Annotated in this window: 105 protein-coding genes and 5 pseudogenes (1 of these 110 cut by a window edge); 59 read left to right on the forward strand and 51 right to left on the reverse strand. The window is 71.2% G+C overall.

Features of this window, described 5'->3' with window-relative positions; all coding sequences use genetic code 11:
* Positions 1-188, forward strand: a 188-nt coding sequence (locus tag ABH941_RS34410; protein ID WP_370133710.1) for a CDP-glycerol glycerophosphotransferase family protein, incomplete at its 5' end; no start/stop codon positions are given.
* A 59-nt stretch (positions 189-247) separates the two neighbouring features.
* The gene (locus ABH941_RS34415) at positions 248-622 is read left to right on the forward strand and encodes a hypothetical protein (protein WP_370133713.1); all 375 of its coding nucleotides are present in this window, start codon (positions 248-250) and stop codon (positions 620-622) included.
* Between the two features lie 33 nt (positions 623-655).
* Here ABH941_RS34415 and ABH941_RS34420 read toward each other — a convergent pair whose 3' ends face one another.
* Positions 656-1,606 carry a DUF2690 domain-containing protein gene (locus ABH941_RS34420; protein ID WP_370133715.1) on the reverse strand — a complete coding sequence of 317 codons (951 nt, stop codon included), beginning with the start codon at positions 1,604-1,606 and terminating at the stop codon, positions 656-658.
* A gap of 213 nt (positions 1,607-1,819) precedes the next feature.
* On the opposite strand from ABH941_RS34420, the gene ABH941_RS34425 reads away from it, so the two are divergent.
* Positions 1,820-2,269 carry a DUF2690 domain-containing protein gene (locus ABH941_RS34425; protein WP_370133717.1) on the forward strand — a complete coding sequence of 150 codons (450 nt, stop codon included), beginning with the start codon at positions 1,820-1,822 and terminating at the stop codon, positions 2,267-2,269.
* A 57-nt stretch (positions 2,270-2,326) separates the two neighbouring features.
* Here ABH941_RS34425 and ABH941_RS34430 read toward each other — a convergent pair whose 3' ends face one another.
* From ABH941_RS34430 to ABH941_RS34440, 3 genes are all read right to left on the reverse strand, one after another.
* Entirely contained in the window at positions 2,327-3,403 is a 1,077-nt protein-coding gene (locus ABH941_RS34430; RefSeq protein ID WP_370133719.1) for a sigma-70 family RNA polymerase sigma factor, read from the reverse strand.
* Entirely contained in the window at positions 3,400-3,963 is a 564-nt protein-coding gene (locus tag ABH941_RS34435; RefSeq protein ID WP_370133721.1) for a TIGR03086 family metal-binding protein, read from the reverse strand. Before ABH941_RS34435 ends, ABH941_RS34430 begins: the two co-directional genes overlap by 4 nt.
* A 120-nt stretch (positions 3,964-4,083) precedes the next feature.
* Entirely contained in the window at positions 4,084-4,452 is a 369-nt protein-coding gene (locus ABH941_RS34440) for a hypothetical protein (RefSeq protein WP_370133724.1), read from the reverse strand.
* Between the two features lie 121 nt (positions 4,453-4,573).
* Between ABH941_RS34440 and ABH941_RS34445 the strand changes: the two genes are divergently transcribed.
* Positions 4,574-5,353 (forward strand): SDR family NAD(P)-dependent oxidoreductase, encoded by a 780-nt coding sequence (locus ABH941_RS34445; protein ID WP_370133727.1) that lies wholly within the window; start codon positions 4,574-4,576, stop codon positions 5,351-5,353.
* 10 nt (positions 5,354-5,363) lie between these two features.
* Here ABH941_RS34445 and ABH941_RS34450 read toward each other — a convergent pair whose 3' ends face one another.
* The 6 genes and pseudogenes from ABH941_RS34450 to ABH941_RS34475 all read right to left on the reverse strand — a co-directional run bounded on the left by ABH941_RS34450 (position 5,364) and on the right by ABH941_RS34475 (position 11,713).
* Positions 5,364-6,152, reverse strand: a complete 789-nt coding sequence (locus ABH941_RS34450) for a DUF4389 domain-containing protein (RefSeq protein WP_370133730.1) — start codon at positions 6,150-6,152, stop codon at positions 5,364-5,366.
* A gap of 97 nt (positions 6,153-6,249) precedes the next feature.
* Positions 6,250-7,227 (reverse strand): L-histidine N(alpha)-methyltransferase, encoded by a 978-nt coding sequence (egtD, locus tag ABH941_RS34455; RefSeq protein WP_370134054.1) that lies wholly within the window; start codon positions 7,225-7,227, stop codon positions 6,250-6,252.
* A 126-nt stretch (positions 7,228-7,353) separates the two neighbouring features.
* Positions 7,354-8,034 (reverse strand): annotated as a pseudogene (egtC, locus tag ABH941_RS34460) (ergothioneine biosynthesis protein EgtC); the annotation flags it as partial.
* Entirely contained in the window at positions 8,034-9,392 is a 1,359-nt protein-coding gene (egtB, locus tag ABH941_RS34465; RefSeq protein WP_370133733.1) for an ergothioneine biosynthesis protein EgtB, read from the reverse strand. The pseudogene egtC and the gene egtB, both read right to left, overlap by 1 nt.
* Complete coding sequence (gene egtA, locus ABH941_RS34470) at positions 9,389-10,639, reverse strand: ergothioneine biosynthesis glutamate--cysteine ligase EgtA (RefSeq protein ID WP_370133735.1); 1,251 nt, start codon at positions 10,637-10,639, stop codon at positions 9,389-9,391. The genes egtB and egtA overlap by 4 nt, the downstream gene beginning before the upstream one ends.
* A gap of 177 nt (positions 10,640-10,816) precedes the next feature.
* A complete protein-coding gene (locus tag ABH941_RS34475; protein WP_370133738.1) occupies positions 10,817-11,713 on the reverse strand; it encodes a serine protease in 897 nt (298 codons plus the stop codon).
* Positions 11,714-12,002: 289 nt separating this feature from the next.
* Here ABH941_RS34475 and ABH941_RS34480 point away from each other — a divergent pair, with 289 nt between their 5' ends.
* Together ABH941_RS34480 and ABH941_RS34485 are read left to right on the forward strand one after the other, a co-directional pair.
* Positions 12,003-12,503 carry a hypothetical protein gene (locus ABH941_RS34480; RefSeq protein WP_370133741.1) on the forward strand — a complete coding sequence of 167 codons (501 nt, stop codon included), beginning with the start codon at positions 12,003-12,005 and terminating at the stop codon, positions 12,501-12,503.
* A 135-nt stretch (positions 12,504-12,638) separates the two neighbouring features.
* Positions 12,639-13,331, forward strand: coding sequence for a class F sortase (locus ABH941_RS34485; RefSeq protein ID WP_370133744.1), 693 nt, complete (start codon positions 12,639-12,641; stop codon positions 13,329-13,331).
* 7 nt (positions 13,332-13,338) lie between these two features.
* On the opposite strand, the gene ABH941_RS34490 is transcribed toward ABH941_RS34485, so the two are convergent.
* A complete protein-coding gene (locus ABH941_RS34490; protein ID WP_370133747.1) occupies positions 13,339-14,478 on the reverse strand; it encodes an efflux RND transporter periplasmic adaptor subunit in 1,140 nt (379 codons plus the stop codon).
* 379 nt (positions 14,479-14,857) lie between these two features.
* Here ABH941_RS34490 and ABH941_RS34495 point away from each other — a divergent pair, with 379 nt between their 5' ends.
* The 3 genes from ABH941_RS34495 to ABH941_RS34505 all read left to right on the forward strand — a co-directional run bounded on the left by ABH941_RS34495 (position 14,858) and on the right by ABH941_RS34505 (position 19,929).
* Positions 14,858-15,082, forward strand: coding sequence for a hypothetical protein (locus ABH941_RS34495; protein WP_370133749.1), 225 nt, complete (start codon positions 14,858-14,860; stop codon positions 15,080-15,082).
* A 246-nt stretch (positions 15,083-15,328) separates the two neighbouring features.
* On the forward strand, positions 15,329-17,692 hold the full coding sequence (locus ABH941_RS34500; RefSeq protein WP_370133752.1) for a ricin-type beta-trefoil lectin domain protein: 2,364 nt from the start codon (positions 15,329-15,331) through the stop codon (positions 17,690-17,692).
* Between the two features lie 191 nt (positions 17,693-17,883).
* Positions 17,884-19,929 carry a phosphocholine-specific phospholipase C gene (locus ABH941_RS34505; protein WP_370133755.1) on the forward strand — a complete coding sequence of 682 codons (2,046 nt, stop codon included), beginning with the start codon at positions 17,884-17,886 and terminating at the stop codon, positions 19,927-19,929.
* Between the two features lie 19 nt (positions 19,930-19,948).
* On the opposite strand, the gene ABH941_RS34510 is transcribed toward ABH941_RS34505, so the two are convergent.
* Both ABH941_RS34510 and ABH941_RS34515 read right to left on the reverse strand, forming a co-directional pair.
* The gene (locus ABH941_RS34510; RefSeq protein ID WP_370133757.1) at positions 19,949-20,470 is read right to left on the reverse strand and encodes a hypothetical protein; all 522 of its coding nucleotides are present in this window, start codon (positions 20,468-20,470) and stop codon (positions 19,949-19,951) included.
* Positions 20,471-20,480: 10 nt separating this feature from the next.
* On the reverse strand, positions 20,481-21,470 hold the full coding sequence (locus tag ABH941_RS34515; RefSeq protein ID WP_370133759.1) for a DUF6777 domain-containing protein: 990 nt from the start codon (positions 21,468-21,470) through the stop codon (positions 20,481-20,483).
* Positions 21,471-21,951: 481 nt separating this feature from the next.
* Here ABH941_RS34515 and ABH941_RS34520 point away from each other — a divergent pair, with 481 nt between their 5' ends.
* Positions 21,952-23,268 (forward strand): streptophobe family protein, encoded by a 1,317-nt coding sequence (locus tag ABH941_RS34520; protein ID WP_370133762.1) that lies wholly within the window; start codon positions 21,952-21,954, stop codon positions 23,266-23,268.
* On the opposite strand, the gene ABH941_RS34525 is transcribed toward ABH941_RS34520, so the two are convergent.
* The 6 genes from ABH941_RS34525 to ABH941_RS34550 all read right to left on the reverse strand — a co-directional run bounded on the left by ABH941_RS34525 (position 23,237) and on the right by ABH941_RS34550 (position 32,290).
* Complete coding sequence (locus ABH941_RS34525; RefSeq protein WP_370133765.1) at positions 23,237-24,259, reverse strand: serine/threonine-protein kinase; 1,023 nt, start codon at positions 24,257-24,259, stop codon at positions 23,237-23,239. The genes ABH941_RS34520 and ABH941_RS34525 overlap by 32 nt on opposite strands.
* Positions 24,256-24,798: a hypothetical protein gene (locus ABH941_RS34530; RefSeq protein ID WP_370133768.1), complete on the reverse strand. Its 543-nt coding sequence runs from the start codon at positions 24,796-24,798 to the stop codon at positions 24,256-24,258. Before ABH941_RS34530 ends, ABH941_RS34525 begins: the two co-directional genes overlap by 4 nt.
* Before the next feature lie 10 nt (positions 24,799-24,808).
* Entirely contained in the window at positions 24,809-27,151 is a 2,343-nt protein-coding gene (locus ABH941_RS34535) for an ATP-binding cassette domain-containing protein (protein ID WP_370133771.1), read from the reverse strand.
* A gap of 204 nt (positions 27,152-27,355) precedes the next feature.
* A complete protein-coding gene (locus tag ABH941_RS34540) occupies positions 27,356-28,960 on the reverse strand; it encodes a DUF2142 domain-containing protein (protein WP_370133774.1) in 1,605 nt (534 codons plus the stop codon).
* Positions 28,961-29,144: 184 nt separating this feature from the next.
* Positions 29,145-31,235: a transglycosylase domain-containing protein gene (locus tag ABH941_RS34545; RefSeq protein WP_370133778.1), complete on the reverse strand. Its 2,091-nt coding sequence runs from the start codon at positions 31,233-31,235 to the stop codon at positions 29,145-29,147.
* An 11-nt stretch (positions 31,236-31,246) separates the two neighbouring features.
* Positions 31,247-32,290, reverse strand: coding sequence for a rod shape-determining protein (locus ABH941_RS34550; RefSeq protein WP_370133781.1), 1,044 nt, complete (start codon positions 32,288-32,290; stop codon positions 31,247-31,249).
* Between the two features lie 273 nt (positions 32,291-32,563).
* On the opposite strand from ABH941_RS34550, the gene ABH941_RS34555 reads away from it, so the two are divergent.
* A complete protein-coding gene (locus ABH941_RS34555) occupies positions 32,564-34,843 on the forward strand; it encodes a SpoIIE family protein phosphatase (protein ID WP_370133784.1) in 2,280 nt (759 codons plus the stop codon).
* Positions 34,844-34,906: 63 nt separating this feature from the next.
* Here the strand turns inward: ABH941_RS34555 and ABH941_RS34560 are convergent, their stop codons facing one another.
* From ABH941_RS34560 to ABH941_RS34575, 4 genes are all read right to left on the reverse strand, one after another.
* On the reverse strand, positions 34,907-35,884 hold the full coding sequence (locus ABH941_RS34560) for a phosphodiester glycosidase family protein (RefSeq protein ID WP_370133786.1): 978 nt from the start codon (positions 35,882-35,884) through the stop codon (positions 34,907-34,909).
* A 17-nt stretch (positions 35,885-35,901) separates the two neighbouring features.
* Complete coding sequence (locus tag ABH941_RS34565; protein WP_370133789.1) at positions 35,902-37,146, reverse strand: phosphodiester glycosidase family protein; 1,245 nt, start codon at positions 37,144-37,146, stop codon at positions 35,902-35,904.
* Positions 37,147-37,219: 73 nt separating this feature from the next.
* Positions 37,220-38,239: a Dyp-type peroxidase gene (locus ABH941_RS34570; protein WP_370133791.1), complete on the reverse strand. Its 1,020-nt coding sequence runs from the start codon at positions 38,237-38,239 to the stop codon at positions 37,220-37,222.
* A gap of 47 nt (positions 38,240-38,286) precedes the next feature.
* A complete protein-coding gene (locus ABH941_RS34575; RefSeq protein ID WP_370133793.1) occupies positions 38,287-39,375 on the reverse strand; it encodes an ROK family transcriptional regulator in 1,089 nt (362 codons plus the stop codon).
* A gap of 56 nt (positions 39,376-39,431) precedes the next feature.
* Here ABH941_RS34575 and ABH941_RS34580 point away from each other — a divergent pair, with 56 nt between their 5' ends.
* From ABH941_RS34580 to ABH941_RS34590, 3 genes are all read left to right on the forward strand, one after another.
* A complete protein-coding gene (locus ABH941_RS34580) occupies positions 39,432-40,493 on the forward strand; it encodes a Gfo/Idh/MocA family oxidoreductase (protein ID WP_370133795.1) in 1,062 nt (353 codons plus the stop codon).
* Entirely contained in the window at positions 40,490-40,975 is a 486-nt protein-coding gene (locus tag ABH941_RS34585) for a heme-degrading domain-containing protein (protein ID WP_370133798.1), read from the forward strand. The genes ABH941_RS34580 and ABH941_RS34585 overlap by 4 nt, the downstream gene beginning before the upstream one ends.
* Before the next feature lie 86 nt (positions 40,976-41,061).
* Positions 41,062-41,805 carry an alpha/beta fold hydrolase gene (locus tag ABH941_RS34590; RefSeq protein ID WP_370133800.1) on the forward strand — a complete coding sequence of 248 codons (744 nt, stop codon included), beginning with the start codon at positions 41,062-41,064 and terminating at the stop codon, positions 41,803-41,805.
* Here ABH941_RS34590 and ABH941_RS34595 read toward each other — a convergent pair.
* From ABH941_RS34595 to ABH941_RS34640, 10 genes are all read right to left on the reverse strand, one after another.
* A complete protein-coding gene (locus tag ABH941_RS34595) occupies positions 41,802-42,608 on the reverse strand; it encodes a DUF1295 domain-containing protein (RefSeq protein WP_370133802.1) in 807 nt (268 codons plus the stop codon). The genes ABH941_RS34590 and ABH941_RS34595 overlap by 4 nt on opposite strands.
* Positions 42,605-43,930 carry a class I SAM-dependent methyltransferase gene (locus ABH941_RS34600; protein ID WP_370133805.1) on the reverse strand — a complete coding sequence of 442 codons (1,326 nt, stop codon included), beginning with the start codon at positions 43,928-43,930 and terminating at the stop codon, positions 42,605-42,607. The genes ABH941_RS34595 and ABH941_RS34600 overlap by 4 nt, the downstream gene beginning before the upstream one ends.
* Entirely contained in the window at positions 43,927-44,679 is a 753-nt protein-coding gene (locus ABH941_RS34605) for a DUF1365 domain-containing protein (RefSeq protein ID WP_370133808.1), read from the reverse strand. The genes ABH941_RS34600 and ABH941_RS34605 overlap by 4 nt, the downstream gene beginning before the upstream one ends.
* Positions 44,676-46,016 (reverse strand): NAD(P)/FAD-dependent oxidoreductase, encoded by a 1,341-nt coding sequence (locus tag ABH941_RS34610; RefSeq protein ID WP_370133810.1) that lies wholly within the window; start codon positions 46,014-46,016, stop codon positions 44,676-44,678. The genes ABH941_RS34605 and ABH941_RS34610 overlap by 4 nt, the downstream gene beginning before the upstream one ends.
* A 130-nt stretch (positions 46,017-46,146) precedes the next feature.
* Positions 46,147-47,049, reverse strand: coding sequence for a serine protease (locus tag ABH941_RS34615; RefSeq protein WP_370133812.1), 903 nt, complete (start codon positions 47,047-47,049; stop codon positions 46,147-46,149).
* A gap of 121 nt (positions 47,050-47,170) precedes the next feature.
* Complete coding sequence (locus tag ABH941_RS34620) at positions 47,171-48,025, reverse strand: class I SAM-dependent methyltransferase (RefSeq protein WP_370133815.1); 855 nt, start codon at positions 48,023-48,025, stop codon at positions 47,171-47,173.
* Between the two features lie 82 nt (positions 48,026-48,107).
* Positions 48,108-49,262 (reverse strand): ABC transporter ATP-binding protein, encoded by a 1,155-nt coding sequence (locus ABH941_RS34625; RefSeq protein WP_370133818.1) that lies wholly within the window; start codon positions 49,260-49,262, stop codon positions 48,108-48,110.
* Entirely contained in the window at positions 49,259-50,107 is an 849-nt protein-coding gene (locus ABH941_RS34630) for an ABC transporter permease (RefSeq protein ID WP_370133821.1), read from the reverse strand. The genes ABH941_RS34625 and ABH941_RS34630 overlap by 4 nt, the downstream gene beginning before the upstream one ends.
* Positions 50,104-50,955, reverse strand: coding sequence for a molybdate ABC transporter substrate-binding protein (gene modA, locus ABH941_RS34635; RefSeq protein ID WP_370133824.1), 852 nt, complete (start codon positions 50,953-50,955; stop codon positions 50,104-50,106). The genes ABH941_RS34630 and modA overlap by 4 nt, the downstream gene beginning before the upstream one ends.
* A gap of 30 nt (positions 50,956-50,985) precedes the next feature.
* The gene (locus ABH941_RS34640) at positions 50,986-51,402 is read right to left on the reverse strand and encodes a molybdopterin-binding protein (protein WP_208329481.1); all 417 of its coding nucleotides are present in this window, start codon (positions 51,400-51,402) and stop codon (positions 50,986-50,988) included.
* Between the two features lie 202 nt (positions 51,403-51,604).
* Between ABH941_RS34640 and ABH941_RS34645 the strand changes: the two genes are divergently transcribed.
* The 6 genes from ABH941_RS34645 (at position 51,605) to ABH941_RS34670 (ending at position 60,017) form a co-directional block, all read left to right on the forward strand.
* The gene (locus tag ABH941_RS34645) at positions 51,605-52,819 is read left to right on the forward strand and encodes an MFS transporter (protein ID WP_370133827.1); all 1,215 of its coding nucleotides are present in this window, start codon (positions 51,605-51,607) and stop codon (positions 52,817-52,819) included.
* Positions 52,820-53,236: 417 nt separating this feature from the next.
* A complete protein-coding gene (locus ABH941_RS34650) occupies positions 53,237-53,632 on the forward strand; it encodes a cell division protein SepF (protein ID WP_370133830.1) in 396 nt (131 codons plus the stop codon).
* 115 nt (positions 53,633-53,747) lie between these two features.
* Entirely contained in the window at positions 53,748-57,032 is a 3,285-nt protein-coding gene (locus ABH941_RS34655; RefSeq protein WP_370133833.1) for a DEAD/DEAH box helicase, read from the forward strand.
* Entirely contained in the window at positions 57,029-57,769 is a 741-nt protein-coding gene (locus ABH941_RS34660; protein WP_370133836.1) for a hypothetical protein, read from the forward strand. The genes ABH941_RS34655 and ABH941_RS34660 overlap by 4 nt, the downstream gene beginning before the upstream one ends.
* 56 nt (positions 57,770-57,825) lie before the next feature.
* Positions 57,826-58,380, forward strand: coding sequence for a TetR/AcrR family transcriptional regulator (locus tag ABH941_RS34665; RefSeq protein WP_370133839.1), 555 nt, complete (start codon positions 57,826-57,828; stop codon positions 58,378-58,380).
* Positions 58,381-58,415: 35 nt separating this feature from the next.
* On the forward strand, positions 58,416-60,017 hold the full coding sequence (locus ABH941_RS34670; RefSeq protein WP_370133841.1) for an MFS transporter: 1,602 nt from the start codon (positions 58,416-58,418) through the stop codon (positions 60,015-60,017).
* 24 nt (positions 60,018-60,041) lie between these two features.
* On the opposite strand, the gene ABH941_RS34675 is transcribed toward ABH941_RS34670, so the two are convergent.
* The 4 genes from ABH941_RS34675 to ABH941_RS34690 all read right to left on the reverse strand — a co-directional run bounded on the left by ABH941_RS34675 (position 60,042) and on the right by ABH941_RS34690 (position 63,826).
* Positions 60,042-60,845 (reverse strand): PIG-L deacetylase family protein, encoded by an 804-nt coding sequence (locus ABH941_RS34675; RefSeq protein WP_370133844.1) that lies wholly within the window; start codon positions 60,843-60,845, stop codon positions 60,042-60,044.
* Between the two features lie 100 nt (positions 60,846-60,945).
* Complete coding sequence (dacB, locus tag ABH941_RS34680) at positions 60,946-62,232, reverse strand: D-alanyl-D-alanine carboxypeptidase/D-alanyl-D-alanine-endopeptidase (RefSeq protein ID WP_370133847.1); 1,287 nt, start codon at positions 62,230-62,232, stop codon at positions 60,946-60,948.
* 42 nt (positions 62,233-62,274) lie between these two features.
* Positions 62,275-63,183 (reverse strand): Gfo/Idh/MocA family protein, encoded by a 909-nt coding sequence (locus ABH941_RS34685; protein ID WP_370134057.1) that lies wholly within the window; start codon positions 63,181-63,183, stop codon positions 62,275-62,277.
* 22 nt (positions 63,184-63,205) lie between these two features.
* Positions 63,206-63,826 carry a flavin reductase family protein gene (locus ABH941_RS34690; RefSeq protein WP_370133850.1) on the reverse strand — a complete coding sequence of 207 codons (621 nt, stop codon included), beginning with the start codon at positions 63,824-63,826 and terminating at the stop codon, positions 63,206-63,208.
* Between the two features lie 126 nt (positions 63,827-63,952).
* Between ABH941_RS34690 and ABH941_RS34695 the strand changes: the two genes are divergently transcribed.
* Complete coding sequence (locus ABH941_RS34695; RefSeq protein ID WP_370133853.1) at positions 63,953-65,617, forward strand: recombinase family protein; 1,665 nt, start codon at positions 63,953-63,955, stop codon at positions 65,615-65,617.
* A gap of 556 nt (positions 65,618-66,173) precedes the next feature.
* Positions 66,174-67,112 (forward strand): DUF5655 domain-containing protein, encoded by a 939-nt coding sequence (locus ABH941_RS34700; protein ID WP_370133857.1) that lies wholly within the window; start codon positions 66,174-66,176, stop codon positions 67,110-67,112.
* Between the two features lie 90 nt (positions 67,113-67,202).
* Here ABH941_RS34700 and ABH941_RS34705 read toward each other — a convergent pair whose 3' ends face one another.
* Positions 67,203-67,955: a site-specific DNA-methyltransferase gene (locus ABH941_RS34705; RefSeq protein ID WP_370133860.1), complete on the reverse strand. Its 753-nt coding sequence runs from the start codon at positions 67,953-67,955 to the stop codon at positions 67,203-67,205.
* A 579-nt stretch (positions 67,956-68,534) separates the two neighbouring features.
* Between ABH941_RS34705 and ABH941_RS34710 the strand changes: the two genes are divergently transcribed.
* The 25 genes and pseudogenes from ABH941_RS34710 (at position 68,535) to ABH941_RS34830 (ending at position 90,661) form a co-directional block, all read left to right on the forward strand.
* The gene (locus ABH941_RS34710) at positions 68,535-69,689 is read left to right on the forward strand and encodes a C40 family peptidase (protein ID WP_370133862.1); all 1,155 of its coding nucleotides are present in this window, start codon (positions 68,535-68,537) and stop codon (positions 69,687-69,689) included.
* An 86-nt stretch (positions 69,690-69,775) separates the two neighbouring features.
* Positions 69,776-70,084 (forward strand): DUF6112 family protein, encoded by a 309-nt coding sequence (locus tag ABH941_RS34715; protein WP_370133865.1) that lies wholly within the window; start codon positions 69,776-69,778, stop codon positions 70,082-70,084.
* Positions 70,085-70,086: 2 nt separating this feature from the next.
* Positions 70,087-70,803: a hypothetical protein gene (locus ABH941_RS34720; protein WP_370133867.1), complete on the forward strand. Its 717-nt coding sequence runs from the start codon at positions 70,087-70,089 to the stop codon at positions 70,801-70,803.
* A 27-nt stretch (positions 70,804-70,830) separates the two neighbouring features.
* Complete coding sequence (locus tag ABH941_RS34725) at positions 70,831-72,261, forward strand: ATP-binding protein (RefSeq protein ID WP_370133870.1); 1,431 nt, start codon at positions 70,831-70,833, stop codon at positions 72,259-72,261.
* Positions 72,262-72,406: 145 nt separating this feature from the next.
* Entirely contained in the window at positions 72,407-73,879 is a 1,473-nt protein-coding gene (locus ABH941_RS34730) for an SCO6880 family protein (RefSeq protein WP_370133873.1), read from the forward strand.
* 34 nt (positions 73,880-73,913) lie between these two features.
* On the forward strand, positions 73,914-74,366 hold the full coding sequence (locus tag ABH941_RS34735) for a DUF6238 family protein (protein ID WP_370133876.1): 453 nt from the start codon (positions 73,914-73,916) through the stop codon (positions 74,364-74,366).
* Positions 74,367-74,394: 28 nt separating this feature from the next.
* The gene (locus ABH941_RS34740) at positions 74,395-75,900 is read left to right on the forward strand and encodes an ATP-binding protein (protein ID WP_370133878.1); all 1,506 of its coding nucleotides are present in this window, start codon (positions 74,395-74,397) and stop codon (positions 75,898-75,900) included.
* Between the two features lie 31 nt (positions 75,901-75,931).
* Entirely contained in the window at positions 75,932-76,618 is a 687-nt protein-coding gene (locus ABH941_RS34745; RefSeq protein WP_370133881.1) for a hypothetical protein, read from the forward strand.
* 114 nt (positions 76,619-76,732) lie between these two features.
* A complete protein-coding gene (locus tag ABH941_RS34750) occupies positions 76,733-77,509 on the forward strand; it encodes a hypothetical protein (protein WP_370133884.1) in 777 nt (258 codons plus the stop codon).
* Between the two features lie 27 nt (positions 77,510-77,536).
* Positions 77,537-78,034 (forward strand): hypothetical protein, encoded by a 498-nt coding sequence (locus ABH941_RS34755; RefSeq protein ID WP_370133887.1) that lies wholly within the window; start codon positions 77,537-77,539, stop codon positions 78,032-78,034.
* Between the two features lie 73 nt (positions 78,035-78,107).
* Positions 78,108-78,617: a hypothetical protein gene (locus ABH941_RS34760; protein WP_370133890.1), complete on the forward strand. Its 510-nt coding sequence runs from the start codon at positions 78,108-78,110 to the stop codon at positions 78,615-78,617.
* A gap of 119 nt (positions 78,618-78,736) precedes the next feature.
* Entirely contained in the window at positions 78,737-80,008 is a 1,272-nt protein-coding gene (locus ABH941_RS34765; RefSeq protein WP_370133893.1) for a hypothetical protein, read from the forward strand.
* Positions 80,009-80,531: 523 nt separating this feature from the next.
* A pseudogene (locus ABH941_RS34770) lies at positions 80,532-82,320 on the forward strand (type IV secretory system conjugative DNA transfer family protein).
* Positions 82,317-82,547, forward strand: a complete 231-nt coding sequence (locus ABH941_RS34775) for a hypothetical protein (RefSeq protein ID WP_370133896.1) — start codon at positions 82,317-82,319, stop codon at positions 82,545-82,547. Before ABH941_RS34770 ends, ABH941_RS34775 begins: the two are co-directional and overlap by 4 nt.
* Complete coding sequence (locus tag ABH941_RS34780; RefSeq protein WP_370133899.1) at positions 82,544-83,713, forward strand: DnaB-like helicase N-terminal domain-containing protein; 1,170 nt, start codon at positions 82,544-82,546, stop codon at positions 83,711-83,713. The genes ABH941_RS34775 and ABH941_RS34780 overlap by 4 nt, the downstream gene beginning before the upstream one ends.
* Positions 83,714-83,754: 41 nt before the next feature.
* Positions 83,755-84,330, forward strand: a complete 576-nt coding sequence (locus tag ABH941_RS34785; RefSeq protein ID WP_370133902.1) for a hypothetical protein — start codon at positions 83,755-83,757, stop codon at positions 84,328-84,330.
* A gap of 28 nt (positions 84,331-84,358) precedes the next feature.
* Positions 84,359-84,505 (forward strand): annotated as a pseudogene (locus ABH941_RS34790) (DNA methyltransferase); the annotation flags it as partial.
* Between the two features lie 121 nt (positions 84,506-84,626).
* A pseudogene (locus ABH941_RS34795) lies at positions 84,627-85,532 on the forward strand (DNA cytosine methyltransferase); the annotation flags it as partial.
* A 93-nt stretch (positions 85,533-85,625) separates the two neighbouring features.
* The gene (locus tag ABH941_RS34800) at positions 85,626-86,231 is read left to right on the forward strand and encodes a DUF4913 domain-containing protein (RefSeq protein ID WP_370133904.1); all 606 of its coding nucleotides are present in this window, start codon (positions 85,626-85,628) and stop codon (positions 86,229-86,231) included.
* Positions 86,228-86,995, forward strand: a complete 768-nt coding sequence (locus ABH941_RS34805) for a glycosyl hydrolase (protein WP_370133907.1) — start codon at positions 86,228-86,230, stop codon at positions 86,993-86,995. Before ABH941_RS34800 ends, ABH941_RS34805 begins: the two co-directional genes overlap by 4 nt.
* Positions 86,992-87,471, forward strand: a complete 480-nt coding sequence (locus ABH941_RS34810) for a hypothetical protein (protein WP_370133910.1) — start codon at positions 86,992-86,994, stop codon at positions 87,469-87,471. The genes ABH941_RS34805 and ABH941_RS34810 overlap by 4 nt, the downstream gene beginning before the upstream one ends.
* Entirely contained in the window at positions 87,468-88,136 is a 669-nt protein-coding gene (locus ABH941_RS34815) for a hypothetical protein (protein WP_370133913.1), read from the forward strand. The genes ABH941_RS34810 and ABH941_RS34815 overlap by 4 nt, the downstream gene beginning before the upstream one ends.
* Positions 88,133-88,951 (forward strand): large ATP-binding protein, encoded by an 819-nt coding sequence (locus ABH941_RS34820; protein WP_370133916.1) that lies wholly within the window; start codon positions 88,133-88,135, stop codon positions 88,949-88,951. The genes ABH941_RS34815 and ABH941_RS34820 overlap by 4 nt, the downstream gene beginning before the upstream one ends.
* Positions 88,952-89,172: 221 nt before the next feature.
* A complete protein-coding gene (locus ABH941_RS34825; protein ID WP_370133918.1) occupies positions 89,173-90,102 on the forward strand; it encodes a DUF317 domain-containing protein in 930 nt (309 codons plus the stop codon).
* 106 nt (positions 90,103-90,208) lie between these two features.
* A complete protein-coding gene (locus tag ABH941_RS34830; RefSeq protein ID WP_370133920.1) occupies positions 90,209-90,661 on the forward strand; it encodes a hypothetical protein in 453 nt (150 codons plus the stop codon).
* 4 nt (positions 90,662-90,665) lie between these two features.
* Here the strand turns inward: ABH941_RS34830 and ABH941_RS34835 are convergent, their stop codons facing one another.
* Complete coding sequence (locus tag ABH941_RS34835) at positions 90,666-90,932, reverse strand: hypothetical protein (protein ID WP_370133923.1); 267 nt, start codon at positions 90,930-90,932, stop codon at positions 90,666-90,668.
* A gap of 262 nt (positions 90,933-91,194) precedes the next feature.
* Between ABH941_RS34835 and ABH941_RS34840 the strand changes: the two are divergent.
* From ABH941_RS34840 to ABH941_RS34860, 5 genes and pseudogenes are all read left to right on the forward strand, one after another.
* Positions 91,195-91,383, forward strand: a pseudogene (locus tag ABH941_RS34840) (DUF317 domain-containing protein); the annotation flags it as partial.
* A 148-nt stretch (positions 91,384-91,531) separates the two neighbouring features.
* Positions 91,532-91,792, forward strand: coding sequence for a hypothetical protein (locus ABH941_RS34845; RefSeq protein ID WP_370133926.1), 261 nt, complete (start codon positions 91,532-91,534; stop codon positions 91,790-91,792).
* A gap of 46 nt (positions 91,793-91,838) precedes the next feature.
* Positions 91,839-92,051 carry a hypothetical protein gene (locus ABH941_RS34850; RefSeq protein ID WP_370133929.1) on the forward strand — a complete coding sequence of 71 codons (213 nt, stop codon included), beginning with the start codon at positions 91,839-91,841 and terminating at the stop codon, positions 92,049-92,051.
* A 62-nt stretch (positions 92,052-92,113) separates the two neighbouring features.
* A complete protein-coding gene (locus tag ABH941_RS34855; RefSeq protein WP_370133933.1) occupies positions 92,114-92,473 on the forward strand; it encodes an esterase in 360 nt (119 codons plus the stop codon).
* A 105-nt stretch (positions 92,474-92,578) separates the two neighbouring features.
* On the forward strand, positions 92,579-92,833 hold the full coding sequence (locus tag ABH941_RS34860; RefSeq protein WP_370133936.1) for a MarR family transcriptional regulator: 255 nt from the start codon (positions 92,579-92,581) through the stop codon (positions 92,831-92,833).
* Here the strand turns inward: ABH941_RS34860 and ABH941_RS34865 are convergent.
* Entirely contained in the window at positions 92,830-93,732 is a 903-nt protein-coding gene (locus tag ABH941_RS34865) for a hypothetical protein (RefSeq protein WP_370133938.1), read from the reverse strand. The two genes, ABH941_RS34860 and ABH941_RS34865, sit on opposite strands and share 4 nt — an antisense overlap.
* Before the next feature lie 151 nt (positions 93,733-93,883).
* Between ABH941_RS34865 and ABH941_RS34870 the strand changes: the two genes are divergently transcribed.
* Together ABH941_RS34870 and ABH941_RS34875 are read left to right on the forward strand one after the other, a co-directional pair.
* Entirely contained in the window at positions 93,884-94,060 is a 177-nt protein-coding gene (locus tag ABH941_RS34870) for a hypothetical protein (protein WP_370133941.1), read from the forward strand.
* Between the two features lie 63 nt (positions 94,061-94,123).
* On the forward strand, positions 94,124-94,354 hold the full coding sequence (locus tag ABH941_RS34875) for a hypothetical protein (protein WP_370133944.1): 231 nt from the start codon (positions 94,124-94,126) through the stop codon (positions 94,352-94,354).
* Positions 94,355-94,628: 274 nt separating this feature from the next.
* Here ABH941_RS34875 and ABH941_RS34880 read toward each other — a convergent pair whose 3' ends face one another.
* The 3 genes from ABH941_RS34880 to mobC all read right to left on the reverse strand — a co-directional run bounded on the left by ABH941_RS34880 (position 94,629) and on the right by mobC (position 99,488).
* Positions 94,629-96,926 carry a tetratricopeptide repeat protein gene (locus ABH941_RS34880; RefSeq protein ID WP_370133947.1) on the reverse strand — a complete coding sequence of 766 codons (2,298 nt, stop codon included), beginning with the start codon at positions 96,924-96,926 and terminating at the stop codon, positions 94,629-94,631.
* A 400-nt stretch (positions 96,927-97,326) separates the two neighbouring features.
* On the reverse strand, positions 97,327-99,075 hold the full coding sequence (locus ABH941_RS34885) for a mobilization protein (RefSeq protein WP_370133950.1): 1,749 nt from the start codon (positions 99,073-99,075) through the stop codon (positions 97,327-97,329).
* Positions 99,075-99,488, reverse strand: a complete 414-nt coding sequence (gene mobC, locus ABH941_RS34890) for a plasmid mobilization relaxosome protein MobC (RefSeq protein WP_370133953.1) — start codon at positions 99,486-99,488, stop codon at positions 99,075-99,077. The genes ABH941_RS34885 and mobC overlap by 1 nt, the downstream gene beginning before the upstream one ends.
* An 855-nt stretch (positions 99,489-100,343) precedes the next feature.
* Between mobC and ltrA the strand changes: the two genes are divergently transcribed.
* A complete protein-coding gene (gene ltrA / locus ABH941_RS34895) occupies positions 100,344-102,140 on the forward strand; it encodes a group II intron reverse transcriptase/maturase (protein WP_370133957.1) in 1,797 nt (598 codons plus the stop codon).
* Positions 102,141-102,277: 137 nt separating this feature from the next.
* Here ltrA and ABH941_RS34900 read toward each other — a convergent pair whose 3' ends face one another.
* From ABH941_RS34900 to ABH941_RS34925, 6 genes are all read right to left on the reverse strand, one after another.
* Complete coding sequence (locus ABH941_RS34900; RefSeq protein WP_370133959.1) at positions 102,278-102,502, reverse strand: hypothetical protein; 225 nt, start codon at positions 102,500-102,502, stop codon at positions 102,278-102,280.
* A 104-nt stretch (positions 102,503-102,606) separates the two neighbouring features.
* On the reverse strand, positions 102,607-103,626 hold the full coding sequence (locus ABH941_RS34905; protein ID WP_370133962.1) for a DUF2637 domain-containing protein: 1,020 nt from the start codon (positions 103,624-103,626) through the stop codon (positions 102,607-102,609).
* Positions 103,623-104,189, reverse strand: coding sequence for a WhiB family transcriptional regulator (locus tag ABH941_RS34910; RefSeq protein WP_370133965.1), 567 nt, complete (start codon positions 104,187-104,189; stop codon positions 103,623-103,625). Before ABH941_RS34910 ends, ABH941_RS34905 begins: the two co-directional genes overlap by 4 nt.
* Before the next feature lie 117 nt (positions 104,190-104,306).
* Complete coding sequence (locus tag ABH941_RS34915) at positions 104,307-105,011, reverse strand: ATP-binding protein (protein WP_370133968.1); 705 nt, start codon at positions 105,009-105,011, stop codon at positions 104,307-104,309.
* Entirely contained in the window at positions 105,011-106,027 is a 1,017-nt protein-coding gene (locus ABH941_RS34920) for a hypothetical protein (protein WP_370133971.1), read from the reverse strand. The genes ABH941_RS34915 and ABH941_RS34920 overlap by 1 nt, the downstream gene beginning before the upstream one ends.
* A gap of 1 nt (position 106,028) precedes the next feature.
* Complete coding sequence (locus ABH941_RS34925; RefSeq protein ID WP_370133974.1) at positions 106,029-106,355, reverse strand: transcriptional regulator; 327 nt, start codon at positions 106,353-106,355, stop codon at positions 106,029-106,031.
* Between the two features lie 432 nt (positions 106,356-106,787).
* Here ABH941_RS34925 and ABH941_RS34930 point away from each other — a divergent pair, with 432 nt between their 5' ends.
* Positions 106,788-107,237, forward strand: a complete 450-nt coding sequence (locus tag ABH941_RS34930; RefSeq protein ID WP_370133977.1) for a Secondary metabolite protein — start codon at positions 106,788-106,790, stop codon at positions 107,235-107,237.
* Between the two features lie 67 nt (positions 107,238-107,304).
* Here ABH941_RS34930 and ABH941_RS34935 read toward each other — a convergent pair whose 3' ends face one another.
* On the reverse strand, positions 107,305-108,129 hold the full coding sequence (locus ABH941_RS34935; RefSeq protein WP_370133981.1) for a helix-turn-helix domain-containing protein: 825 nt from the start codon (positions 108,127-108,129) through the stop codon (positions 107,305-107,307).
* A 351-nt stretch (positions 108,130-108,480) separates the two neighbouring features.
* Between ABH941_RS34935 and ABH941_RS34940 the strand changes: the two genes are divergently transcribed.
* From ABH941_RS34940 to ABH941_RS34950, 3 genes are read left to right on the forward strand one after another with little or no spacing between them, the layout of a single operon-like run.
* The gene (locus ABH941_RS34940) at positions 108,481-109,026 is read left to right on the forward strand and encodes a regulator component (protein ID WP_370133984.1); all 546 of its coding nucleotides are present in this window, start codon (positions 108,481-108,483) and stop codon (positions 109,024-109,026) included.
* Entirely contained in the window at positions 109,023-110,213 is a 1,191-nt protein-coding gene (locus ABH941_RS34945) for an MAB_1171c family putative transporter (RefSeq protein WP_370133987.1), read from the forward strand. Before ABH941_RS34940 ends, ABH941_RS34945 begins: the two co-directional genes overlap by 4 nt.
* 5 nt (positions 110,214-110,218) lie before the next feature.
* Entirely contained in the window at positions 110,219-111,397 is a 1,179-nt protein-coding gene (locus ABH941_RS34950) for a cytochrome P450 (protein WP_370133989.1), read from the forward strand.
* A gap of 96 nt (positions 111,398-111,493) precedes the next feature.
* On the opposite strand, the gene ABH941_RS34955 is transcribed toward ABH941_RS34950, so the two are convergent.
* Positions 111,494-112,084 carry the 3' portion of a hypothetical protein gene (locus ABH941_RS34955; RefSeq protein WP_370133991.1) on the reverse strand. 525 nt of this gene lie beyond the right edge of the window, so only the last 591 of its 1,116 coding nucleotides appear in the window; its start codon lies off the right edge, out of view; the stop codon is at positions 111,494-111,496.

Below are 112,084 nucleotides of genomic sequence, written 5' to 3' on the forward strand. Positions count from 1 at the left end.
ACCAGAACCAGGCCCCCGGACCCATCCTGCGCACCTCCACCGACCTCATCCACGCCCTCCAGGACATCGACGCCGCCACCAAGCCCCACACCGACACCTACACCGCCTACCAACAGGCCTACAGCCCCTGGGACGACGGCAACGCCACCACCCGCGTCGTCGACGCCCTCCTGGAAGACCAGGGCTGACGGTTCGTCATCCGCCTCCGGGGTGAGACGCTGGTGTCCTGCTCCGGAGGGGAGGCGGCATGGTTGTCGTCGTCATCGCTGTGCTCGCACTCGCACTGGCGCAGTGGCCGCTGTTCACCCTGCTGCACCGGCGCCGCCTGCGCGCCTACCGCGCGCTGGTGGAACAGGCCCTGGCGGTGTCCGCGCAGGAGCGCCGCATCTCGGCCGAGGAGCGGGAGCTGTTCCAGCAGACGATCAGCCGACTGGAGGCCGTGCACGCGGCGGGCCTCGCGGCCGTCGAGGCCAAATGGCTCGGGCACGCCCGGGCGATCGACGACGGCTACCGCGAGAGCGTGCAACGCCTACGGGTCAGCCAGGCCGCAGCCCTGGTGAAGCTGCAGCAACGGCTCCCCCCGCCCGACGCCCTGCGCCTCCACGGCGAGCAGCGCCCTTGAGCCGCCCGACCGGCGTCGGCGGCCTCAGTCGTCTCAGCGCGTCCCCGCGCTGTCGCAGCTGATGGTCGCCAGCAACGGGGCACCACTCGGGCGCGCCAGCGCCAGGGATGCGCTCAGGCAGCCGCCGTGGGGGCGGACAGCGTCGGTGTACTCCGGCACCTGGTGGTCGAGGGGCTGGGCGTAGCTGCTCGACGTGCCGTCACCCGCGGCGACCGTAACCGTGGCCACGCGTCCGGTCGGCGCGGCGAGGCCGGCCAGCACCCCGGCCGGATAGAGGTAGGCGCGCGCCCAGCCGGCCCCGCAGTACGCCGAGTACTTCAGCTCCAGGGCGCCCACCTGGACGCCGTTCAACATCAGCGGTGTCTTGTCCAGGAGTTGGGCGTCCCGGGTGCACCCCGCCGTGATCGGGCTGGCGCCGTCCGCGAACGGCTGCGCGGTACTGGGCGTCACCGCTGGGGTGCTGCCGGTACCGGCGGTTGCCGCTGCCCTCGCCGGGTCGCCCGCGGACAGCGCCGCCGACGACGCGAACCCGGCGGCGAAGAGCACGGCGGCGACCGCCGCAAGCGTGGCCCACTTGCGGGTCGCCCCGCCGGTCCGCACGATTCCGGCCGGGACGGGCTCCGCAGCGCGTTCCACCACAGGCTCCCCCGGCACGGCGGGCGCGGCCCCGGCCCGGGCCTGCGCCGCCGCCTCGCGCAGCCGATCCGCCCAGAGCCCGGCGTCCGCTCCGCAGGCAGCCGCGAAGCCCCGAACCACCTGCTCGGTCGGCAGCCGCTTCCCCGCGGTGGCATCGGCCATGGTGGAGACCGAGAAGTGGGCAGTCCGCGCGAGGTGGCGGAAGCTGGGCGAGCCGGCCCGCTCACGCAGCGCGCGCAGGTCCGCCGCGAAAGCCGCGACCGGCCCCGGCGCCGCCCCGACCGCGGTACGCGGATCGACTCCCTGCGCCCCAGCCGATCCGGCGCCGCCAGCCGCAGAGTTTGTCATGTCCCCATAGTGACAGAGCCCCGCCGCCCTCCACCAGCGTCCAACTCCCGTCTCCGAACGCCCAGTTCAAAGCTGCCGAACGCAGCCGAACGCAGATTCCGGACGCCCGTACCCTTGGCCCCGCAACGCACCGCCCGCCAGCCTGTGATCCGCCCGCCGGACTCGCCGCCGGGCACGCCGCGGACCCGCCCGCGGCCCAGGGAGGAGCACCCCATGAAGCCCAACGGACGCCGCCAGAGGCGCGGCTTCGCCGCCGCAGCCGGAACCCTGCTGCTGGCCGCCGGCGGCGTGACCGCCGCCACGCACACGGCCTCGGCCGCCACGATCCCCGCCTGCTACGGCAGCGGGAACAACAACAGCTCCAGCTGCTACGGCCTCGACCCGATCGCCGAGGCCTGCAGCGGTGACGCGACCACGATCTACTCCCTCAGCACCTCCGTGGGCACGCTGGAACACCGGTACAGCGCCTACTGCAACGCCTCCTGGGTCCGCATCACCGGCTCCTCGGCCGGCACCGGCTTCTACATCCAGACCTGCTATGCCTCCTACGTGCAGGGCTACAACGTGCCCAGCGGCTACACCTACGCCTACTCGAACATGGTCCCCGGCAAGGGTGCAACGACGACCCGCGTCGGCGACTCGGCCAACCACGGCCCCTGCTGACCTGCCGTCAGGTGCTCGGCGGTTCGCCCGCTTACGGGCGAACCGCCTCCCCGCCCCTCAGGGCTGCTTCGCATCGGGGGATTCCCGAAACAGCGTCGGGAAACCGAAGGCCGGGACCAGGGCCGGGTCCCCGAACGAGACGACTCCGACGACTCCGTCGGCTCGGACGGAGAGCACCACCACTCCGTAGGCCCGGTGGACACCGTCCGGGCCCCGGCGGTAGCCGATGGCGGCGGGTTGCCCGTTGGCGCTGGTCGGCAGCATGCGCCAGTCACCAGGAGCCCCCAGGATCTGCCTGCCGAGGAAGGACACACAGGTGCTGCGTCCGGCGAACCAGGTCCGGAACGGCGTGGCCTCCAGTGTGGCCTCCTGGCAGAGGAGTTTCTCGAGCAGCAGGGTGTCGGCATTCTGGAAGGCCGCGATATACAGGTCGAGCAGCGCGCGGGCCGCCGGTTCGGCGACCTCGGCGGCCCCGGCGACGGAATCGGCTGCCACGTCCAACTGCCGGAGCCGGGCGCGGGCGCGTTGCAGCGTGCTCTTGACCGCCTCCGTCGTGATGCCGAACATGTCAGCGACCTCGGCCGCCGGGAACGCCAGTACGTCGCGCAGGATCAGCACGGCCCGCTGCCTGCCCGGTAGGTACTGCCAGCTGGCAACGAGCGCCAGCCGCAGGCTCTCCCGCTCGATGACGATGCTCTCCGGATCGCCGTTCTCGGGATCGTCCGAGTCGGGCGCCCACAGCACATCAGGAAGCGGCTGCAGCCAGGCGATCCCCGACTCTGCCGGCCGTACGGCGGCGCCGGGGTCCGCTTCTGGAGCTCCGAGGCCGGAGGGCAGGACCCGTCGGCTGTGGTGCTCCAATGCGGTCAGGCAGGCATTGGTGGCGATGCGGTAGAGCCAGGTACGCACAGATGATCGGCGTTCGAAGGCGGAGTAGCCACGCCAGGCGCGCACATAGGTCTCCTGCACCAGATCCTCGGCGTCCTGCACCGACCCGAGCATGCGATAGCAGTGCGCCAGCAGTTCTCGCCGGAACGGCTCGGTCTCCCTGACGAATGTCTCGTCGGTCTCGTCGTCCGGCAATGCGGCTCCCTGTGCATCGGTGTCCGATGATCGGACATCAGTCCCGGTCACACCGCGCGGCCGAGGAACGCCGCCAGCCGGTCGGCTGGGCCGGCGGCGGCAGGGACAGGCAGTTCGGGCCCGAACGGGGCCGCGCCGTCCGGTCCACGGTAAGCCTCGGTGACCGTCTTCTGCGTCATGGCGAACAGCTCGTCCGCGAGTTCGGGATCCAGGTCGGTAGGCAGCCCGATCGCCCGGGCGAGGTCCCATCCGTGGGTGAACTGGTCCGTTGCGGCCATTCCCAGCAGCTCGGCGCCGGAGAACTCACCGAACGGAAGCCGGACCGCCGCTTCGAGAACGCCCTCGGCCCCGAACGCGGCAAGCGCGATCCGGGCGCACTCGTCGTAGCTCGCCACGAAGTCACCGGAGCCGAAGTCCACGTCACCGCTCTCCCTGCCCACGCCGATGGACGCCGTCGCCCAGTAGGCCGAACTGATGACATGGTTGACCACGGCGCGCACATCCCACGAAGCGCAGGGCGTGGGCTCGCCCAGGTGACCGGGTCGGATGTGGGCCAGGACGGATCGGGTACTCGCGAATGCCCGGTCGAGTCGGCTGGTGGCAGGGTTCATGGTGTCGCCTCCGTCGGTCGTGGTAGCTCTGTCTCCACCTGTGCAGACCGACCGGAACGGACAAAGGAATCGGGTGGGCCGGACGGGGCCTCCGCCGATCCATGGCGGAGGCCCCGTGCATCAGGCCGGGACGGCGACCAGGAAGTACTCGCGGCCCGCGCTGTCCCGCACCCGGAGGGGTGTCCCCGGGAGCGAGCTGAACACCGCGGCGGCGACCAGCTGAGGTTCGTCCGCTGCGCTGAGCGCCGGGCGCAGGGCGGCCCGGACCGCTGCCCTGGTCTCCGGGGACAGCGGGCGGGACTGCTTCTTGTCCCGGACCAGTTGGGCGAGTCCGGCCATCTGGACGTCCGACAGGTCCGAGGACAGCCCCAGAGCGACGGCCCTGGCGGCGATGGTGGCCGTCAGCGCGGACCGGTTGAACTCGTGGCACACCTCGCTGGGGGTGTTGGGCGGCAGGAAGTGACGGGCGGTGCCGATGTCGGTCTTCAACGTGGCCTCCGTGATGGCTGAAGCGGCTTTCTCGCTCTCCATTGTCGCGCGAGGCACTGACAATCCGGCCTGGTCACAGGCCGGTTGACGGTTCGCCGTCGGCACCGTCTAGGGTGCGGACATGATCACGCAGACCTATCTCTCCCGGTTGTTCTCGCTGGACGGTATGACCGCCCTGGTGACCGGCGGCAGTTCCGGCATCGGACGGGCCGTCGCCGGTGCTCTGGCCCGGGCCGGCGCGGGCGTCGTGGTGGTCGCGCGCCGGGAGGCAGGGCTGGTGGCCACCGTCGACGAGCTCGCTGCGGACGGCTGCCGCGCGGCCTGGGTCAGCGCCGACCTGGGCACCCGCGAGGGCGTGCGGACGGCGGCCGAGGAGGCGGTCCGCGCCCTCGGCGAACCCGACATCCTGGTCAACTGCGCCGGGGTCAACCTGCGGCCGCCGCTGGGCGAGCTGGGCGAGGACGTCTGGGCCACCACGATGGCGGTGAACCTGGAGGCGCCCTTCCTGCTGGGTCAGCGCTTCGGTCCGGCGATGGCCCGGCGCGGCTTCGGACGGATCATCCACGTCAGCTCCCAACAGGCCCATCGGGCGTTCGTCCAGAGCGGCGCCTACGGCGTCTCCAAGGGCGGTCTGGAATCGCTGGCCCGCTCCCAGGCCGAGGCCTGGTCCCCGTCCGGCGTCACCTGCAACACCCTGGTGCCGGGCTTCGTGATGACGCCGCTCAACGCCCGGCTGGCCGACGATCCGGAGCAGGTGGCGGCACTCGCCGCCCGCACCATGACCGGACGCAACGGCCTGGCCGAGGACTTCGAAGGCGCGACGGTGTTCCTGGCGAGCCGTGCCTCCGCCTATGTCACCGGCCAGTCGATCTTCGTCGACGGCGGGCTGTCGGTGCACTGAACCGCCGGGGCTACCGCGCGGACGCGGACGCCGTACTGGAGTTGTTCCCGCTGGTCGTGGTGCCGGTCCCGGTCCCGGAGAACGCCGAGGAGGCGAGACCGGCCACCAGGAACAGCACGACCAGGATCTTGGCGGAACCCGACAGCAGCAGCGGCCGGGTGGCCGAGCGGGACTGCGGCATCAGTCGGGAGTCGTCGCCGAACAGGCCCTTGGGGTAGGCCGAGGTGAGCATGGTGGCATAGGCGCTGAAGCGCATCGCATACCGCGCGGTGGCCGCGGTGGCGCCGAAGACCGGCTCCGGCATCCGGCCCAGGACCAGGGTCACCAGCCAGATCAGGATGCCGAGGGCGTAGAAGCCGGAGCCGGCCAGGCTGCTCACGATGGCGGCGGGGATCAGCAGGAAGATCCGGAACAGTACGGCCAGACGGTTGAGGGCACCGGGGTGCAGCTCCACCTGGACCGGGTGCTCGGGGGCGGTGAAGGCGAACGGCGGATAGCGGTCGACCAGCAGCATGCCGTACGCGTACACCCGGGTCTGGTACGTCAGGCACCCGGTCAGGAACCAGGCGATCGGCTGGGGCAGCCGGCCCAGCACCAGGGCGGCGAACCAGCCGGCCACCGTCGCGAAGAACCCGGCGATGCCGAGGAAGAACAGCACCACGTACTGCGGGACCAGCAGCAGCAACCGCAGCAGCACCGTCCAGCGGCGCTGCTGGTCCGGCCCGGGGACGTCCAGCTCCGGAAGGACCTCGCCGGACACCCCGGGGACCGGCGCTCCCGCCCAGCCGTACTCAGCCATGACCCACTCCTCCGTCGTCGCCGGGGTTCTCAGGGCAGCGTCCCCCGGATCGGCCGCCCGCACCCGCGGTGAGGCCCGTTCGGCCCAAAACCGCCGCTTACTTGCTGGGAAGGACCAGCAGCAGCGCGAAGCGCGAAGCACGGTCGGTCCACCAGCGGCGGACGGTGAAGCCCGCGGCCGCGAGTTCGACGGTGAGGGACTCGCGGCGGAACTTGGTGGAGATCTCGGTGCGCAGGCTCTCCCCGGCCGCGAAGGCGACCGAGAGGTCCACGGCCGGGATCTTGACGCGCTGTTCGGTACGGGAGAGCAGGTGCATCTCGATCCGCTCCGCCTCGGCGTTCCACACCGCGCGGTGCTCGAAGGCGTCCGGGTCGAAGTCCGCGTCCAGTTCGCGGTTGAGGACGTGCAGCACGTTCTTGTTGAACGCCCCGGTGACGCCCTGGCTGTCGTCGTAGGCCGCCACCAGCACGCCGGGGTCCTTCACCAGGTCGGCGCCGAGCAGCAGGACGTCGTCCGCGCTGAGGGAGCGGCGCAGCAGCGCGTAGAAGTCGGTGCGCTCGGCCGGGTCGAGATTGCCGATGGTGCTGCCGAGGAAGGCGAGCAGCCGCGGTCCCGGCTCGTCGTGCAGGGGCAGGTCGTGCTCGAAGTCGGTGACGGCCGCGGTGACCCGCAGTGCCGGGTAGTCGCGGCACAGCGCCTCGCCGGCCTCCGTCAGGGCGGAGGCGCTGACGTCCAGCGGGGAGTAGCGCTGCAGGGTGCCCAGCGCGGTCAGGGCGTCCAGCAGCAGCCGGGTCTTGCGTGAGGAGCCCGAGCCCAGTTCGACCAGCGAGCGGGCCCTGGTGATGGCGGCGATCTCGGGGGCCCGTTTCTGCAGGATCTCCTGCTCGGCCCGGGTGGGGTAGTACTCGGGCAGTTCGGTGATCTGCTCGAAGAGCTTGCTGCCGAGTTCGTCGTAGAACCACTTCGGCGGCAGCGTCTTCGGCTGCGCCGCCAGGCCCTGGCGCACGTCGGCGCGCAGGGTGGTGGCGAAGTAGTCCGAGGGCAGTCGCGGTTCGATGCTGAAGCAGTCGTTCACGTTCTCGTCCTTGCTGTGTGGGCGGCGCTGTGCCGAGTGGGGCCGGACGGGGCGCAGCGGGTGGCTGCGCACCGCGTCCGGGGCGGCCAGGAGCAGGGTGTGGTCGGGGACTTCCTTCCAGTCGGAGTCGTCGTCGTGGGGTTCGGAGGCGACCAGGACGTGGTCCTCGGCCCGCCGGTACCAGAGGGTGTCGCCGTAGCGGGTGGCCGCGATGGTGCGGCCGTCGGTGAGCAGCAGGTTCAGCCGCGCCCCCGGGCGGGCCTGGGCGACCCGGCGGACCACGCCGGCCAGCGCCAGCCCCGGGGGTTCGCCCTGGCGCAGCCGTCGCGCCACCATGGCCCACAGCAGCGCCGAGTCGCTGCGGGCTTCCAGGGCCAGCAGGTCGGCGGTGTCGAGGCCGCTGCCGGCGGTGGGCAGCCTGGTCCAGTCGGGGACCGCGCCGTTGTGGCTGAACAGCCAGCGACCCTCGCGGAAGGGGGCGGCGGCGGACTCGTCCTGGGTGGTTCCGGCGGTGGCCGAGCGGACCGCGGCGAGGAAGGAGTGGCTGCGGACGGCGCGGGCGAGGTCGGGGAGGTTGGCGTCGGCCCAGATCGGGACGGCCCGCCGGTGCCGGAAGCAGGTGTCCTCCCCGTCGGATCCCGGGTCGCCCGCGCCGGGGTACCAGCCGAATCCGTAGCCGTCGGCGTTGACGGTGCCGTGGCGTTGCTGCCGCGGCTCCCAGGACTGCCGGTAGAGGCTGTGCTCGGGCTCCAGCAGCACCGACGCCAGCGTCGTCTCCGCTCCCAGGTAGGCCAGGTGACGGCACATCAGCGCGTCTCCGCGTGGGTGGCGTCGCGGGCGGTGCGGAAGCCGGAGAAGATCTGCCGCCGGATCGGGTAGTCCCAGTTGCGGAAGGTGCCGCGGCAGGCCACCGGGTCCACCGCGAACGAGCCGCCGCGCAGCACCTTGTAGTCGGGGCCGAAGAAGACCTCGGAGTACTCCTTGTAGGGGAAGGCCGTGAATCCCGGGTACGGCTCGAAGTCGCTGCCGGTCCACTCCCAGACGTCCCCGATCAGCTGACGGGCGCCGCTGGGGGCGCTGCCGCGCGGGTAGCTTCCGGCGGGGGCGGGCTGCAGGTGGCGCTGGCCGAGGTTGGCGTGGTCGGCGGTCGGGTCGTCGTCGCCCCAGGGGTAGCGCCGGGAGCGGCCGGTGGCCGGGTCCAGCCGTGCCGCCTTCTCCCATTCGGCCTCGGTGGGCAGTCGTCGTCCGGCCCAGCGGGCGTAGGCGTCGGCCTCGTACCAGCAGACGTGGACGACCGGTTCGTCGCCGGGGACGGGCTCGGTACGGCCGAAGCGCCGGCGCAGCCAGCGGTCGCCGTCGCGCTGCCAGAACAGCGGGGCGGTCAGCCCGGCCTGCTCCCGGTGGCGCAGGCCCGCCGGGGTCCACCAGCGCGGGTCGGTGTAGCCGCCGTCGGCGATGAACTCCTGGTAGGCCGCGTTGGTGACGGGCGCGGTGTCCAGCCAGTAGGCGGGCAGTTCGACGGTGTGCGCCGGGCGCTCGTTGTCCAGCGCCCAGGGCTCGGTGCTGGTGCCCATGGTGAACGGCCCGGCCGGCACCAGCACCTCGGCGGGCAGGACGGCCGCGTCGGCGGGCGCGGGCGGCGGCGCGGGGGCGTGCAGCACGGCGGGGCCCTGGCGCAGCTGGTGGGTGGCGAGCAATGTCTCGTCGTGCTGCTGCTCGTGCTGGGCGATCATGCCGAAGACGAAGCCGTCGGCCAGCAGCGGGGGGCCGTCCGGATCGAGGGCGGCGCCGTCGAGCACCTCCAGGGCCTGTTCGCGGACCTGGCGCAGGTAGGCGCGGGCGGGTTCGGGGGCGAGCAGCGGCAGTGCGGGCCGGTCGGCCCGGGGGTGCTGGAAGGCGTCGTAGAGCGGGTCGAGGTCGGGTCGGATCGCCGCCCGCCCGCCGGCGTCGCGCACCAGCCACAGCTCCTCCTGGTTGCCGATGTGGGCCAGGTCCCAGACCAGGGGCGACATCAGCGGGGAGTGCTGGGCCTTGAGACCGTCCTCGTCCAGGCAGTCGGTCAGGGCCAGGGTGCGGCGGCGCGCGGTCTCCAGGGCGGCCGCGATCCTGGCTCGCAGGTCGCCTCGCAGGTCGTCTCGCAGGTCGGGGGTGTCGTGCTGGTTCATCCGCGGATCCCTTCCAGGAGGTCGTCTGCGGGACATCGGCCCCGCTCGGCATAGCGCAGGGCGAATGCCGCCAGCGCGGCGCGCAGGTCGGCGGGGGCGCCGGAGCCGGCCATCGCGGCGTCGGCGGCGCTGAAGCAGGCGCGGACGGCCTTGCCGATCACCGGATCCGACGGTCCCAGCCGGGCGGCCAGGCTCCACTGCTCCGGCGTCGGCACGGCGGCGCCGTCGCGGCAGAGCGGCTCGGTGGCCTCCCAGGCGGCGCCGGCCGCCGCCGGATCGTCGAGCAGGGTCGCGGCCAGGGCGGCGGCCACCGCCCAGTCCTCGCCGCGCTGGGCGTCGATCATCCGCAGCTCCAGCCAGCCGCGTGGGCGCACCGGCGGGAAGAGCGTGGTCAGGTGGTAGTCGAGATCGTCCAGCGTGGGCGGCCGGACCCCGTCCGGGCCGCGGGTCCAGGCGCGGAAGGTGAGCCCGGGCGGGGCGTTCCAGTCGTCCGGGGCCGGGCGGCGCAGGCACAGCAGCGGGGCGTCGAGTGCGTAGTCGGCCCAGGCGGCCCGGGGGTCGTCGCCGTCGTCACTGCGGGTCACCGGTCCGGTGCGCGGCGGGTCCATCCGCTCCCACACGGCCCGCCGGGTGGACCGCCAGCCGGTCGGCCGGCCCCGCCACAGCGGGGAGTTCGCGAAGGCCGCGATCAGCACCGGGCCGAGCCGGTGCACCAGCTCCCAGCGGAAGCGGTAACCGGAGGTGCCCGCCGAGTCGTCACCGGCGTCCAGATTGACCTGCACGGCGGCCGTGGCCCGCATCATCATCCGGCCGGCCGGGCCGACCCGGTCCAGATATGCCTCCATGGCCCGGTACCGGGGGTGCTGTGCCACCCGGGGCGGGTCCAGGTGCGGTTCCAGACCCGCACCGGCGAGGACCAGGCCGTCGGCGCCCAGGGCTCCGGCCAGCACCTCGGCGTCGGCGCGGAGGGCCCGTACGCAGTCCGCCAGAGCGGTCGCGGGCAGGGAGCTGAGCTCGACCTGCCCTCCGGGTTCCCGGGTCAGGCTGCTGCCGGACGGCAGCGCGCCCGGCTCCGCCAGCGGCGCCAGGACCGCGTCCAGCCGTTCCGGGGGCACCGGCCGCCGCGCGTCCGCGCCGTCGTGCACCAGCCATTCCAGTTCGAGACCGGTCCGCCGGGGTGGGCCGGTCTTGAAACAGATCCCGTAGACGTGTTCCCGGGCTTCGTTCTCCGCCAGGCGGTGTCCCATGACATCCGCTCCTCTCGTCACTCGCTCGCTCTACCCCGGAGCACCTTCGGGTACGCCTGGGGGTCCTGCTCACGGTGGGAATGGCCGATACGCAACCGTTCCGGTGTTTCCCGGGACTCAGACCAGTGAGGACCGGGCCGTCCCCAGTCGCAACTCGAAGCCGCCCCGGGCTGTTCCTCAGCCCCCGGTCGCGCTGCGGTAGAGCGCCGCGATGTCCGGGCCGAATCCGGGTGAGTACGACAGGTCGGCGGTGAAGCCGCCGGACTGGTAGCCGCCGATGGCGCCCACCACCGTGCCTCGGCCGTCCGGGCCCACCGCGGCCAGCAGCGGGCTGCCGCTGGTGCCGCCGGTCATCCCCCGGCAGGGGAACTGCGCCTGGCCGCTTCCGAAGCCTTGCAGCCGGTTGGCGCAGACCACGGGGCGCTCGCCGGTGCGGGGGTAGCCCACCGCCTCCACCGGACCGTGCCATCGCGGTTCGAAGGCCAGCCCCTCCGCGCCCACGGCCTCCTCCACCCGGCGGGCCGCGCCCAGCGGACGGGTCGTCAGGAACGCGACGTCGAAGTCGGGGTCGCCGTCGCGCCACCAGCGCGGGTCGGTCACCACCCCGGTCACCGCCCAGATCCCGAACGGATGCCGGCCCTCGTGGTATCCGGGCACGAACAGCAGGGACTTCCCGGACCCGGCCGCCTCCGCCGCGGAGGCCCGCCCCGGTTCCACCACGCAGTGCGCCGCGGTGACCAGCAGGTCCCGGGCGGGGCTGTCGACCACCGCCGCGGTGCAGAAGTGCTGCGCCGGACGGCCGTCCACGGTCGTGAACACCGCTCCCACCTGCGGAATCACCCCGGCAGGACGGACCTCCGGCAGGTTCGCGCCGTCGCCGGACCCGGCGACGTCCGTGCCGGGCGGCAGGGCGGGCACCGCCCCCGGGAGGATCCCGCCCGACGGCGCGGCCGCCGCGGAGTGGCCGGATCCCGGGCTCTTCGACGCGGCCCCCGGCGCCGCGTGGCACAGCACCAGCGCCACGGCCACGCCGGCCCACAGCAGACCGGCTCGCGGCGACGGACGGTTCGTCATATTTCCGCATCCTGGCCCGCCCTGGATCGTCCGACCAACGGGGACCGGCAAGTGGGTGAGATCTCCCCGGTCGGAGCAGTGCCGCCGCACCGTTGCTGACGGGTGGTCAGCCCGTGGGCACCGGCCGTCGACCCGGACGGCCAGCGACCATCCGTGTGAACCGGGCAGGTGCGCCGAGATGCGGGCGTCCGGGACGGAGTGTCTCGTCGTGTCTGCGGGCCGCAGATGCCAACGGTCCGTCGGGTCGCCGACGAGGACGGCCTGCATCCCCGTTCCTGGAGGTTGTTCCATGCGCACTGCGCGCACCCTGGCCGTCTGTGCCCTCGCCGCCACCGCTCTCGCCCTGCCGACCGCAGCGTCCTTCGCGGAGGGCAACGAAGGCCAGATCGAGGCCAGCCCCAGCACAGTCAAACCCGGCGGCACGGTGACCCTCAGCACCGCCGAGACCACCTGCCCCAAGGACGACCACATCCGGGTCTCCGAGCAGAACCAGGGCTGGTCGACCAGGCTGACCGAGGGCACCATGTCGCTGGTGGGGACGCTGAAGATCCCGAGCACCGCCGAGGCCGGTACCTACACCGTGGTCGGGAGCTGCCCCACCGGCGGCCGGATCGTCGCCGGTGAGTTCACCGTCGCCGACAGCGCCCCCGCCGGTTCGGTCAGCACCGGCCTGGGCGGCGGCTCCAGTGACGGCAGCGCCGGCGAGATCGCCGGCGGCGTCGCACTGGCCGTCGCGGCCCTGGCAGGCGGCGTGTACCTGCGCCGCCGCGCCGCCGCCGACCGCGCCTGAGGCCCGCACGGGCGCACGGGCGCAACCGGGCGCAAGGGCGGCAGGGTGGGTAGCCATTCCCGACCGGGAGGCCGCTGCCCACCCCGCCGCCGTCCACGATCAGTCACCGCACCTGCTCGGAGAGAGCCCGCCATCATGACCTCGAAGCGTGTGCGCAACAACCGGGTGGTGGCCCTGGTCGCGGCAGCGGCGCTGGGCACGGGGGCGTGGATGCTGTACGACGGCAGCACCGAGACCGAGCACCCGCCACAGCCCTCCGCGGCCGACTCCTTCGCCGGCATCAAGGTGCCGTTCGTCTCCGCGCCCCCGACCGGCCGCGTCTGGCCGTACCCCAACGCCCCTCGGCAGGCGGGGGTGCGACCGCTGGGGGATTCCGTGCCGGTCCGGGTCAGAATCCCGGCGATCAAGGTCGACGCCCCCGTCACCACGCTCGGCCTGGACGCCCAGGGCCGCCTCCAGGTGCCGGACGATTCCGACCGCAACCTGGCCGGCTGGTACCGCGACGGCCCGGCCCCCGGGACCGCCGGCAACGCGATCATCGACGGTCATGTCGACACCCTGAAGGGTCCGGCCGTCTTCTACCTGCTGGGCTCGCTGCACAAGGGCGACACCGTCGAGATCGACCGCAGGGACCGGCAAGCCGCCGTCTTCACCGTCGACGCCATCGAGGTCTACGCGAAGGACGCCTTCCCCTCCAAGCGCGTCTACGCCCCCACCCGCCGCCCCGAACTGCGCCTGATCACCTGCGGCGGCGGCTACAGCAGGGCCTCCGGCTACCTGGGCAATGTGGTGCTCTACGCCCATCTGACCGCCACCCGGCGCATCTGAAGCGCCGTCAGGGGACGGCGACGATGTCGCCCGGGTTGATCCCTGCGGTGATCTGCGTCAGCTGGTCCACCGTGATGCCGGTGGCGACCGGGACCGGGTGGGAACGGCAGTGGCCGGCGCGGCCCGGGGACGGACAGTGCAGCAGCAGCACACGCGTACCGGCGCCGTCCGAGCGCACCGCCTCGGCGGGGACGGCCAGGACGCCCGGGCGGGCCTCCAGGGTGATCGTGACCGTGGCGGGCATGCCCGGCAGGGCGCCCGCGGGCGGGTCCGGGACGACCAGGTCGAGCGGGTACGCGGCCGCTCCGGACGCCCAGGGGGCGGAGACAGGGGCGGGGGCGGTCGCCGCGGTGGCGGACAGCGGGAGTGCGATCACGCTGGTGGTCAGCTGCGCGGCGGCGTCCGGCACCGCGACCTCGGCCGGCTGGCCCGGCTGCAGCCGTCCCCGCACCTCACCGCCCACCTGCGCGTGCACCTCCAGCTCACGGGTGCGCAGCACCAGTACCGGGGTGCGGCAGTCAGGGGTCGCGCCGACCGCGGTGCCCACCTGCTGGACGATGCCGTCGGCGGGCGCGGTGATCGTCGCGTCCGCCACCGTGCGCTGCAGCGCCGCCACCCGCTGCTGCCCCTGGGCGACCCGGTCCAGGTCCGGTCCGAGCACCGACTGCGCTGCGGCGGCGGGCTCGGCCGCCGTACCGGTCCCGCCGGTGTCGGCGGCGACGCTGCGATGGTCGGCCAGCAGGGCCTGCGCCTGGGCGAGGTCCTGCAGGGCCGCGTCCAGGGCACGGTGGGCGGCCGTGGTGTCGGCGCGGGCCAGGACCTGACCCTTCGTCACGGTCTGCCCCGGGGTGGCCTGCAGGGCGGAGACCGGGCCGAGGCCGGGGGCCGGGTGCGGCACGGTCGCACACACGTCGGAGTCGGCCGTCCCGCCGGCGGGCACCGCGGTGCTCGCTCCGAAGTACAGCTGCCAGCTGACCGCCGCGCGCAGCACTCCGGCCAGTTGGGCGGTGGCGCGCAGATCCACCTGGTGCACCCGGAACTCCCGGACCGAGACGCCCTCGCCGGCCGTGGGCACGGCGAGGGCCGCGCCTCCGGCCACCACCAGCGCGCCGGCCCCGGCCAGGCACCGACTCAGGCCCCGACGCACGGCACTCCCCCTCGTACCCCAGTCGGCCGACGCGGTAGCTCCATGCCCCGAAGCATGACAAATCGTATTTATAGACTCAACTACCCCACGCGGTGCGCCGCCCGAATTCCACGCTCGCCCGCATCGGCCCCGCGGCGGCCCCGCACGCACCGGCGCCCCCGGGTGCTGAACCCGGGGGCGCCGGCTGCCGGGGAGAAGAGTTCCCGGCAGGTGACTGAGCTGAATGCCGCTCAGACTCCAGCGTGTGACCGCCGGTGGCAGTGCGCAACGCCACTGGTCCGGACGGGTGACCCGGCGGCCCGGGCAGCCCAGTGGCCGGCTGTCGCCCGTTCGGACCAGTCCCGGGTGACCGCCGGGGGCAGCCGGTCGTTGACGGGGCATGCCCGAGCCTCGCTGGTCCCGTGTGACCCTCGCCGAGCTGCCGCCGCAGTGGGCCGCCCCCGTGGAGCCGTCCGATCCCGGCCGGGCCCGCCCGGTCTCCCGTCCGCAGGACGAGCCGATCTACTCCCAGCTCGCGGCCGAGTGGCGCGGGAACGGCCGGACGCTGCCCGGGGGGCAGGACCGGGAATGGGCCGAACTCGTCGCCCGGCGGACCTGGCGCTGAGACCCGGAACGGCAGACGGCGGCCGGCCGCGGCCGGTCTGTCGGAAGCCTTGACATGTCCAATTGACGATGCGTCAATTCCAACAGCGACCAACATTTTCCGTCCAATACGACCAGCATGCCCCGGGCGAGCCGGGGCTCGCTGCGTGCTGCGGTCGGACCGTTTCCGGTCGCATCCCACCTGCTGAGAGGTGATCCGGTGACCAGAGCGCGGCGTTGCGGAACAGGTCTTCCGACAGTGCTCGGGGTGGTGACACTGCTGCTGATAGCGATGGGTTTTGGGCCGACCGCCCCAAAGGCGCACGCCGCCACCGCGACGACGATATCCGTCAGCGGGACCAGCGCGGGCAAGACCTTCGACGGGATCGGGGCCATCAGCGGCGGCGGGGGCAACACCCGGCTGCTCACCGACTACCCCGCGGCCCAGCAGCAGCAGATCCTCAACTACCTGTTCAAGCCCGGCTACGGAGCCGACCTACAGATCCTCAAGGTGGAGATCGGCGGCGACACCAACTCCACCGACGGCTCCGAGTCCAGCCATATGCACACCGCCTCGGCCGTCAACTGCGGTACTGGGTACGAGTGGTGGCTGATGGAGCAGGCCAAGGCGCTCAATCCCTCGATCAAGCTCTACGGTCTGGCCTGGGGTGCGCCCGGATGGATCGGCGGCGGCAGCTTCTGGTCCACCGACATGGTCAACTACCTGGTGAACTGGCTGGGTTGCGCAAAGTCGCACGGCCTGACCATCGACTACCTCGGCGGCTGGAACGAGCGCGGCTACAACATCGCCTGGTACGAGCAGCTGCGCTCCACCCTGAACGCCGACGGCTACTCGGCCATCCAGATCGTGGGCGCCGACAGCGACTGGAGCGTCGCCACCGACATCGCGTCCAACTCCGCCTTCGCCAACGCCGTCTCGATCATCGGGGTGCACTACCCCTGCGCGGGCGGGGACGGCGGGACGGCCAACACCTGCAGCGGCAACACGACCGCGACCGGCACCGGCAAGCCGTTGTGGGCCAGCGAGAACGGCTCGCAGGACCTCAACGCCGGGGCCGCCGCGCTGATCCGCTCGATCACCCGCGGCTATCTGGACGGCGGGCTGACCGCCTACATCAACTGGCCGGTGGTCGCCGCGGTCTACCCGAACCTGCCCTATGACACCGACGGCCTGGTGCTCGCCGCCCAGCCGTGGTCCGGCGCCTACAGCGTCGGCAAGAGCCTGTGGGCCACCGCCCAGGTCACCCAGTTCACCGCACCGGGCTGGCAGTTCCTCAACACCGGCTCGGGCTACCTCGGCGGCAGCGAGTCCAACGGCAGCTATGTGTCGCTGAAGTCGAGCAGCGGCGGCAACTACTCCACCGTCATCGAGACCACCACGGCCACCGCCGCCCAGACCGTCACGGTGAACGTCTCCGGGGGCCTGTCCACCGGCGCCGTCCACGTCTGGGCGACCAACCTGAGCGCGTCCGCCGCCACCGGCGGCATGGTGCAGCAGAGCGACATCACCCCCTCGGGCGGCTCGTACTCGCTCACGGTGCAGCCCGGGTACATCTACACGCTGACCACCACCACCGGCCAGGGCAAGGGCACCGCGGCGAGTCCGGCGCAGAGCGCGCTGACCCTGCCGTACTCCGACACCTTCGACAGCGACACCACCGACCAGCAGCCGCGCTACCTCTCCCAGCAGCAGGGCGCCTTCGAGGTGGAGCCCTGCGCCGGCGGCCGCAGCGGCAGCTGCGTGGCCCAGCAGGCGCTGGTCAAGCCGATCGAGTGGGACGGCGACGCCAACCCCTACACCATCGGCGGCAGCCTGGGCTGGACCAACTACACCGTCGCCGCGGACGCCCTGATCAAGACGGCCGGCTCGGTACAGCTGCTGGGACGGGCCGGCACCCAGCACAGCTTCGGTCCGGCCGGGATCAACGACTACTACCTGCAGCTCAGCAACACCGGGGCCTGGTCGATCGTCCGCAACACCACCGGAAACACGCTCACCACGCTGGCAAGCGGCACGGTGACCGCACCGGGGCTCGGCAGCTGGCACCACCTGGCGCTGACCTTCAACGGCAGCAGCATCAGCGCGGCCGTCGACGGCACCACCGTGGGCAGCGCCACCGACAGCAGCTACATCGCCGGCATGGTCGGGCTGGGCACCAGCGGCTACCAGGGCGACCAGTTCGACAACCTGACGGTCACTCCGGTCGGCACCACCCCGACCGCCCGGCCCATCGTGGCCGTCGACAACTCCGGCAAGTGCGTCGACGACAACAACGGCTCCAGCACCAACGGCACCAAGGTCCAGCTGTGGGACTGCAACCTGACCGCCGCGCAGAACTGGACGGTCGGCACCGACGGCACCGTCCGCAGCAACGGCGGCGCCTGCCTGGACATCACCGGCGCCGCCACCGCCGACGGGACCCTGGTCGAGCTGTGGACCTGCAACGGCGGCGCCAACCAGCAGTGGCAGCAGCAGGGCAGCGCCCTGGTGAACCCGGCGTCGGGCAAGTGCCTGGACGACACCGGGTTCAACACCGCCAACGGCACCCAGCTGGAGATCTGGACCTGCAACGGCGGCGCCAACCAGCAGTGGGTCGAGACCTCGCAGTGACCGCCGGGGTGAGCGCCGCCGCGGTCGGGGCCGCGGCGGCGCTCACCCCCCGAGCAGATCTCATTTCGGTTACGGGTCCAGTCCAGTTGTGGGCAATCTTTCATGTCCCTGCCACCTTGGTCGGGGCGCCAGGACATCTGTGCGGCCCAGAGTTCAGCCGTCGTGTCCTGCCCACCGATCCGGAGGACTCCGTGGCCCCCCTCACCCGTCGCACCTTCCTCGGCTCCGCCGCCGCCCTCGGCGCCGCCCTCGGCATCGAGGCGGTGACCGGCCCCGCGTCCAGCGCCGCGGCAGCCGCCACCGGCACCATCAAGGACGTCAAGCACGTGGTCGTGCTGATGCAGGAGAACCGCAGCTTCGACCACTACTTCGGCACCCTCAAAGGGGTGCGCGGCTTCGCGGACCGCAGCACGGTGCCGCTGTCGGGCGGCTACTCGGTCTTCAACCAGCCCAACGGCAGCGGCCGCCAGTACCCGTGGCAGCTCAGCGCCACCACCACCTGGGACTTCGGCGCCACCCCGGAGACCCTGGCGCAGTGCGACGGCTCGCTGGACCACGGCTGGTCCACCCAGCACAGCGCCTGGAACGGCGGGAAGATGGACAACTGGATCTCCGCCAAGGGCTCCAGCCGCACCATGGGCTTCCTCAACCGCTCGGACATCCCCTTCCACTACGCCCTCGCCGACGCCTACACCATCTGCGACGCGTACCACTGCTCGATCCTCAGTGCGACCGGGCCCAACCGCACCTATCTGTGGGGCGGGATGATCGACCCGGGCGGGACGGCCGGCGGCCCCGCCTACGACGGCGGCTCGGAGTCCGGCCTCAGCTGGCAGACCTACGCCGAGACCCTGCAGAACGCCGGGGTCAGCTGGAAGGTCTACCAGAACGCCAGTGACAACTTCGGCGACAACGGCCTCGCGTACTTCAAGCAGTTCGCCAACGCCGCCGCCGGCAGCACGCTCTACCAGCGCGGCATGGCCTCGGTCCGCTCCACCGGCTCCACCCCCGACGACATCGCGGCCGCGATCAGGGCCGACGCCCTGGCCGGCACCCTGCCCCAGGTCTCCTGGGTGGTGGCCAGCCAGGCCTTCTCCGAGCACCCGGACGCGCCGCCGAACGACGGTGCGCACTTCATCAACCTGGTGCTGCAGGCCCTGGCCGCCGACAGCGGCGTGCTGGACTCCACCGTGCTGTTCCTCAACTACGACGAGAACGACGGCTTCTTCGACCACGTCCCGCCGCCGGTCGCGCCCTCGGGGACGGCCGGCGAGAGCTACAGCGGTCAGCCGCTCGGGCTGGGCTTCCGGGTGCCGATGGTCATCGTCTCCCCCTGGACCCGCGGCGGCTGGGTGGACTCCCAGGTCTCCGACCACACCTCGGTGATCCGTTTCCTGGAGACCTGGACCACAGCCCTGGGCACCCCCGCGATCTGTCAGAGCATCAGCTCCTGGCGGCGCAAGGTCTGCGGCGACCTCACCGGCGCCTTCGACTTCGCCAACCCGGTCTCCGGTCTGCCCGCACTGCCCTCCACCAGCGCCACCATCGGCCAGGCGAACTGCAACGCCCTGGTCAACCCGGGTCCCGGTACCAATGCGATGCCCACCCAGGAGGCCGGCACCCGCCCCGCGCGCGCCCTGCCGTACCAGCCCAACGGCTTCGTGGACCACCTGGAGTTCGACTCCGGCGGCAAGACCCTGGTGTGGATCAGGATGGCCAACCAGGGCGCGCAGGCCACCTCCGCCGCCCACTTCTCCATCCACGCCAACGCCTACCGCAGCGGCGGCCCCTGGCAGTACACCGTGGACCCGGGCGGCACCGCCTCCGACTTCTTCAACGCCGGCACCGGCTACGGCAACGGGAAGTACGACCTCACCCTGGTCGGCCCCAACCGCTTCCTGCGCCGCTTCGCCGGCGACACCACCGCCGCGGGGAGCAAGGCCGAGGCCGTCCCCTCCTTCGCGCCCGCCCCGGACACCGGCAAGCAGGCGGTCTGGTTCGCCCTGGCCAACACCTCCACGGGGCAGGTCACCTTCACCATCACCGCCACCGGCTACCGCACCGACGGCCCGTGGACCTACCAGGTCCCGGCCGGCGGCAGCGTCTCGGACTACTTCAACGCCGTCGCCTACAGCAACGGCTGGTACGACTTCACCGTCACCGTGAGCAGCGACCCGAGCTGGAGCCGCCGCTTCACCGGCCACATCGAGACCGGCGCCGCCAGCGTCAGCGGATAGCGCGTCAGGAGACAGTGCGTCAGGGGCGCGGCGCCCCGGCCTGGATCCAGCGGTAGAGGGGCTCACCGGGGCAGTCGGTGTCGCGGCCGTCCCGGTGCCCCGCGACCTCCGGCCCGGCGGCGCCGTGCTCGCGCAGCCAGTCGACGGCGTCGCACAGCCCGTTCAGCAGCGCCGTGCCGGGCTCGGTCAGCCCGGAGTCGCCGATCATGGCGCAGACCGCGTAGTGGGCCCGGTTGAGCCCGCGATCACCGTTGGCGCCGCTCTCGTGGTGCGCGCCCCGCCCCTCGAAGACCCGCCCGTGCGGGCAGACCAGGGCGTTGTAGGCGATGTCGATCCAGCCCTGCACGGTGTCGGCCAGGTGCATCGCCTGGATCTCCCGCACCCGGGCGGCGCAGCGGTGGTGCCGGTCCGGGAGCGCCAGGTCGGCGGGGACCTGCCGACCCTCGTAGTGGATCTTGACGCCGCGGGTGCGCGGCAGAGCCCGCCACTGCTCCAACGGCGGCAGCGCGCCCCACTCCGCACGGGTCACCAGGGTCTCCACGCAGGTGATTCTAGGAGGCTGTGGAGAAGGGGTTGGTGGTATCCGCCGGGGTCGTGCCCGCCGGAGCGGGCGACGGCAGGAGCGAGGAGGAAGGCGAACCCGACGTCGAACCGGAGGGTGACGGCGACGGCGACGGCGAGGGTGAGGGTGAGGGTGAAGGCGACGGCGAGGAGGAGGCAGAGCCCGACGTCGAGGCCGACCCGGATGTGCTCGTCGAGACGCTGGGCGCGGAGCTGGTGCTCGGGGGCGGCGTCCGGTGGTCCGTGTCGCCCCGGCCGCCCGTGGGCCGGCCGAACCACTGGCCGGTCTCCGGGTCCACCAGCACGATCACCGTCACCTCGACCTCCGAGGGCACGACGACCACGGTGTTCCCGGGCTCGAAGGAGGTCCACCTGGTGCCGGTGAACCTGGTCGAGGCATCGTCGGCCAGCGGCGCCAGCAGGGGATTCCCACAGGCGCAGCGCACCCGCGGCAGCCCGTGGGCGTCGATGAGCACAGCGGTGCCGCCCTGCAGCACGGACTGGAAGCTGGTCGCGGCGCCGTTGCTGAAGCCGTGGTTGGTGACCCGGGTGTCCAGTCGCAGCACCACCGGGGTGAGCGTGCGCAGGTAGGACGGGACGGCCGAGGAGTCGATGCCCTCCACTCCGGCCCAGGCCCTGGCCTTGTCCGGGTGGGCGGTGAGGAAGGCGGACAACTGGGCCACATCACAGCTGGAGAGCCGCTCGGTGCCGCCGTAGAGGCCGACCGCGGAACCCTGGTAGCGGAGGGCGCCCGCAGCGGCGGCCGTCGCCCCGGTGGAGTTCGCGGCCGAGGGCTTCGCCGAGACGGTCGCCGCGGTGGCGACCGAGGCGGTGAAGGGGGCGGGGCCCGCGCTGCCGACCGACTGCAGGGCGACCTCCTGGGCGGCCTGCGCGGTCTGCTTCGGCGAACGGTTGGTCAGGACCACCGCGAGTACCGCCGCGACGGCGGCGACACCGGCGACCAGCGCGATTCCTCGCACGCTGCGCCACCACGGACGGCGCGGACCGCCGGACGAGGCCGCCGACAGCCGCCGGTCGCCCGGAGGCTGTGACGGCGGACCTGAGATCTCGGTGGGCGGCCCCCAGTCCGGGGACGAGCCCTGACCGGAGCCGGACCCGGGCCTCGGGGACTGGCCCGACGGCGGCGGACTGGACGACGGTCCGGAGAGCGGACCGGACGGAGGGCCCGACGGCGGCTGGGACTGCTGTCCGGACGGCAGGTCGGACGGGGGTTGGGAACTCACGATCCTTGCCTCCACTACCTGGAAGACCCGCGCCACATCCCATGGCGCCGGTTGCGCCCCCCGGTCCTGCCGTGATCATCACGTCCATTGTCTGCGCCGCCTCCGGGGCAGCCGCAACCGCAGCGGCGGCCACCCGGCCACCCGGCTCGCCGAACGCCACAGCGTGGCCGAAGCTGAAACCCGGAAGCAGCCCACCCCTCCCCCGACAGGAGCCGGCGTGCAGCACAGCGACGTTCCCCGGCCACCCGCGGGAGTACTGCGCGGCTGGGCGGCAGCCCTGGGCACGGTGGCCGCGACCCTGCTGGCGATGGGCGCCACGGCCGCCGTCGGGCTCTGGCTGGCCGAGGCCGGAACGCTGCCCCACGGAGCGTTCGCGGCCGTGCTCGCCGCCACGGTGCTGATGGCGCTCGGAGCTCCGGTGACCATGGACGGCAGCGCCGGATTCCTCGCCCAGGCCCACGCCGGCATCGCCGCCCTGCCCCTGACGGTGAGTCTGGTCGGCGGGCTGGTCGCGGCGGTCTGCTTCCTGCGCCCGCTGCGCTTCCGGGCCACGGCCCACGGCGGCGAGCTGCTCGGCGCGGTGGCGCGGACGGCGCTGCTGTGGCTCGCGGCGCTGCTGCTGCTCGCCCTGGCGGCCCGGCACACCTTCACCGTGTCCTCCACCGGCAGCGGACTCGCCGACACGATCGGTTCCGCCATCGGAGTGACCCCGACCGTGGGTTTCCGGGTGAGCCTGCCCGCCGCAGGCTGGGGTCTGCTGTGGCTGCTGGTCGTGCTGGCCCTGGCCTTCGCGGTCTCGCGCCGCGCCCCGCTGCCCAGCGGGCTGCTGCGGCTGCGGGCGGCCGTCCAGCCGTGCGCCGCCGCGATGCTCCTGCTGCTGCTCGGCTACGCGGCCCTGGGCGCGGTCGCGGGGGTGGTCACCGCCCTCACCCACGGGCCGGCCCGGCCCACCTTCGCCGTGGTCCTCCTCGCGGTGCCCAACCTCGCCTGGCTGGCCCTGGGCATCGGCCTGGGCGCCTCCTGGCACGGCCATGTGAACGGCAGCATCGGCCTGCCCGTGCCCGAGGTCCTCTCCTCGGTCCTGCGGACCTCGGGCAGCGCCGACACCACGCTCGACCTGAGCACGCTGTCCCGGTTCGACGGCCGGGTCTGGGCGCTGCCGGTCCTGGCGGCGTGCCTGCTGGTCGCGGCCGTTGCGGTGACGGCGGCCCGGGCGCACGCCCGGCCCCGCCCCTGGCAGCACGCGCTGAAGACGGGCGCCGCGCTGGCGGTCACCATGCTGCTGGTGGCTCTGGCGACGCGGATCTCGGCCGGCTACGGGATGTCGCTGCTGGGGGTCGGCGACGCCGGCGACCTCGCCGCACTGACGGGCGGCGGCTCCGGCGGCGGAAGTCCGGTCGCCGGGTCGCTCTTCCTGCGACCGGACCTGCTGCGGGCGGTGACGCTGGGCGCCCTGTGGGGAACGGTGGCGGGGTTCCTCGGCAGCCTGCCGGCGGCGCGGATCAACCGCGAGCCGGCCCTGCCGCCCCGGTGACGACGGCCGGGCCGCCCGTCGCCCGGCCGGCCGCGAAGACCGGCCGGGCCCAGGCCGGTGGCTCCGGCAGTCCGGTCACCGACCCGTCCAGTCTCGGAACCACCTGGGTCGGGGTCCGCTCCCCCGCCGGCGCCGGGCTCCGGCCCGCGTCGCGCAGCGCGGCGACGAAGGCCAGGCAGGTGGCGTACCGGTCCTCGGGGTCCTTGGCCAGCGCCTTGGCCAGTACCGGGTCCAGTGCCTCGGGCAGTTCGGCGCGCAGGGCACGGAGCGAGGGCACGGGTTCGTGCACATGGGCCCAGAGCAGCGCCATGTCGTCGTCCCGCCGGAACGGCGGGGCCCCGGTCAGTGCCTCGAAGACCACGCATCCCAGGCTGTAGACGTCGCAGCGGCCGTCCACCGGGCGGCCGGAGATCTGCTCCGGCGCCACGTAGTCGACGGTGCCGACGAACTGGCCCAGGGTGGTGAACCCGGTCAGCGAGAGCGACTTCTTGGTCAGCCCGAAGTCCGTCAGGTAGACGTGCTCGGGATGGTCGCTGTCGGTCCCCTCGGCGACCAGGATGTTGCCGGGCTTGACGTCCCGGTGCACCAGGTCGTGGGCGTGCGCGGCGTCCAGCGCGGAGGCGACCTGGACGGCGATGCGGACCGTCTGCCGGAGCGGCAGCGGCCCCTGCCGGTCCAGCAGGGCGCGCAGGTCCATGCCCTGGACGTAGCACATGGCGATGTAGAGGACGCCCTCGGCCTCGCCCGCTTCGAACACCGGGACGATGTGCGGGTGGTCGATGGCGGCCGCGACTCTGGACTCGTGGGCGAAGCGGCTGCGGAAGACGTCGTTGCGGGCCAGTTCGGGGGCCAGCAGCTTGACCGCCACCTTGCGGCCCAGGCGGAGGTCCTCGGCCAGGTAGACCACGGCCATCCCGCCGCGGCCGAGTTCCCGTTCCAGCAGGTAGCCGGCGATGCGGCGGCCGATCATGCCGGTGTGCGCCGTGGTCATCCGGGCTCACCCGGCTCGGTGACGTGAGGCGTGCCGGCCGGCGACGCCTCGGCCGGGGGCGCCTCGACGGTGGCGTAGGGCTGGAGCCTGGTGCCGTCGCAGTAGAACCAGCGGTCCCGGTCCAGGTCCAGCAGCCAGGCGGAGGTGCCGTCGACGACGGCGCCGAGCCGGAATCCGGCCGCCCGGCGCTGGAAGGCCTCCAGCTCCAGCCGACCGGCGACGAGCTCGTCCACCAGGCCCCGGTAGGCCGCCAGCGCCAGTTCCAGCCTGGCCAGCAGCGGGCGGGGGTCGGTCATGGCGGTGAGCGGCTGCGACGCGCCGTCGGGGCTGCGCGGGAGGGCGACCAGCAGCCGGCCGTCCACCCAGGCGGCCCAGCCGTTGGCGCAGACGACCCGGGTCCAGTCCCCGCGGCGTTCCAGCACCTGCACCGGCAGCAGCGGATCGAGCGCCGTCGAGGGCTGGGACGGGTCCGGTCCCGCCCAGGTCGCCAGGCCCTCGGGCGGTGCCACATGCGTCGGCTGGAACTCCGCGGGGTTCATCGGCGGGCCGCTAACGACGCATGATGGTGGGTTCGCGCCTGCGCAGCAGGCGGGCGACCAGCAGTCCCAGCACCAGCGAGAGCAGCACCAGCATGCCCAGGTTCAGCAGCCAGACACCGGCGCTGTGGGCGAACAGCGGGTCGCTGCTCAGCGTGCCCGGAACGATCCGGTGCAGGTCGATGGTGCCCGCCATCGCCCCCAGGGCCCAGCGCGCGGGCACCAGCCAGGAGAGCTGGTCGAGCACCGGCACCCCGTTCAGCGGGAGCAGCGCACCGCAGAAGACCACCTGCACGATGGCGAGCAGCACCAGCAGCGGCATGGTGACCTCCTCCTTGCGCACCAGGGCCGAGATCAGCAGGCCGAGCATCATCGCGGTGAACGACAGCAGCGCGACGGCCAGGGTGATCTCGATCAGCGGTGGCAGGAAGACCCCTCCCCCGCCCTGCGGGCGCAGTTTCACACCGATGAGGCCGACCATGGTGAGCACCACCGCCTGGACCACCGTCACCGTGCCGAGCACCACGATCTTCGAGCACAGGTACGCGGACCGGGAGAGCCCGACCGCGCGTTCGCGCTGGTAGATCACCCGTTCCTTGACCAGTTCGCGCACCGCGTTGGCGGCGCCGGTGAGCACGCCGCCGACGCAGAGGATGAGCAGCGCGTTGAGCGCGGTGCTCTGGTCGAGCCGGCGGCCGGCCAGGGCGTGCGTCATGGCTCCCATCACGAAGGGGAGGGCGATCATGATGGCCAGGAAGGTGCGGTCCGCGGCCAGGGCCGCGGCATAGCGGCGCACCAGGGTGCCGAGCTGGGATCCCCAGCTCTGCGCCTTCGGCGGGGGCAGCGATGGTCTCGGGGAGGCGCCGACCTGCCCGGGCCGGCCCATCGCGGCGGCGATGTAGCGGCGGTAGGAGTCCGAGGCGCGGTACTGGCCCGCCCAGTCCCGGTCCGCGTGCTGTTCGAAGGCCTCGAAGGCCGACGGCCATTCACTGAAGCCGACGAACTCCAGGGTCTCGCCGGGAGGTCCGTAGAAGGCGATCCGGCCGCCGGGGGCGAGCAGCAGCAACCGGTCGCAGACGTCCAGGCTGAGCACGCTGTGGGTGACCACGATGACGGTCCGCCCGTCGTCCGCCAGGTCCCGCAGCATGTGCATCACGGAGCGGTCCATGCCGGGGTCCAGACCGGAGGTCGGCTCGTCGAGGAAGAGCAGCGAGGGCTTGGTGAGCAGTTCCAGGGCGACGCTGACCCGCTTGCGCTGGCCTCCGGAGAGGCTGGAGATCACCTGGTCCGCGCGGGGTTCGAGGCCGAGCTCCCCGATCACCTCCTCGACCCGGGCCCGGCGTTCGGACTCGGCGGTGTCCCCGGGGAAGCGCAGTTCGGCGGCGTAGCGCAGGGCGCGACGCACCGTCAGCTGGGTGTGCAGGATGTCGTCCTGCGGGACCAGGCCGATGCGCTGGCGCAGCTCGGCGTAGTCCCGGTACAGGTCCCGGCCGTCGTAGCGGACGGTGCCCTCGTCGGCGGGGCGCAGCCCGGTGAGCGCGTTGAGCAGGGTGGACTTCCCGGCGCCGCTGGGCCCTGCGACGGCCAGCAGGCACTTCTGCGCCACCGGGAAGGAGACCCGGTCCAGCAGCGTCCGCCCGTCGCCCACCCGGACCACCAGGCCCTGGACGTCCAGCGAGACCTCGCCGTCGTCCACGAACTCCTGGAGTTCGTCGCCGACCAGGCAGAACACGGAGTGCCCGATGCCGATCAGATCGCCTGCCCCGACCAGGGAGTAGACCACCGGGGCGCCGTTGACATAGGTGCCGTTGTGGCTCCCCTGGTCGACGATCGCGTAGCGGCCCTGCGGCACGGCGCGCAGCTCGGCGTGGTGCCGGGAGACCGCCAGGTCCTCGATGACCAGGTCGTTGTCGGCGGCGCGCCCGATCCGGATGGTCCGCTCCGGCAGGCTGCGGATCGTGGTCGGCCGGCGGTAGGAGCCGGTGATGGACGTCAGCGCCGAGGGTGACCGCGAGGGTGCCGCCGGTGATGGCGCCGGGAGGAGGCTGAGCGCGGCCCGGGGTCCGTCGACGGCGTTGCCGAAGCGCACGACGCTGCCGGGGCCGACGTCGAGATGCCGCACCTGGCGGCCGTCGGTGAACGTGCCGTTGGTGCTCCCGGCGTCGTCGAGCACCCAGTGGCCGTCCCCGACGTGCAGGACGGCGTGGTGCCAGGAAACCCGGGGGTCCGCGAACATGATGTCGCTCAGCGGGTCACGACCGACCTGGTACGAGCGGCTCGGGCTGATCAGCTGCGAGTCGCCGTCGGTCTCCAGAAGGAGCTGTGGCGCGTTGGGCGCGATAAGTCGCTCTCCCATGCACGAAATTCTACGTCCGGGCCGGAGGGCCTGCCCGGGCGGCGCACGTGGACCCCACCACCGCTTCTGCCGGGCGGCATGGGGTCCACGTGCCCGGGCGGCGGGTTGCGACCGGCGCCGTCCGGGCGCCTCAAGGGTGGCACGTACACGTCATTCAATTCAATCCCTCGCGTACGGTTCCTTCCCACCGCTCGCGCACGCCCGTTACAACTTCACCGCGGCCGCCGACTCCGACCGGGGCTGAAGCCGGGGCTGAGGCGGCGTCATCCGCCATACCAGCCAGCCCAGTACCGCCAGCCCGACCACGGCGGCGGCGAACGGCAGCTCCGGCCCCGAGGCCGGCAGCCAGCTGCCGGTGAACGGGTTCCACGGCTGGACCGGCAGCGGGTTGCCCGCCCTGATGCCCTGCTGGTAGCGCAGCATCGCCGCATAGAAGGTGACGAACTGCAGCGGCAGCAGCAGCAGGACGTAGCCGCGGGTCAGCGTCCGCAGGTGCGCGTCGCTGAACACGCCCCGTTCGACCAGGAGGTACCCGCCCAGGATCGGCACGCCGAGGATCGCCGGCAGACCGTAGCGGCCCTGGGAGAGGTACCAGCCCTGGCTTATCGGGCCTATGTCGCTGGCGAGGAGCAGCCCGAAGGTGCCGACGACCAGGATGCCCAGCCTGATTCGGTCGAGCGTTCGGGTCAGCACCATGGCGGTGAAGAGCAGGGCGCCGAAGGCGCAGAACCAGATCGGGAAGACGATCGCGGGCGGTGAGGTCTCGCCGAATCCGACCAGCCCCACCATGCCCTTGACCAGGTACTCGCCCCGGTCCCAGATGTCCACGCTGAAGGCGGCGAAGATCTTGTAGGGCAGCGACCGGCCGCCACTGGTGGAGACCGCGTCGCCCGCCGGGTCCTGCCACACCGACCAGAGCACGCCCGCGACCACGGTGACCGCCACGAACGCGCCCCAGCGGCGGACCATCCGCAGGCGGGTCAGCCGACGCAGCCGGTCCCGGGACATCCCCAGCGCGGCGACGCCGAAGATCAGGACCAGCCAGAGTATTCCGCCGAAGCGCACCGTGGCCACGATCGCCGCACCGAGCGCGGCCAGCCGGACCAGGGCGGCCGACCGCTGCCGTCCGTCGACCAGCAGCACCAGAGCGGTCCACAGCACGGCCGCGCCGCCGATCTCCAGACCCGCCGGATTGATCGCGGGCGCCAGGTTCACCGCCACCGGGGTGAGCGCCACCAGCAGTCCGGCCAGCATGCGCCGGCCGCGCCGGGCCATCGCCGTGATCGCGAAGGCGGCCGCGAACAGGGCGCTGACCATCGCGTCGGACAGCAGTCTGGCCAGGTAGATCCCGGTGGAGTCGGGCCACAGCCGCAGTGGCTGGCCCACGATCACGTAGTAGATGGGGTTGTAGCGTGCGGCGCCCGAGGGGATCTCGACGATGGTGTGCTCGTCCTGCACCCGGCCGGCCGCCGGCGAGCAGCCGGCCGCGACACCCGGGTCCTGCTGGAAGCAGGCGGCGCTGGCCGGGGCGTTGGGGGCGAGGCTCTTGGGCACCTTGATCAGCGGGGTGCCGTCCGACTGGGTGTCGCCGTTGAAGACGATCTGCCCCCCGGCGGCGGTGTAGGCCCGCGCCGCATGGCGCGCCTCGTCCGCGAAGCCGTCGTAGGGCACGGCCAGGCCCCAGCCGATGCCGAGGACCAGAAAGCCGACGAAGGCCCACCAGAAGACACGGACAGGGGTCCACCGCTCCGGGGCCCGTTCGGGCTCGGCTACGGCAGTGGGGTTCGACCCGACAGCGGCGACAGCCATGGTCCTCGACAATCCGAATCCGCTACAACCTGGGGACGTGTGGCACGACAGGACCGATACGCAGATCAGACAAGCTTTCGGCCGAGTCGGGCAGACGATACACCGACCGCCTGGGAGCCCTCGGGGAACCTCATGTTCCGGTCGGCATGTGTTCACCCTGACGCCTTCCGCACGGCGGTCCGCACTACGGTGCGGTCGCGGACGGATCTGGCGGGGTCGGCAGCGGGACGGAAGCCAGTCCGACGTCGGGCTGCCCCGCGAGCGCTCCGGTGACGGCCTCCTTCCAGATCGGTCCGGCCAGCGTGCCGCCGAACGCGTCCGAGACGTACGCCCCACCGTAACTGCGGTTGTTCAGGCTCTCCAGCGGGGCCTTGGTGTCGCTGACCACGGCCGCGCCGGCGAGCTGCGCGGTGAAGCCGGTGAACCAGACCTGGCGGTGCCCGTCGGTGGTGCCGGTCTTCCCGGCGTCGTCGCGGTTGTCCAGCCCGGCGGGCGCGCCGGTGCCGTCCTGGACCACCCCGTGCAGCATGGTGGTGATCGCGTCCGCGGTGTCCGAGGACATGGCCGACGAGCAGGACGCCCTGGGCACCGGCAGACTCGCGCCGGCCGGCGTGCGGACCGAGGTCAGCGCGATCGGGGCGCAGTAGGTGCCGTGCGCGGCGAACGCCGCGTAGGCGTCGGCCATCTGCAGCGGCGTGAAGTTGTTGGTCCCCAGGGTCAGCGACTGGACCTGGTCGACGGGCCGGAGATGGCCGGAGCCGTCGGTCAGGGCCTGGGAGCCCAGGCCCAGCGAGCGGGCCATCCGGACCACGTTGCACAGCCCCGCGTCGGCCTCCAGCGGGACGAAGTAGGTGTTGACCGACTGCGCCATCGCGGTGGGCATGTCGAAGGGGCCGACCAGGTCGGGGCTGTCGTTCTGGTCCCCGGGCACCTGCGGCAGGGTGCGGCCGTCGCAGGTCTGCATCGAGGGGTAGTCGTCCTTGTAGGGCGCCGGGTACACCTGGTCCATGCCGATCCCGTTCTCCAGTGCGGCGGCGGCGGTGACCGGCTTGAACGTCGAACCGGTCTGGAAGCCGCTCCCGCCGCCCATCAGGCGGTCGACATTGAGGTTGAGCTCGGTCTCGTGGTCGCCGGGCCCGTAGGGGCGGCTCTGGGCCATCGCGATGATCTTACCGGTGCCCGGCTGGACCAGGGTGACGGCCGCGGCGGCCCGGTCGGTGGCGTAGACATGCCCGGTGACCGCGGCCTGCGCGGCGGCCTGGGCGCCGGGGTCCAGCGTGGTGTGGATCTGCAGCCCGCCGGTGTCCCACAGCGCCTGCCTGGCCTGCGGGGTGGCTCCGAACGCCCGGTTCGCCAGGAACAGGTGCTTCACGTAGTCGCAGAAGAACGCCTCGCCGGTGCCGGCGGTGATGCAGCCCTGCCGCGGCGGGCTGGCCGCCAGCCCCAGCGGCGCGGCCTTGGCCGCCTTCGCCTGCGCCGCGGTGACGCTGTGGTTGGCGACCATGGCGTCGAGCACGGTGTCGCGGCGGTCCTTGGCGGTGTCCGGGTCGCGCATCGGGTCGTAGCGGCTGGGCGACTGCACCAGACCGGCCAGCAGCGCCGCCTGCGGGAGGGTCAGCTCCGACGCCGGGACGCTGAAGTAGCGCTCCGCCGCCGCCTCGATGCCGTATGCCTGCTCCCCGAAGAAGGTGATGTTCAGATAGTTCTCGAGGATCTGGTCCTTGGACATCCGCTCCTCCAGGCCGATCGCGTACTTCATCTCCTGGATCTTGCGTCCCAGCGTCTGCCGCTGCGCCGTCAGCACCCTGGCCTGGTCGTCCCCCGCCTCCTCGACGAAGACGTTCTTGACGTACTGCTGGGCCAGTGTCGAACCGCCCTGGGCGACGCCGCCGGAGCCGGCGTTGCTCACCAGGGCGCGCAGGCTGCCCTTGAGGTCGACGGCGCCGTGCTGGTAGAAGCGGTCGTCCTCGATGTCGACGATGGCACGGCGCATCACCGGCGCTATTCGGTCCAGCGGGACCACGGTGCGGTCGCGGGCGTACACCCTGGCGATGACGCCGCCGCCGGAGTCGTACAGGGTCGACGCCTGGGCGAGCACCGGCGCGGTCAGGCTGTCCGGAAGCTGCTCGAACGAGCCGACCGCCGACTTGGCGCCGTAGCCGATCGCCCCGGTCAGCGGCAGGGCCAGCACCGCGACCAGGACCCCGGCCAGGACGCTCGCGCCGAGCAGGCGTATGAACAGGCCTGCTCTGCCCAGCCGTGTCTGCACCGTCATGTCTGCACCCCTCAGGAGGCGACCGGTTCCGGTTCCAGTTCGCCGGCGGCGAGCGCCGCGGCCCGCAGCGCGGAGCGGTCCACTCCCGCCCAGCCCGCGTCCATCAGCATCTGGGTCCCCTTGACGGCGATCAGCTCGCAGTCCTCCACGACGTGGACCGGCAGGTCGGACTCGGCCCGTACCGCCTCCACCAGGCCGTGCAGCCGGGCGCCGCCGCCGGTGAGCACGATGCCGCGCTCGTAGACGTCGGCGGCCATCTCGACCGGGCAGCCCGCCAGGACCGCGGTGACCTGGTCGCAGACCGCCGCCACGGCCCGTGGCAGCAGCACCTCGTGCAGCTCGCCGAGCGGCAGCATCAGCCCGCGCGGCCGGGCGGTCACCGCGTCCTGGCCGCGGACCGAGACGGTCTCCCGGGCGCCGCGCAGGGTGGTCTTCACCGTCTGCGCCGCGGCGGCCCCGATCACCACCTGGTGCTCCTCGCGCAGATGGCGCAGCAGCAGCGCGTCCAGCGCGTCACCGCCCATCCGGGTGGAACGGGAGGCGATCACCCGTCCGTAGACCACCAGCGCCGCGCTGGTGTGCTCGGCCCCCAGGTCGACCAGGACGCTGGCGTAGGGGGTGTTCACAGCGATGCCCGCGCCGACCGCCGCCGCCAGTGCCTGCGGCACCAGGCGGACGTCGGAGAAGCCGACGTCCCGGCAGAGCTGGCGCAGCGCGGCGGCGCCGAGGTCGGTCACCGCCGGTGAGACGCAGACCCCCACCCGGCCGCCGTAGGTGAGCCTGGCCCGCCCGGACTCGCGCATCAGGGTGCGCACCATGATCTGGGTGACCCGCTGGTCGGCCACGGTTCCGCCGCTGGTGGGGCGGCACAGCTTGAGGGCGCCCCAGGTGCGGCCCTCCATGGCGACCGCGTCCTCGCCCATGGCGAAGATGGTGTCCTGGTCCTCGAGCACGACCCTGGCCGGCATCGACGCCACCGGGGATCCGGCGCCTCTGCGGACGCGGAGGGTCGAAGCACCGAGATCAATGGCAGTACCGGATCGAAGCGTGGACAAGCGTTCCTCCCTGGTTGGGACCTGGAACGATCACACCCCCGGAGCAGCGGGACCGCCACGCGGCCGGTCCGGACGGGGGAACGGAGAGCCCTACGCGCTCCAGTTCTCCGGGGAGCGACCCCCTGTACCCGCACGAAACCCCCTGGTGGCGAGTCTCCGCGGACCGGTCCCCGCCGATTGAGGCTGAGTATGCTTTGTCAGTAATTGGCACCCTTTGCTGCTTTCACCTGGTTCAACCGGTCCTGTCCGCCCGGACCCGGAAGGGACGGCCCGATGGCTGACGAGCAGGGCGGCGACGTCCCGCCGCTGCACGGCGACACCGTGCTGGGCAGCGCGGGGATCGGGGTATGGCGCTGGAACCGGCCGGCAGCCGTGCTGGAGGTGGATCCCATCGCGGCGCGCCTGCTCGGGGTGGACACCGCGACGGAACGGCTGGGCGAGCGGCGGCTGCGCTCGCTGCTGCACGCCGAGGACTACATCCGGCTGCGCTCCACCGCGGAGCTGGCCATCGCCGAGCAGCGGCCCTTCGACGTCCGGGTCCGGGTGCTCACCGCCCGGGGCACCCTGCGCCGGGTGCTGCACCTGCAGCTCGTGCCCGCCGGGCCGGGCCGGCCGTGGCCGATCCAGGGCACCGCGCTCGAAGGGCAGCTCGCCGACATCTGCGAGGGCGGCCTCTCGGCGACCGTGCCGCGCGGGGACCCGAGCCGGGACCCGGAACTGGACCCCGAACTGGACACAGAACTGGACGCAGACCCGGACACGGACCCGGAGCTGGACGCCGAGCTGCGCCAGATCGACGCGATGAACCGCGCCCCGGTGTCGCCGCGCACCATCAGCCGCAGCCGCCCGCGCGGCGCCGCCAACGGTGCGCAGCAGCAGACGACCCCGGGCCCCGCCAATCTGCGCCGCTCCCGCGAGGCGTTCCTTCTGGACGCCGGACGGGCGCTGGCGGAGGCCGGCACCACCGCCGAGGTGCTGCGGGTGGTGGCCTCGCTGTCCATGCCCGGCTTCTCCCCGGACGGACTCGCGGTCTTCGGCGTGGACGGCAGCACCCTGACCGTGGTGGGCCAGCACGGCTACGAGCGCGGCGACGAAGCGGCCTTCACCATGCCGGTCGACACCGACTACCCGGCCGCCGTGGTGGTCCGCACCGGGCGCGCGCTCTACCTGTCCTCCCCCGAGGAGTACAGCGCCCGCTTCCCCGCGACCTGGCCGCTGGCCGCCGGCTTCGGCCGCCGGTCCTGGGCCTTTCTGCCGCTGGTCGCCACCGGACGTACCACCGGGGCCTGGATGGCGGCCTTCCGCACCCCGGTGCGCTTCACCCCCGACGAGCGCGCGGTGCTGTCCACGGTGGCCCGAATGCTGGCCCACGCCCTGGAACGGGCCCACACCAACGAGGCCGAGCGGGCGCTGTCACGGGGCCTGCGGCGCAGCATGGGCACCGGCGCGCCGGCCGCCGAGGGCATCAGCGTGGCCACCCGCTACGTGCCCACCGGCGGCGGGCTGATGGTCGGCGGCGACTGGTACGACATCATCAACCTGCCCGACGGCCGGCTGGCCCTGGTCATCGGCGACGTCCAGGGCCACGACGTGCACGCGGCCGGACTGATGGCGCAGCTGCGCACCGCCGTCCACGCCTACGCGACCGAGGGGCACCGCCCGGACGCGGTGCTCGCCCGCACCTCCCGCTTCCTGGCCGCGCTGGACGACGACCGCTTCGCCACCTGCATCTACATCGAGGCCGACCCGGCCAACGGCACCCTCTCCATGGCCCGGGCCGGCCATCCCCACCCGGTGCTGCGGATGCCCGACGGCACCTGCCTGATCCGGCACATCGACGGCGGGCTGCCGCTGGGCCTGATGCCCGAGGGCGAGGACTACCCGGTCACCACGCTGGAGCTGCAGCCCGGCGAGATCATGCTGCTGTGCACCGACGGGCTGATCGAGACCGGCGGCCACGACATGTTCAGCGGCTGGATCCGGGTGCGGGACGCCCTGACGCCGGGGCCCACCGACGATCTGGAGGGAATGGCGGACCGGCTGATCGACGCCGTGCACGGCCCCGCCTCGCACAGCGGCCCGGGGCACCTGGCGGACCGCCGCGAGGACGACATCGCCCTGCTGCTGCTGCGCCGCGACGCGGTCGGTCAGAGCCAGGCCGTGCCGGACCGGCGGCTGGTGCTGACGGTGGGCCAGGACCAGGCCGAACGGATCGCCGGGGCCCGCGAGGAGCTGCGTGCGATCATGCACGACTGGGCCGTGCCCGACCAGGTCGACGCGACAGTGCTGCTGGCGACCGAGCTGTTGACCAATGTGCTGGTGCACACGGACCAGGCGGCCGCGCTGGTGGCGACCATGTCCGGTCAGGCCGGCTCCCGCCGGCTGCGGCTGGAGGTGGCCGACGGCAGCGACGACCTGGCGCACCGGCGGTCACCGGGTGAGATGGCCTCGTCCGGCCGGGGTCTGATCCTGCTGGAACTGCTCTCCGACCGCTGGGGGATGGAGCCGCGCGGCGAGGGCAAGTCCCTCTGGTTCGAGCTGGACGAGGCCTGAGCCCGGGGGCGGACGGCTGAGCACGGCCGGTCGGCATGACCGACGCAGCGTTCCGACGGGCCGTCAGCGGGCGTAGACGGCGACGAAGTCGCGGCTGGAGACGTCGTAGTAGCGGTACGGGCCGCGGACGAAGTTGACCAGGTTGCGCGGTACCGGGTCATGCGGCTTCCAGGAGGCGTCGTAGGACATGAAGGAGGGCCAGCTGAGGTTGATGTCCAGCATCATCGCGGTGACCGTTCCCGCCCGCTGGAGCAGGGTGGCGAGGGACTCCACGGAGAGCAGCCGGCCGCCCACGTAGACCAGGTCGCCGTTGCGGTCCACGCCGATCCCGGAGCGGGCGACCATCGTGTTCCCACCGTCGGTGAGCCCCCAGGTCGCGGTCCCGCCCTGGTACACGTCGTCGGTGATCAGGCCGTGGGCCACCAGCGGCACCAGGCACTGCCGCACCCCGACAACGTCGGGACCCATGCTGACGCCGCGGTTCCACACGCCCACGGTGAGCGAGCCGTCCCGGTGGAAGACCTCGGAGGCCGCGCCGGTGCGCAGTTCGCCCACGGTCCTTCCGTTCAGCTGGAAGCCGCCGTGCGAGTCGCCGTTGGAGACCTTGAATCCGCCGTTCCAGGTGGCAACCAGGCCGGTGCGCAGGTCGTCGGGAATGGTCGGCGGGACCCGCCAGTAGCCCCCGGGCTCCTGCGCGCCGGGGTGCAGGTCGAAGCGCAGGGCATCGCGCCTCATCCAGACCACGCCGACCGGGAACTCCGTGTCGGCGGCGTCCGGGCGCACGGTCGTGCTCTGGATGACCGGCTGGCCCTTGACCTTGACCAGCGGCGTGAACCGGCCCTCGTCGGGGTTGGCCGGGGAGACCAGCGGGCGGAGTGCGGCGTGCAGGGGCACCACGGGAACGGGTGGCTGGGGTGGGCTGACCATCGCCCGGCGCACTGCGGCCGCGGCGGAGGCGGAGGGCTGCGGCGTGTCGGAACCCTGACCGCAGGCGGCCGTCGACAGGGCCGCTACGGCCACCGCCGTCGGCCAGGACGCCATTGCGCGGCGCCCCCGGCTCATTTCGCGTACACGGCGGTGAAGTCGCGGCTGGTGGACTCGTAGTAGCGGTTGGCCGGGCGCTCCTGGGAGTCGAGCAGCTTGACCGGGGTGGGGTTCTGCGGGTCCGGCACGGGCTTGTAGTACATGTACGACATCCAGGCCGGGTTGATGTCCAGCTGCATGGCCCGGACGCAGCCGGCCCGCTGCAGCAGGTCCGCCAGGGTGCGCACGGACAGGGCCGGCCCGTAGACGTACACGACACGGCCGTCGCGGGTGATCCCGGCGCCCGAGCGCCAGACGAAGTACTTACCGGCGATGGTCAGGCCCCAGCCGCTCTCCACGTTCTGGTCCACCCCGTCGGGGACGCGGCCGTGGTCCACGATCAGCCTCAGGTTCTGCCGTACCCCGGCGACCTGCGGGGTCATCTGCTCCTCGATGCCCCAGGAGCCGATGTCCAGACGGCCGTCCTTGTAGTAGACCAGGGACGCGGCGTCATCGGTGAGGGTGCCGTGGGTGATGCCGTTGAGGTAGAAGCCGCCGCGCGCCTCGCCGACCTTGAAGCCGCCGTTGAAGGTGGCCATCAGGCCGGTTCGGGCGCCGGCCGGGACCGAGGTCGGCACGCCCCAGTGGTCCGGTCCCGGGTCGGCCTCCCCTGGGTGCAGGGTGAACCTGAGCAGCCGCTGGTCCATGGAGACCGCGCCGGCGACATAGGAGGTGTGCTGGTCGTCGGGGCGGACGTAGGCGCCCATCAGTGCCGGGGTTCCGCGCACACTGCCGAGGACCTCCCAGGTGCCCTCCCCCGCGAGCGGGGTGCCCGCGGGCGAGACCAGCCGGGGCGGCACGACGGCCTTCAGGGACGACGTCCCGGCGCCGGCTGCCGCCGCCCCGGCGCCTGCGGGCTGCAGCGCCATGTCGGGGGCGCCGCCCACCTTCGGCGGATGGGCCTTGTACTGGGCGCTCTCCAGGAAGGTGACCAGCGGTCCCAGCTTGTGGTCCCGACCCCATTCGGCGACCCTCGCGGCCACGCTGTCGTCCCCGGGGGCCGTCAGCGCGCCGCCCAGCGACCAGCCGAGCCAGCCGAGGAACACCGCCGTCAGCGCCAGGACCGCCTGGACGCTGCGGTGCGAGAGGAGTCTGCGGATCCGCCTGCGACGGCGCGGCCGGGGCGCGGGAGCCGCGGCCGGTTCATCGGCGGCGTTCGGATCGACGGCGTTCTGATCGAAGACGTCCTGACCGGGCTGGGGTGTCGGCGACGGCTGCACGCGGTGCTACTCCCTGCGGTGGGGGCCGGACATGGCCCGGCCCGGGCGTCCCCCGTCCCAAGCTAACGGCGCATCAGTGAAGTCGCTCGTCGGAGTGGGCGGTTCGAGGGAGGCCGGGGAGATCGGGGAGGTCGTCCAGGAAGTCGGCGGAGGGCGTGAAGAAGAGCGAGCCGGTGACGGCGGTGGAGAAGTCCAGGATCCGGTCGTGGTTGCCCGGAGGGCTGCCGACGAACATGTTCTCCAGCATCTTCTCGGTCACGGCAGGGGTCCTGGCGTAGCCGAGGAAGTAGGTGCCGTACTCGCCGCGGCCGAGGGAGCCGAACGGCATGTTCTCGCGCAGGATCTGACGCTGGGTGCCGTCCGGGTCGGTGACGGTGTTCAGGGCGACATGGGAGTCGGCGGGCTTCACCGCGTCGTCCAGCTCGATGTTGTCGGCCTTGGTGCGCCCGACCGCCCGCTCCTGCTCCTCGGTGGAGAGGGCGTTCCAGGCGGTCAGGTCGTGCAGGTACTTCTGCACCAGCAGGTAGCTGCCGCCGGAGAAGGCCGGATCCTCCTGGCCGACCAGGACCGCGCGGACCGCGTCGCGGCCCGAGGGGTTCTCGGTGCCGTCGACGAAGCCGAGCAGGTCCCGCTGGTCGAAGTAGCGGAAGCCCTGGGTCTCGTCGACGACCGTGGCGGAGCCGGACAGCCGGCCCACCACCTGGCCGGCGAGTTCGAAGCAGGCGTCCATCCGGGGCGCACGGATGTGCAGCACCAGGTCGCCAGGGGTGGACACGGTGCGGTGCCGCTCCCCCACGAAGTCCCGGAACGGATGCAGTTCCACGGGGCGGGGGCCGGCGAACAGCCGGTCCCAGGCGTCCGAGCCGATGCCGGCCACACAGGCGAGGCCGCCCTCGGGGATCCGGAAGCCGACCGAGCGCTGCAGACCGGAGAGGTCGCCGAGGAGATCGCGTACCGCCGGCTCACCACCCGGGTCGATGGTCAGCACCAGGATGATCGCCGCTGCCGTCAGCGGGCTCACCACCGGTTGGGGCTCTGCACGTTCCTTGTTGTCCGAGCCGTCGGTCGTGGCAGGTGGGAGCGCGGAAGTCATGGGACCACCCTGCCGGTCGTGGCGGCGCCCGGCAACCGAGCCTGCTGCTACGCCCCCAGGCCGACCGCGTCCGGGCCGTCCGCGTCGCTCTCGCCGAACAGCGTGCCCAGCACCAGCCCGGCCGCGCCCAGCGCGACCACGTGCTCGCCGGCGTCGGTGACGGTGATGTCGACCTGCTGCCAGCCGGGGTCGGGGAGCCGCTCGCGGACCACGCCGGAGACCCGGCCGCGAAACAGCTCCGGATCGGCGAGGACCGCGTCACCGCCGAGCACCACCTGGGCCAGGTCGAGCAGCCGGACCAGGTTGGCGACGCCCTCGCCGAGCAGCTCGGCGGCTCTGGCCGGGTCCTCCTCCGCCAGGGCGGCCCGGCACAGGGCCTCCAGGCAGCCGTTGTTCCCGCAGGCGCAGCGCGGCCCGCGCAGGTCGAGCACCTGGTGGCCGAACTCCCCGGCATTGGTGCGGGCCCCGCGCTGGACCCGGCCGCCGAGGACCAGCCCGGCGCCGAGCCCGTCACCCAGGTAGACGAAGGCCCGGTCGGCCGCGCCGGGACGGCTGAGGACGCCGGCGGTGGTGTCCTTGTCCAGGAACACCGGCAGCCCCAGCCGGGCGGCCAGTTCGGCGCGCAGCGGTATGCCGTCCCAGCCGGGGAGCCCGGTGACCTGGTGCAGCACCCCGGTGTGCTGGTCCAGCGGCCCCGGGCAGGCGACGCCGACGCCGAGCACGAGTTCCCGGGGGAGTTTCGCGATCAGCGCCTCGACCTGCGCCGCGAGCAGTTCCAGGGTCTGCTGGGGGGTGGCCTTGGAGGGATCGAAGCGGGTGATGGTGGCGTCGGCGATCCGGCCGGCCAGGTCGACCAGCACCAGCGTGCTCCCGTGCCGGTCCAGTTGGGCGCCGACGACCCAGCGCGCCTGCGGGACCAGCCGCAGCAGGGTGCGCGGCTTGCCCCCGGCGGAGGGGACCCGGCCGGAGGGGGCGATCAGTCCTTCGGCGGCCAGCCGCTGGACGATCTTGCTGATGGCCTGGGCGGTGAGGCCGGTGGCGAGGGCCAGCTCGACGCGGCTGATCTCGTCCGCGGCGCGGATGCGCCCGAGGACGGCGGCGGTGTTGTGGTCGCGCAGCGCGGTGAGATTGGCCATGACGTCATTATGCAGGCGAGTTGCCACTTAGTCCACACTGTTGCTTTACTGGAGCCATGGCTGAATCTACTTCCTCCCCCGCCCTTCGCGTCGGGCTGGTCGGCTACGGGCTGGCCGGCTCCGTCTTCCACGCACCTCTGATCAGCGCGACCCCGGGCCTGGAGCTCACCGCCGTCGTCACCGGCAGTCCCGAGCGCAAGACCCAGGTCCGCCAGGACCACCCCGGCGCCGTGACCGTCGCCACCGTGGACGAGCTCTGGCCGCTCGATCTCGACCTGGTCGTCGTGGCCTCCCCCAACCGGACCCATGTCCCGACCGCCACCGCGGCGCTGGAGGCCGGTGTCGGCGTGGTCGTCGACAAACCGCTGGCCGTCACCGCCGCCGACGGCGAGGCGCTGGCCGCGCTCGCCGAGCAGCGCGGGCTGCCGCTCAGCGTCTTCCAGAACCGCCGCTGGGACGGCGACTTCCTGACCGTCTCCGAGCTGGTCCGTTCGGGCCGGCTGGGCTCGGTGGGCCGGTTCGAGTCCCGCTTCGAGCGCTGGCGACCGCAGCTCAAGGGCGGCTGGCGGGAGTTGGGCGATCCGGCCGAGGGCGGCGGCCTGCTCTACGACCTGGGCAGCCATCTGGTGGACCAGGCGCTCACCCTGTTCGGCCCGGCCGTGGAGGTCTACGCCGAGGTCGACAGCCGCCGCGCGGGGTCGGATGCCGACGACGACGTCTTCGTCGCCCTGCTGCACTCCGGCGGTGTCCGTTCGCACCTGTGGATGAGCGCCGTCGCCGCTGACCTGGGCCCCCGGTTCCGGGTCCTGGGCAGCGAGGGCTCCTATGTCGTCGACGGTCTGGACGGCCAGGAGGCGGCGCTGCGCGAGGGCCGCACCCCCGCCGACGCCGACTGGGGCGTCACCCCGGCCGAGGAGTACGGCCGGCTCGGCGCCGGTGGTGCGACCGAGCCGTACCCCACCCGGCCAGGGGCGTACCAGCAGTACTACGCGGGGATCGCCGAGGCTCTGCGCGGGCGGGCGCCGGTGCCGGTCGAACCGAGGGACGCGGTCGCGACGCTCACCGTCATCGAGGCGGCCCGCCGCTCGGCGACCGAGCACCGGACGGTGACGCTGTGACGGCGGCGACGGCAGCTGCGGGGCCGACCACGGCCGAGCTGGAGGCCCAGGAGGCCCGGCTGCAGCTGACCCGCTTCGACAACGACGACGCCTGGCGGCTCGGCTCCCTGCTGGTGCAGCTCTGCCGGGAGGGCGGCCATCCGGTCGCGGTCGACATCCGCCGCGGCGAGCAGCAGCTGTTCCACTACGCCCTGCCCGGCAGCAGCGCCGACAACGACGCCTGGATCGAGCGCAAGATCCGGGTGGTGCGCCGCTACGGCGAGAGCTCCTACCTGGTCGGGCAGCGGTTCCGGGACAGCGGCAGCAGCTTCGAGGAGAAGTCCCGGCTGGACCCGGACCGCTTCGCGGCGCACGGCGGCGCCTTCCCGCTGCGTGTCGTCGATGTCGGCCTGGTGGGAACCGTGGCCGTGTCGGGGCTTCCGCAGACAGCGGACCACCTGCTGGTCGTCGAGGCCCTGGAGCGCTTCCTCCAGGGCTCCTGACGCCGGGGCGGGCCGCGTACCGTGTACTGCGCGGTGATCTCGCCGTTGCGGATCGGACGCGGGCGCTGCGGACCTGGGGAGCGGGGATGGCGGACATACGGCAGGCGACGGAGCACCGCGCGGTGCTCTGGCGCGAGGCGCCGCAGCAGCCGGAGGCGGCAGTCCTGCTGCTGCACGGCGGCCGGGAGAACGGGCTCGGCGCCCTGCGTGAGCACAATCTCGCCCGGCTGCGGATGCGTCCGTTCCTCACAGCGGTCGAGCGTTCCGTGCGGCAGCATCCGGTGGCCGTCGGCGAGGTCGTCTACCGGCTGCGCGGCTGGAACGGGGAGCGGGCCGATGCCGCGGTGGACGCCCTGGCGGCGCTGGCGCAGCTGAAGGCCGAACTCGGCCCGGTCCCGGTGGTCCTGGTCGGCCATTCGATGGGCGGACGTGCGGCGCTGTACGCGGCGGGCGAGCCGCAGGTCACCGGGGTGGTGGCGCTCGCTCCCTGGTGTGTGCCGGGTGATCCCTGGCGGCAGTTCCAGGGCAAGCACCTGATCGTGCTGCACGATGTCTCCGACCGGGTCACCGATCCCGTTGCCTCCCGCGCCTTCGCAGCGGCGGCTCGCGCCGCCGGCGCCGAGGCCTGCGCGTACCAGGTGCACGGCAGCGAACACGGCATGCTGCGGCGGGCCAGGGACTGGCAGGCCGTCAGCACCCGGATGGTGCTGGGCCTGCTGGGCCTGCGCCCGTTCCCCGACGACGTGTCAGCCGCCCTGGCCCTGCGCGGCGAGGCCCCCGGCGGCCTCGACCTACGGCTGCCACGCCGCCGGGAGCTCGCCGGAAGCTAGCTGTCCTTCGGCGGCAGCGGGACGAAGCCGCTGGTTCGGGCGGCGTAGGCGGCGTATCCGGGCTTGGTGGACAGCAACTGCCGCTCCAGCATCGGCTTGCCGCTGCCGTTCACCAGCAGATAGGTCATGACCAGCGGGGCGACCACGGTGGCCCAGCCGATCGGGGTGTCCGCCGCGAGCAGGAACAGGCCCCACCAGACACAGGCGTCGCCGAAGTAGTTGGGGTGGCGGGTGTAGCGCCACAGGCCGGTGTCCAGGACCTGGCCGCGCCGGGCGGGGTCGGCTCGGAACCGGGTCAGCTGCTGGTCGCCGACGGCCTCGAAGCCGAGGCCGACCGCCCACAGTGCGGTGCCCGCCCAGGCCGGGGGCCCGGGCGGGTGCGGGACGAACAAGGCGACCTGGACCGGCAGCGAGACCAGCCAGACCAGGGCCGCCTGCAGCAGGTAGACCATCCGCAGCGCATAGCGGTCGCGACGGCCCGGCGCGGCCCTGGCGAGCAGTCGTTCGTAGCGCGGGTCCTCGGGGTGGCCCCGGCCGCGCCGCCAGATGTGCGCGGCGAGCCGCAAACCCCAGACCAGGACCAGCAGCAAGGCCAGCAGTCGCCGTCCGGGATCGCCGTGCCCGGCCGACAGGCCGTACCCGGTCACGGCCACCGCACAGAAGCCCAACCCCCAGGCCACGTCCACGACCCGGTGCAGACCGGAGCGCACCCCGACGGCGAAGGCCGCCAGCAGTACCGCCAGCGCCGCGCCGAGGCAGGCCGCGAGCGAGACCAGCAGGGCGCCGCCGTCGACGCCACTCACCTCGGGTCGCCGTCCCGGGTCAGCAGTAGTTGCTGGACGTCGAGGTAGCCGCTGCGGAAGCCCGCCTCGGAGTAGGCGAGGTAGAGCGTCCACATCCGCTGGAACACGCTGTCGAAGCCCAGCGCGGCGACCTCGTCGGCGCGCGCGGTGAAGCGCTCGCGCCACAGTCGCAGCGTCTCGGCGTAGTGGATCCCGTAGCCATGACGTTCGGTCAGCCGGAGGCTGGTGTGCCGGTCCAGGGTGGTGCGCACCGCCTCCACCGAGGGCAACAGACCGCCGGGGAAGATGTACTTCTGGATCCAGGTGAAGGTGCGCAGGCTGGCGAGCATCCGGTCGTGCGGCATGGTGATGGCCTGCAGCACGATCCGGCCGCCGGGGGCGAGCACGCGGTCCAGGGTGGCGAAGTAGACCGGCCAGTAGTCCGGTCCGACGGCCTCGACCATCTCCACGCTGAGCACGGCGTCGTACTGTCCGGTCACAGACCGGTAGTCGCACAGCCGCACCTCGACCTGGTCGGCCAGGCCGGCGGCGGCGATCCGACGTTCGGCCAGCTGCTTCTGCTCCTCGGAGAGGGTCAGCGTGACCACCTCGGCGCCCCGGGCGGCGGCGCGCAGGGCCAGCTCGCCCCACCCGGTGCCGATCTCCAGCACCCGGGTGCCGTAGCGGACCCCGGCCAGGTCGAGCAGACGGTCGATCTTCCGGTGCTGGGCCGGGACGAGCAGCTCCCAGGAGGCCCTGGGCGCCCCGTCGGCCGTGGTCGCGAACAGTGCGGAGGAATACGTCATGGTGGGGTCCAGGAACAGCGCGAACAGCTCGTTGGACAGGTCGTAGTGCGCCTGGATGTTGCGCCGTGCGTTCTCCGGGGTGCCGAGCTGCTCGGCCGGTCGGCGCGGGGTGAACCAGCGCCGCAGCCATTGCAGTCGGGGCGGGACCAGCGTCCCCGGGGAGGCTGCGAGCGCGGTGAGCAGCGCGACCAGATCGGGCGAGTCCCAGTCGCCGGCCTGGTAGGACTCGCCGAAGCCGATCAGGCCGCCGCTGCCGATCCGGTGGAAGAAGTCGTCGGGCGCCTCCAACCGCAGCACCGGAGCGCCCTGAGGCGGCGTCTTGAAGGGCGCCGTCCGGTTGAACGACTGTCTGCCGGGCAGTTCGACGCGCAGGCCCACCCGCCGGGCGACCCGGCGCAGCAGCAGTTCGGCGACGCGGGCACGCAGTGGAGAGGCGGGGACGGTGGCGATGTCGGGCCAGCGCCCGGGGTCCGCGCCCCGACGCTGGTGCCACCGGGGCGCGCTGCCGTGACGGTCGGCCGTGGACGGCTGGGTCATGGTGCCGAGACTCCTTGCTGACGGGGATGGCGGGGTCGGGGCTGGACGGGCAGGCCGCGCAGGTAGAGCCGGATGCCCTGGAGACGGATGTGTGCGGAGACGGCGAGGGTGGGCAGCGGGTGCCGCAGGGCCGCGCGCAGCAGTGCGGCGGGTCCGGCCGGCTCACGGCTGCCCCGAACGGTGGCGGTGAAGAGCCGCCCGTTCGGGTGGTCCAGGTGCATGGACAGCTTCAACTGCTCCCCGGGAAGCGGCACCGCCATCCGGTAGCGTCCCTCGACGCCGAAGAACGGGGAGACGTAGAACTCCTTCCCGACGTCCGCCCGGCCCTCGTCATCGGTCCGCAGCAGATAGCAGTGGCGCTCGCCGTAGGTGTTGCAGACCTCGGCGACGGTGCACACCGGCGTCCCCCGGTCGTCGTGGCACCAGTAGAGCGTGAGCGGATTGAACACGTGTCCGAGGCAGCGTGCCTGAGTCAGCATCAGCACTTGGCCGCCGTTCAGGTCCACGCCGTTGGCGGCCAGATAGCCGTCGAGGTTGCCGCGCAGCGTCCCCCGCGGGTCACCGAGGTGGTCGCGGGCCTCGAAGCCGGCCAGCGGGCGCAGCAGCGCGGGAAGCCGGGGCAGCCGGTCCAGGTCGACCAGCCACAGGTAGGTGCTGTGGTGGAAGGCCCGGCGCAGCGGCGCGGTGCGGACATGGGTGATCCGGCAGTCGTAGAGCGCGGCTCCCCAGCGGCCGCCCGACCTGCTCATACCCGCACCACCCCGGCCAGCGCCCGGGCCGCCTCGACGCCGGAGCGGCAGCCGTCCTCGTGGAAGCCCCAGCCGTGGTAAGCCCCGGCGTAGGCGGTCCGGCCGGTGCTCAGCGCGGGCAGGCGCTGCTGTGCGGCACGCGATTCGCGGGTGTAGAGGGGATGCTCGTACACCGTGCGGGAGACCACGTGCTCCTCGGCGATCGGGTGCTCCGGGTCCTCGTTGAGGGTGACCAGGTAGTCCTCGGGAGTGTCCAGGCGCAGCAGCCGGTTCAGATGGTAGGTGACCCGGACCTGGTCGGAGCGGTCCACACAGGAGGCCATCTGGTAGTTCCAGGAGGCCCGGGCCCGGTGGGCGCGCGGCAGCAGCGAGCGGTCGCGGTGCAGCACGGTCGGGTTGTAGGAGTAGCCGAACGCGCCCAGCACCGCCCGCTCCTCCTCGCTGGGGTCGGCCAGCAGCCGCAGCGCCTGGTCGGGGTGGGTGGCCAGGACCACGCCGTCGTACTCGGCGGGCGGCCGGTCCGCGGCGGCGATCACCACCCCGTCGCTGTGGCGCCGGACGGAGCGCACCGGCGCCTGGGTGTGGACGGCGGAGAGCCTGGCGGCGATGCGTTCGACATAGGTGCGGGAACCGCCGCTGACGGTGCGCCAGGTGGGCGAGCCGGTGACGGAGAGCAGGCCGTGGTTGTCCAGGAAGGCGAACAGGTAGCGGGCCGGGTACTCGCGGGCCAGGTCGGGTGCGCAGGACCAGACCGCGGACACCAACGGCGTCATGAAGTGGGCGGAGAAGTAGGGCGAGAAGCCGCCCCGCTGCAGGAACTGGCGCAGGGTCAGCTCGTCGGCCGCCGGATCGGACGAGGCCAGCAGCCGGCGGGCGAGCCGGTGGAAGCGCGGGACGGCAGCGAGCATCCGCAGGTAGCGCGGCCGGGCCAGCGAGTCGGCCTGGGCCAGCAGTCCGCCCGCGCCCCGGGCGCCGGCGTACTCCAGGCCGCAGCTCAGGCAGCGCACCGACATGCTCATCTCGGAGTCCTGGGTGGGTATCCCGAGTTCGCCGAAGAGGCGGATCAGATGAGGGTAGGTACGTTCGTTGTGCACCAGGAAGGCGGTGTCCAGGGCCAGGTCGGAACCGTCGGCGGCGCGGATGTCCTGGGTGTGGGCGTGGCCGCCGAGGCGGGTGTCGGCCTCGTAGAGGGTGACCCGCGCGCCGCCGCGGGTCAGCTCGTAGGCGGCGGTGAGACCGGCGACACCGCTGCCGACCACGGCGATCCTGCGACCGCCTGCGGCTCCGTGCTCCGTGGGGTGCCCTGCCGGCGCGCCCAGTCCGACGTTCTCCGTCATACCCGCACATCCCCGCACTCCGGGCGGACGGCGTGTGCACCGCCCGCGGACTCGTCCCCCCGCGCGAGTGATTCGGTGCCGTCGGAGGTACGGATTGGTCCGGATGGGAATCGATGGTGCGGACCGCGGATCAGCCGTCCTGGGAGACCGCCTGGTCGTACAGCGCCTGCACCTTGCCGCCGAAGTACGGGCTGTAGGAGACGTCGTCGGTGTCCCCGCCCTCCTGGTAGCCGCCGATGACGCCGATGACCGTGCCGGTGCGGGTGGCCTTGTCGAAGGAGGTGAGCCAAGGGCTGCCGCTGGTGCCGCCGGGGAAGCCGGTGCAGGCGATCTTCATCTGGGTGTCGCTCTGCTGGGTCGTGGTGTTGAAGCAGGAGATCGGGGCACTGGCGTCGGAGGGGTAACCGGTGATGTGGACCACCCGGTTGAACCCCTTGTCGATGCCGAGGGTGTTGCCGCCCAGCACGTCCTGGATCTGCTTGCCGCCGACCGTGCCCAGGGCCAGGAAGGCGACGTCCAGGTCGGGGTCGGAGGAGTCGATCCAGCTCTGGTCCACGAAGATCCTGGTGATCGGCCACTCCCCCTGCGCGGCGCTGCCGTCGCGGTACTCGGGCACGAAGACCAGATCGCTGCCGTAACTGCCGCCCTGGCCGCCGTGGACGCAGTGGGCCGCGGTCAGCAGCAGGTTCTTCCCGGAGCTGTTGACGACGCTGGCCGTGCAGAAGTGGTCGCCGCTGACGTCGTGGTCGAAGATCGCACCGACCCGTGCGTTGCCGCTGGTGGCCTTGGCCGGGTGCGAGGTGCCGCCGTGCTTGGCCAGCGCCTGCTGCAGGCGCTGCTGGGACCAGGCCGACGGGCTGCCGCTGACGACGTCCGCGACCGCGGTCGGGGCCGCCGACCCCGAACCGGATCCCACGGTGGAACTGGAACTGGAGCTGGAGCAGCCCGACGCCAACAGGACCAGGGCGCCGCCCAGGACCGCCGCCGCACGCCCGCCCGGCCGCCGCACGCCCGCCGTCGTGGTTCCCTGCATGGTGTCCGACCTCGTTCCGCTGGCCCGTGAGCTGCTATCACCGATCCTGCCCCGGCGGCCCCCCGACCTGCGCCTCGGATCGCCCGTACGGGTGGGCGGTCGCGCTCCGTCCGCAAAGCGGTCACCGGTTGGCGAAGCGCAGCAGGGTGACGGTGGGGCGCCGGCTCCGCAGCACCGGCAGGCGCTCCACCCGGGGGACCGCCACCGCCCACAACAGGCCGCGCCCCGGCGGCAGTTCGACGCCTCTGATCTCGACGATGCCCGGATGCGCGGTGGCCAGCCGGGGCCGCTCGGCCGCGTTCATCCGCCAGGGCATCGGCGGCAGCCGATAGCCGCGCGCGACCGGCGGCCCGCGCCGTGCCGCGGGATCGGCCGGCCGCCCGGGGGTCCGGGGGACGGCGTCGAAGACCAGTCCGCCGCCGGGAAACTGCTCGGCGCAGTTCGCGATCAGATCCCTGACCTCGGGCGGACGGAGGTACATCAGCAGCCCCTGGGCCAGCACCAGGACGCCCCGCGCCGGGTCGATCCCCTTGGTCCAGGACGGATCCCTGACGTCGCAGGCCAGCGTGTGCTGCCGGGAACCGTGCGGAAGCAGCGAGTGACGCAGTGCCAGCGGCTCCGGAAGGTCCACGGTCAGCCAGGAGACCCGGCCGTTGTCACAGCGCCAGAAGGCGGTCTCCAGCCCCTCCCCAAGAGAGACCACGGTGCCCTCCGGGTAGGCGTCGAGGAACTGGCGGACCACGGAGTCGAAGCAGGCGGCGCGCAGGGCGAGGGCCTGGGCGACCAGCGGGTGCGGATGGCCGAAGCGCTCGGTGAACGGATAGCCGCCGGTCTCCGCCACGGCCTCGGCCAGGGCCACCGCCTCGGGATCCGGCAGCACGGTGTCCGGGCGCCGGGCCTCGGCGGCCCGCTGGTACAGCGTCCACAGCATGGTCTCCGGTACGCCGTCCAGCACGACGGCCGTGCTCGCTGCCATGGACGGCCTCCTGTCCTACCCCGGGTCCGCCCGGGCGCCCGGATATCCGCGCTGTTCCCATGGTGGACCGGATGGGCCCGGATCACCCCTGGTAGGCGTGCGTCTGGGTGGCCTTGACGGCGGCCCAGACCTCGTTCCCCTCGGCCAGGCCCAGTTCGGCGACCGCGCCCTGGGTGAGGTCGGCGGTGATCCGCAGGTCGCCGACGAGATCCAGCCTGACCTGGTCGCCGTGCAGCTCCATCCCGGCCACGACCGCCCGCCACAGGTTGCGGGCGCTGGTGTCGGGGCGGGTGCGGTGCACCGTGACAGCGGACGGCGGGAAGGCGACGAAGACCGGTCCGGTGCCACTGTCGGCGGTGGTCACGGCCACCGGCCCGGACTCCCCCTCGACCAGCGCGTCGTGACCGTCGGCGGTGCCGCGGAAGAGGTTGAGGCCGACCAGCCGGGCGATGTAGTCGCTGCGCGGGTGGCGCGCAATCTCGGCGGGCGCTCCGTCCTGCACCACCCGGCCGTCCTCGATGACGGTGATCCGGTCCGCCAGCACCATGGCGTCCAGCGGATCGTGGGTGACCAGGACGGCGACGGCCTCGAACTCGGCGAGGTGGCGGCGCAGCTGGGTGCGCACGTCGAGCCGGGTGCGCGCGTCGAGGGCGGCCATCGGCTCGTCCAGCAGCAGCAGCCGGGGCCTGGGGGCGAGGGCGCGGGCCAGCGCGACCCGCTGCGCCTGGCCGCCCGAGAGCGACCGGGGTCGGGCACCGGCGTGCTCGGTCAGCCCGACCCGGTCCAGCCAGGCGGCGGCCTCCGCGCGGGCGGCGGCCTTGCCGCCGAGCCAGTGGCCGCCCCGGCCGCCCCGGCCGCGGGTGCCGCGCGTGCCGCGGGTGCGCAGCCCGAAGGCGACGTTGTCGAGGGCGCTGAGGTGCGGGAACAGCAGGTAGTCCTGGAACACCACCCCCACCGGTCGCTCCTCGGGCGGGACCCGCAGCCGGGCCGACGGCTCCTCCAGGGTCTGTCCGTCCAGGGTGAGCCGTCCCGCGTCGAGGGGGGCGAGGCCGGCCAGCGCGCGCAGGGCGGTGGTCTTGCCGGACCCGTTCGGTCCCAGCAGGGCGAGCACCTCGCCGGGGCAGGCCCGCAGGGTGATGTCGAGCCGGAAGCCGGTGGCGGCGTCCGCCCGGGGCGGGCGTTCCACGACCAGATGGGCGTCCAGGCCGTCGGCGGCCGTGGGGCGGCTGTCGGTCATGCGGGCCCTCCGGTCCAGCGTCCGCGCAGGCCGACCAGGACCAGCACGGAGACGACGAGCAGCACCAGGCTCAGCGCGATCGCCGTGGCCGGGTCCTCCTGCAGGGCCAGGTAGACGGCCAGCGGCATGGTCTGGGTGGTGCCGGGGAAGTTGCCGGCGAAGGTGATTGTGGCGCCGAACTCGCCCAGCGCCCTGGCCCAGGCCAGCACACTGCCGGCGGCGATGCCGGGGGCGACCAGCGGCAGGGTGACCCTGCGGAACGCGGTGAAGCGGGAGGCGCCCAGGGTCGCGGCGGCCTCCTCGTAGCGGGAGTCGGCGCCGCGCAGCGCCCCCTCCACGCTGAGCACCAGGAACGGCATGGCGACGAACGCCTCGGCCACCACCACCCCGGCCGTGGTGAACGGCAGGGTGATGCCGAAGGCGGAGTCCAGCCAGCGGCCGACCAGCCCGTTGCGGCCGAAGACCAGCAGCAGGGCGACGCCGCCGACCACCGGCGGCATCACCAGCGGCACAGTGACCAGGGTGCGCAACAGCGTCCGTCCGGGGAAGTCGGTGCGGGCCAGCAGCCAGGCCAGCGGCACGCCGAGGACCAACGAGACGGCGGTGGCGGCGGTGGCGCTGATCAGCGAGAGCCGCAGCGCCGGCCAGACCGTGCCGTTTCCGAGCAGGCCGGCCATGCCGCTCCAGGGCGCCCTGACCAGCAGCCCGACCAGGGGCAGCACCAGGAACGCCAGGCCCAGCAGGGCCGGGAGCAGCAGTGCCACCGGCACGGCGCCGGCCCGCCGGCGCCGCCACTGGCGGCTGCGACGGGACGGCGCCGAACTGATCAGATCGGGGCCGGTCACGGTGCCTGGAAGCCTGCTGCCGAGAGTTCCTGCTGCGCCGGGGCGGACAGCACGAAGGCGGTGAAGGCCTGAGCCGCTGCGCTGTTGCTGCTGTGGGCGAGCGGGGCGATCGGGTAGCTGGTCACGGCCTGCTGGGCGGCGGCGAAGTCGACGCCGAGGACCTTGCCCTTGGCGCCCTGGACGTCGGTGCGGTAGACCAGCGCGGCGTCCACCTCCTTGAGCTCGACCTTGGTGAGCGCGCTGGTGACGTCCTGCTCGTAGGTGACCGGCGTGACCGTGACCTTGGCCGCGGCCAGGGCCTTGACCGCGGCGGCGCCGCAGGGGACGGTCTTGGCGCACAGGGCGACCTTGACGGAGGACGAGGAGAGCTGCTGCAGCGTGGTGATCCCCTTGGGGTTGCCGGGGACGACGGCGATCTCCAGGCTGTTGCGGGCGAAGTTCACCGGCGCGGCGGCGTTGTCGTTCGCCTTGGTGACGGTCGTCATGGTGGCGGTGCTGGCCGAGGCGAAGACGTCGGCGGGGGCGCCGGAGACGATGCTCGCGGCGAGGGTGTCACTGCCGCCGAAGTTGAAGGTCACCGTGGTGCCCGGGTGGGCGGCCTCGAACTCCTTGCCGAACTGGGTGAAGGTCTTCTTGAGCGAGGCGGCGGCGAAGACGGTGAGCTTGCCGGTGATCGCGGCAGACGCCGAGGCGCTCGCCGATCCGGCATCCGAGGAAGAAGCAGCAGAGGCCGAAGAGGCCGTGGAGGAGGCCGTGGTGGTGCCGGAGGAGGAACAGGCCGTCAGTGCGAACAGCGCGGCAGCTGCTGTGGCGCCGAGAGCGGCGGTGCGGATACGGGTGTTGGCCATGGCGGGTGTACCCCCTGGGGTGAAGGTCGGTCAGGAACGTTCGACGACCACATTGGTCGACTTGATCACAGCGACGGCGGGGACGCCGGGCTCCAGCCGCAGCTCCTCCGCCGACTCACGGCTGATGAGCGAGACCACCCGGAAGGGACCTGCCTGGATCTCCACCTGCGCGGCCACGTCTCCGAGCACCACGTCGGTGACGATGCCGCGGAAGCGGTTGCGGGCGGACGAGGGGAGCCCTTCCGCCGCCGCGGTCTCGGAGCGCGCCAGTTCCCTGGCGAAGGCCGCCAGCTGGGCGCCCGGGACGATGCGGTGGCCGTGCTCGTCGCGCTCGGCGGCGAGCCGGCCGGCGTCGACCCAGCGGCGCATGGTGTCGGAGCTGACACCGAGCAGGGCTGCGGCCTCCCCGATCCGGTAGCTGTTCACATGACGGTCATCTTGTCGCATCTGCTATCCCCTCGTCACTCGTAGCATTGCACAGGCCAGTTCAGAGCCGCGAACCTCCTCGCATGTGCGAGCACCCATAGGGGTCGGCCGTGCGGCACCGGTCGGCCGGTCGCCTCCAGCACATGATCACCGACGGGTGACGTCTCCGTCCCGGCGGCGCTAGGTTGAGCCCTGTTGACACGTGGCACGGGGGATTCTTGTGATGGATCAGCAGGCCGTCCGCAGGGCCAGGCGCTCGGTCGCGGCGGTCTTCGCCGTCCACGGGGCGGTGGCCGGCAGCTTCGCCACCCGGATTCCGTGGATCAAGGACGATCTCCACCTCGGCGCCGGCGCGCTGGGGCTGGCCCTGGTCGCGCCCGCGCTCGGCTCCTCGTTGGCGATGCCGCTGGCCGGACGGCTGGTGCACGCCCGCGGCCACCGCTCCGCCGTCCGCCTGCTGATCACCCTGTTCTGCGCCACCCTGGCGCTGCCCGCACTGTCGCCGGACCTGCCGGTGCTGGCGCTGGCCCTGTTGCTGTTCGGCGCCGCGGCCGGGACGGCGGATGTGGCGATGAATGCCCAGGGCGTGGAGGTCGAGCAGCGGCTGGGCCGCTCGATCATGTCGGGGCTGCACGGGATGTGGAGCGTCGGCGGTCTGCTGGGCTCGGTGGTGGGCGCGTTCGCGGCCGGGCAGGGCTGGGACGCCCGGATCCACCTGTCGGTGATGGCGGCCGTGCTGATCGGCGTCGGGATGGTGGCCTGCCGGGGGCTGCTCGACGTGCGCCCCGAACCGGAAGCGGAGGCCCCGCCGAGGTTCGCCCTGCCGCCGCGCTCGGCCCTGGCCATCGGCCTGGTCGGCTTCTGCGCGGTGTTCGCCGAGGGCGCCAGCGGCGACTGGAGCGGGGTGTACCTGCACGGCACGGCCGGCGCCTCGGCCGGGGTCGCGGCAGCCAGTTACACGGCCTTCGCCTGCACCATGGCGGCCAGCAGGCTGGCCGGCGACGCCGCCGTGCGGCTGCTCGGGGCGGTGCGCACGGTGCGGATCGGCGGGATCGTCGCGGTGGCCGGCGGGGCACTGGTGGTGGTCTCCCGGTCACCGCTGCCGGCCATCGCCGGATTCGCCCTGGTGGGCATCGGCATCGCGGTCGTCGTCCCGCTGTGCTTCGCCGCGGCCGGCCACAGCGGCGACAACCCCAGCCGGGCCATTGCCGGGGTGGCCACGGTCACCTACACCTCGGGCCTGGTCGCGCCCGCGACCGTGGGCACCATCGCCCAGGCGACCTCACTCCCGGTCTCCTTCGGCGTGGTCACCGTGCTCGCGGTGGGCCTGATCGCCGGCGCCGGGGTGCTCGCACCCGCAGTGCGCGCGGGAGGCCCTGACGCCGGCTCGGATTCCACGAATCGTCAGGACCGATCAGAAATACCGGAAATCAGGTAGCAGCGCAATCACCGCAACCGCGATGATGGGGCGCACGGCGCGGCATGGGGGCGCGCGGGGCATCCTCGGAGGCGGTCCGGCAGTGGCACAGGACAGTGACAAAGACGGCGGCTTCGACGGCGTTTTGCCGTAGGCGATTCGGGAATGCTGCCCGCGTCTGACGTGGCACAACCGGACCGTTGGGGAAGTCAGCAGATTCAGTGAACGGGTTTTAGTACATCCGTTCGAATGGAACCAACAGATTCGACCGCGCGTCCGAACAGAACGTCAGAACGGTTGATACAAACGGCGCGCCGAAGCATCCGTACGGGTGCTATGTCGGTGATCAATGCGATACTCGGACAGCACGGTGGGACTGTCCGGAAACACCAGGCACGGAAATAACACGGGGCAGCAGGACGGATGGGGAGGTACGGCATGGGAGCAGCACTGCGTGACGACTACCGCGGGTGGCTGGCGCCCTCCGGGAACTATCCGGTGGCGGTGCCCGACTACGAAGAGCCCTGGGACTCTCCCGAGCTGGTCCCGGCACCGCACGCGCCGCAGATCACCTCGGTGCGCCCGACCGGCTTCGAGTCGGCACGGATCATCGGCGAGCACGTCCGGGTCGGCACACCGGTGATCATGGACCTCACCGAGATGACCGATGGCGACGCCAAGCGCCTGGTGGACTTCGCCTCCGGTCTGGTCTTCGGCACCCGTGGCAGCATCGAGCGGATCGCCCGCCGGGTGTTCCTGCTCGCCCCGCCCGAGGTCGAGGTCATGGTGATCGACGGCTCCGACGACAGTTCCGGCTTCTACAACCAGAGCTGACCGCTCCCACCGGAGCCGGGCCGACCACGGTCGGCCCGCTTGTCAGTGGTGCTCCGTAGGCTGGTGGCCCAGGGTTTCCCCCTGGGCCACCAGCCTTTTCAGATCCGGAGCAGGGGTGATCGCGATCATGTGGGTGCTGCACGGACTGTGGCGGGCCGACCGGCGGCTCGCCCTGTGGGCCGAGGACGGCACCGCGCACGACGGCCGCTACGGCGTCGACCCCGCCGCGTTGCGCCGCCTGCTGGCCGCGGTCGGCCCCGGTCTGGCGTGGCTGGTCGAACAGGCCGGGGCCGGGCAGTCGGTACTGCTGCTGCCCACCCGCGAGGGGTCGCCGCTGCCCTCCCCCGAACTGGTCGGGCCGCTGCGCGGCGGTCCCACGACCGGCATCCGGCTGGCTCCCTGGCAGGTCCCCTCGCTGCTGTTCACCCCGGCTCAGGCGGCCCAACTCCTGGGTGAGCTCCACGACCCCGGCAACGCGGTGCTGCAACCGGACCTGCCGGGCGCCGGGCCGGTCGAGGCGCCCTACGGCGCCTCGCTGCGCTGGCTGACCCGGGTGCACGACCTGGCCTGGCGCCTGGTCGGCCGGGGCCGGGTGCTGCCGGCCGTCGCGGACGGAGTCCCGGGGGCCCAGGAGGGTCCGTGGGCGCGCTGGGTGCCCGCTGCGGACGGGGCCGCCCGGCGCGAGGCCGCCGCGCTGGCGGCCGACTGCCCTCCGGTGTGCCGGGCCGAGGCACCGGCCGAAGGCCGGGAGTCGACCGGCGCCGCCCTGGTGGCGGACCTGCTGTCGGTCCTGGTCGACTGCGAGGTGCGGGCGGTGCTCTCGGAGCGTCCCGGCCTGCTGCCGCAGAGCCGCGGCCGCAGTCGCCCCGCCGCGACCGCCGCCGAACGCTGGCTGGCCGCGCTGACGTCCCCCAGCGGCCGGGTGCCGGCCGCCGACCCGGTTGAACTCGCCCGTGTCGGCGCTGGGCTGACGGCCTGGCACCGCTCGGCCTCGGCCGGCCGGGGGCCGCTGCGGCTGGGATTCCGACTGGCCGAGCCGTTCGAGGACGGCTGGGACCCCGGAGCTGCTCCACAGGCTGAGACTCACCCTAAGGCTGAGGTTGAGACAGATCAGGACAGTGACGACCACTGGCTGCTCGAACTGACCCTGCAGGGCCGTGACGATCCCTCCGTCCAGGTGGACGCCGCCCAGCTCTGGGAGGGCGGCGCCGCCGCAACGCCGCTGCTGCGCCTGGTCGACCGGCCGGAGCAGGCGTTCGTCGCCGAGCTGGAGCGCGCCGTCCAGTGCTGCCCGGAGCTGGAACCGCTGCTGGAGCAGCGGCGCCCGAGCCGGCTCGGGCTGGACCGGGCCGGCGCGCTCGCCTTTCTGCGCGACGCCGCCCCGGCGCTGTCCGCCGCCGGTTTCGGCGTGCTGCTGCCGACCTGGTGGGCCAGGCCGCCCTCGCTCGGGCTCGCGCTGACCGGCGGCGCGGTCCAGGCGGGTGTGGTCGAGCGGGAGAGCCTGCTCGGCAGGGAGGACCTGGTCCAGTTCCGCTGGAGCGCGGCCCTGGGCGGTGAACCGATCAGCGACGAGGAGCTGAAGGAGCTGGCCGCCGCCAAGCAGACGCTGGTCCGGATCAGGGGCCGGTGGTTCGAGGCCGACCCGGTCCGGATCGCGGCGGCCGCCGCCTTCCTGGCCCGCCGCGCCGAGGGGTTGATGGCCCCCGGCGAACTACTCCGGATCGCCCTGGACGGCAAGGAGCCGGGAACCGGTCTGCCGGTGCTGTTCACCGACGCCGAGGGACGACTCGGCGAGTTGCTCCGCCAGGTGCGTCCGGCCATGGACGCCATGGACGATCCGGCCGCCGACCGGGCGGCGGACGCGACCGGCCTCTCCCCCGAGCCGGTGGCGCTGCCCCCGGACTTCGACGCGGTGCTGCGTCCCTATCAGGAGCGGGGCCTGGCCTGGCTGGTGTTCCTGTCCCGGCTCGGCCTGGGCGGGGTCCTCGCCGACGACATGGGTCTCGGCAAGACCGTCCAGACCCTGGCGCTGCTGGCGGTCGAGCATGCGGAGGCGGTGGCTGCCGGGGGCCGTCCGAGCGGCCCGACGCTGGTCGTCTGCCCGATGTCACTGGTCGGCAACTGGACCCGGGAGTGCGCGCGGTTCGCCCCGGCACTGCGGGTCCACGTCCACCACGGCTCGGGGCGCGCGGACGGCGCCGAACTGGCCCGCGCCGTGGCCGGGGCGGATGTGGTGATCACCACCTACGGCCTGGTCCAGCGGGACTTCACCGCGCTGCGGGCGGTCGCCTGGCGCCGGGTGGTGGCCGACGAGGCGCACCACATCAAGAACGGCGCCACCCAGCAGTCCCGGGCGATCCGGGAGCTGCCGGCAGTCCAGCGGCTCGCCCTCACCGGGACCCCGGTGGAGAACCGGCTCGCCGAACTGCACTCGGTGCTGGACTTCGCCAATCCCGGGCTGTTCGGCTCGGCCGAGGCGTTCAAGGAGCGCTACTCGGTGCCGATCGAGCGCAACGCCAGTCGGCGGGCCACCGCCGAGCTGCTGCGCCGGACCCGTCCCTTCGTGCTGCGCCGCAGCAAGACCGACCCGCTGGTGGCGGCGGACCTGCCCGGAAAGCAGGAGATGACGGTGCTGTGCAATCTGACGGCCGAACAGGCCGCCCTCTACCAGGCGGTGGTCGACGATCTGCTGGCCCGGATGGAGCGCGCCAGGCTCGACCCGGCGCACACCGTGCAGCGCCGCGGCCTGGTGCTGGCGGCGCTCACCCGGCTCAAACAGATCTGCAACCATCCGGCGCACTACTCCGGCGAGCGGGGACCGCTGGGCCGCCCCCGGCTCTCCGGCCGCTCCGGAAAGCTGGCCCGGCTGGAGGACACCCTGGAGGAGGCGCTGGCCGAGGGCGACCGGACGCTCTGCTTCACCCAGTACTCCGAGTTCGGCGCGATGCTGCAGCCGTATCTGACGGAGCGCCTGGACAGCGAGGTGCTGTTCCTGCACGGCGGGATGACCAAGCGTCAGCGCGACGCCGCCGTGGACCGGTTCCAGGATCCCGACGGGCCCTCGGTGTTCCTGCTGTCGCTGCGGGCCGGCGGCGTGGGGCTGAACCTGACGGCGGCCAACCAGGTCGTCCATCTGGACCGCTGGTGGAATCCGGCGGTGGAGGACCAGGCCACCGACCGGGCGTTCCGGCTGGGCCAGCTGCGCGACGTGCAGGTGCGCCGGTTCGTCTGCGTGGGCACGGTCGAGGAACGGGTGGACGCGATGATCGAGGAGAAGCGGGCACTGGCGGACGCGGTGGTCGGTTCCGGCGAGAGCTGGCTCGGCGACCTCGGCGACCTGTCGACCGACGCGTTGCGCGAGGTGCTGGCCCTGACGGAGGACTCGGTGAGCGAGGCATGAGCACGGACGGCGCGGGCACAGGCGCCTGGTCGCGGCGGTTCCTGGCGCGGCTGGAGGCGCTGGGCGTGTTCCGGATCGAGCAGCTCGCCCCGCCGTCGCCCCAGGTGTCCGGTCTGACGGTGAGCGCGGGCTCGGTCGGGGCCCGGGTGGCGGGCTCCGACGGGCGCGGCTTCGACGTCTGGATCGAGCTGCCGGTGTTCGACGCCCGGCAGTGGGCCAGGGCCGAGCAGGCCCTCACCGAGGACGGCGAGGTCAGGGAGGCGCTGCTGGACGGCGAGTTCCCGGACGGCTTCGAGGGTGTCCTGGCCAGAGCCGGCCTCTCGCTGCTCCCGGTCCGCGCCGCGGATCTCGCCCTGGAGTGCTCCTGCCCGCAGTGGTCGGCCTGCCGTCACCTCGCAGCGGTGCTCGGCTCCCTGGCGGCAGCCTTCGACTCCGATCCGTTCCTGCTCATCGCCTGGCGCGGACGCAGCCAGGCACGGCTGCTCCGGCACCTCGCCCAGCGCCGCGCGGCAGCCGACGACCCGGTGTCCCCGACCGCCCCGCCCATACCGGAACTGCCCCTGGAGCAGCGGCTGGATGACTTCTGGACCGAGGGCGAGCAGCACCGCGCGCTGCGAGACTCCCCCGACGGCACGGCGGGTGCGGCACCCAGCCAGCTGGGGCCCTCCGGGATCATGATCCGCGGCAAATCCCTGGAAACGCTGCTGCTCCCCGCCTACGAGGCGTTCATGGATTGAGAGACATATCTGTATCTCATGCGACACAAGTGTCGCACTTGAGCTAGCATTGCCTCATGGCAACCGACCGCGACTCCGTACTCCTGGCTGCCGTCGGGGTCCTCTCCCGGCAGCCCACAGCAGCCATGGACGAGATCGCCCGCGCCGCCGGGATCAGCCGTGCCACCCTGCACCGGCTCTTCCCCGGTCGTGAAGCCCTGGTCCGGGAGGTCGCCGGTCTCGCCCTGCGCCGGATGTCCGCCGCGCTGGACGCCGCAGCCATCGAGGACGGCGACCCGGTCGAGGCCGTCCGCCGCCTCGCCGACGCCGTCGTCCCCCAGGCCGCCGAGGCCGCTTTCCTCACCGGCGAGAGCCGCCTGTTCGAGGACAGCGAGATCTGCTCGGCCTGGGAGCGGATGGACGCCCGGGTCGCCGCTCTGTTCCTGCGCGGCCAGCAGTCCGGCGCCTTCCGGGTCGAACTGCCCGCCGCCTGGCTCAGCGAAGCCTTCTTCGACCTGCTCGCCGGTGTCGGCTGGGCCGTCCAGGAGGGCCGGCTGGCGCCCCGCGAAAGCACCCGGGCGCTGACCGGACTCTTCCTCGGCGGCGCCCTCAGAACGGACCAGCAGCTTTGAATCCCCAGACGCAGCACCGAAACGGACCACCTGCCGTGACCACCTCGCCCTCCGTACCCCAGACCACCTCCGCCTACCGACATACACCCGGCCGGACCCGGTGGGTCGCGCTGTCCGTCCTCGTCCTGGCCATCCTGCTGGTGGCCGTGGACGCCACCGTGCTGTTCCTCGCCATCCCCTTCATCAGCCAGAGCCTGGACCCCTCGTCCACCCAGCTGCTGTGGATCGGCGACAGCTACTCCTTCGTCCTGGCCGGACTGCTGGTCAGCATGGGCTCGCTCAGCGACCGCATCGGCCGCAAGCGGCTGCTGCTCATCGGCACCGCCGCCTTCGGCGCCGCCTCCCTGCTCGCCGCCTACGCGCCCGGCGCGGGCTGGCTGATCGCCGCCCGCGCGCTGCTCGGCGTCGCCGGCGCCACGATCATGCCGTCCACGCTCTCGCTGATCCGCAACCTCTTCCCCGACGACCGTGAGCGCGCCCGCGCCATCGGCATCTGGGGCGCGGCCGCGACCGCGGGCGCCGCGGCAGGACCGCTGCTGGGCGGACTGCTGCTGGAGCACTTCTGGTGGGGCTCGGTCTTCCTGATCAACATCCCGATCGTGGTGCTGCTGCTGGTCCTCGGCTGGCACGTGCTGCCGGAGTCCAAGGACCGGAACGCCGGGGCCTGGGACCTGCTCAGCGTGGGTCTGTCCCTGGTGGGGATCATCGGCGTGGTCTACGCCGTCAAGGAAGCGGCCGTGGGCAACGCGCTGGAACCCGCGGTGATCGTCGCGGCCGTGCTGGGAGTCGTCTGCCTGGTCTGGTTCGTCCGCAGGCAGCTGCGACTGCCGGTGCCGCTGCTGGACGTGCGGCTGTTCGCCGACCGCCGCTTCACCGCGGCGGCGCTGGGCGCGCTGATCGCCCTGATCGGCCTGGCCGGCGTCGTGTTCTTCCTCTCCCAGTACTTCCAGCTGGTGCGCGGCTACTCGCCGCTGCAGGCCGGGCTCGCCGACCTGCCCGCCTTCGCCGGCTCCGTCGTCGGCGGTCTCACCGCTGCCTACCTGGCCCGCAGGTTCGGCAACCGGATCACCCTGTCCGGCGGGCTGCTGGCCATGGGCCTGGGCCTCGGCGCCCTGGGCTGGGTGCACGCGGAGACCTCGTACCTGCTGGTCGCCGTGGCCTTCATGGCCACCGGCCTGGCTGAGGGCATCGTCTACGCGCTGTCCACCACGATCGTGCTGGGCTCGGCGCCCGAGTCCAAGGCCGGCGCCGCCAGCGCGGTCTCGGAGACGGCCTACGAGCTGGGCACCGCCCTGGGCATCGCCCTGGTCGGCTCGGTGCTGGCCGCCGTGTACCGGTCCGGCCTGGTCCTGCCCGCCGGGGTGAGCGGGTCGGCTGCGGCCGAGGCGGAGAACTCGATCGGCGGCGCGGTGCACATCGCCGCCACGCTGCCGACCGCGACCGGCGACGCGCTGCTGGACAGCGCACGGAACGCGTTCGTCCAGGGGATGAACCTGGCGGCAATGCTCGCGGGGCTGCTGCTGATCGGCGCATCCGTGCTGGTCTGGGCGCTGCTCCGGGGCACGCGTACGGCCGGGGAGGGGTCGGGGGACCTGTCCGCCGACGCGTCGCCGTCCGAATTGCGCAAGGCCGCCTGACAGACCGTCACAGACCGTCGGGACTCAGCCCGCGGGGTCGGCGAGCAGCCTTCGAGGCCCCCACGTGTCCGCGGCTCCGGGCCGCGCCGCCCCGGGGCCGGGCCGGTGCAGAAACCATTCTGTGCCCAGGCAGAGCTCGCGCAGCTGCGGCTCCTCGAAGGCGGCGATCCGCGCCCCCCGCGCGAACTCGGACACATGGGCCCGTACCGCCTCCCATTTGACGTCCAGCCAGGGCCGCACGTCGACGGCCGCGGCGATCCGGGCGTCGGGGGTGGACGGCAGCGGCGACTCCAGCCCCAGCCCGGTGAGCGTGTGCACCAGCGACTCCGGGACGGTGGCCAGCCACAGCGACTCCACCTCCCAGGCGGCGCCCGCCTCGGGCCACTGGTGAGCGCAGGCCGCCGCCTCCACTGCGACCAGCACCGCGCGGTGCACCCGGACATGGTCGGGGTGCCCGTACATCCCGTTGGCGTCGTAGGTGGCCACGGCCGACGGCCGGAAGGAGCGGATCCGGGCCACTAGATCGGCCACCAGGTCGTCGAAGGGCGCCTCGCACAGGCTCCCCCGCCCGCGGCCGAGATGACCGGAGTCGCCGTAGGGCAGGATCCCCGACTCGTCGACTCCCAGCGCCGCCAGCGCCTGCGCCAGCTCCTTGGCCCGGATGCCGGGCCCGGCGAACGACGTCCCGTCGGCAAACTCCCCGTCCGTGCAGGTCACGACGGCGGTGCGGCGGCCCTCGGCGACGTGCTGCGCCAGCACGCCGCCGGTCCACAAGGACTCGTCGTCCGGATGCGCATGAACGGCCATCAGGCCGCGGGGTCGGTCCATCGGCATCCTCCTCGTGCTGCCCGCACCGATCCGGCCCGATGACGGAAACCCCAGCGTAGCCAACGACGCCGACATCGCCGGGGAGCGCGGCGGGGAGCGGTCACCAGCAACCGGAGACCGTCGCCGCGAGCCGGTCGAGCCCCTCCCGCGCCTGACGCCTGCCGACCGGTCCGTTCTCGACGAAGGCGAAGGCCTTCCAGCGCCCGTCGCTGCCCCGGACCACCCCCGCCAGCGCGGCGCTGTCGCGCAGGGTCCCGGTCTTGGCGTGGACCTGGCCTGCAGCGCAGCTGCTGGGCGCGGTATCGAACCGGTGCAGCCGCGCGGCCAGGGTGCCGTCCCGTCCCGCCACCGGCAGTCCCTCCAGCACGGGCCACAGCGTCCGGTGCAGGCCCGGGTCGACGGCAAGTGCGGCCAGAGCGGCGAGCGCGGCCGCCGTCATCCGGTCCTGCCGGGACAGCCCGCTGCCGTCGAACAGCCGAACCCCGGCCAGCGGCACCCGGTAGCCGTCCAGCACCTCGCGGACCAGGACGGTGCCGCCCGCCCAGGTCGCCGCCCGCCCCCGGCCCAGCGCGGCGAGCCGCAACAACCCCTCCGCAATGTTGTTGTCACTCACCTTCAGCATGTACTCGACGGCGTTGGAGAGAGGGGCGGACGTCCTGGAGGCAAGCAGCACCGCTTCCCCACCGACGGCGGGTGCGACCGCCCTGCGCAGCGGGCCTGACGGCACGGCGACTCCGGCAGCGGCCAGCCCGCGCGCGAACACGTCGCCCGCGACCAGCGCGGTGTCGTCGACCCGGTCGCCGGAAACGGCGAGGGCCCGCACCGGAGCCAGCTCGTACGGGAGGTACCCGCGCTGCCAGCCCGGGGCAAGCGTGGGGGCCGGGAAGAGCGAGTCGTCCACGCGCAGCGCGCGCAGGGCGAGCCCCTGGGCCTTGAGCGCCCGTGCGGTGTCCCCGGCGAGCCGGTCCAGACCGTCCCGGTCCAGCCGCTGGTCGCCCCCGCCCACCAGGTAGACCGTGCCGTCGGCGTAGACGGCGCGGGTGAGTTCGGTGTGGTCCGGGCCCAGCACCGTCAGCGCGGTCACGGCGGTGGCCAGCTTCAGCGTGGAGGCCGGCATGCGTCCGAGCAGCGCCCCCGAGGACCACACCGTCCGGCCTGAGCCGGCGTCCAGCACCTCGCCGACCCTGCCGGGACCGAGCCCGGCCTGAGGAAAGCGCTGCTCCAGCCGTTGGGCGACAGCGCGGTCGGCGGCATCCCCGCCTCCCGGCGCGGCAGCGGCGCGCACGGCGGCCACGGGAGCAGCGGCGGTCGCGACCGCCAGGGCGAGCGAGGTGGCGGCGAGCCGGAACACGCTGCCGCCGCCCCACCGCCGAGAACACCGGACCATGATCATCCCAGGATGATGACAGCCCGTCAGTTCGCCCCCGCGTCAACGCGCCGGGGCGCCCCGGCCTTCCACCTGCTGGACGATCCACTCGCACAGCTCATGGGTACGCAGCGCGTCTTCGGCGTCCAGCCGCCGACCCCGGCGCAGCGCGTCCAGGAACACATGGCAGGCCTGCTCGATGCCGCGCTGACGCGCCACCGGCACCCAGTCGCCCCGGCGCCGCACGGTCGGCTGCCCTCGGTGGTCGACGACCTCGGCCAGGTTGACGACCTGGCGCTTGGAGTTCTGGCCGGAGACCTCCAGGACCTCCTCGGTCGAGCCGCTGACGCGGTTCATGATGCCGAGCGCCGTGAACCCGTCCCCGGACAGTTCCAGCACCAGATGCTGCAGCAGTCCGTCCCGGAGCCGGAAGCGGACCGAGGAGTGCTCGATCTCGCCGGGGACCAGGAACCGCAGGGTGTCCACGACGTGCACGAAGTCGTCGAAGACGACGGTGCGCGGGACCTCCGGCACCGCCTCGCGGTTCTTCTGCAGCACCACCAGGTCGCGCGGCCGCTCCAGGCACTGGGCGTATCCGGGGGCGAGGCGGCGGTTGAAGCCCACCATCAGCGAACGACCGGTGGACTCGGCGAGCTCGACCAGCTTGCGGGCGCCCTCGATGGTGTAGTCGAGCGGTTTGTCGACATAGACATCTACGCCGGACTCCAGCAGCGCGGTCACGATCGGGACGTGCGCGCTGGTGCTCGCGTGCACGAACGCTGCGTCCAGCCCGTCGTCCAGCAGCGACTGCAGTTCGGTGTGACGTCCGGTCAGCCGGTACTGGTCGCCGATCCGGTCCAGCTTGTCCCGGTCGCGGGTCATCAGTCTCAGGTCGAGCCCCGGCTCGGCGGCCAGAACGGGCAGATAGGCCTTCTGTGCAATGTCGCCAAGACCGATGACGCCGACCCTCAGCGGCGGCGTGCCGCGCACCGTGTCACCGCTCATGCTGCTGCTTCTCCCACTCGCCGAACGGGATCCGGGCCAGCTCACGGATTCCCTCGGTGAGGCCCCACTCGTTCTTGCCCAGGCGCGACAGCGGCCGCATCTTCGTGATCTCCGGATGCCCGTCCACCAGCACCTCCTCGCTCACTGCAGCATGCAGCACCTCCCCGAAGACCACCGTGGAGTTGCCCAGGCACAGCGTGCTGTGCAGTCGGCACTCCAACGCCACCGGCGACCCGGCCACCCGCGGCGGCTTCACCCGCGACGACGCCTCCCGCTCCACCCCGACCGCCTCGAACTCGTCCACCCCGTGCGGAAAGTTCGTCGCTGTCTCGTTGATCTGCTCGAACATCCACTCGGGCGCGAAGTTGACCACGAACTCGCCGGTGGCCTCCACGTTCACCAGCGTGTCCTTACGGCCCACCGAGGTGAACTGCACAATGGGCGGCGAGGTGCAGGCGACGGTGAAGAACGAGTGCGGGGCTAGGTTCGCAGAAAAACCGTCGTCAGTAAGCGTGGAGACCCAGGCGATCGGCCGAGGCACCACCACCGCTGTCAGCAGACGGTAGAACGCGCCCGAGTCCATGGCCTGTGGGTCGAAGTCGATACGCATGGCGATCATTATGCCGCCAAGCGACGGCGGCGTATATCACCAGGTCAGCGGCTCAACCAAACCGCGAAGTCCAGCAGAAAGTGCCCGGTATCGGAAGGCACCGAGCTGCTGGAGCTGAGAACGCGCATGACGACACCCACTGTCTGGGACGACTTCGAGGTCCCCCTACAGGCACGCCGCGGCCAGGTGACACTCAACCTTCACGACCACCTCGCGGCTTACGTCCCGAAGCGTCCGGCCGCCTATCTCCGCATCTCCTCCGACCGCTTCGGCCTCGAAGCCGGCGTAGACCGCCAGCAGGAGGACGCCGACGACGCCAGGCGCCGCCTGCGGTGGCCAGAGTTCGCCCAGACCTACAAGGAAAACGACACCTCAGCGTTCAAGAAGAGGAAGGTCATCAAGGACGACGGGAGTGTCGACTGGATCGTGATCCGGCCGAAATTCCGCCAGCTCCTTGCGGATCTGGCCAGCGGAGTGATCGACGGGGTGATTTTCTACGATCTGGACCGCCTCGTGAGGCGCCCCAGGGATCTCGAAGACCTCATCGACATCGTCGAGTACGTCAAGCGACCGGTCCTCGGCGCCACCGGCGGCCACATGAACCTCATCAACGACAGCGACCGGCATATGGCCCGGATCATGTGCGTGATGGCGCTGAAGTCCTCCGAGGACACCTCACGCCGTGTGGCGCGTATGCACCTCGCCTGCGCCCAGGACGGGAAGATCCAGGGACGTATCGCCTACGGATGGATCCGCAAGGGCGCAAACAAGGGCACTCTCGAACCGAGCGAAGCGAATCTCGTATCCCGGATCTTCAAGGACTGCCTTACCGGAGAGACCGCCTACAGCATCGCTACTGCGCTCAACCGCGAGGGCGTGAAACCTCCCGAAGCAAAGAGCTGGTCCTCCACAATGATCAACAAGATGCTACGCAACCCGCGGTACGCGGGCATGGTCTCCTATGCCGGACTGCATCGTGTCGTTCCCGCATCGGAGTCGGATGGGTGGACCAAGGTCCTCTTCGACGACAAGGGTCGCCCTCTGCTCGGATCCTGGGTACCGATTATCAGCCCGCAGGACTGGTCACAGGTCCAGTTCGAACTACAACTCCGCCGCAGCAAGCGCGGGCTGCCCCCTGGTCGCACCCGACCCGGTATCACCAACAAATACCTCATGTCAGGGATTTTCAGGTGTGGCAGCTGCAGGGTTGGGCTCGTCGGCCATCCCGGGAACAAAGGAGAGTCGCGAGGTCGAACCTACCGCTGCCCTCCCCTGGCTCATGGCGGCTGCAGTGGGGTACGCATCGACGGGGAGGTAGCGGAGAAGGCCGTGGAGATGGCCATGGATGCCTTCCTGACGAAACTCTTCGAAACCCCGGATATCGCAGCACTTGTTGACCCTGCTCACGTCGCGGCTCTGCATAGTGAACTCGACAGCAGGTCAGAGCGAAAGCGCGAACTCATCCGGCGATGGGCCGAGGGCACACTGTCCGAGGTCGGTCTGGACGAGGACGACTACTTCCACATGTTGTCGACCTTGAACCGGAAGATCAGCACTCTTCGCGACCTCATCACCACAGCCGAGGATGGTCCATCGCGGACGGTTCCGAAGGATGACCTGATCGCCAACTGGCACAACGGGACTCTTCAGCAACGCCGCTCAGTCCTCAAGCGCTATCTGCACGGGATTGACGTGCTTCCCCTCGCCGGAGGAGCAGCGCCCGCCGACAAGGCCTTCTCAAAGGACAGGCTCATCCCACGGTGGAAGACTCCCGAAGAAGTCGCCGCATAGACCGAGGCCCTCACCCCGCCAGAGGTGAGGGCCTCGACTTCGTTCAGCGTCCCATCTGTTGCAGGAGACGCCCGAGGCGATCCACTTCCACCCTATCCAGTTGGGGGGCTTTCGCCAGGAAGGCCTCCAACCAGCCGCAACTACCTTGGCCACCTGCCCACGCCGGCTCGGTCACCCTTTCTTCCCGCAATCCCCAGTGCGGAGTGATCCTCCGTAGAGCACCGGACTCGGCTTGATTGCCCACCACTTACCTCCAGCTGACCTGTCATCGCGCGCCCAGGGCCGACATCTGCCTCGCCATGGACCTGTCGGCACGGTCACCATGTGTCCGCAGCACGAGCATCCGGAATCACTCCGGCTTGGCCGAGACGGGAAAGAGTGATAGCGCTTGACTTTCTGTCGGATCGACCGGTGCTGCCCTTGGGGCGTGACCCGTGATGATCACCCTCCGCGCGCCGCCAGAGCTACCACCTGCACTTCTGCCTCAGATCCGGAATAGCCGCAGGCCAGGTTCGATTGCCTCTCCTGTGATGATCGCGGGAGGGGGACGAGGCTGGTGACCGACCTGATGCTGTTCCGGCTGGACGACGATGGTTGGGACGTCGAGCTGCGGGGGTCGACGGTGGCGCTGGAGGTGGAGCTTCAGCGCCGGATCGAGGCGGGGATGGAGTCGATGCTCGGAATCCGCTTCCTGGCGTCGGAGTACCCGACGGGGCCCTGGCATCGGGGCCGGATCGACACCCTCGGGCTGGACGAGAACAACATCCCTGTCGTGATCGAGTACAAGAAGGGGTCCGACAACGGGGTCGTGTCGCAGGCCGTGTCCTACCTGTCGTGGTTGGACTCGGCACATCACGAGTTCGAGGCGCTGGTCAAGGAGAAGCTGGGAGCCGAGGCCGCCGAGTCGATCGACTGGCGGAACCCGCGGATAGTCTGCATCGCAGCCGACTTCTCTCACCACGACCGGGTCGCGGTGAAGCGGCTGCGCGAGCGGATCGACCTGGTGCGCTACCGGGTCTTCGACGGCGGGCTGCTCAGCCTGCTGCTGATCGACTCCGCACCGGGGGTTCACAGCCCCGGTCTCGCTCGGCGGCAGCGACGGGAGTGGGGGCTGGCCGCCGATGCCGGTGCCGGGGACGTCAAGCCGTCGGTTCGGGCGACCTCTGGCGCGGCCCCGGCCTGCCTGCAGGACCTGTACGGCGAGTTGGACGAGGCGCTCACCGCGTGGGGCGAGGTCGAGGTGGCTCCGCTGCAGCACTACATCGCCTACCGGCGGATGGTGAACCTGGCCTCGGTGATCTTCCGTCCGAGACACGAGGTGATCCTGGTCTACCTCCGAGTCGACCCGGACACGGTTCAGCTGGAGGAGGGTTTTTCCCGCGACATGCGGGGCATCGGTCACCTCGGGACCGGCGACCTGGAGGTGCGTGTCACCTCGGCGGCCGACCTTGAGAAGGCGGGACCGCTGATCCGGCGGGCGTTCGAAGCGGCCTGACGCAAGAGGAAGGGCGGCCAGTGCATCGGTCTCTCGATGCTCCAGCCGCCCTTTTGCGTCTGCGGTCCGTCGGCCCTGGCCTGGTCGGTCTCATGATGACGCCTCCGGTCCGGCCAGGACGTAGTCGTCCCGGTTCAACTCCGCTCGCAGCCTTCGCTCGGCAACGTCGGCGTAGTGCGCGGACAGCTCGACCCCGACGAACTGCCGGCCCTCGCGCAGGGCGGCAACGCCCGTGGAGCCGCTGCCGGTGAAGGGGTCGAGGACGGTGCCGCCTTCGGGGCAGATCTGGACGAGCTGCTGCATGATCTCGACCGGCTTCTGCGTGATGTGGACCCTGTCCTTACGCGGCTGGGAAGCGACGAAGTGGCCGGGCAGGTAGAGGTCACGGCCCTTCTCCAGGCTGCCCTTGACGCCCCAGGTGATGAACTCGGCCGACTGCTTGAACCCACCCTTGCGGGGTCGGCTGGCGGGCTTGATCCAGGGAATTGTGCCGCTCCAGGTCCATCCCGCCATCTGCAGGGCGTCGGACGTGGTCGGCTCCTGGCGCCAGTCGGTGAAGACCAGGGCGACGGTGTGCTCGGTCGAGGCCCGGTACGCCTCGGTGAGCAGGGCGGTCAGCCAGCTTCGGTACGAGCGCTGGTCGCGGTTCTCGCCGGGGAAGTTCTGCAGGTCGTGGGCGCTGTTGCTGGTGACGTACTTGGCGCGGGCGGTGCGGCCGGTGCGGTCCGAGCTGGTGCGTCCGCCAGAGTTGTACGGGGGGTCGGTAATGACGGCGTTGATGCTCTCGTCCGGGAGGTGCTTCAGCACGGTGAGGGCATCACCTCGGTGCAGCATGTAGCTCATGTGCGGGGCCTCTTTCAGGGCACGGCGGGACTGGGCCAGCGCCGAGCAGACGCCAACGGCGGTTGTTCGGCCCTGGGTTGTCCCGGACGTTATCCGCGGTTTCCGGCCGTGCCTAATGAGCTGCTGCTGTGGTCAGGGTCCGCTTCGGGGGTCGTTTGGTGCGGCCGGAATCCCGGTCTACTGTCTGGCCATGTCACCGAGTCGGGCCCAGCTCCGCCCCGGCTGACCTGTGCTGATCCGTGTTGCCGCGTCCAACGGGCGTTGCCTGGGAGGCATGTTGTACCCCTTCCTCGAAGCCCGTACGGAGATCCGGTGTACCGCCTGAGATTACGAGCGCGGCCGACTGCCGCGCATAACCGGAGACCGGCGTCTGGGAGCTACCAACTCCCCTGAGCCGGAACCGTCCTGAAAGGGCGGATTCACATCAGCGCGGTGCCGACTGCTTTGCACGAGAGGTCGGCACCGCGCCTCCTACGAACTACGAGGAGCCACTGCGATGCCGCATGCCCTGATACGACCACGCCCTGGCCCAACCCCGTTCCGCTCCGGGGCTGTCCGCTCCGGCGAGCGGTGGCGGCGATGAAGAAGACCGCCGGAGTCGTCCTGGGTCTTGCCGCCTTCAGTCCGCTGCTGCTGGCCGTTCCGGTCCTCGCGATCGGAACCTCCAGTGCTTCGGCCTCGTGTTCAACCGGCGGTGCGCAGACTGTGGACAGTACAGCCGTTGCCGCTCAGGTGAAGGCGATCCTGGACGGTGGCGGCAAGGGAACGGTCTCCGTTCCCGGGCTGGACGACCCGGCCGACCAGGTGCCCAACGCCAAGACCATCCAGGCCACCGGCGCCGCGATGAACATCCCTGTCCGGGGACAGATCGTGGCCTTGGCGACCGCCCTGCAGGAGAGCGGCCTGCGGAACCTCACCTACGGGGACCGCGACTCGCTGGGCTTGTTCCAGCAGCGGCCCTCGCAGGGGTGGGGGACGGCCAGCGAGATCCTGGACCCGGTGCACGCAAGCACCTCGTTCTACGCCGCACTGGAGAGGGTCTCCGGGTGGCAGTCGATGACCGTCACCCAGGCCGCCCAAGCAGTGCAGCAGTCCGGGTTCCCGGACGCCTACGCCAAGTGGGAACCCTTGGCGACAGCCTTGCAGAAGGCCATCGCCCCCCTCCTGGCCCAGGCCGGCGGAGCCTCGCCGAGCCCTTCCCCGTCGGGCTCCGGCGGTACCAGCACGGCTCCGCCCAGCACTACGGGCGGTTGTTCGAGCGGTGGTGATGGATCGGGCTTCGGCACGATCCCGCCTGGCGCAGTGCCGGCCGGGTACACCATCCCCGCTGACGCGCCTCCGCAAGCGCAGACCGCGATCCGGTGGGCGATGGGCCAGCTCGACACCCCATACCAGTGGGGTGGCAGCTGTACCAACTCCCACGGGGCGGACCCGATGGGCCGCTGCGACTGCTCCTCGCTGATGCAGCAGGCGTACAAGGCGGCCGGGGTCACCCTGACCCGGACGACTTACACGCAGGTCACCGAGGGCAAGCCGGTTTCGGTGGACGCCCTGCAGCCCGGTGACCTGGTCTTCACCGCCGGGTCCGACGGCACGGCAGCCAATCCCGGTCATGTCGGGATGTACATGGGCTCCGGCCTGATCATCAACGCGCCGCACACCGGGGCTGTGGTCTCGATCGAGTCCCTGGCGTCCTGGAAATCGCAGATCGTCGCGGCCCGCCGAGTCCTCTGACCGGCGCTTTCCCCTCCTCCCCTCCCCCGCATCGCCGCTTCGCCCCTTCGGGCTTTGGCGCGCAATCAATCGAACTGGAGTTCGTTATGTATCTCGCCGACAAGGCCATTCAGCTCGCCTACGACCCGGGCATCAAGCCGAACGAGGGTGGCCTGCCGGGCCTGGCGGTCCTCAAGGAGGTGATGGGCTCGATCAACCTGTTCGGGATCATCGCCGTGGTCGGAGCGCTCGCCGTCAGCGCGGGCGTGTGGGCCTGGGGCCACCACTCCGGCGGCCACCAGGCCGAGGCCAACGGCAAGAAGGGCGTCCTGGTCTCCGCCGGAGCCGCCCTGCTGCTCGGTGCCGCGAACGGTGTGGTCGCGTTCTTCAGCACGCTGGGAACGCAGGTCCACTGATCATGCAGAAACGATCCGCCCCTGCCTTCCGCAGCGGCAACCCCGGCGGCGCATCTCGCGTGCGCCGCCGGGCGCTGCTCGGCACCACTGTCCTGGTGGCGCTCGTCGCCCTTGCCGGCCTGCTCGCCTACCTCACGCGCGACGGGAGGGCTTCTTCCACCGCCCCTGTACCGACGCCGGGTTCGGCCTCCCCCTCCACTCCTTCCTCCGCCGCCGCCTCACCGAGCAACTCACCACCGCCGACCGGGCATGCCGGCGCCCTTCCTGCTCCGCCAACCACGCACGACCCGATCGCCTTCGGGAAGTCAGCAGCGGCTGCGCTGTGGTCCTACGACACCCGTGCCTACTCCCAGCCCCAGCTTCTGGCTGCCTTGCATGGGTGGCTGACTCGGGAGTCCAAATACGCAGACACCGCTTCGATCGACGCTCTCGTGCCCTCGGCGGTGCTGTGGAAGGAGATGGCCGCCAACAGCCAGTTCGCCACCGCCACCGTGAACGAGGGGCACTTCCCCGATTCGTTCACCCAGGCTCTGCAAGCCGATCCCGGGGCGCTCACCACGGCGTACATCTACGCCGTCACGGTCTCCGGTACTCAGTCCATCGCCTGGAACGGCTCGCCCGCAGGTGGCGCCGAGGGCCGCACCACCACCCTCGCGGTCCAGTGCCGCCCCTCCCAGCCCTGTGCCCTGGCCGGTGTCCTGCCCGCCGTCGCGCCCTGACCCCCACTCAAGAAAGGAGCTACCGCCATGGGAGTCTGCGACTGGCCCCTGATGGGCACCGTCTGCGACACCGTCGACTTCGCCACCAACCCCGGCGGCACCGTCACCGACGGCATCGGGGCATGGATCGCGAAGTCCGCAGGTGAGCTTGCCGCCAGCGCGGCCGATCTCGCCGCCAAGGCCGTCAACGAGACCACCGCCATCGACCTGAACGCCGGCTGGTTCCGGGACAACTACGAGCTGCTGCTGCCCATCGGGCTGGCCCTGACCGTCGGAACGTTCTGCATCCAGTTGATGTTCGCGGCCTGGCGACGGGACGAACGCGCCCTCGCGCAAGCGGCCATCGGCACCATGACCGGCGTTCTGTTCTCCTTCTGCGCCGTCGCCTTCACCTCCGTCGCCATCACGGTGGTCGACGCGTTGAGCGCGGGCCTGTTCCAAGCGGCCAACAGTTCCGTCAGCGATGCGATCCGCCGCGTCGTCAAAGTCAACGAACTGGGGGCGATGTTCGGCCTGGGCTGGGGTGTGCCAGCCCTGGTCGCCCTCGGCTGCGCGATCGGCGCGTTCATGTACTGGGGCGTGATGGTTGCCCGCAAGGTCGGCGTCCTGATCATGGTCGCCCTGGCCGTCTTCGCCGGATCCGGCGGCGGCTGGGAGGTCGCCAAACGATGGCGGCGCGGTTGGATCGAGGCCACCGCCACGCTGGTCGTCTCGAAACTGCTGATGACCGTGGTCTTCCTGATCGGCGTCTCGGCGATGGGCAAGTCCGACTCCCACGACGGCATGGCCGCCCTGTCGGACGCGATGGCCGGAATCGTGGTGATGGTCCTGGTCCTGTTGTGTCCCTACGCCACCTACAAGTTCGTCCACTGGGCGACCGACGGCGGCGGCAACGACGACCTGCACCGTACCGGCGTCGCCGGCATGGCAGTCGCCGCCGGAGCGGCGAAGACCGCGGGCAGCCTGGCGATGCAGGCCAGCACCGGAGCCCTTGCTCCGCAGGGCCCGAGCCAGGTCCCCGGGGCAGGTGCCGACGGTGTCGCCTCCGGCATCAACCCCTCCGGCGGCAACCTCAGCAAGGAGGGCATCGACGCCGGACCGCCCGAGCCTCAAACCAGCTTCCGGTTCGGCGAGGACCCGAATGCCAGCGGCGACAAGGGCCGAGCCCTGATCCAACGCCCCGGCATTCCCCCGCTCATCACCCGGGCCAGCGAAGGTGAATCGGGAGGCTCCGAAACGGGCTCCCCGGGTACCGACAGCAGTTCCGGTCTGGTCGCGGGCGCATCGGCACCGGGCAGCAGCATGGCCCGAGCGGGTACCGCGCCGGCTGTCAGCCATGCTCCCGGTGGAGGAAGCAGCCCTTCCGCGCCGCCTCCGCCCTCCACCGGTCCGTCGGCGACTGGCGCCCCGACGCCGACGAGCTGGGTGTTTCCGCACCAGCCGCCTTCAGGATCCTGACTAACCCACACCCGGGGGCGGGCTGTGTCCCCGCAGTCCGCCCCCACCCCCGCACCGCTGACCAATCGAAACGGAGTCCCGCCATGACCTCCAGAAGAGCGCCGCGCGCCCCGCCCTCCGCCCGCTCCCACCGTCTGGAACCGCCATGTCCGACAAGCCCCAGGCCGAAGCCGCCACGGCCACCGTGAAGTTCCCGCACCGCTCGCGGCGCGGCATCCTGCTCGGTCTGACCGCCCCGCAGCTGATCGTCGTCAGCCTCAGCGGCCTGCTCTTGCTCGCCGTGATCCTCACCCGTGGCGTGGTCGGCGCTCTCGAACTCGTCCCGCTGTGGGCCGCCATCGCCCTCCTGGTCTTCGTCCGCTATCGGGGCCGGTCTCTGGCCGACTGGGCTCCGATCGTCACCCGGTACGTCCTGCGCCGGATGCGGGGACAGCTGGTCTGGCTCGTCCGACCCTCCCGCCGCCCGGTCCGCGAGGGGCTCCTCCACCTTCCCGGCACCGCCGCCAGCCTGCGCGTCGTCACCGCCCCCGACCGCCGATACGGGGCGGTCCACAACCCCCACACCGGCACGCTGACCGCCGTCGTCAAGGTCTCCTCCCGCGCCTACGCCCTCCTTGACCCGGGCACTCAGAACGCCAACGTCAACGGCTGGGGCCGGGCGCTGGCCGCGCTCGCCCGTACCGGCCAGGTCGCCCGGATCCAGGTGATCGAGCGCACCGTCCCGGACTCCGGCGACTGCCTGCGCCGCTACTGGCAGGAGCACGGCCAGCCCGACGCCCCAGTGGCCGGCGCGATCTACAGCGAGCTGATCGCCAGTGCGGGTCCGGCTGCAGCTCCGCACGAGGTGTACGTCGCGGTGTCGCTGGACGCCAGGGCCGCGCGACGCCTGATCAACCAGGCCGGTGGCGGCGTGACCGGGTCCTTCAGCGTGCTGGCTCAGCTGACCTCGACCTTCGACCAGGCCGCGCGAACGGCTGGGCTCAACCCCACCGGCTGGCTCACCGCCCACGAGATCGCCGCCGTCGTGCGCACGGCCTACGACCCCAAGGCCCTTGCCGCGCTGGACCGTTGGTCTCCCTCCGGCCACCCCGAGGCGGAGCCTGCCGCTGCCGGACCGGTCGTGGTCGTCGAGAAGTCGGACCACATCGCGACCGACTCGGCTGTCCACTCCACGTACTGGGTCGAGAACTGGCCCCGGACCGAGACCTCGGCGGGGTTCCTGCACCAACTCCTGTTCACCGCCGGGGTCCGACGCACGCTGTCGCTGTCGTACGAGCCGAAGGGACTGGACGCCGCCCTGCGCGATGTCCAGCGCAAGAAAGCGTCGGTGATCGCCGACGCCGCCGAACGGGCCCGGCGCGGCCAGGTCGACTCCGAGGCCGATTCGATCGAGTACCAGGACATCAAGTCCCGCGAGCGCCAGCTCATCGCGGGCCACGCGGATGTCGCTCTGACCGGCCTGCTGACCGTCTCGGCCGACTCCGAGGAGGAACTCCGTTCCGCCTGCGCCGTCGTGGAGACCGCGGCCGTCGGCGCGCAGCTCGACCTCCGGCCGCTCACCTGGCAGCAGGCCGAAGCGTTCACCGCCGCCGCCATGCCGCTCGCCCTCGCCGCCTGATGCCGGCCTTCCCACCCTCCGAAAGAGCACCCCCATGTCCCGCACCGCCAGCCCGACCGCGCAGGACTTCGTGCCCTTCGCCACCGCCGCCCTCGACTTCCACCGCGCGCTCAACATCCCCGCAGGTCCGCTCGTCACCAGCCGCGCCGAGCTGGACGCCCTGCACGCCCACTTCGTCTCCCTGCACGGCCTGCTCCACGCCCACACCGCCCGCACCGGACAGCTCGTCCCGATCGAGGGCGACCAGCTGCGCGCCGCCCGCACCCGGATCTGGCAGGCCGCCGACCACGTCCACGCCGCCTACCACGCGGCACCCCGGCCGGACTCCGGCGAGATACCCGAGCGCGAGGCGTGTCAGGCCGGTCTGCCCGAGGGCGCTCCGGAGCTGACCATCTGCCAGCGCCACCAGCGCACCGCCCACCTGGTACGCCGCAGCACCACCCCGGCCGACCTGCACACGCCGTTCACCGGCCTCGTCCGCCGCTGACCTTGTTCTTCCGTCTGGAGAAACGTTCATGCCCCGCACCCGTGCCAGCGCCTCCCACCTGTTCGTCCCCCGCAAGTCGTCCCGCGCCGAGCAGCGTGCCGCCCGCGCCGGTTTCGCCGAGGCCCGCCGCCAGGCACGCCTTGCCGGGGCCCCGCCCAAGCGCCGCGACGAGGAGACCCTCGACCCGGAGCTGCGGCCGACCTACCCACCGTCGGGACGTCCCGGCCCCTCCTCGGCGCGCGGCGGCAAGCTCCGCCTGCCCGCCCACCGGATGACCACCGCCACCGTCTCCGGGGCCTATCCCTTCCTCGCCGAGGGCGGCCTGGGCGCGGACGGGATCTTCATCGGCCGGGACGTACACGCCGAGGCGGCGTTCTGCTACGACCCGTTCTCGCTGTATTCCAGCGGCCGGATCGAGGGCTTCACCAATCCGAACGCCGTCCTGGCCGGGATCATCGGCATGGGCAAGTCCGCTCTGGCGAAGTCCATCGCCACCAGGGCGATTGCCCACGGCTACCGGATCTACATTCCCTGCGATCCCAAGGGCGAGTGGACGGTCGTCGCGCAGGCTCTCGGCGGTTACAGCATCGCGCTCGGACCGGGGCTGCCTGGCAGGCTCAATCCCCTGGATGCCCCGGCCCGGCCCGCCTCGGTGAGCGAGGGTGACTGGTCGAGCGAGGTGCGAAAGCGCCGTCTCCTGCTTCTGGCGGCGCTGGCGCGCACCGTACTGAAGCGCGATCTCCTGCCGATGGAGCACACCGCTCTGGACCTCGCGCTCGACCTGGTCGTCGCCGAAGCCGAGGCCGCTGGCACGGTGCCGCTGCTCGGCGAGATCGCGCACACCCTCGGTTCACCCGAACGTCTCGACCGGGCCCTCGGCGACCATGCCGGGCACATGGGGCCCGCCGCCCAGGACCTCGCGCACGCCCTGCGCCGCCTGGTGCACGGCGACCTGAGCGGCATGTTCGACGCCCCGAGCACCGTGGCGTTCGACCCGACCACGCCGATGCTGTCCATCGACCTGTCCCGCCTCGGCGGCTCCGGCGACGACACCGCCCTGGTCCTCGCGATGACCTGCGCCAGCGCCTGGATGGAGTCCGCACTGGCCGACCCTGACGGAGGCAGGCGCTGGGTGATCTACGACGAGGCATGGCGCGTCATGCGCCACGTCGGCCTCCTGGAGCGCATGCAGAGCCAGTGGAAGCTCTCGCGAGGCTTGGGGATCGCCAACCTGATGGTCATCCACCGCCTGTCCGACCTGCTCAGCGCGGGCGACGCCGGCTCGCGCGGCCGAGTCCTGGCCGAGGGCCTGCTGGCCGACTGCTCCACCCGCATCATCTACCGCCAGGAACCAGACCAGCTGACCGCCGCCGCTTCGCTGCTCGGCTTGACCGGCGTCGAGACCCAGGCGGTGTCCGCCCTGACCAAGGGCCGGGGGCTGTGGAAGGTCGCAGGCCGGAGCTTCATCACTCAGCACATCCTGCACCCCGCCGAGCGCGAACTGTTCGATACCGATGCCCGAATGTCGGCCTAGGCCCTTCCATGCGAGCAAAAGGAGTTGAGTCATGGTATCGCACACTTCCCCCGATGGTCAGGCACAAGGTGCCGCCGAACACGCGGCCTGGCGGGTGCACCTTCCGGCCTTGGCTGCCGCCGCCGAAGGCATCCAGCAGGCATCGGACGCGTGGGATGCCGTCTCGGACTCCTTCTGCGACCACGACGGCTGGCCCATCGATGAGAAGGGGTACGCGGACGGCAAGGTCCAGCGGGATGCCGCAGCCTGGCAGCACGTCGAGGTCTTCCTCGCCCATGGCCCCGAAGTGCTGGCCGGAGTCGGTGATGCCGCACACGGTGCTGACTACGTCGAGGGCCCGATCAGCGAAGACCTTCGACGGCTGCGCGGAATCGACACCACCCTGGAACGAGCAGGCCAGATCCGGCACGAGTGGGACCAGGTCATGGCCCTGATGGACGCCTCGCTGCCCGGCTCGCGGGAGATCTACGAGAGCCGCGTGCAGGAAATCCGAAACTCCGAAGGCTGGCACTACGCAGACGAGTTGACCTATCAAGGCCCTGCGCTGGTCCGAGCCGCCGAATTCCTGGCCGACCGAACGAACGCCGATAAATCTGCGCCGAACGGACGTGTCCAGGCGGCCTTGGCCCGATCCGCCTCCAGCAACCGCGTGGCACCTGCCCTTCCACCCCCTGCGCCGGCCACGCCGAATCCAACGGCTGCCCGCCGATCCCGCTGACGCCCATAGCAACCCCCTCCCTCCTCAATTCGGAGCGCGCCATGCCACCCGCCACCAGACCCATCCCCGCCCTCGACCGCCCCTCCTCCCGAGCCCGCACCGGATGGTTCCATCATGCCCACCCCCGATCACGACTCCCTGCCCGACGTCGCTGTCGGCCGCCACCCCGACCACGGCATCGTCGCCGCCAACCCCAAACAACTCGCCTCCAGCACATGGATGTTGAAGGGATTCGACTTCCACCCCGTCCCGGATCACCCCACGCTCTATACACTCGCCGACCAACAGCGGAACGGGCAGGACCGTGCCACCCGGGCCGTCGCTCTTCTGCGAAAGGCCGGCTACCGGGTCGACGTAGACGCCGCGTTCGACCCCTCGCTGGCCGCCGAACCGGCGGGCGCCCGCGCACGGCCCCCGCGCGTCGAACCGGACGTCGCGTTCGCCGAGCATCCGCAGCTCGGCGTCGTCGCCGCCACCGCCGACACGATGAGCGCGGTTGAACACGGCGTTGCGATCCTCGAGTCGCACGGCTGGCGCTTCGACCACGCGCTGGACATCTACACGCTGCCCGTCACCACCGACCGCGGCGAGGCGCTCGGCAAGGTCACCGACGCCACACTGTCGATGCACCGGGCCGATCTCCAGGTTGCCGTGCAACCGCTCCTCGCCCAGGACGCAGCCGCACGCCGCCGCCCGCCACCCGCGGCGACCGAGACCCACGAGCACAGCGGGGACTTCACCACACACCGGCGGCCCCGCAGCGCCGCCGCGCTCGCCGCCAGCCCAGCCCGTGCCGGCCTGCCCGGCAAGGCCCCGGTCCCGGCACCCACCGCCTCCGCTGCGCCAGCCCGACCGTCAGACCCGCGCATCGCGTTCTCCCGAAACCGCTGACCCAACTCCCGTAAAGGAGCAGTTCTCATGGCCGTGAAGACCATCTGGCAGATCACCCATTCCTGCGGGCACGAGGCCGAGCGCGACCTGTCTGACCGGGCCGCCGACCGTCGCGCGGGCTTCGCCGAGTGGCTGACCAAGCAGGAGTGCACCGACTGCTGGCGGGCCGCCAAAGAGGGCAACGAGCAGGACAAGGCCGCCTGGCTGGAGGCCAAGCGCGCCGAGGAGCAGGCCGAATCGGAAGCCTGGTCCGAGCTGTACCGGATGCCTCCTCTGGAGGGGACCGAGCGCGCCGTCGCCTGGGGGGTGCGCTGCCGCCACCAGGTCCTGGCCGCCGCCTACACCGCCCTGGTCCTCGAAGGCGAGACCGGCGAGGCGCAGTGGGAGGAGATCGAGGAAGCCGCTCGCACCGTCACCCGCGCCGGGTGGTGGATCGACCAGCGCTCCTCCGAACCCGGGGACCTCACCGAGCTGCTCCAGGCAGCCACCGAGGCCGACCGGCCAACCGAGAACCCCCACTTTTGAACGCCCGTTCCCGGTGCCCCGCCCGACCGGGGCACCGGGCCCCTCCCGCCCAGGGATGTGGATGTCCCATCCCATGCCCGCGTACTCCCTGCTCTGCGATGTCCGACGCACCGAGAGCACCGCCGATCTGCTCAGCTACCTCGACCGTAGCGAGCCCGGTTTCGCTCCCTACCTGCTTGCCGCCTGGTCCCCGGAGCTGACTGCCCAGGACACCGTGGTGCTGCCGTACCTGGCGGTGCTGCTCGATGAGCCGATCGCGCTGCGGAAACCGCGCACCGGGCATGCCGCTGCCCGGCGGCTCACCTGGCACTGCGCTATCCGCAACACCACCGGTGTGGAACTCGATGACGACGACTGGTTCGAGCTGACGCGCGAGCTCCTCGACGTCACCGGTATCGAGCCGGACGGCGACGCCTCGGCGTGCCGTTGGGTGGCGATGCGCAACCAGGCCGGCGGACTCGACATCGTCGCCACCGTCATTCGCCAGGACGGCCGTTGGGCCCGGCTGCACAACGACGGCTACGCCGCCCGCGCTGTCTGCGCGGATTTCGCCCACGCCCACAGCCTCGACGGAGCGCGATGAACGGGGGCGTCTACCAGCGATCTCCGGCCGGGCCAAACCGGGGAATCTGCGGATCCTTCTGTTCCTGACGGCCCGGCCACCCGGCCTGCCCTTCGCTACTCCCCTTCGAGGTCAACGTCGTGATCGCGTACCTGCAGCGCAAGCAGCACACTCTCGGGCTGCTCAGTCAGCAGCTCGGCCTGGGCCAGCGCGGCGAGTACACCGATCCCCGACTGATCGACGGCGAATGCCACGGTGCCCCGATCGAAATGCTCGCCCGTCACGACGCGCTGCCGTACCTGGCCCAGGCGCTCGACGCACCCGTCCCGCGCCTGGGGCTCAGGGCACCGCAACGGCCGGTGCGGTTCTGCTCGGTCCGCTCGGACCCACGGCATCCGGACCTGAGCGACGCGCAGTGGGCCGATGTCGCCCGCCGGATGGTCGCGACCACCGGAATCGCGCCGCCGGGCGACCCGGACGCCTGCCGGTGGATAGCCCTGCGCAACCAGGCCCACCAGGTGACCGTCCTGGCGACCCGCGTCCGCGAAGACGGCCGCGTCCACGAACCGTACCGGGACGCCTTCCGCCCGCAGACCGAGTGCCAGCGCATCGCCGCCGACCTCGGCCACCTCCCCACAGCCCTACCCCCGACGCCTCACGTCCAGGAGCCCTCCATGCCCATCACCGTCACCATCACGGCCGAGCCCAGCGGAAGCATCGTCGCCCGCGGGGGCGACAGTCTCGCCGCCCACTTGCTCAACCACGCCGGATTCGCCTTCACCAACGACTGGCACGGTCCCCGGCACCGCCTGCCGACCAGCATGGACCGGGGCGAGCAGGCCGCCATCGCCAACCACGCGGCCGAGATGCTCCGCGCTGCCCGGTACAGCGTTGCGCTCGACCCTGCCCTCGACTCCACCGAGGTGGCCAGCCGGGCGAACCCTCTCGGTCCTTACACCGCAGGGGCGGAACTCCTACGGCTCACCGACCAAATCAGGTCCGCCGAGAGTGGGGCCGAGTTTCAGCAAGCGGTCGATCACCTTCTCCATCCCGAGCAGGGTGCGCTGGAGCAACTTCGGGAGGCGTTGGAGGCGGCAGGCGAGCAGATCACCGACTTGGACGACGACTCGTACCGGCTCGCTGACCGGTTCGGCTTCGCCGCCGAGTTCGTCAGCGCAGCGCAGTCGGAACTCGTCGGCTCCGAGCGCGAGTTGCGACGTGTCAGCAACTCGCCTCAGGCCCTGGCCGAGGCACGCACCCAGTCCTCAGCACTCCCCGCTCCGCGCAGTGCTGCTCTGGCCACATCGCCCGCAGCGGCCAAGGCCAAGGCGTCGTCCACGCCCGCTGCTGGGGCGGCGGATGCCGGCATAGTCGTACGTCCGTCGCAGGCCCCCAGCACGCGGTCGCGGTGACTCGGATGCCCTCCCCACACGCTCCCACCGGCGGGCTGCCACGCACCTACCTCATTCGGGCCGCTGACGTTCTGGCCAGCGCAACGGTTCCGGCGCCGCTGGAGCTGCCCGCGTTGGTGCCAGAGCAGCAGTGATCTTCCATCGCTCTTCCCCAATGGAGCCTGACCGTGCCTCGCTTCCCCTCTCCCCTCCGGTTCCAGCGCTCCGGTCACTGGCTGCGGTTGGGCCGCCGCCCGGTCTGGTTGGAGCCATCGCCGCTAACCGATCATCTGATGGCCCGCGACGAGTCCGAACGGCAGCGGAACCACGCCCGGCACTTCCGCGAGCTGTCCATCTCGCAGCCGTGATCTCCAGCTCACACACCGCAGAGGTTCCTGCCAGCCCTTCACCGTCTCGCGCACCACACACCCGATAGTCGTGCTTTCCACCTCTCCGCACGAACAGGAACTGCCCCGATGACCAACAGAAGAGCGCCGCGCGCCCCGCCCCCACCACTCGCCTGCGCTCACTCCCAGGACCAACCATGCCCGCACCGCGTACCAGCGCGCCCTCGACCACCACCGGTTCCGACGCGCTCCTCTACCTCCTCTTCGGCGGCCTCGGTATCGCCCTCGCCTTCGGCTCCTTGGCTTGGCTGACCGGTAACGTCAGCAACTCCCTGTTCGGCAGCGGTCCGTGGACACGCTTCACGGCCACTGACGCACTGCTTCACCCCGACGTACTGTGGCCGAATCTGAGCCCCACGGCCCTTCTCGTCGGCGCGCGGATCATTCCCGGCCTGCTGTCCATCGGACTGGCCATCACCGGCCTGCTCCTGTGGATGCGCCTGCGCGGCGGCGCGAAGAACGGCCTCGCCCGCAAGGCCGACCTCGCACCGCTGCTCGACAAGGAGATCACCGCGAAGGCCAGGAGCCTGCGGCCGAGCCTGAACTACCGGGAGTGTAAAAGAGGTCGCGCCCGCCGACCGCGGCATCCTCATCGGCACGCTCTCTCCGGGCCGCGCCGAGGTTCGCGCCTCCTGGGAGGACGTGATCGTCGCGATCATGGCCCCGCGAAGCGGCAAGACGTCCGGGCTGGCGATCCCCGCGATCCTCGCAGCCCCCGGACCTGTCCTGCTGACCTCGAACAAGGCGGCCAACGACGCCTTCACCGCCACGGTCGACACCCGCGCCCAGGTCGGCACGATCTGGACCCTGGACCCGCAACAGATCGCCCATCACCCGCGTGAGATGTGGTGGGACATCCTGGCCGACGCCCGCGACCTTGCTGGGGCAAAGCGTCTGGCCGGGCACTTCGTCTCCGCCAGCGTGGACGAGTCGAACGGTTCCGACTTCTGGTCCACCGCCGCGAGCAACACCCTCGGCGCGTTGTTCCTGGCTGCCGCCAGCCACCGGCGCCCGATCACCGACGTCCTGGCCTGGCTCGCCTCGCCCGCCGACCGCACCCCGGTGGACCTGCTCACCGACGCCGGCCACGAAGCAGTCGCCGCCCAGCTCCAGGGCACCGTCTCCGGCGCGACCGAAACCCGTGACGGAATCTACGAGACCGCCCGGCAGTATGCGAGCTGTCTGCTCGACCCGGACGTCGCCGCCTGGGTCGCCCCCAGCAAGTACGTGCCCGAGTTCCGGCCCTTCGCCTTCGCCATCTCCCGCGACACCTTGTACCTCCTCAGCAAGGACGGCGGCGGCTCGGCCTCGGCGATCATCGCCGCAGCGGCGGACGCGGTGATGCGCGCCGCCGTGGTCGTCGCCGAGCGCTCCGGCGGACGCCTCGACCCGCCTGCCCTGTGCGTGCTGGACGAGGCCGCCAACGTGTGCAAGATCTCGGATCTCCCCGACCTGTACAGCCACTTGGGCTCACGGGGCGTAATCCCGATGACGATCCTGCAGTCCTACCGGCAGGGCCAGCGGTGCTGGGGCGAAGCCGGGATGGACGCCCTCTGGTCCGCCGCAACCATCAAGATCATCGGTAGCGGCATCGACGACGCCGATTTCGCCGACCGGCTCAGCAGGCAGGTCGGCGACCACGACATCCAGACCACCTCGGTGTCGACCAGCGACAGCGGCAAGTCCACCTCGGTGAGCATGCGCACTGAGCGGATCCTGCCACCCGACGCGATCCGCGCCCTCCCCAAGGGCAAGGCGTTGCTCCTGGCCACCGGCATCCGGGTGGCCATGCTCGACCTTCGGCCCTGGTACAAGGAGCCCTCCGCCAAGGTGGTCGGCCCTGCCTCGGCCCGCGCGACGAAGGCCATCACCGAGCGCGCCATCGCCAAGACCCTCGGCCGCGACGACTTCGGGCTGTCGGCATGAGCGCGCCCAAGCCGCGTCCCGGCCGTCTTCTCCGCTCGCCGGTTGTCCTACGCGACGGCCAGTGGTGGCTGGTCAGCGGTGCCGTCGCGATCCTCGTTACTGATCCCGCGTTCACCGGCACGCTGGACGGGTTCGCCACGGCAGTGACCGCCGCTGACCAGGCGGTCGCCGAACTCCGTGACCGGCGGAACGAGACTCCCGCCTCCGACATCGGGGGGCAGCGATGAACCCGCTGCTGGGCGCGGAGCAGGCGGTGCTCGGCTCGGTGCTGCTCGACCCGGAGCAGCTCCTGCACCTGTCCTGGCTCGCGCCGGATCACTTCTACCGGCCCGTCCACCAGGCGCTGTTCGCCGCGCTGCGCAAGCTCCGGTCAGACGGCCACCTCGCGCTGAGGAGCGAGAAGGCGGTGCCGCTGTCCTGGGTGACGGACGCGGTCGACGAGGCCAGCCGCCACGTGCGCGGGCTGACCGCGTCGTACGCACACACCCTGGTCGCGGCCTGCCCGCGACCGGCACACGCTCCGGTGTACGGCCGCATGGTGCTGGAGGGTGCGATCCACCGCAGCGTCAGCGAGCACGCGATTCGCCTTCACCAGTCTGCTCGCGCCGACGCGCTGCAAGGCGAGGTCGAGGGGGTGCTGCATTGCGCCGACGTGCTGACCGGCGTGCTCAGCGACCTCGCAGGGCGTTGGGGTTCCGAACCCCGCCCGGTCGCGCCTGCCGCGCCGCCCGCCACAGCCCCGGTCGCCCCGGCGCCGGTTCGGTCAGCCCAGGTCGCCGAGGACGAGCGTTTCCTCCTCGCTGTTCTCACTGACCGGCCCCGGGCGATGGACGAGGTAGTGGGCTGGCTGCGGCCGGTCGACTTCGCCGACACGGCCCATGGTCAGCTCTACCGCTGCCTCGGTGCGCTGCACCACCGTGGCGAGCCCATCGACCGGATCACCGTGCTCTGGGAAGCCCAGCGTCGTGGGCTGCTGGCCGACGGCACGCTGTCCGGCGAGCAGCTCACCGCCATCTGCGATGGCGTCGGCCCCGGCAGCGCCGAATGGCTCGGCGAGCAGGTCATGCGTTCCTCGGTCACCCGCACGGCGGCCGGCTCCGCACGTGCCATCCGGGCGTTGGCCGAGAACGAAGCGCTGGCCCCCGGGCGGCTCATCAACCACGCCCTGCACGCGCTCGGCCCGCTCGACGACGTACGCGCCCGCTGGCAGAGCGCGAACAGCCGCCCAGTTGCGTCGCCGACGGTCGACTGGTCGGCGGCCGGGCCGCCGACATCGCGGGTGCAGGCCGCTCTCGCCCGAAGCACGCCGCGTCCGGTCCGGGCGCCGTCGGAGCGGCGCGGCTCTGTGCCTGTTCCAGCTTCTGCCCGATCGCCGTCGCGCGGCCACGGCTGACCCCACCCTTCCCCTTGCTCCTCCTCCCCCTTGGATTCGTCATGACCAACAGCTCCATCTCCGACGCCTTGGCCCTGCGTGACACAGCCTCAGACTTCGATGCCCAGATCGGCAATCTCCCGGTGATCGGAGATCCGCACCGCTCGCCCGACAGCATCGCCGTCGCCCGGCAGATCGCCGAACTCGGCAAGCTGCTCACCTACCTGGGCGACGAGGTCCTGTTCCGGGCCGCCGAGCCGGACCAGGCAGTCCACACCACCCGGGTCATCACCAGCTTCGCTGCCGCTGTCCGACCTGCCGCCGAGGCGGCAGCCGCCCTAGGAGAGGTCGCCCACCAGCTCTCCTTCCTGGACCAGACCGAGCCCCTCCGCGACCAGCCCGACACCCGGGACGCCCGGGAGGCGGCGGTACGGGTGATCGAGGATGCGCTCGGCACGGCAGAGGTAGCCCTGAGCGAAGCAGCCAACTCTCTGCACGCCGCTTCGGCCACGGTGTCGCCTCCGTCCGTAAGGCTCCAGGCCGCCCGCTCCCGGTCCACCACTACCGCCACACCCGGGCCGCTTCCTCCGACGAGTCGGATGGCAGCTGCCTCGGACCGGATCACGCGGAGCCGGTGACATGCAGCCCACCATCGCGCTCCCGCCCATGATCGGCTCGCTCTGCTCGGGATACGGCGGGCTCGACCTCGGAGTGCAGGCTGCCCTCGGCGGCACGCTCGCCTGGCATGCGGAGGTCAATCCGGATGCCTCGCGCATCCTGGCCCAGCACTGGCCCGGGGTGCCCAACCTCGGCGACATCACGACCACGGACTGGTCCCTCGTCCCCAAGGTGTGCGTCCTGACGGCGGGCTTCCCCTGTCAAAGACGTCTCGGTCGCCGGCCGCCGGGCCGGACTCAACTCCCAGACCCGATCAGGGCTGTGGCTGCACGTCGCCCGCGCAGTCCAGGCCCTCCGACCCTGCTTGGTGGTCATCGAGAATGTGCGCGGCCTCCTCACCTCACCCGCCGGTTCCCCTGGCGACGTGGAATTCTGCCCGTGGTGTCTGGGAGACACCCCAGGTCAGCCTCCTCTGCGGGCACTCGGTGCCGTACTCGGATCCCTGGCCGACCTCGGGTACGACACGGAGTGGCTCGTGCTTCGCGCCTCCGATATCGGAGCCCCGCACCGCCGCGAGCGCACCTTCCTCGCAGCCTGGCCCGCCGGACACCCTGCTCAAGACCCCGACCAGCAACATCGGCAAGAACGGCGGCTCCCAGCACCCCTCGAAGAGGAAGAGCGGCGGCCACGGCCCGAACCTGGCCGACGAGGTGGAGTGGCTCCTGCTGCCAACCCCGAAGGCATCGGACGGGACCAAGGGCTCGCCGAACCAGCGCCACGGCAACGGGGACTTGACCCTGCCGAGCGCGGCGGCCTCGCTGCTGCCCACCCCTCGAGCCAGCGACACAGGCACCCCGGGCCGCCGACCGGGCAAGGGCTGGCGCCCTCCGCTGTCGGCGGTAGTCCTGCCGCTCTGGACGGAACCGGCTCCGGAACCCGAGGAACGGACCGGCGATGGGGGGCATACGCCGCCGCCATCACCCGATGGGAGACCCTCACCCGCCCCGCACCACCGCCCACCGACGCATCCGGACGACTGCGCGCCGACTTCGTCGAGTGGATGCAGGGCCTGGAACCCGGCTGGGTCACCGACACTCCCGGGCTCGGACGACCCGCGCAGCTCACCGCACTCGGGAACGGCGTTGTTCCCCAACAGGCAACGAGGGCTGTGCAGTTGCTTGCCCCGCCCTTTCCGCTCTGCCTTCGCTGCGCGGCGGTGTAGCGCCTCACTACTTGGATTTCCCAGCCGGGCCAAATCGCGGTTTCTCCGGATCCTCTTCCCCATGTCGCCGTCCCACAGATGGAGCAAGCCCCCATGTCCGACCCCAGCAAGACCACCGCCGACCCTGAGCCGTTCCGCGTCCCCGACGGGGACCTCGACGACCTCGCCAGCACGCTCGCCAAGACCATCGCCGAGGTCAGGCAGCACGGCGTCATCCTGGACCGCCTGGGCTCCGAGCCCACTCCCGCGCCCGTCGAAACCCAGCCGACCGACGAACCAGCCACGGCAGGGAAAGCGGGCTCCGAAGCGGAGGACGGTCCCGCCTCGGTGTTCATCCTCGCCCTGGGCGGCGAGGCGTACGCCGTCGAACTCGCCGTCCTCAGCGACTGGGTGAACTACCTCTTCCTGCCGGTGTACGGCCGGGAGATCAGCACCACTCGCCCGTGGTGCGCGCAGTGGCACGAACACCCCGAGGCCGTGGCCCGCCTGCACGCCCTCTGGCTCGCCTGGCAGCAGCTCACCGATGCCGAGGCCGGCCTGTCCGGTCCTTCGACCTGGCACCGCGACCACTTGGACCAGGCCCTGGAACACCTCCGCGCGCCTGATGGCCCCTTCGCCGCATGCACAACGAGCCCGACCCGGCCCAACCATCGCGTGCTGGCCACCCCCGCGCCCGAGCAGTTGGGACTGGCGGCATGAGCAGCGAACTCGACTTCCGCCTCGACGACTTCAAGCCCGCCGACGCGGACTCCGAGTACGCGGAGCAACGGTTCTGGGCCGGTGACCTCACCGTCCTGGCCGAGCACCACACCACTCCCAACGGCTCCCACAGCTTTGTCGTCGCCCACGACGGCTCGGTCACCTGGGGCGTACCTGGCGAACCGCAGATAGCTGCGATCAGGGTCGCGCGGGACCTCAGCCAGAACACGTTCACCTTCGAGAGGACCTATCACTCCACCGTGCCCTTGGCTCAGAACTGGTTGATTGAGCGCGGCTGCATGCCCGAGGGAATCGCCCAGGTCGGCGACGACTTCATGAAGCCCGCCGATGATCTCACCGCGCGGGTCGAGCAGCAGCTCCGTATGTCGGGCGGTCGGTACGAGGTCCTGGACAGCTACACGTCGGACTACGACCCGTGCGAGACGTGGACCTTGACCCGCGATTCCCATGCCACTGAAGAACCGGTTCGTCTGTTCCTCGAAGAGGGAGACTACGAGACCCACACCTACACGATGCGCGAGGGCGCCTTCCCCGACGAGGCGTCCGCGCGGCTGTGGCTAGACGATCGTGACGATCTGCTGCCGCTGCCACCGGAATACCGCGGCGAGGCAGCAGCGCTCCGGACCCGCGCCGCGCTCTCCCGCTCCACTGGTGTCCCGGCGGTCCCCAAGGCGAGCCCCGGCGCACCCCAGGCGGGAACGGCGAGCACAGTCCAGCGGCCGACTCCTCGGAGGTCGATATGAGCCGCGCACGCTTCGCCTTCGCCGCACATCCGGACGCCATCGCGGATCTGCGGGAACTCCCCGACGATATCCGCGACTTGGCTCTGCTTGAGCTGCAGAACCTGGTGCGCGGCAGCGACGACTGCCTTCCGCTCAAGGGCCGCCTGGCAGGCTTCCACAAGGTCTACGTCGACCCGTCCGTCTCCTACCGACTGGTCATCCAGTTCCGTCCGGCGCCGCCGACCTCGAATCACAAGCGCGAGATCTACCTCGTCGCCGCCGGTAGTCGAAAGGACTACGCGGTCTACCGGTCGGCCCACCTCCGTACCAAGCCCGACCAGGACGCCGAGACCGACTCCGCCGCCGAGGCGCGGGTGCAGGCCGCTCGGTCCCGCTCTCCCCGCGCGGTCGACCAGGCGACAGCGGCTGTCCTGACCGATCCCCCAGCAACTCGTCAACCCGCTGTCTCCGTCTCCCGAAGGGCCTCCCAGCGATGACCGCCAACCGCGCTCCTCTGGCACGCACCGAACTGGCGGACCTCCTGGCCCACGCCGCCCAGAGCGTCTCCGGGATCCTCACCGCCGAGTACCCGACGTCCCCCAGCCGCTCCTACCTGCACCCTGTGTTGGGAGCACTATCCGCCGGTCCGAGGGTGGTCTGCGAGCTAAACGACCGGCTCGAAGGCTTCGTCGTCGACGAACCGCTCCCCGCCACGCCGGCGGGACTGTTCACCCTGGCCTCCTACGCCTCCGCGCTGGGATGGCTCGCTGAGTCGCTCGCCGAGCTGACGACCGCGGTCGACCAGATCTGCAACCGCGTCGACATCCCCACGCAGTCGCCGGACACGTCCCTCGTCCTACCGGCGACCGCGGCGCAAGCTGACGAGTTCGACTTCTCCTTCAGCGCGCTTGAGCTGGCAGCGATCGGTACAGCCGCCGAGGCCGCTGGCCTCCCGCCGGGCGACTACGTCGAGGTGCTCTCCCAGTCCCTGCTGGCCGTCTCCCGGATCACCGACGCCTGCATGGAGATCTCCAGCGGCCTGCTCGAAGACGCCGCGTACGTTCTCGGCAAGGCAACCGACCATGTCTGGATCGGCGACGAGCCCGACAGTCTGCCCGCTCTCGTCCGCTCGCTGCTCGCGCGGATGGAGGCAGCCGAATGAATCCCCACAACGCTGTCGAGCGTCCCGGCGCCCACCTGGTCGCTGATGCGTTCGGCGTCGAGGACCCCTGGGCGTTGACCGACGACCACCCGCTCCGCGACCCGCTCGACCTGGTCGGCAGGATGGTGGCCGAGGCCGCCCGCGATGTCGACGAGTTGCACGGCGACCTGACCCAGTCCGCCATCACGCTGCTTGAGCCCATCGCCCGGGGCGAGCACGCCAGCATGCGTGGCTGGGAAGGCGTCCTACGGACCACCGGCCCACAGATCGAGCTGCTCGTCGCCCGCCGGAGCGCGGCCTACGAGCAACTGGCACGGTCCATTTCCACTTACCGTCGCCTTCAGTCCGAAACTGGCGCTTGGCAATCCTCGATGGCGTCGACTCCCAGCCTGGCAAAGGAGCAGGGCTCTTGCCGGGACGACGACTGGGCCGTTTCGGGAGACCGCCAACACCGTGCCCTCGAAGCCGCCGAGACCGGTGAGCTGCGATTCCACCAGAGCGCGATCTGGGGCTTCAACTACGTCTCCAACGCTGGCGGCTCGCCGAGCGACCCCAGCGTCTGGCCCGAAACGGTTCAGCGCCTGGTCGCCGACGGCCTGCTCGACCAGGACACCAGCGAGGCGCTGTACCGGCCTGGGCAACTCCTCTCGCTCACGCCGCAGGGCGAGTCCGCCCTGCATCACGCCCGCACCGCGTCACCTCGCGTATCCGCCGCCCTCAGCCGCAGCAGTACGACCGTGACCGCCGGCACCGCCGCCGAGCCCGCTGCGGCAACCGCCACGAGCGCCCCTGCCAAGCCCTCTCGCTCCCGCTGACTCCCCAGCGGCGCTGAGCAGCCTCTTCAGTCAAGCCCTGCAGCCGCAACCGGCAGTACCGTCGGCCGTCACCGCCCGGTCGGCCCCACTGGGGCCGGTGATCCGCGTAGTACCGAGAGCCAGCCACGCCTCCTCGTCGCCACGGCGCCCGCGTGCGGTCCAGCAGCCCGATCCGCTGCGCACGCGGGCGCGTTCCCCTCCTACGCCCGGAGCCTCAACCAATGAACACCCAGCAGCCCTACCGAGAGGTACTGGTCAGTCCCAGGTACCTGGCCGGATCCAGCGGGACCGGAGACGCTGGCTTCGCCCCCGTCGCCCACTGGCCCCATCACTATCTCGACGATGGCCCCTGCCAGCTCCTCGTTACCTCACCCGACCAGAGGATCCGGATCGGCTGGTTCGGCGACGACTTCGAGCTGTGGAAGATCACCGCCGCCGAGGATGCCGTCTCCGCACCCCGCTGGACGGCGACCTTCAACCATGTCACCCCGGCGGAGATCGTCGCCGGGCTCACCAGCGCCTTGGCCCACGACTACGCCGAGGCCGACGCCGTTGACGGCAACGTCCCTTTCCTCGAGCGCCCGTCGTATTCCTGGCCGGACAAGGTTCAACCCCTGTTCGATGCCGGCTGGAAGCGTAACGGCGGGGCCGAACTCGGCACAGTCGAGATCGTCGCCCCCGATGGCCAGGCGGGCATCCTGATCGACAAGCGCCCCTGCGGCCCGGACGCCGAAACCGTGGAACTGTGGGCCGGTCCGCCGGGCTGGGGCACACGGGCGGAAGTGGTCTTCACAGCCCGCGCCCCGTCCCACCTGATCGCCGCGACGGCTGCCGCCCTGGCGGATTCAGCCCCGGTGATGCGTGAGCGCCATCAGCTCCATCGCGAGGTGGAACACCTGGTCACGCTCAGCCCCGTCGGCCCAACTGCCCCCCAGGGCCCCCGGGCTCCGACCCCACTCGACGTGCGCCGCACTGCTGTCGCCCAGGCGGTCCACCGTGCCGGGCGAGCCCTGCCGTCAGCCGCCGACCTCCGCGTCATGGCAGCCCACAGCCGTACGGCGATCTCGCCGCAAAACCGACCGGGCAAGTCCCAACAGATCCCGGCAGCCCGGCCGCTGGCCAGCCCGTCAGCCCCACAGCACAACCGCTGACCCCGGCTCCGGATCCTCCGGGGAAACACCTCTGATCGAAGCCGCCCTTTCGAATGCCGGGAGTTCCGCCATCCTCGATGCCACTGCACTCGACCAGGCCACCGCCATGATCGAGAAAGCTTGGGGCAGCCCTATTGAAGCCTTGGAGGCTCTCGCGGTCCGTCGCCCCAGCGACGACCCGCTTCTGCGCGCCGCGATGCACATCCGCTCGACGCTGAACGTCACCGACAACGCCGTGGCCGTGCACCAGGACCGTCTGAACGCCCTGACCCGACCGGGGCATGTGCCAGCCTTCTACGACCTGGAACGGATCACCAGCTCGGCGGCGGACCTTCGCGTCGCCCAGGCGGAGAGCCGCACTGCCCTCCAGGCCATCAGCCACGTGGTTGAAGCGCGGGAGGCCGCCGTGCCCGCAGCCCCGGCACCAGCAGTCCGGCTGGCCCAGGTCGCTGTCGCCCGCTCGGGGCACGCGCCGCGCGCCCTGGGCCAGGCACCCGATCAGCCCGCTCCGTCGGCCGCTGTCGGGCGCTCCGGGGCCGGGTTGGGGCCGCGCCGCTGATCAGTCAGGCGAGGTCCCCGTCGCGGTGGGTGTCCCCGAAACGGGAGCCCACCGCGCGGGCCAGTTCCTCCACCGTCAGCTCGATACGCCGCCCGTCCGCGATCCGGTGCTCCACCTCCGCGACCTCTCCAGCCCGTCCATCGGACTGGGTGCCGATGGCCCACTGGCCATCGGCGACCATCGCGATGTCCCCGACCGTCCACGGCCGCCCGGCGGCCCGGATCTTGCGCTCCAGCCCGACTGCGTCCCAGTGTCTGCTCGGCTCCGCCATGTCCGCTCCCCCTTCGGCTCTGTACGGCCCTTCACCGCAACCTTGTTAGGACAGCCGCGCCTGCCGATCCATTCCCTCGCTACCGGTCGACGCCTCGGGCGGGCAGTTCGCCCTCGGCAGACGCCCCTGCCGGGAAAGGACTACGTACTTCGGCACACCGCATGTCAACGTACGGGTGTGGGGAGAAACCGCAGGTCAACGAAGGGATCGTCCAACCGTGAACACCTCCGCCGCTCTCCTGCCCGCCGTCGTCCGCCCCGTCATGGAAGAGCACTCCTGGCTCTCGTCCGACCACTGCGCGGGCCCCGTGCTCGACCTCCTCGACGCCTGCGGCTGGGCGATCGTCGACACGCCGGAAGCCAACGTCCACGCGACGAGCCCGGACGGCCGCGTCTACGTCGGTTGGCTCCCCGAGGACACCGCCGCCTGGACGCGCGGCATCGTCTGGCAGGTGAGGGTCCTGCCCGCCGAAGGCGACCCGTGGGTACAGGAGTTCGGCCTGCACACCCCTCTGAGGCGGTCGCCGGATTCCTCACCGCGCTCATCGCCAACCCCAGCCGCTGACCGCCACCCCAACTCACCTCTCGGAGAGGCTGTCCATGGCATACCGCGCACCGCTCACCAACCACCACGCCGATGGCTCCCCCTGCCCGGCCGAGCACAAGCACACCAGTTCCTGCAAGCCGCTGCACCCCGACTGCCCCGGCCGCGCGTACACGCAGGCCATCTGCACCTGCGGCGGCTGGGAGATGAAGCAGTCCGGCAAGGGCTACGTCAACGAAAGCCGCAGGCGTCACCTGGCCAGCCACCCCAAGGAGCCGAAGGTCCTCCGCGATCTCCTTCGCCTCGACGGCTCCTGACGCTCCGCATCACCCCCATCCCGCCATCCCCTGCTCGGAGGTTCACATGCCCCGCTACCTGACCGTCGGCCACCTGCTTCGCCAGCTCCAGGACCTCGACCCCAACCTGCCGATCCGCCTCGCCATCAACCCTGACTTCCCCTTCACCCACTACCTGGGGGTGGAGGTCGTCGTCCGGGACGGCAAGGCGTTCATCGCCGACGACGGCCAGGAGGACTACCTCTCAGCGACGGTCAGCGACGCCCTCGCCTGGGCCTGAACCTGCTCCGCCGACCCGACCCGGAGGTTCCTATTTCACCGCGATCACTCCCATCACCCCTGATGCCCCTGCAGGGCCTCGCCCTTCAGCCCATGCCCAGCGGCGTACGGGGCGCGCTGGTCCAGCGCATCTCCGCCCGACCCGACGGCCCGCTCGACATCGTTTGGCTTGGCACCGACACCCCGAGAGTCCCCCTCGGCCGCGTTCACCTGCACTGGGAACCAGCCACCCTTGCAGGCTGGGACGTCACGGCCCACCTGGGCCTGGCCACCACCGAGGTACACCTCGCCTCCTGGCCCGCCGCCCCCGACGACTGGCCGCGCCTGGTCCGCCCGACCATCCACGAGGTACGCGGCCTGTGCGCCGCCCTCGCGGTCGCAACCGCCGCCCTCGACCTCTCCAACCTCCTCGCCCAGGTCTGACCGAAACCGCAGAAGGCCGCCCCGCGCCGATCAGGCAGGGGCGGCCTTGCCGTACGCCCAGCCGCTCGTTGCGTACGCTCATCACCGACGAACGAGGAGCACACGATGGCCGACGACCAGCTCTGGGGGTACCCGGAGGTCACCGCTCACCTGGGCATCAGCATCCGCGCCGCCCGCAGCCGCAAGAGCCGGGGCACCCTGCCCGCGCCCGACGACACCAACGTGCCGGACCGGCCCCGTTGGAGGCCAACCACGTTCCAGAACTGGAAGCCGGTCGGCCGGGGGTTCCGCAGCGACCTGTACGGCGAACCGGCTCCAGTTGCCCCATCGGCTTCCGCTGAGCGAGGAGCCCTCGGTTAGCGTCGCCGCCGACGGGCCTCGGCGCGCTGGGCGGCGTCCCGGCTCAGGCCCAGATTGCCTGCCAGGGAGGAGACGAAGCCGTTGACCTGTTGTCGGGCATGGACCTCGGGGTCCCCGGGGAGCGTGAACATGTCAGCGCGGGAACCGGCGTCCGCCTGGAGCTGCGGCCGTAGCCGCAGATACTCCGCCCAGTCCTCACGGTGGATGTCCCGGACGCGCCGCAGGAACGGCTCGGACACGGACTCGAACTCAAGGCGCTGCGTCGCACTCCACGTCGACTCCCAGCTCGCCACCATCTGATCGGTGGTCATCGGTGCCTGGGGCGGCCCGAACGCGATCTCGATCGGGCAACCGCGCGACCGCCACGGATTCGCCACCGAGTACAGCACCTCCGCGACGATGTCCCAGTCCGGATTTCTGGACCTCTCGCCCTCCACCAGGCACATCTTCGCCGCCTGCAGCTGTGCTGCCGTCGCCTCCGGGCTGGCTACCTGCCCGATGACCTGCGCCACGGTGTTGCTGCGCCGTGGGCCGCTGCTGAACCCGGTCTTCAGGGCATGGGTCCTGAGCGCGCGACGCGCCTGCCCATCGGTCACCACACCGTCGTACTCCAGCCAGACCTTCAGGACGACCGGGACCATCGTGTGATGCGGGACCTTGGCCAGCGGGGAACGGATCTTCGCCTTGTTGATCTCGTAGAACAGCCTGCGCTGCGTGGGAGGGAAGACGGCCATGTCGCTCCCGTGCTGGGTGGTCTTTCTTCGCAGGGGCGGGGCCAGCAGACCGACCTCGACGTGCCTGAGCACACCTCGGGCACTCATCTTCATTCCCAGCCGCCTGGCGTCTTCGGCCAGGTCAGCCGCTGTGCCAGGCTTCCAGTCACCCTCCCAGTCCGTCATGCTCTGGAAGTTACACGGAGATTGGGCTCTCTCGGCGCGACATAGCGAACCCGCCGGCTTCAGAGTAATGGCGTAAGCGAAAGAGACCCCCGGGCCGCCCGTTCTTCGCGGGACACCAGCGGCACGGGGGCATGACCCCAAGGAGGGGTGCATGCATCACCGTACGCGCCAACCGGTTCCACAGCGACGGCGACGCCGTCCGGCAGCCAGGCCGTCGAGGTTCCACGAGACCTGGCAGCAGAGCGTGACGGCGGTCACCGCTGCGGCGGTCACCGCCTTCACGGTGGCGATCACCAACGTGCTCCTGCACGTCCTACGAATCCGATAACGAACGGGTGGTCCGGCTCCAGCCGGACCACCCTGACGGCCCATCGTTCCCTAGGCTCAGGGCATGACCGACTCGCCGATGCCGTCACCACCGTTTCCATCGCCAGGCAACGCCGTGTTCCGGTTGATCGTTGGCAACGCCATCGCATCGGTCACCAGCGGCGAAGCCTCAGTGGAGGAGGCGATCCTGCACGCGGCCGTCCATGGCTGGTACAAGGGCCACATCCAGGGCGAAGACGAATGCCCCGGATGCGACTTCCGGGGCAAGCTGCCGAAGAGCGGCAACCGCGGCTGAGCCCCTGCTACGACTGCCGAGCGCCACCGGCATGCCGGTGGCGCTCGTCGACGTTGGGGCTCCGCTGTCCTAAACCGGCGGAGTAGTCGTATTCCGAAGTCGCGTATCCTCGCCCAGCGCACACATCGGCCCCTCCAGCACGCCGTGCTGTGTCGGAGGCGGAGCTGTGCCCGGCTGCGTATCGGTGGGACCGCTTCACGCGGTTACGGCAGACGACTGCGGTCGCTGCGCATTCGATGTCGGCGAAGCAGCTTCCTCGAGTCCGCGGCCACTGTCAGTCGGTGGGGGGCGGATCAGACTTCCACGGTTCAGCAACGTCTCCGCTGGGTTCCCAGCCATACTGTCGCAGTCTGTTCCCCTCCTCGGTGCGCCCTTGGGCTGCGAGCGTCTCAGTCATCAACTGAAGCGCACCGCATTCCCCAGCCTCACCAGCCCGTTGGCACCATTTGAGGGCCTCGTCCGCACGGCCTGTCTTCACCAGGGTCCGGGCTCTCGTCAGGAGAGGCCAGGGGTTCCCTGCCTCAGGGTGCTCACGGACCGCGTCCGCTGAAACTGTCTCAGTTTCGGCCTGCCGGGCGGCCGCGGAGCGCTGGTGCCAGTCGATAGCGGCCTCGGTATGGCCTGAGTCCTCCAACATCACGGCTACGACGCTCAGGTAGCGATGGTTGCGGGTCAGGGCGAAGCGCTCGTACAGAACGATTGCCTCATCGACGCGTCCCGACTCCGCCAGCAAGAAGGCCGCAGGCCACAGTGCATTGATGGCGTTGGGGTTGCCAGCCTCGATGGCACGCAGATACAGGAGGAGCGCCGCCTCCTTGTCGTGCGTCTCCGTCTTCATCGCGAGGGTGATCATCGCACTAGTGTTGCCGACCTTGACGGCTCGCCGCAGCAGGGGGAATGCCAGTCCATATTGGTCGATCTCAAGCATCATGGACGCTGCTCGTTCCAGTGCCGAGTTACTGCCGGCGCTGGCCGCGCATTCGTACCAGGGCAACGCCTCCCATACGCGCCCGGCCTCCTCCAATAGCTGGGCCACTGACTCGAGGGCGAGGGTGTCTCCAGCAGCGGCGGCGGCCTTGTGGAAGCGGACGGCCAACTGGAGCAGGCCGCGGCGGCGCGCCGAGTCGCCGAGCGCTCTGAGGTCAGTGCGGGGGGCATGGTCGAGGAGCGCGTCCCATAGTGGGGCGGGAACGATGGTGGCGCTCCGGGCGCTTCGGGCGTGTTGATCGAGGTAGTCGGCGAGTCGGTAGTGGGGCTTGTCGGATGCGGAGTTGTCCTGGGGGTCCCGTACGGGGGTGAGCGGACCTCGGATGCCATGCAGTGGCTCGGCGTTGTGGGCAAGTGCCCGCTCCAGGCTTGCGCGGGTGAAGCTGTCCTGTTCCGGTGCCGTGAGGTAGCCCTGGACTGCACTCTCCAGTAGCGCCTGGGAGATGCTGGTGCCGTGCCCGAGGCGACGTGCGTCCATCGCAACCTCGATCAGTGCCTTCGCCAGCCCTGGAGCGGTGTGATAGCGCTGCAGCAGGGCCGGGGCACCGGCGAGGAACTGGGTGATTTGCTTCTCGTGCATGTAGTTCGGCTCGGCTCGGTCCGCGGCATAGGCCAGTCGCGGATCATGCTCGGCCGCGACGCTCAGTGCGTCCAGGTCTTGGCGTGTGAAGGAACTGGGGATCTCCACGACCGTGCCGAGGGCACTGAGCAGGGCCCGTGCCTGGGCATGGGAATCCACTTCCCCGTCGCGGGGATCCCTGGTGAGTACATCGCAGTACCTGGGCCAGACAGAGCCCAAGACCATGACAGGGGCTCGCTTGGAATCGCAGAGGAGTGTGCGGAGTGCCACGGCCAAGCGTTCGCCGAGTCGGGGGTCTGAGGTGAGCAGATAGCGCTGGCTCTCGTCCAGCCACATCACAGTCCGGGGCCTGATCTGGCCGATGGCCTCCAGGGCAGCGTCGGGGTCAAGAGGGTGCCACAGCCTCCACCCCTGGGGTAGCGAGTGGACGGCTTCCCAGCAGGCCCGTGTCTTGCCAGTGGACGATTCCCCCACCAGCAGAACCAGTCGGCTCACGCCCGCCGCAGCCTCACCGATCGCCTTCCCGATCCGGGCGTCGTGCGCCCGCGGAACATAGGCCGGCAGTACGCCCCACTCTTCCCCACCGCGCAGCGAGGCGAATTCAACCGCCCGGTGGACTTCCAGGGAGAACGGGTCGTTCACCTCAGCTATCAGCTGACCGGGACCAGCGGTTGAATTGCGACTTGGACGAACTGGCTGGGCCTGGTCCAGCAGGTTACGCCAGCGGCGTTCGTCGGGATGCTCTCCAGACCAGTGGCTCCACAGCTGCACCAGCGCCATGAGGTTGTCGCTGCTGGCGGGGCTGGGTACCTGGGCGGCACGGGGGTCTTCCGGCACCCAGGTGCTGATCCGCTGCGCGCCCACACTGACCCGGTAGGGATCCTTCCGGAGAACCGTCTGCGTCAGACGTCGGGAATAGAGCTTTCCTGCAGCTCTCCGACCGTGCTTGGCCCGAATCTCCAAAGCACGCAATTCCTCGTAGAACGCATGAGCAGCGTCTTCCACAGCTCTCCCCTCCCCGACTGCCCGCGTCCCTTGCCGCCCCGCCCTGCCCGCTGCGGGCGCTGCGGGCACAGCCGCCGAGCAGGGACATGGTGCCAATTCTCCCGCACCGACCGCCGTTTGGGACATCGCCGCCCTCCCTGCTCCAGTCTCATGGCAGGGCTCGGACCGACACCAGGTCGGGCACCAGCGGAAGAGGAGCACTCATGAGGGATCCGAAGCACACTGGCCGCCATCTCCGTCGCACCGCCTTGTTCGGTCTCGTCCGAGGCATCGCTACCGCAGCCGGGACCACACTCGTTGCCGCCTTGGTCTGGTGGCTGCAGAACCATTGACATCCACCGGAGTCGAACTGCTCAGCAGGGGTGCGGGCGGAGCATTGGCGGGCCTGCCGGACTGCTGGTCAGCGGCGCGGAGGGCGGTTTCGCGGATCGGACGGGGGTGCCGTCCGGGTACTGGTGCGGTTGGCCGCAGTCTTGGTCTGGCCGGTGGCGGCCTTGGGGCGGCGGGTCCTTTCGCCGGGGTGGGCGGGGAGCTGGGCGAGGCGGCGCAGTCGCCAAACCAGAACGTCGGTTACGTCCTCGGCGGTGTTGAGTTCGCGCATGTCGATGGCCTGCTGCAGGAGGGCCTTGGGATCATGGCCTGCCTGTTCGGCCTGGGCAAGGGTGGCGGCCAAGGCGTCGGTCGTGGGCAGGTTGTCGGCTGGTAGTACGTCCTTGGGAAGGGCGGCACGGATGGTGGCCTCGTGGGCGCTGCGTTCGGCTGCGGGCAGGACGCGGCCTTGGTCGCTCAGCGCCTGCATGGGTGTGGCGGCGGCTTGGCGGTAGGCGGCTCGCAGGTGTCCTGCTGCCCGTCGCGAGGCGGCGGCCTGCTGGGAGTGGCCTCGTGCGGAGTGCCAGCGGGCGGCGGCGAGGGCGACCAGGACCATCGTGGACAGGAGCATGGCGGTGGTGCCGCCGTCTTCGCCTCGTCCGAGAGCCCTGCCGGCGTGGATGATGCCCCGGGCCGCCGAGCGGATCGCCCGGGTGTCGGCGCGTTCAGCGCGGACGTGGCTGCGGGTGGCGCGCTCGAAGGCGCGGGCGGCGGCTCCCAGTTCGGCGCGGGTGGCGGCCGGGGAGGTCTGGGCGACTGCGTCCAGCAGTTCGCCGATCCCAACGAGCTGTGCGGCGGCCTGGTCGTCGTCGCTGTCGAGCAGGATGGCAGCGTGCTCGGCGACTGCGGTGGCGTTGCGTCGTTCGCGGGCGGGTGGTGACCAGTCCGGTCGGCCGCTGGAGGTGGCCGAAGGTATGGTCTGGTCGATGGTGCCGTCGGCCAAGCGGCGGCGGATCTTTGGCAGGGAGAGGTCGGGGGCCAGGGTAGAGCCTGCGAACCAGATCGGTTCGTTGTCGCGGTTGCGATCGCCGGGGAGGGCGACGTTGTAGCCGAGGGCATCGCCGGAGGGGGCGTTGCGCATCTCCACGCGCAGCCCGGCCTCGTGCAGTCGGGTGAAGAACTCCGCTTCGGTGGCGGCCCCGGCGAGGGCCTGGCGGACGGCTTCGCGCAGTGTTTCGCGTGGAGCCTCGGGGCGGCCGGTGCGTTCGGCTTTGAAGCGTTCGGCGCTGGTGGGGTTCTTGGGGGCGGTGCCGTCTCCGGCGTGGAGTCGGCGCAGGCCCATCTCCTCTTCGACGGCCCGGCATTCGGCCTGGGCCTGCTTCTTGTCGAAGTGCATCCGGGGTCGGCGCAGGTCGCCTCGGACCATGGTGGCCAGGATGTGGATGTGGTCGTCCGCGTGGCGCACCGCGACCCAGCGGCAGCCGTCGGGGTCGTCCTTGGGGGCAATGTTGACGGCGTGCAGGATGCGCTGGGCGATGCCGTTCCACTCCTGGTCACTCAAGGTTCGGTCGCCCGGGGCAGTGCGGACCGAACAGTGCCAGACGTGTTCGGCGGGTGCCCGGACTCCGGCCTGCTTAACACGCAGGTCCAGGGCGGCGGCCAGGCGGGAGAGCGTGGCGTTGGGGTCGGCGTCGGGGTTCGGATCGCGACTGGGGTCGGGGGCGAAGCCGTCCCAGGAGCCGACGAGGTGGGCGTCGGTGTGCTCCTCGTTCTTGCCGGGGCCGAAGAGGTAGGCGAGCAGTCCTCGGGTGCGACTCCCGCGCCGGATCTTGGGGATCATCAGCTGCGATGTCCTACGAGGGCGGTGGCCGTGTCGTCGATGCGCGCCAGGGTCTGGACCAGGGCGGCCAGGGCGTGGTCGAGTTCGCCGGGGCGCGGGGTGCTGGCGGAGTTGTAAATGTAGGCGATCTGATTGATGTTGTTGCCGATGCGGGCCAACGCGGTTCGGGTGGCGGTCAGTTCGTCGATGGCGTCGTCGAGGCGGCGGTTGGGCTGGATGGTGGTGGAACCGCGGGCGGCGGCGAGGCCGGCCTCGGCGAGGAATCCGGAGGGGAACAGTCCAGCGCGTCGGGCGGCGGCAGTGATCTCGGCTTTCTCGTCGGGGGTCAGGCGGGTGGCGATGACGTCTTCTCGGTGTCGGGGCTTGTACTGGCGGCGGTGCGGGGCGCGGTCGGGGAAGGCGGGCGTGCTCACGGTCGGCTCGCTCGCAACGGGTGCAGGAGCTGGTGGGCTTCTCCCGGTCGCGGCGCCCCCTGGTACTGCGGGCTGGACTGGTCCCGGGGAGCCCTCGCCCCGGGACCAGTCCAGCCGCCCTCGCCCCCCTGGGCGAGGGCATCCCCCTTGGATAGCCCCTTGGGATATCCAAGGGGACAACTTGCTGTGCGGCGTGAGGTCGCTTGTTCGAAGCGAGGTTGATCGCGTGAAGAGGTAGACAAGGCGAGAGGCCTCCGGATTTGTGTCCGAATCCGTCCCCGCGCTCACATGCGTCGCTGGTAACGGCGGGGTGTGAAGCTGAGCGTTCAAGCCCAAGCGCACCTTGGCCATCGAGGAGCGACAGGCGAGGGGAAGGCTGGACGGGCGAACGAGAGTGAACCCTTGAGGAATCCTCGTGATGTCGCACCCGCCCTGATGGTCAGTTGTCGGCGGGAAGGACCCGGACGCTGCAAGGCGTCAGGCGGCCCCTGGATCGAGCAAGTCCAGGGAGCCGGACACCGCTGGTCCCGGGGAGAAAGGGCGCCCACCCCAGCCGCATCTTGGGCATGCGGAACACGAAAGCCCTGATGGGGTCCAGGAGTTCGCTCCTGGTAGGCCGACCGTAAGGGGAGCGGAATCCCTCAGCAGGAACAGGATGGCCCAAGAAGCGAAGGCCGGTAGGTCGAAAGGCCAGGGGAAACCGGGCAGCGGACTCTTCACCCGCTGGCCGCCATAACCCGCCGGATACGGGCTCGTGCCCGGCCTGAAAGGGAGCTGACGTGGGCCAGGTGAGCCTTTGAAGCACCGACGCAAGGACGCTGGAACCGAAGGACAAGTTAGACGCTGGAGGCGGTGATGAGCGAACAGACCATCGAGCCTGCCGCCCTCGCCGCCCCGGCGAACGGACCGGAGGGCGAGGGCCTGGACTGGCACGGCATCGACTGGGCCAGGCACGAGGCGCACGTACGGCGGCTGAGGCAGAGGATCTTCAAGGCTTCGCAGGAAGGGGACCTGAAGCAGGTCCGCAATCTCCAGAAACTCATGCTGCGGAGCTACAGCAACACGCTGGTCAGCGTGCGGCGGGTAACCCAGCAGAGCACCGGACGCGCGACAGCGGGCGTGGACAAGGAGGTGGCCCTGACGCCGCAGGCGCGGGGCCGACTCGCGGCCGAAGTCCATCGGTCGCAGACCCCTTGGCAGGCACGGCCGGTGAAGCGCGTGTACATCCCGAAGGCGAACGGGCAGCAGCGCCCGCTCGGTATCCCGGTCATCCGTGACCGGGTGATGCAAAGCCGCGTCAAGAACGCGCTGGAGCCCGAGTGGGAGGCCAGGTTCGAGCCCAGATCGTACGGGTTCCGGCCCGGCCGCAGCTGCCAGGACGCGATCCGGGCGGTCTTCCTGGCATCGAAGGGGAAGAACGCCAAGCGCCTGTGGGCGCTGGACGCGGACCTGAAGGCGGCGTTCGACCGCATCAGCCACGACCACCTGATGGCCGAGATCGGACAGTTCCCCGCCAGGGACCTGGTCCGCGACTGGCTCAAGGCCGGCGTGCTGGAGCAAGGGCGCTGGGCACCCACGGAAGAGGGCACCCCGCAAGGAGGGGTGGTCAGCCCGCTGCTGCTGAACATCGCCCTGCACGGAATGGAGGAGGCGGCGGGCTGCCGCTACCGGCGTGGGAAGGGCAACCTGATGCGCGCGGTGGCTGGCACGCCCGTCCTGGTTCGCTACGCCGACGACTTCGTGGTGCTCGGTCACGACGAAGCCCAGGTGCACCGCGCCAAGGAGGAACTGGCCAGATGGCTGGAGCCGAGGGGTCTGCGCTTCAACGAGGAGAAGACCCGTGTAGTCCACCTCACTGAAGGGTTCGACTTCCTCGGGTTCACCGTGCGCAGGCACGGGGACAAGATGCTGGTCAAGCCGAGTAAGACGGCCTGCGCGAGGCTCCGGAAGCGCCTGCGTGACGAGATGCGCGCCCTCCAGGGCGGCAACATCGGCGCGGTACTGAAGAAAATGGTGCCCATCGTCCGTGGATGGGCGGCCTACTACCGGAGTGTGGTGTCCAGCGAGACGTTCCGCGCGCTGGACAGCTACATGTTCACGCTGGCCTACCGGTGGGCGAGACGCAGTCACCCGAACAAGTCGGGACTGTGGATCAAGCACCGGTACTTCGGCCGCTTCAACAAGGCCCGGCAGGACATGTGGGTGCTGGGTGATCACGAAAGTGGGGCCTATCTCCCGAAGTTCTCCTGGACCGGGATCGTTCGACACGAGATCGTGTTCGGGACGGCGTCGCCTGACGACCCGTCCCTGTCCGCCTACTGGCACAAGCGCCGTCGCCGGAAGGTGCCGCCGCCCATGGACAAGATGAGCCTTGCCCTGGCCGCGGCCCAGAAGGGCCGGTGTCCACTGTGCAAGCAGGCGCTCATCGCCGGAGCCGAGTACGAGCCCGACAGTCCACGCGAGTGGATCGAATGGTTCGCGGCGTCGAAGAAGATGCTGAACAAGCACCACTTCGTCTACCGGCAACACGGCGGGGCGAACGATCGGAGCAACCTCCGCCTCGTCCACGCAGACTGCCACCGCCAACACCACGCTGGAGACGGCAATCGGTCCGACGGAGAGGCACTGACGAAGCCCTCGCGGCTTGCTTGAGCCGGATGCGGTGAAAGTCGCAAGTCCGGTTCTGAGGGGGGCGGGGCGCAGCAATGCGCCCCGCCTACCCGACCCGCCTGGAGCCGTCGTAGCGTGACGTTCCCGTCCGGATGTGGTGGCCGCCGGGTCATTGGTGCTCACTGGCTCGCTTCCGGGTCCTGCTGGTGGACGTCTCGGACGAGTTCCTCGATCCAGTCCATGGCCAGGACCGGGTGGTGCAGGGTCCAGGGGCGGCTGTGTCGGCGTCGTTGCACGGTCCAGGTGTTGTCGGGTCGCGATTCGGCACGGTGGAGGTGACCACGCTGGTGCAGGACTTTCAGCCAGGAGTCCACCTCGGCCGGGGTTGCGGGGTTGGTGCGCATGGCGGTGCTCTCCGGTTCGCTTCGGGAGGTTGCAGGGGTGATTGCCAGGGGTCGAGCGACCGGCCGTGGTGTCCTGCTCGGTCACCCGCCCCCGTGGTGGGCGGTCAGTTCCGGGAGGAGGTGACCGACTGTCCATGCTGTTCGCGGAGCTGGACCATCAGGGCGGTCAGGGTGTCGCTGGACAGCGGGATCTGCTGACCTCGAATCGCCTGGGCGACCACCTTGCGGGTCAGCTTGTCCTCGGCCCTGACCGCTGACCGCGCGATCTCCAGCAATTCCTCGGTATCGGGGTCAGGCCGTCGGTCACCAGTGACCGTGCCACTGACCGGCGGCGCGGTGACCGGGTGGGCAGTGACCGGCGGGAGGCAGACCGAAAGACTCGTAACCGGCTCGGTGCCGACCGGTCGGTCACTGATGTCCGCCTGTCCGGGCAGGTCAGCGCTGGTGGGTTCCACGTCGTGGTGGCCGGTGTACGGGCGGTTGGCGACCGCCGGGTCACCGCCCCCGGCCATTGACCCGGTCGTTGGGCAGTGCTTGTCCAAAGACAGGCGGGAGTGGTCGGGCAGGGCGCTGACCTGACCGGGCTGGGGCTTCGGCTGACCGGCACGGTCAGTGCGAGTGACCGAGATGCGGTCGGCCTGACCGACCTGACCGAGGTCGTCGCGGTCACTTCGGTCACTGTCCTTGGCCGGCCTCCGGGCGATGAGAATGTAGAGGTGAACGGCTCCGGCCAGGGCAAGCGGGGCGACGGTGGACAGGACGGCGACTACGGTGTCCCCGAGCCGCAGCCCGCTGGCCGAAGCGTTCTCCTCGTTGAGCCTGACCGCGTGCAGCGCGTTGGCCCAGATGCTGGCGGCGGTGGCCGTGCCGAAGAGCGTCCAGACGTAGAGCCGGGCGCGCAGAGGCGCGTCGCGCAGTACCAGCAGAGCCCGGATGCCGTAGGCGATGAACCCGTCGATCACCAAAGGGAAGACGTAAGTCAGGAGACCGCGGACGTGGATGGCCACGGCCATCTGCTGGAGGGCGTCGTACGACAGGGCGCATCCCGCGCCGCCCAGCGTAATAACCACCACGCGGTCCCAACCAGTGATGTGCGCCGTCTTCGGCGCTGCTCCGATGTTCACGCCGCCGTCCCGAAGTCGTCGCGGCCCAGGCGCTCGCCGTCGGTCTCGGGAGGCGGGGTGGTCCTCGCGGTCTGCTCCAGGTCTCGGTTGCGCAGGGCGCGGCGGGTCTCGCGGTAGAGCTTCTGGGCGTGCTCCTCGGTGATCTTCAGGAGCCAGGCCAGGCGCTGCACGGTTACCCCATACCGGTAGGCGGCGTGGACGACCGCGCGACGCTCGGCCTTGGTGAGGTGGACGTCCCGCCCGGCCACGGTGGCGTTGACCCGGCTGTAGTCGAGGCGATGGGCGAGCTTCAAGTGCAGGGGCCCACGCTCCTCCTCCGTCATCCCGCCCCGGATGCCGTGGCTCTCGCCGCCTTCCAGCGCGGCGTCCAGGCAGGTGCGGCGGACCGGGCACTGGCCGCACAGCGACTTGGCGGCAGCGATCTTGACGGTCTCGTCGGGCTCGGGGAAGAAGATGTCGGGGTCTACCGGGTTGTACTCGGTGCTCTGGCAGACAGCGTCGTCCTTCCAGGTGTGGTCGCCGAGCGACCGGTGGCGGGCAGGGCGGATCGTCGTGGTGATCATGCGGATGGCTCCGATCGCTCTCCGCGCGCAGGGGCGTCGGCGGAGGGGTGCACTGGGTCGGGAGGTGCATGGGGCGGCGCGCTGAGGGCGCGGCCCGGCGTGGCGGCCTGCGGCAGATCAGGCAGCGGGGTGGCGTCTGCGGTCGACGGGATCGAACTCGACCCGGGTGGTCATCTGCGCGAGCCTGCTGGTGACGCGGTCGCCGAGGTAGGCCCGGAGGTCCTTGATCGCCAGGTTGGTGGTGACCAGAGTCGGGAGCATGTGGTTATACCGGCGGTTGATCAGCCGGTACGTCACTTCCTCGGTCCACTCGGACGTCTTGGCCGCGCCGAGGTCGTCGATGATCAGCAGGGGGCAGCGGCTGACGGTCGCCAGCTCCCGCTCGCTGTCGACCCCGGGCCGGGGGCGCAGGTCGGCGTAGAGGTCGGCGGCGGTGGTCGCCCGCCAGCGCACGCCGACGCCGGTCTGCACCAGTTGGCGGACCGCACCGTACGCCTCGTGGGTTTTGCCCGCGCCGACCACTCCGGCCATCAGCAGGCTGGGGCCGGTGATGACCTGCCGCCTGGCACCCAGGCTGGGGGCGACGGCCTGCTCGGCGACGTCGCGGGCCCAGGCAAGGACCTGCGGGTGGGTGGCGACCGCGCCCTGGTAGCGCGGGGGCATCCCGGCCGACAGGGCGTCCAGCGCGGAGAAGCGCTCGAACTCGCCGTCCAGCGCAGCGATGGCGGCCGGGTCGATGTTGCGGGCGGCCAGGATGCGGGCCATCCGGTCCAGGGTGCCCTCGCTGCCGAGGGTTCGCGGGTCGCGGGCAAGGGTGCGCATTACAGCTCCTCGGCGTAGGCGGCAGTATCGACCGGGTTGGTCCACGCCTGGTGAGCGGGCACGTTAGGCCGGATTCCCGGCCGCGCCAAACCGGCGGAGCGTGCGTTCATCGCCTCGTTGACCATGCTGGTCAGCACGCTCGGGTGCTTGGGATTGGTGGCGAAGTTCTGCAGCCCGGCCCGGATGTGCTCCGGGGCGATCCCCTCGCCCAGCAGCTTCTTGGCGATCCGCCCGAGGTGGCCGATCACGTCGCTGGGCGGGCGCTCGTCGCAGACCGCGATGTACTCGCCGACGAGTTGGTTGGCCGAGACACCAGCTGCGGGCGCTGTGCGCCCCGTAGGGAAGGAAGATCCAGGATCCAAGATCCTAGATCCAGACGCCGAGCCCTCGGAGAGGTTTCGGGGAGGCCTCGGGTAGCCCTCGGGGAATGCCGTCTGACCTGCTGTTTTACCGTTGCCCTGATCAGGGGCCTCGTCGAGTCCAATGAGGGCGTCCTGCTGGGCGGTCGCGGCCTCGTTTGGGGCGGAGGGCAGTGTCGGTGCGGGCGGCGCGGGCAGAGCGAGGTCTTGGGGAGCGTTCGGCGAAGTCTCGGCGAGCCCTCGGGTAGGGGTGGGCGGTGCCTCGATGCGCTTGGTGCAGGCGCCCTTGCAGGGGCCGCACCGGTCCGCCGCGTGGTGCTGCGGACAGGAGGGCAGTCTGGACACGCTGGGCTTGTCGATCTTCTGGTGCTCGGACCAGGTCATGACGTGCAGGTAGCGGCGGCCGTCGCAGCCCGTGTAGCGGCAGACCAGGCCCGCGTTGGCGAGGTGCTGGAGGTCGTCCTCGACGTGGACCGAGGTGTGCTCGGCCCGCAGCGGCCAGAGCAGCCCCGCGATGATCGCGGCGTTGTCCCGGTGGCGGCCGTGGTCGTCGGCCTGAGTGAGGAGGCCGAAGAAAGTCCGCTCGGCCTCGACGCTCACCTCGGCAAGCGACTCGGAGAAGAACGCCTCCGGCTTGATCGTTCGGATCCGGGCCATGTCAGCGGCCCCGACCGGCACCAGTGAGGTCGCTGCGCGTCAGGGTCGCGGCGGCGAGGTCGAAGGTGCGAGCCCGGTTCCAGTCCAGGTCCGGCCAGACCCGCAGGATCCACCGGGCCACCACCCTGTCGGTCGTCCGGTTCAGGTCGATCGTCTCCCCAGCCGCGTCCTTCGCGATGGCGTGCGGGTGAGGCCACGCCTGCTTCGGGTCATTCAGACTGACACGTATGGTGGCCGCCCCGGGGATCATGTCCGCGAGCTGGGCTGCCAGGCGCTGCTGGCGGGCCGTGTCCGGGCAGGCCAGGGTGTCGCTCGGCATGGCGAGCATGGGATACTCCGTTGTTCGTAGGAGTGCGGTGCGGCGTTCTCGTGCAAAAGGCACGCCGCCTGCGAGATGTGAATCGGTGTCCTTCGGGGTGCCGGCCCGGCGCTTGGGAGTTGGTAGCTCCCGGGCGCCGGTCTCGTTCCGCCCCGGCCGCGTGTCAAGATCCGCGTGCCTGCATCACCCCTCCCTCCCCGACCGCGTTCCGGCCAGTGATCCACTTGTGCGGGGACCAGAACCATATGGCGACCCCCGACACAAGTCCAGCATCTTCATACCCACTCCTACCAGGCATGGAACAGTGCACTGGATGAACATGAGGGTCAACGTACACCGCAATGGCGTCCCCGCGTCAACTGCACTGTCGGGATCTGAGATGCTTGGGGGCATGATCACCAGAGGACTGGATAGACTCGCGGTCATGACGAAGGGCTGTAGATGACCGAGAAGAACGAGCGCACCTTCGCGGAGCTGCTCGACTACCTGTTCAAGGAGGTCCACCCGAAGGGCCGGGGCCCGTACACCTACGCGGAGGTGTCGCAGGGCATCAAGGACACCTCCGGGGTGACCATCTCGGCCAGTGCCATCCAGCAGCTCCGCACGGCGTCCAACGGCGGCAACCCGAAGATGCAGACCATCCGGGCACTGGCTGGCTTCTTCGGCGTGAACCCGGGCTACTTCTTCGACGAGGAGGAGGCCGAGCGGCAGCGTGCCGAGATTCAGCTGGTCGCGGCGATGCGCAACCAGGACGTTCGCAGGGTCGCGCTGCGCGCCAACGGGCTCAGCACGTCGAGCTTGCAGATGCTGAACTCCGTGATCGACCAGGCCCGCCGACTCGAAGGCATGCCGGACGATGCGGACGACTCCGGGCTGCTCGACGACGAATGAGCCTCGCCCCGGCCTGAACCGCGGCACGCATCGGTCCGCCCCAGGCCGATCGGATGGTGGCGGCTCCTCAGTCGGCTTCCATCAGCACGATCACCCGGAGCCGATTACTGCGCATCGGGCGCAAGGCAACGATGCGCACGGCGACTTCCCGCCCCCGGTGATACGGAAGCCTGAGCCTGCGCAGGTCACCGTCAGGATGCTCAACCATCTCGCGGCGGTCCCAAATCCTCCGCGCGACTGGGGATCCCGCGAGGATGTCGCGCTCCAGAGTCCGGAGGGCTTCATTGTTCGGATCATGGCCTCGCTCGTAGCGGATCTGCCCCAGGTAGGGGCGGGCCCAGTCCTGCTCCCAGTTCACGAGCTGCTCGCGGGCCTCCGGCCGGAGAAAGGCCCAGCGCATGTGATTGGCCTGGTGAGCAGCCCACGGGAACCACTCCCGCAACGGCTCGTTGTACCCAATCACATTCCATGCGAAGTCCGTCACAAAGGCAGGATCGGGTGCCTGCTTGTCGAGGAACTGCTGGAGCACCTCGTCCATTTCCGCCGCCGCGTCCGCCTCGGGTACGGCAGCGAGGGCCGGCGGATGCCCGACCGCCCTCACGTACAGCGCGTGACGCTCCGCGCGGCTCAGTCGCAACGCGGACGAGATGCGATCGAGGAAGTCCTCGGAGTAGCCGGCCTTCTTCCCCCGCTCCAGCGAGCCGTACCAGCGCTCGCTTACACCAGCCAGCCGGGCCGCGTCATGCTGCGTCAGCCCATTACTCCGTCGACCCGACACGGTCAGGCCTGGAAATGTCCGTGGATCCGCACGGCCCCGCCACGAACGTAGGAGCTCTGGTAGGGACTCGCCATCCGGCTCGTCACTGTCACGCTGCCCGCCCCAGGGATCCATGGGGTGAGATTAGATCGGACGATCAGGTGACATGCGCCACAACACGCCCTGAATGACCATCAAAGGATCATGGAGCGGTCATTCAGCGTAATCGAACATAGCGAATAGTAGATAGTTCAACAAACTGGGCTGCACACCACGATGCCTTGAGGCCACTGGAGTCGTTCGACATGGATCAAGATCGACAATTCGGGCAGCCTTGATCACCCTTCGCCGCCCACTCCGAAATGGGTCACCACCCGTAACCGGAACCACCAGTTCCGGGAAGTGTGACTTCCCCCTACTTCTTGGCATCCTCATGCCATCGCTACCAGCAAGTTGGTGCACAGCCCAGACTGAGGGGGGCCTGCTATGCCGTTGCCCGAAATCGACGAGAGTCGACTGCGCAAATCATGCGAGGCCCAGGTCGATCGCTTGCGTCTCCCGTATCGCTTCAGCACGCGCGAATTGCGCGATGCGATCACCGCGCTCCGCGGAAAGCCGATCATCCTCAAACCCCTGAGCACGCTCGGGGCGATCGACGCTCCGTGCGGTATACGCCTGGAGACAGCGCAGGTCGATCTCCTCTACTACGAGGAGGGCACGTCTGTACACCACCAACGGCACATTCTGACACACGAGCTATGCCACGTGTACTGCGACCATCCGGGAAGCCTGGAGATCGATGCTGAAACGGCGCGTGCACTCGGAGTGAACCCCACGCTGGTGATGCGCATGTCCGGGCGCACGAGCTATTCGACGGCCGACGAACGCGAAGCTGAGATGATGGCGACCGTTATTCGTCAGCGCATCTACCGCGAACGCGAATCCCCTTCTCACCAGCCCGAAAAGGGATCGGATAGCTGGGACGCACTTTTCGCCCAGCCGATTAAGAAAGTTCGGTTCCGCTCACGATGAATGCCATCTTCCTCGGCATGGCCTGCCTGCTCGCAGCGGCTGCCGGCTACTGGATCCTCGGTCGGGGCACACCCCGACCCGCCGGAACGTGGGCCATGGGCGGTCTCCTCGCCTCGTTCGGCCTCGCCTTCGCCTCCTACGCACCGCTGTTCGAGAACGCAGTGGAAGCGGTCGTGCCGCATGTGGCCCGGCTTCTGAGCAACTCCGCCTCTCTGGCGGCTGCCACCTCGGTCCTCGCTATCTCTTTCCAGGTCAACCTGAACCAGGCGGAAGCACGCCGCCGCATCCGTCTGCGTGTCGTCCTCCTCGCCGCATCCGTCTTCGGCATGACCGTGTTGTTCACGTACGAGCAAGTGACGCATCGGTCCCCGCAGGTCTACGCGCTCTACCTGCTCCTCTTCATCTCGTACCTGAGCTTCGCCGTCGTCGATTTCCTGCGGCAGGCCCTTCTCCAGTCGAAGTCGACTCGCAGGAGAAGCGTTCGGATCGGCTTTCGGATGGCGGCGGTGGGCTGTGCCTTCGCCCTTGTCTACGCCGCATACAAGCTCACGGTCCTCTTCTCTCTGGGTCTGGGCTACCAACTCATCCCCGACCACTCGGAGTGTTCCTCGCTCGTCGCCGCTCCCTGCGTCTTCAGCGTGACCTCCCCGGCGCTCGCGGTTCTGCTGATCTGCCTTGGCCTGACGCTGCCTGCTGTGGTCTTCCCGATCACTCAGGCTCGCCGTCACCGCTGGGAGGTGCGGTCCTTCGCCGCGCTCGGTCCCCTCTGGCAGGAGCTGTCGAATGCGATGCCGGAGATCGTCCTGTCAGCAGATGACACCGACAAGGAGGCCGCGGGCGACTCCGATTTCCTCCTTCAGCGGCGGGTAATTGATATCAGCGACGGAATCCTCGCCCTCAGGCCCTACCGTTCCCAGCGCGTGCAGGATGTCGCTCAGCGGACTTCTGGCGGCGGAGCGGAAGGGAGAGCCGCGGTCGTCGAGGCGACAGTCGTCAAGGCTGCGTTGGCCTGCCTGCATGCAGGCCAGTTCCCCAACGAAGTCGCTCCGCCTTCGACGACAGACGCCGCTGCGCGGAAGGACCTCCGTACCGACACCCAGTGGCTCCTCCAGGTAGCCGACGCCTACGCCCACCAGCCGGACGTGCGTGTCGCCGATGGCGGCCAGCCGGAACTGGTTGGAGCCTGATAGCCATGAACGACCCGACCCAGAACCCTCGATTCCATCGCGACCCCTACCCCACCTATGCGGCCATGCGTTCCAAGTGCCCGGTGCAGCAGGTGCCCACCGGCTCAAGTGGGCACAGCAGCTACCTGGTCACCGGCTACGCAGAAGCCCGGCAAGCTCTCGGTGACCCGCGGCTCTCGAAGGACACGGCCGCCTTCTTCGCCGACAAGGGGTCGCGGCGCCGGCTGCACCCTGCTGTCGCGCACAACATGCTGGCCAGCGACCCGCCCCAGCACACGCGGCTGCGCAAGCTGGTGACCAAGGCGTTCACGACCGGCGCTGTCGCCGACCTTCGCCCGTTCATCGCCAAGGTCACCGACGCACTGCTCGACCAGTGGCCTGCCGGAGAGCAGGTCGACCTCGTCGCCAGCCTGGCGGTGCCGCTGCCTGTCATCGTGATCTGCGAGCTGCTCGGAGTGCCAGAGGCTGATCGGCCCGACGTCCAGCGCTGGTCCGGAGAACTGTTCGCAGCCGGGAAACCGGACCTCATCGACACGGCCTCGCACTCCATGGCCGGCTACATGACCGGCCTCATCGCTGCCAAGCGCCTGCGCCCCGGTGACTCGCTCCTCGACCGCCTGATCTCGGCGCGCGACGGGGACGACCACCTCAGCGAGGAAGAACTGGTCTCCCTGGCGGTGCTACTGCTCGTCGCCGGGCACGAGACCACCACCAACTTCCTCGGCAACGCCGTTCTGGCGCTGCTCCAGCACCCAGCCGAGCTGAAGCACCTGCAGCAGAACCCGGATGACGTGCCGGCCTCGCTGGATGAGCTGCTCCGGTTCGATCCCCCGGTCAGCACAGCCACCTTCCGGTTCACCACGACGGCCATCACGCTCGGCGGCACTGAGATTCCGGCCGCAGTCCCGGTGGTGGTTGCCCTTGGAGCCGCCAACCGCGACCCGCAGCGGTTCCCGTCACCGGACCAGCTCAACCTGAGCCGGGACGCCGCTGGTCATCTCAGCTTCGGCCACGGCATCCACCGCTGCGTCGGTGCCCCCCTGGCCAAAGCAGAAGCGGACATCGCCCTGCGGGCGATCCTGACCCGCTTCCCCGGAATCCGGCTCGCCCTACCACCTGATCAACTGGACTGGCGGCGCACCCGCCTTGTGCGCGGCCTGGCATCGCTCCCCGTCCTGACGTAGTCGGCCAGTGCATCGCCGACGAGCCACAGAACGGCCGCCGGAGTCAGCTCCGGTGGCCCCCCTCTGGTGAGTATTGGCTTCGCGGCCACTGCCTCGCTACGCCCGGGATGGTGCCGCGACGGCCAGAGAGCGAGTAATGACTGCTTGGCTGCGATCGAGGCCCGAGGAGAGAGCGGCGGCATGTTCGTCGGACAGGTCGGCGGCTTCCAGGCCGCAGGCTTGGAACAGGGCTCTGGCATCGTTGCGCTGACGGTCCGTGGCGATGCGGGTGAACATACGGTCGGCCAGCGTCTCGCGGGCGGCGTAGCCGTCCCGGGCCCACGTTGTTCGCCGGGCCAGGTCGTCGACGATACTGCGGGCACTGGCGGGTTCGCGGTTGTCGATGGCGTCCAGGACGGTAAGTCCCAGGCGCATGTCGAACACCGTCAGCCCTGGCTGGGCCTCGTGGTTGAGGTAGGTGTTCACCAGGGCGGACAGGGCGGCATCGGAATCCTGCCCTGTGTCGCGGCGGCAGAGTACGGCCAGGCAGCCGGTGACTTCCTGCTCCCACGGATCACCCGGAGTGGTGGTGGTGATGAGGTCCCATGCGCGGGCCGTGTCCCCTTCAGTGAGGGCGGCGACGACGGCGACTTGGCGGCCGTCCAGCATCCGTGAGCCCACGCCTCGGTGCTGCTCGATGTGGGCCAA

This window comes from Streptacidiphilus sp. EB103A (assembly GCF_041261405.1).
Classification (GTDB): domain Bacteria; phylum Actinomycetota; class Actinomycetes; order Streptomycetales; family Streptomycetaceae; genus Streptacidiphilus.

Bases quoted from the DNA above. Each gene is read 5' to 3' on its own strand.
- ABH941_RS34415 (WP_370133713.1), top strand. From the start codon at position 248: ATGGTTGTCGTCGTCATCGCTGTGCTCGCACTCGCACTGGCGCAGTGG.
- ABH941_RS34420 (WP_370133715.1), bottom strand. From the start codon at position 1,606: ATGACAAACTCTGCGGCTGGCGGCGCCGGATCGGCTGGGGCGCAGGGA.
- ABH941_RS34425 (WP_370133717.1), top strand. From the start codon at position 1,820: ATGAAGCCCAACGGACGCCGCCAGAGGCGCGGCTTCGCCGCCGCAGCC.
- ABH941_RS34435 (WP_370133721.1), bottom strand. From the start codon at position 3,963: ATGAACCCTGCCACCAGCCGACTCGACCGGGCATTCGCGAGTACCCGA.
- ABH941_RS34445 (WP_370133727.1), top strand. From the start codon at position 4,574: ATGATCACGCAGACCTATCTCTCCCGGTTGTTCTCGCTGGACGGTATG.
- ABH941_RS34450 (WP_370133730.1), bottom strand. From the start codon at position 6,152: ATGGCTGAGTACGGCTGGGCGGGAGCGCCGGTCCCCGGGGTGTCCGGC.
- egtB (WP_370133733.1), bottom strand. From the start codon at position 9,392: ATGAACCAGCACGACACCCCCGACCTGCGAGACGACCTGCGAGGCGAC.
- egtA (WP_370133735.1), bottom strand. From the start codon at position 10,639: ATGGGACACCGCCTGGCGGAGAACGAAGCCCGGGAACACGTCTACGGG.
- ABH941_RS34475 (WP_370133738.1), bottom strand. From the start codon at position 11,713: ATGACGAACCGTCCGTCGCCGCGAGCCGGTCTGCTGTGGGCCGGCGTG.
- ABH941_RS34480 (WP_370133741.1), top strand. From the start codon at position 12,003: ATGCGCACTGCGCGCACCCTGGCCGTCTGTGCCCTCGCCGCCACCGCT.
- ABH941_RS34485 (WP_370133744.1), top strand. From the start codon at position 12,639: ATGACCTCGAAGCGTGTGCGCAACAACCGGGTGGTGGCCCTGGTCGCG.
- ABH941_RS34495 (WP_370133749.1), top strand. From the start codon at position 14,858: ATGCCCGAGCCTCGCTGGTCCCGTGTGACCCTCGCCGAGCTGCCGCCG.
- ABH941_RS34525 (WP_370133765.1), bottom strand. From the start codon at position 24,259: ATGACCACGGCGCACACCGGCATGATCGGCCGCCGCATCGCCGGCTAC.
- ABH941_RS34530 (WP_370133768.1), bottom strand. From the start codon at position 24,798: ATGAACCCCGCGGAGTTCCAGCCGACGCATGTGGCACCGCCCGAGGGC.
- ABH941_RS34535 (WP_370133771.1), bottom strand. From the start codon at position 27,151: ATGGGAGAGCGACTTATCGCGCCCAACGCGCCACAGCTCCTTCTGGAG.
- ABH941_RS34540 (WP_370133774.1), bottom strand. From the start codon at position 28,960: ATGGCTGTCGCCGCTGTCGGGTCGAACCCCACTGCCGTAGCCGAGCCC.
- ABH941_RS34545 (WP_370133778.1), bottom strand. From the start codon at position 31,235: ATGACGGTGCAGACACGGCTGGGCAGAGCAGGCCTGTTCATACGCCTG.
- ABH941_RS34555 (WP_370133784.1), top strand. From the start codon at position 32,564: ATGGCTGACGAGCAGGGCGGCGACGTCCCGCCGCTGCACGGCGACACC.
- ABH941_RS34560 (WP_370133786.1), bottom strand. From the start codon at position 35,884: ATGGCGTCCTGGCCGACGGCGGTGGCCGTAGCGGCCCTGTCGACGGCC.
- ABH941_RS34570 (WP_370133791.1), bottom strand. From the start codon at position 38,239: ATGACTTCCGCGCTCCCACCTGCCACGACCGACGGCTCGGACAACAAG.
- ABH941_RS34575 (WP_370133793.1), bottom strand. From the start codon at position 39,375: ATGGCCAATCTCACCGCGCTGCGCGACCACAACACCGCCGCCGTCCTC.
- ABH941_RS34580 (WP_370133795.1), top strand. From the start codon at position 39,432: ATGGCTGAATCTACTTCCTCCCCCGCCCTTCGCGTCGGGCTGGTCGGC.
- ABH941_RS34590 (WP_370133800.1), top strand. From the start codon at position 41,062: ATGGCGGACATACGGCAGGCGACGGAGCACCGCGCGGTGCTCTGGCGC.
- ABH941_RS34600 (WP_370133805.1), bottom strand. From the start codon at position 43,930: ATGACCCAGCCGTCCACGGCCGACCGTCACGGCAGCGCGCCCCGGTGG.
- ABH941_RS34605 (WP_370133808.1), bottom strand. From the start codon at position 44,679: ATGAGCAGGTCGGGCGGCCGCTGGGGAGCCGCGCTCTACGACTGCCGG.
- ABH941_RS34610 (WP_370133810.1), bottom strand. From the start codon at position 46,016: ATGACGGAGAACGTCGGACTGGGCGCGCCGGCAGGGCACCCCACGGAG.
- ABH941_RS34615 (WP_370133812.1), bottom strand. From the start codon at position 47,049: ATGCAGGGAACCACGACGGCGGGCGTGCGGCGGCCGGGCGGGCGTGCG.
- ABH941_RS34620 (WP_370133815.1), bottom strand. From the start codon at position 48,025: ATGGCAGCGAGCACGGCCGTCGTGCTGGACGGCGTACCGGAGACCATG.
- ABH941_RS34625 (WP_370133818.1), bottom strand. From the start codon at position 49,262: ATGACCGACAGCCGCCCCACGGCCGCCGACGGCCTGGACGCCCATCTG.
- modA (WP_370133824.1), bottom strand. From the start codon at position 50,955: ATGGCCAACACCCGTATCCGCACCGCCGCTCTCGGCGCCACAGCAGCT.
- ABH941_RS34640 (WP_208329481.1), bottom strand. From the start codon at position 51,402: ATGCGACAAGATGACCGTCATGTGAACAGCTACCGGATCGGGGAGGCC.
- ABH941_RS34645 (WP_370133827.1), top strand. From the start codon at position 51,605: ATGGATCAGCAGGCCGTCCGCAGGGCCAGGCGCTCGGTCGCGGCGGTC.
- ABH941_RS34650 (WP_370133830.1), top strand. From the start codon at position 53,237: ATGGGAGCAGCACTGCGTGACGACTACCGCGGGTGGCTGGCGCCCTCC.
- ABH941_RS34660 (WP_370133836.1), top strand. From the start codon at position 57,029: ATGAGCACGGACGGCGCGGGCACAGGCGCCTGGTCGCGGCGGTTCCTG.
- ABH941_RS34665 (WP_370133839.1), top strand. From the start codon at position 57,826: ATGGCAACCGACCGCGACTCCGTACTCCTGGCTGCCGTCGGGGTCCTC.
- ABH941_RS34675 (WP_370133844.1), bottom strand. From the start codon at position 60,845: ATGGACCGACCCCGCGGCCTGATGGCCGTTCATGCGCATCCGGACGAC.
- dacB (WP_370133847.1), bottom strand. From the start codon at position 62,232: ATGGTCCGGTGTTCTCGGCGGTGGGGCGGCGGCAGCGTGTTCCGGCTC.
- ABH941_RS34690 (WP_370133850.1), bottom strand. From the start codon at position 63,826: ATGCGTATCGACTTCGACCCACAGGCCATGGACTCGGGCGCGTTCTAC.
- ABH941_RS34695 (WP_370133853.1), top strand. From the start codon at position 63,953: ATGACGACACCCACTGTCTGGGACGACTTCGAGGTCCCCCTACAGGCA.
- ABH941_RS34705 (WP_370133860.1), bottom strand. From the start codon at position 67,955: ATGAGCTACATGCTGCACCGAGGTGATGCCCTCACCGTGCTGAAGCAC.
- ABH941_RS34710 (WP_370133862.1), top strand. From the start codon at position 68,535: ATGAAGAAGACCGCCGGAGTCGTCCTGGGTCTTGCCGCCTTCAGTCCG.
- ABH941_RS34715 (WP_370133865.1), top strand. From the start codon at position 69,776: ATGTATCTCGCCGACAAGGCCATTCAGCTCGCCTACGACCCGGGCATC.
- ABH941_RS34720 (WP_370133867.1), top strand. From the start codon at position 70,087: ATGCAGAAACGATCCGCCCCTGCCTTCCGCAGCGGCAACCCCGGCGGC.
- ABH941_RS34725 (WP_370133870.1), top strand. From the start codon at position 70,831: ATGGGAGTCTGCGACTGGCCCCTGATGGGCACCGTCTGCGACACCGTC.
- ABH941_RS34730 (WP_370133873.1), top strand. From the start codon at position 72,407: ATGTCCGACAAGCCCCAGGCCGAAGCCGCCACGGCCACCGTGAAGTTC.
- ABH941_RS34735 (WP_370133876.1), top strand. From the start codon at position 73,914: ATGTCCCGCACCGCCAGCCCGACCGCGCAGGACTTCGTGCCCTTCGCC.
- ABH941_RS34740 (WP_370133878.1), top strand. From the start codon at position 74,395: ATGCCCCGCACCCGTGCCAGCGCCTCCCACCTGTTCGTCCCCCGCAAG.
- ABH941_RS34745 (WP_370133881.1), top strand. From the start codon at position 75,932: ATGGTATCGCACACTTCCCCCGATGGTCAGGCACAAGGTGCCGCCGAA.
- ABH941_RS34750 (WP_370133884.1), top strand. From the start codon at position 76,733: ATGCCCACCCCCGATCACGACTCCCTGCCCGACGTCGCTGTCGGCCGC.
- ABH941_RS34755 (WP_370133887.1), top strand. From the start codon at position 77,537: ATGGCCGTGAAGACCATCTGGCAGATCACCCATTCCTGCGGGCACGAG.
- ABH941_RS34760 (WP_370133890.1), top strand. From the start codon at position 78,108: ATGCCCGCGTACTCCCTGCTCTGCGATGTCCGACGCACCGAGAGCACC.
- ABH941_RS34775 (WP_370133896.1), top strand. From the start codon at position 82,317: ATGAGCGCGCCCAAGCCGCGTCCCGGCCGTCTTCTCCGCTCGCCGGTT.
- ABH941_RS34780 (WP_370133899.1), top strand. From the start codon at position 82,544: ATGAACCCGCTGCTGGGCGCGGAGCAGGCGGTGCTCGGCTCGGTGCTG.
- ABH941_RS34785 (WP_370133902.1), top strand. From the start codon at position 83,755: ATGACCAACAGCTCCATCTCCGACGCCTTGGCCCTGCGTGACACAGCC.
- ABH941_RS34800 (WP_370133904.1), top strand. From the start codon at position 85,626: ATGTCCGACCCCAGCAAGACCACCGCCGACCCTGAGCCGTTCCGCGTC.
- ABH941_RS34805 (WP_370133907.1), top strand. From the start codon at position 86,228: ATGAGCAGCGAACTCGACTTCCGCCTCGACGACTTCAAGCCCGCCGAC.
- ABH941_RS34810 (WP_370133910.1), top strand. From the start codon at position 86,992: ATGAGCCGCGCACGCTTCGCCTTCGCCGCACATCCGGACGCCATCGCG.
- ABH941_RS34815 (WP_370133913.1), top strand. From the start codon at position 87,468: ATGACCGCCAACCGCGCTCCTCTGGCACGCACCGAACTGGCGGACCTC.
- ABH941_RS34820 (WP_370133916.1), top strand. From the start codon at position 88,133: ATGAATCCCCACAACGCTGTCGAGCGTCCCGGCGCCCACCTGGTCGCT.
- ABH941_RS34825 (WP_370133918.1), top strand. From the start codon at position 89,173: ATGAACACCCAGCAGCCCTACCGAGAGGTACTGGTCAGTCCCAGGTAC.
- ABH941_RS34830 (WP_370133920.1), top strand. From the start codon at position 90,209: ATGATCGAGAAAGCTTGGGGCAGCCCTATTGAAGCCTTGGAGGCTCTC.
- ABH941_RS34835 (WP_370133923.1), bottom strand. From the start codon at position 90,932: ATGGCGGAGCCGAGCAGACACTGGGACGCAGTCGGGCTGGAGCGCAAG.
- ABH941_RS34845 (WP_370133926.1), top strand. From the start codon at position 91,532: ATGGCATACCGCGCACCGCTCACCAACCACCACGCCGATGGCTCCCCC.
- ABH941_RS34850 (WP_370133929.1), top strand. From the start codon at position 91,839: ATGCCCCGCTACCTGACCGTCGGCCACCTGCTTCGCCAGCTCCAGGAC.
- ABH941_RS34855 (WP_370133933.1), top strand. From the start codon at position 92,114: ATGCCCCTGCAGGGCCTCGCCCTTCAGCCCATGCCCAGCGGCGTACGG.
- ABH941_RS34860 (WP_370133936.1), top strand. From the start codon at position 92,579: ATGGCCGACGACCAGCTCTGGGGGTACCCGGAGGTCACCGCTCACCTG.
- ABH941_RS34865 (WP_370133938.1), bottom strand. From the start codon at position 93,732: ATGACGGACTGGGAGGGTGACTGGAAGCCTGGCACAGCGGCTGACCTG.
- ABH941_RS34870 (WP_370133941.1), top strand. From the start codon at position 93,884: ATGCATCACCGTACGCGCCAACCGGTTCCACAGCGACGGCGACGCCGT.
- ABH941_RS34875 (WP_370133944.1), top strand. From the start codon at position 94,124: ATGACCGACTCGCCGATGCCGTCACCACCGTTTCCATCGCCAGGCAAC.
- ABH941_RS34885 (WP_370133950.1), bottom strand. From the start codon at position 99,075: ATGATCCCCAAGATCCGGCGCGGGAGTCGCACCCGAGGACTGCTCGCC.
- ltrA (WP_370133957.1), top strand. From the start codon at position 100,344: ATGAGCGAACAGACCATCGAGCCTGCCGCCCTCGCCGCCCCGGCGAAC.
- ABH941_RS34900 (WP_370133959.1), bottom strand. From the start codon at position 102,502: ATGCGCACCAACCCCGCAACCCCGGCCGAGGTGGACTCCTGGCTGAAA.
- ABH941_RS34910 (WP_370133965.1), bottom strand. From the start codon at position 104,189: ATGATCACCACGACGATCCGCCCTGCCCGCCACCGGTCGCTCGGCGAC.
- ABH941_RS34915 (WP_370133968.1), bottom strand. From the start codon at position 105,011: ATGCGCACCCTTGCCCGCGACCCGCGAACCCTCGGCAGCGAGGGCACC.
- ABH941_RS34920 (WP_370133971.1), bottom strand. From the start codon at position 106,027: ATGGCCCGGATCCGAACGATCAAGCCGGAGGCGTTCTTCTCCGAGTCG.
- ABH941_RS34925 (WP_370133974.1), bottom strand. From the start codon at position 106,355: ATGCTCGCCATGCCGAGCGACACCCTGGCCTGCCCGGACACGGCCCGC.
- ABH941_RS34930 (WP_370133977.1), top strand. From the start codon at position 106,788: ATGACCGAGAAGAACGAGCGCACCTTCGCGGAGCTGCTCGACTACCTG.
- ABH941_RS34935 (WP_370133981.1), bottom strand. From the start codon at position 108,129: ATGGATCCCTGGGGCGGGCAGCGTGACAGTGACGAGCCGGATGGCGAG.
- ABH941_RS34940 (WP_370133984.1), top strand. From the start codon at position 108,481: ATGCCGTTGCCCGAAATCGACGAGAGTCGACTGCGCAAATCATGCGAG.
- ABH941_RS34945 (WP_370133987.1), top strand. From the start codon at position 109,023: ATGAATGCCATCTTCCTCGGCATGGCCTGCCTGCTCGCAGCGGCTGCC.
- ABH941_RS34950 (WP_370133989.1), top strand. From the start codon at position 110,219: ATGAACGACCCGACCCAGAACCCTCGATTCCATCGCGACCCCTACCCC.